We start from the raw sequence: 111974 nt of genomic DNA on the forward strand, positions 1-111974 counted from the left end.
TCGCCCCCTCGGGCAGGGCGAACGGGTCGCCCCCGACACCGGCGAAGGTGCGGTCCTCCGCCACCCGGAACGCCGTGGTCACGCGTACCGCGGAAGATCCCTTGCGGCTCCACCCCCCGTATGCGGCAGACTTCCGCCCATGGACATAGCGATCCGGCCGGTCGATCCCGCTGAGCACACACTCCTCGGCCGGATCACCGCCGAGGCCTATCTCGGCGACGGTCTCCTGGACCTCGGCGCCGACGATCCGTACCTGACGCAGCTGCGCGACGTAGCCCGCCGGGCCGCCGAGGCCGAGGTGCTGGTGGCGGCGGACGCGCGGGGCCGGGTCCTGGGCGGGGTCACCTACGCCCCGCCGGGCAACCCGTGGTGCGACATCGCGGCCGCGGACGAGGCCGAATTCCGGATGCTGGCGGTCTCCCGCGAAGCCCGCGGTGCCGGCGCCGGCGAGGCACTCGTCCGGGCCTGCGTCGAACGCGCACGGGGTACCGCGGGCGTCACGGGAATCGTCCTGTCGACGCAGCCGGCGATGCGCGGGGCCCACCGGATCTACGGGCGCCTCGGCTTCGCACGGACCCCCGAGCGGGACTGGAACCCCATCGATGACCTCACGCTGCTGACGTACCGTCTGGACCTGCGTCCCCCGGAGTGAGAGCAGGCACGACACAACATGTGGGGGCTGTCCGGCCGGGCGGCCCCCACATGTATGCTCGTGCTCGCTGTCGCCGCAGGGGAATCCGGTGCGAATCCGGAACTGTCCCGCAACGGTGTATCCGGTGCGCAATCGCGCACCCGTGGAGTCCGAGGACCTGCCGACAGTGCATCCGGATCGACCGAGCCGGATGCCCAGACGTCCGGGCCTCGTGGGATGGGCCGGTGGACGCCGCACGGAGTGCCGCCCGCCCGGGCCCCCTCCTGCCCGGCTGCCCCCGCTCCCCGCCGGCCCAGAGCCGAGCGAGGGAGAGCACCACGTGACCATCGCGCCAGCCGATCCGGCCTCAGCGCCGAAGACGGCCGATTCCGAAGCCGCCGGACCCGCGAGCGACGGGCCCGGCACCGCACTGCTGCGGACCCTGACCGACCTCACCGCCGATCTGCCCGACACCGACCCCGGGCGCGTCGCCGCCGCCGCCCTGCGCGGCCGCAACGCCCGGTCGGACGAGGCGGAGCTGCGCTCGCTGGCCACCGAGGCCGCGGCGGGCCTCATCTCCGAGGACCCCGCCTACTCCCGGCTCGCCGCCCGGCTGCTCACCCGGTCCATCGCGGACGAGGCCGCGGCCCAGGGCGCCACCTCGTTCTCCGCCTCCGTCGCCGTGGGCCACCGCGAGGGCCTGATCGCGGACCGGACCGCCGAGTTCGTCACGCTGCACGCCGCCGCCCTGGACGCCCTGGTCGAGCGGTCCCTCGCGGACGGGGCCGACGACCGCTTCGGCTACTTCGGGCTGCGCACCCTGCACAGCCGCTACCTGCTGCGCCACCCGATCACCCGCCAGGTCATCGAAACCCCCCAGCACTTCATGCTCCGGGTCGCCGCCGGGCTCGCCGAGGACACCTCCGCGCGGGCACTGGACGAGGTCGCGGCGCTGTACGGGCTGATGAGCCGGCTGGACTACCTGCCGTCCTCGCCGACGCTCTTCAACTCCGGCACCCGCCACCCGCAGATGTCGTCCTGCTACCTGCTCGACTCGCCGCTGGACGAGCTGGACTCGATCTACGACCGCTACCACCAGGTGGCCCGCCTGTCGAAGCACGCGGGCGGCATCGGCCTCTCGTACTCCCGCGTCCGTGCCCGGGGTTCGCTGATCCGGGGCACCAACGGGCATTCCAACGGCATCGTGCCGTTCCTCAAGACGCTGGACGCCTCCGTCGCGGCCGTGAACCAGGGCGGCCGGCGCAAGGGTGCCGCCGCGGTCTACCTGGAGACCTGGCACGCGGACATCGAGGAGTTCCTGGAGCTCCGCGACAACACCGGCGAGGACCAGCGGCGCACGCACAACCTGAACCTGGCGCACTGGATCCCCGACGAGTTCATGCGCCGCGTCGACGCGGACTCCACCTGGTCACTGTTCTCCCCGGCGGACGTGCCCGAGCTGACCGACCTGTGGGGCGACGACTTCGACGCCGCGTACCGGGCGGCCGAGGCGAAGGGCCTGGCCCGCAAGACCATGCCGGCCCGCGAGCTGTACGGCCGGATGATGCGGACCCTGGCGCAGACCGGTCAGGGCTGGATGACGTTCAAGGACGCCTCCAACCGCACCGCCAACCAGACCGCCGAGCCGGGCAGGGTCGTGCACTCCTCGAACCTGTGCACCGAGATCCTGGAGGTCACCGACGACGGCGAGACGGCCGTCTGCAACCTCGGTTCGGTCAACCTCGGCGCGTTCGTCAAGGGCTCCTCGATCGACTGGGAGCGGCTGGACGCCACCGTGCGCACCGCGGTGACCTTCCTCGACCGGGTCGTGGACATCAACTTCTACCCGACCGAGCAGGCCGGCCGGTCCAACGCCCGCTGGCGGCCGGTGGGCCTGGGCGCGATGGGTCTCCAGGACGTCTTCTTCCAGCTGCGGCTGCCCTTCGACTCCCCCGAGGCCCGGGCGCTCTCGACCCGGATCTCCGAGCGGATCATGCTGGCCGCCTACGAGGCGTCCTGCGACCTCGCGGAGCGGTCGGGGCCGCTGCCCGCCTGGTCCGAGACCCGGGCCGCGCGCGGGGTGCTGCACCCTGACCACTACGACGTGCAGCTGAACTGGCCGGAGCGCTGGGAGGCGCTGCGGGCCCGGATCGCGACGACCGGGATGCGCAACTCGCTGCTCCTGGCGATCGCCCCGACCGCGACGATCGCCTCGATCGCGGGGGTCTACGAGTGCATCGAGCCCCAGGTCTCGAACCTCTTCAAGCGGGAGACCCTGAGCGGTGAGTTCCTCCAGGTCAACGGCTATCTGGTGGACGAGCTGAAGCGGCTCGGCGTGTGGGACGCGCGGACGCGTGAGGCGCTGCGCGAGTCGAACGGCTCGGTGCAGGGCTTCGCCTGGATCCCGGCGGAGGTGCGGGCGTTGTACCGCACGGCGTGGGAGATCCCGCAGCGCGGCCTGATCGACATGGCGGCGGCCCGTACGCCGTTCCTCGACCAGAGCCAGTCGCTCAACCTGTTCCTGGAGACGCCGACGATCGGCAAGCTCTCCTCGATGTACGCGTACGCCTGGAAGCAGGGTCTGAAGACGACGTACTACCTGCGCTCCCGCCCGGCGACCCGGATCGCCCGTGCCGCGTCCGGGGCCGCGCCGGCCGCCGCCCCCGTCCCCGTACAGCAGGCGCAGGCGCCCGACGCGGACGCCATCGCCTGCTCCCTGGAAAACCCCGAGTCCTGCGAGGCATGCCAGTAATGAGCACCACGACCGCCGAGAAGAACCTGCTGGACCCGGGATTCGAGCTGACCCTGCGGCCCATGCGCTACCCGGACTTCTACGAGCGCTACCGGGACGCGATCAAGAACACCTGGCACGTGGAGGAGGTCGATCTCCACTCGGACGTGGCGGACCTCGCGAAGATGACGCCCGCCGAGCAGCACCTCATCGGGCGGCTGGTCGCGTTCTTCGCGACCGGTGACTCGATCGTCGCCAACAACCTGGTGCTGACGCTGTACAAGCACATCAACTCCCCCGAGGCGCGGCTGTACCTGTCGCGGCAGCTGTTCGAGGAGGCCGTGCACGTCCAGTTCTATCTGACGCTGCTCGACACCTATCTGCCCGACCCGGACGACCGCGCGGCGGCGTTCGCGGCGGTGGAGAACATCCCGTCGATCCGCGAGAAGGCGCAGTTCTGCTTCCGGTGGATGGACTCGGTGGAGAAGATCGACCGGCTGGAGTCGAAGGCGGACCGCCGCCGCTTCCTGCTGAACCTGATCTGCTTCGCGGCGTGCATCGAGGGGCTGTTCTTCTATGGCGCCTTCGCGTACGTGTACTGGTTCCGCTCGCGCGGGCTGCTGCACGGTCTCGCCACGGGGACCAACTGGGTCTTCCGCGACGAGACCATGCACATGAACTTCGCGTTCGAGGTCGTGGACACGGTCCGCAAGGAGGAGCCGGACCTCTTCGACGACGCCCTCCGGCAGCAGGTCACCGACATGCTGAAGGAGGCCGTCGAGGCGGAGCTGCAGTTCGGCCGCGACCTGTGCGGCGACGGGCTGCCGGGCATGAACACCGAGTCGATGCGCGCGTACCTGGAGTGCGTGGCCGACCAGCGGCTCACCCGGCTGGGCTTCCCCGCGGTGTACGGATCGCAGAACCCGTTCTCGTTCATGGAGCTCCAGGGGGTCCAGGAGCTCACGAACTTCTTCGAGCGGCGCCCCTCGGCGTACCAGGTGGCCGTCGAGGGCACGGTCGCCTTCGACGACGACTTCTAGATCCTCGCCCAGCTCCTGACGTACGGACGCCGTGCGGCCCCCACCGGCCGCGCGGCGTCCGCCGTTCGGGGTGGACGGGTGCTCCGGTCCTGTTCCGCTTCGCGCAGCTCGCGGTCGATGCGGCGCTCGCGGGCCATGCCGACCAGCGCGGGCAGCAGGACGAGGGCGAAAAGTGCGGAAATGCCGAGGAAGTTCAGGAATGTGTTCATGCCTCTACTGTCCTCGTTCCGGCGAAGAAGCGGCAGTGGCAGGACTGTCATACGACATCGAATTACTGCCACACTGGGTCCATGCTGAACAACGTCGCCGCCCTGATGCTCGATGACGTCCACCCCTTCGAACTCGGCGTCCTCTGCGAGGTGTTCGGCCTCGACCGCAGTGACGAGGGCCTGCCGGTGCACGATTTCGCGGTGGTCTCCGGCGAGGGACCCCTGCTGCGGACCCACGCCGGCTTCACGATCAGCACCCCCTACGGCCTCGACCGGCTGGAGGAGGCCGACCTCGTCGCCGTACCGGCCGGCAGCCGCTTCGGGGAGCGCGAGTTCCCGGAGGAGGTCCTGACCGCCCTGCGCCGGGCCGTGGAGCGGGGGGCCCGGGTGCTCAGCGTCTGCTCGGGGGCGTACCTCCTGGGCGCGGCCGGGCTGCTGGACGGCCGCCGCTGCACCACGCACTGGCGGCACGCCGACGACCTGGCCCGCCGCTTCCCCGAGGCCGCCGTCGAGCCGGACGTGCTGTACGTGGAGGACGGGCCGGTCACCACGTCGGCGGGGACGGCGGCGGGGATCGACGCCTGCCTGCACCTGGTCCGCCAGGCGTACGGGCCGGCCGCCGCCAACACCATCGCCCGCCGGATGGTGGTGCCGCCGCACCGGGACGGCGGGCAGGCGCAGTACATCCAGCGGCCGCTGCCGCGCACCCGCTGCGACACGGTGGGCGACACGCTGGCCTGGATGGAGCGCCACCTCGACCGCGAGATGACCGTCGAACAGCTCGCCGACCGGGCGCACATGTCGCCGCGCACCTTCGCCCGCCGCTTCCAGCAGGAGACCGGGACCACTCCATACCGCTGGCTGCTGCGCCAGCGCGTCCTGCTGGCCCAGCATCTGCTGGAGACATCCGACGAAACCATCGACACCATCGCCGACCGGACCGGCTTCGGGACGGCGGCGGCGCTGCGCCATCAGTTCGTACGGGCACTGGATACCACCCCGCAGGCGTACCGGCGCACCTTCCGGGGGCCTTCCGCCATCACCGAGGCGGCCTGAGGTCACCGAGGCACATCCGATCATTCGTCCAACCGATCGGGCGACCTGTCCATGGACCGGGCCTTCACGCGCGCACCAGGGTCGGTGCCATGGACATGCGGAAGGCAAGACGAAGGACCGTCGGGGCCGTGGTGGCCGCGCTCGCCGCCACCCTGCTCCCCTGGCAGACCGCCTCGGCCGAGGAGGCCCCGGCGACGGCGCCCCCGCCGGAGGTGCTGCCCTCGCTGCGCCAGTGGCAGCCGGGCGGTGGCGAGTTCGTCCTCACCGACCGGGCCAGGATCGTGCTGGACGGGGTGCGCGAGCGGCGTACGGCGGAGGACGCGGCCCGGTTCGCCGGGGAGCTGGCGGGCGGGCAGCAGGTCTCCCGGGGCCGGGCGCGCACCGGTGACATCGTGCTGCGCCAGGACGCCTCGCTGAAGGGCTCGCTCGGGGCGGAGGGCTACCGGCTGGAGGTCGGCGACCGGGTCACGGTCACCGCGGCCACCTCGGCGGGTGTGTTCTACGGTTCGCGCACGGTGCTGCAGCTGCTGAACGACGACGGGCGGGCCGCGCGCGGTTCGGCGACCGACGTGCCCGCGTACCGGGAGCGCGGGGTCGGGGTCTGTGCCTGCTACATCAACGTGTCGCTGCCGTGGTTCGAGCGGCTGATGAAGGACATGGCGTCCCAGAAGCTCAACCAGCTCTGGATCGAGGCGAAGGTCCGCAGCGACACCGACCCGGAGTCGGCGTTCTGGGGCTACTACACCAAGCCGCAGATCCGCTCGCTGGCCGCGATGGCGAAGAAGTACCACATCGACCTGGTGCCGGAGATCAACTCCCCCGGCCACATGGACCCCTACCTGGAGAACCACCCCGAGCTCCAGCTCAGGGACAAGGACGGCACGGCTCCCCGCCCCGCCTGGACATCTCGCGGCCCGAGGCACTGACGTACTACACCTCACTGGTCGACGAGGCCCTGGACGTCTGGGCACCGACACCTGGCACATGGGCGCCGACGAGTACATGCTCGGCTCCTCCTACCCGGACTACCCGCAGCTCCAGGCGGCGGCCGCCGCGAAGTTCGGTGCCACGGCCACCCCCGACGACCTGTTCGTGGACTTCATCAACCAGGTCAACGCCCATGTGAAGGAGCGCGGCCGCTCGCTGCGCATCTGGAACGACGGGCTGCTGGGCCGCAACACGCTCGTCCCGCTGGACCGTGACATCACCGTAGAGCACTGGCTCGGCGGCGGTGCCATCCAGGAGCCGTCCGCCCTGCTGGCCGAGGGCCGCCCGGTGATGAACTCCGCCTACGCGCTGTACCTGGTGCGCGGCGGCTACACCACCAGGACCCAGCAGCTGTACGAGAGCGACTGGACGCCCCTGCGCTTCGAGGGCCAGACGCTCCCCGCCACGGCCGCGAACCTGACCGGCGCGAAGATCAGCCTGTGGCCGGACAGCGCGGCGGCCGAGACCGAGAACGAGGTCGAGGCGAAGGTCTTCATGCCGCTGCGCTTCATCGCCCAGGCCACCTGGGGCGGCCCGAAGCCCAGCGCGACGTACGCCGGTTTCGAGGCCATGGCCCGCCGTATCGGCCACGCCCCCGGCTGGGCGAACACCGACCGCGCCCCGCTGGCCGACGGCACCTACCGGCTGTCGTCCGGCGCGAAGGCGCTGGCCCCGGCCGCGGACGCCGGGGTCGCCCTGGTCAAGGGCGCCGAGGCGGCCTGGACGCTCACCGCGACCGCCGACGGCTACTACACGGTCCGCTCGGCGGACGGGCTGTGCCTGGACGCGGTACGCGGCAGGAAGTACCTGGGCGCCCCGCTGGAGGTGGGCGCCGAACTGTCGCTCGGCACCTGCTCGGCGGGCGCGCGCACCCAGCGCTGGCAGCTGGACGCCGGCCGCGGGGCGTTCGTCCTGCGCAACGCGATCTCGCAGCTGCGCCTGACCGAGCGCCCGGCGGACGGCGCGGCGGTGCAGACGACGGGCGGTACGCCGCTGCGGGCCGGGGCGTAAGCACGCGTGCGGGGCCCGCCGACGGCCGGCGGGCCCCACCGCGTGGCTCAGATACCGCAGTTGGGCGCCGACCAGTAATGGCTGGGGCCCTGGTTCACATGGACGTGGTCGTTGTGGTCCGGGTAGCCCGGGCCGAGGATCCCGTTGAACCCGTGGTTGCGGGCCTCCTTGGCGAGGGTGCAGAAGGCGATCCCGCCGAGGTCGGCCGCGTCACCGTACAGATGGCGGCTGTTCGAGGCACCGCCGGCGGCGCTGTTGCAGGACGTCGAGCGGAACCCGCTGTTGATGGTGATGGGCCGGTCGCCGAGCGCGTGGCGCAGCGCCTCCAGCTTCCACATGGTGCTCAGCGCGTTGGCCTTCGCCGTGGCCGCCGAGACCGCGCCGCCCGACCAGGTGCTGTTGCAGCGGTTCATCTCGGCGTACGTGAAGTGCGCCGGGGTGCAGTCGCCGTCCTGCAGGGCGTAGATCTTGGCCTGGGTGGCGGGGCCGGCGATGCCGTCGGCGGCCAGCCCGTAGGCGGCCTGGAAGCGCTTGACGGCGGCGGTGGTGGCGGGGCCGTACGAGCCGTCGACGGCCAGGACCGAGTTGTAGCCGGGGTATCCGGCGACCCGGATCTGGAGCTGGGCGACGTCGTTGCCGGTGGCACCCGGACTCAGGGTGCGCGTCCAGGTGTAGCAGTCGTCGGCCTGGGCGGTGCCGGCGGTGACGACGGCGCCGCCCCAAGCGAACGCCATGGTCATGACAAGGCTGAGCAGGAGTCGTACGGAACGTCTGATCACGGGAGCTCCCTACCACTGTCGAAGGTGTGCGCACGAGCCTGTCGGATGAGACGGGGCCCGTCAACTACGCGTGTAGAAACGGCGGTTGACGGAGAAGCGAACGCGGCGCGGGACGGGCCCGCGCCGCGTTCACCACAGCTCAGCCGTTCGGGACGACCTCGTAGCGCGGGGTGTTCTCCGCCATCTGCCGCAGCGCGTCCTTGCGCTCGCGCTTGGAGAGCCGGTCGATGTACAGGTAGCCGTACAGGTGATCCGTCTCGTGCTGGAGGCAGCGCGCGAAGTAGCCCGTGCCGCGCACCCGCACCGGGTTGCCCTTCGCGTCCTGGCCGCGCACCACCGCGTAGTCCGGGCGGGCCAGCGAGGCGTACGCCGTCGGCACGGAGAGGCAGCCCTCGCCGGAGTCGTCCAGAACCCGCGCCTCGGGCGGCAGCTCCTCCAGGACCGGGTTGCAGATGGCGCCGACGTGCCGCACGCCCTCGTCGTCGGGGCAGTCGTAGACGAAGACCTTGAGGTCGACGCCGATCTGGTTGGCGGCCAGGCCGACGCCCTCCGCCGTGCGCTGGCTCGCGAACATGTCGTCGATCAGCGCGGCCAGCTCGTCGCCGAACTCCGTGACGTCCTTGCACTCCTTGTGCAGGACCGGGTTGCCCACGACCGTGATCGGACGGGAGGTACCGCGCTCGCGGTGTGCCGTCTCGCGCGCCTCACAGTCCTCGGTGTCGATGAGGAAGCCCTCCTCGTCGACGCTGACCTGCTCGTCCGTCTCCTGCTGCGCCATGTCCGCCGTACGCCTTCCTCAAAACCCGAATCGGTGCGCGTACAGCCTACGGCCACGGGTCAGCAGACTTCTTCGAGATCGCGCCACTCGCGGCTGTCCGGGCTGTCCGCCACCCAGCCGTCCAGCAGCCCGCGCACCAGACCGGCCGGGGCCGCGAGACCGCACTCACGCTCCGGCACCCACAGCTCACCGGCCGTGCGGTGGCCCAGCGGGCCCGGATGCCCCGGTTCGCTGTGGTCGTGCGGGTCCAGGTGCTCGCCGTCGCCCTCGTCGCTCTCCATCCGGCTCTCCGAACAGGACCGGCACAGCAGCCGAACCGACGAGGACCAGTCCTCGGCGGCGAAGCCCGCGTCCGAGGCCAGCTGCTCCAGCGCGTCCCGGTCCGCCTCCGTGGCCGCTTCCAGCAGCACCACCCAGGTCGGCACGGGCGACGGGGCCCACAGCTCGATCTCGTCGAAGACCGGATAGGACGGGCCCGCCGCGGTGATCCGTTCGCCGTTCGGCACCCCGTCGTGCAGCACGACCTCGCCCCAGCGCCGCCCGGACGACGGCAGCGGGATCGACAGCACCTCTATGCGGGCCGGGTCGAGACGGCGGCCCCACACGACCTCGGCCTCGCCCTCCGGCGACAGCCGTACCGCCGCGCTGCCCAGCTCCATGCCCACCGGCTCGCTGCCCGCGGCCGGGGTCTGCTGCCCGCCACCAGGGACCTTCAGGCCGTACGCCTGCCAGGCGCGGCGCGCCAGCGGCCAGTCCTGGAGGGCGGTCGCGGCGATGCCCACGTTCCACCAGTCCGGCGCTCCGGACTCCTTGTCGAGCAGGGCGACGGCCCGCAGCCCGGCGGCCCTCGCCTGTTCCCAGTCGTGCCGGAACTTGTGCAGCAGCGCCAGGTTGAACCACGACTCGGAGAGCCAGGGCTCCAGGTCCGCCGCGCGTGTCAGCAGCGCCCCCGCGTCCTCGTACCGGCCGTCGCCGATCAGCGTGAACGCGCGGTCCGTGGCCTGCCGCCAAGAGGCGGACGGCCGATGCCGTACCTTCCCGAAGATCCTCACGATTCCCGCCTGTCCCGACTGGACACCCTCGTTCTACCGCTCTCTTCGCATCCAACCATGCCGGGCCGGACGCCCGCTCATTACCCATCGGTTACCCGGGCGGGACGGGGGTCAGACCGCCCCGGGCCAGAACCCGGGCCAGGGACTCCACCACCTGCGGCTGGTAGTCGTGCCCGGTGCCGAGCCTGAGCTGTTCCAGCGCACCCAGTGGCCCGGAGAGACTTTCCCCGCTGAGGTCGTCGTATGCGTTCACCGCCCGGACGATCCTGGCGGACAGCGGCTGCTCCCGGTAGGGGTCGGCCTGCCGCTCCACCACGACGGCGACCTTCGCGTCCACCCCGGTCTGCCGGACCACCGCACCGCCGAGCAGCGCGATCCGGCGCTGCTCGGCGGTGGGCAGCAGGGCCGTCGCCCCGTCCGGCACCGGGTCGACCAGGGAGAGCTGGCCGATGTCGTGCATCAGCGCCGCGTACTCCAGGACGGTGAGCTCGGGCCCGGACAGGCCCATCTCGCGCCCGACGGCCGTGCACAGCTCGGCGACCCGGCGGGCGTGGCCGTGCGGGGTGTAGCCGGCGATCTCGGTGGACCGGGCGAGCGAGGCGATGGTCTGCCGGTACGTGGTGCGCACGGCGGCGAACCGGCGGTACGAGAGCTGGGTGAGCAGCAGCGGTACGCAGAGCACGGGCAGCGCCCACAGCCCGGCGGCGGCGACCCCGAGCGCCATGACCGCACCGGTCGCGCAGACGGCCGAGCCGATACCGGTGAGCGCCCGCAACTCGACGCGGAGCAGCGGCCCGTACGGCGCGGGAGCGGCGCGGGAGCCGCGCGGCCGGGTGCCGGCCCGCAGCAGGAGCGCGGCGAGCACGGCGTCGCAGAGGGCGGTCAGGCCGAGCAGCAGGAGCAGGAAGGCCGCGTAGTACGGACCGTCGCCGAACCACCGCTCGCTGGCGCCCGCGTTGTACAGCGGCTGGAAGCAGACCGCCGCGAAGGTCACGGTGAGCAGCCGCCGGGCCACCTGGTCGGCACCCGGCCCGTCACCCCGCGCCAGCTGCGGCACCGAGGCGACGAGCTGGGCGGCGGCCAGGACCGCGACGACCTGGAGGACCCCGTGACTGGTGGGGTGCCCGCCGCTGCGCCCGAGCAGGGCGTACGCGAGCGCCCCGGCGGCCCCGAGGGGCGCGGGCTCCCGCTCGCCGGGCAGGGCACCCCAGCGGGCCAGCTCCCCGATGGTGATGAGGGCGCCGAAGGCGAGGGCGTGCCCCGGATCGTGGACCCCGCGCCACAGGGTGTACCCGAGCCCGGCGGCGGCGAGCACGAGGGCGGCACCGCGCAGGCCCAGGGTCGCGGGCCCCGGGGTCACCGCGGCCCCTCGGTGCCGTCCGGCCGGGGGCCGAGGGGTTCCTTGAGGGCCCCGGCCTCGTGAGCGCTCCGGCCGCCGTCCTCTTCCCTCGGGGGCGGCAGCTGCGCGTCGTCCGCCGTGACGGCCCCGAACCAGCCGTACCGCTCCAGGCCGCGCGCCAGGGCCCGCACCATCCGCGGGTCGAACTGCGTGCCCGCGCACCGCTTCAGCTCCTCCACGGCGACGGGGACCGGCCGGCCCCGCCGGTAGGAGCGGGTCGAGGTCATGGCGTCGAAGGCGTCGGCGACGGCGACGATGCGGGCGCACTCGGGGATGCCCCGGCCGGAGAGCCCGTACGGGTAGCCGCTGCCGTCGAGGCGTTCGTGGTGGTGCAGGATCGCGGCCCTGGCCTCGCCGAGGAAGCCGATGCCCCGGACGATCTCGTGCCCGTACTCCGGGTGCAGCTCGATGACGCGCCGCTCCTCGGGGGTGAGCGGGCCGTCCTTGCGCAGGACGCGGGTGGGGACGCCCAGCTTGCCGACGTCGTGGAGGATGCCGGCGAACCGGAGGACCTCGACGCGTTCCCGGTCCAGGCCCAGTTCGTGCGCGATGAGGACGGAGGCGCGGCCGACCCGTTCGCTGTGGCCCCGGGTGTAGGTGTCCTTGATGTCGACGGCCTGGACGAGCGCCCTGATGGTGGCCCGGTGCGCGGCGTGCTCGCGGTGGTACTGGGCGTAGACCCAGCAGGAGATGTACATGGGCAGCAGGACGAAGAGCGCGGCGAGCGGCCCGTACGAGCTGTTCCAGAGGACGGCCATCATCAGCCCGGCGAGACCGTGCACCAGGTGCGGGGCGAGCGAGCGCGGCAGGAGTCCGCGCCAGGCGCGGCGGACCGGCAGCTGTTCCGCGACGAGCAGGATCGAGCCGTCGAGGGCGGCGAGCACGGCGCTGAAGGCGAGGGCCGCCGCGCAGACGGGCAGCAGCGCGTAGGGGAGGTCCGGCGGGCTGCCGAGCGCGGCGGGCCCGCCGAGCAGGGCGTGGACGCGGGCGGCCGCCCAGACGGCGACGGCCAGCTCGGCGGCGCGCCAGATCCGGCGGGCGGCGGCCGGCGGTTTGCCGGCCCGGCCCGCGAGGGAGCCGGGGACGGCGACGAGCGCCGCCGCCGGGGGCGGGAGCAGGAAGGCGGCGGCGAGCAGCAGCGGAAAGAAGGAGCCGGCGCCGACGAAGCCGACCGGGAAGGGGCGGCGGCCGAGGAGTTCGCAGGCGAGGTAGAGCCCGGCGAGGAGGGCCAGGGTGGTCCACGGGGTGGCGGCCTCGGGGCGCAGGGCGGGCCCCGCGCACACGACCGCGCCGAGGGTGACGGCGCCGATGTGGGCCCGCGCCGCCCCGCGTGTCGCTCTCACCCTCGCTCGCCCCCCAGCTCCGCTCGTGAAGGGGCCACGCTAACGAGCGGGGCGATCCGGGCGGGTGCCGTTGGGGGCGATTAGCACGTTCGGGTGAAGCGCGGGAGGTCTACTCCTTGGCGGCGCTGGGTACCTCGGGGCCCGAGACGCTGACGTCCTGTTCCGGCACCGCCTGTCCCGAGCGGATGAGGTCGATGCGGCCCATCACCTTGGAGCGCAGGTCGGCCGGCACGTCGTCCTGGCCGCAGCAGCGCTTCACCAGCTTCTTCACGGCCTGCTCAAGGCCGTACTTCTCCAGGCAGGGGGAACACTCGACGAAGTGCGCCTCGAACTTGGTGCAGTCGCTGTCGGGCATCTCCCGGTCGAGAAACTCGTAGAGGTGATCGAGGACCTCTGCGCACTCCGTCTCGTGCGGCTCTCCGCAGCTCATGAGCCCGAGCCTTTCCGATCGTCCGACTCACCGGCGCCGGCGGGGACGAGCCCGCGGTCACGGGCGTAGTCCTCCAGCATGCCGCGCAGTTGACGGCGGCCCCGGTGCAGTCGGGACATCACCGTACCGATGGGAGTCCCCATGATGTCCGCGATCTCCTTGTAGGCAAAGCCCTCGACATCGGCGAGATAGACCGCGATGCGGAACTCCTCGGGGATCGCCTGCAACGCGGACTTCACGTCCGAGTCGGGCAGGTGGTCGAGGGCCTGCGACTCGGCGGAGCGCAGCCCGGTCGACATGTGCGACTCGGCGCGGGCCAGCTGCCAGTCCTCGATCTCCTCGGCGGCACTGCGCTGGGGTTCGCGCTGCTTCTTGCGGTACGAGTTGATGAAGGTGTTTGTGAGGATGCGGTACATCCACGCCTTGAGGTTGGTCCCCTCACGGAACTGGTGGAAGGAGCCGTACGCCTTGGCATACGTCTCCTGGACCAGGTCCTCGGCGTCCGCGGGATTGCGCGTCATGCGCAGGGCCGCCGAGTACATCTGGTCGAGGAAACCGAGGGCGTCGCGCTCGAACCGCGCGTTGCGCTCGGCCGTCGTCTCCTGCGGGCGGCCGTCGTCGGTCCCTGTGTCGGTCCCAGTGACCGGACCCACCTCCTCCAACGCTGGGGCGGAGCCGAAACCGGACCCGCTCGAATCGGAGAATAGTCGACCTTGGTCCGGCGCGGGCTGTCGATCCGTTCCGCCGAGTGACCGCTCGGGAGTGGTCTTGGCCGCGTGCAGGACCGTCCACTCCAGGTCAGCGGTGTTCGAGCGACGTGGGCAGATGGTCGAACCCATGCGACGGACTCCCTCTCCACTTACGACGTTGGCGTACCGATGTCCGTCACAACAGCGGCCCCCCGCCGGGCATTCCCGGGCCCGCGAGGGGCGCGCGTCACGCCAGATCCGCCAGCCACCCGGTGACCGACGCGGTGAGGATTTCCATCGCCCGCTCCTCGGTGAGCCCGGACCTCTTCGGTACGGCGAAGCCGTGGTCGCCGTACGGCACCTCGGTGATCCGGTAGTCGCCGGGCGGGAATTCGGCGGGCTTCCCGAACGGGTCGTTGCCGCCCTGGACGACGAGCGCGTCCACCCCGCAGCCCAGCAGCTCGTCGGCCCGGGTCTTCTCGGGGCGGCCCGGCGGGTGCAGCGGGAAGCTGAGCGCCAGGACCGCCCGGGCGCCGAGGTCAGCGGCGGTGCGGCAGGCCACGCGGGCCCCGGCGCTCCGTCCCCCGGCGACGACCGGCAGCCCGGGGGCGGCGAGAGCGGGCCAGAGTCCGCGCCAGCCGGTGTCCAGAGTCTTCGGGGCGGGCGCCAGCTTCTTGCCGGCCACCCGCCAGGGCTGCTCCACGAGGGCGACGCTCACCCCGTGCGCGGGCAGGGCGGCGCCGAGGGCCTTGAGGTCGCGGGCCTCGATGCCGCCGCCGGCGCCGTGGCCGAGGGCGAGCACGAGGCGCGGGGCGGGGGCGGGGGCGGGGGCGGCGAGCCAGGTGACGCGGGCGGTGCCGGCCCCGGTCTCGACGGTCTCGGCGCGGGGGGTCACGTCGTCGGAGTTCACGGTGCCCATCCAACCAACACCCGGTGGACGGTACGGGGATGGCGCGGGGCCCGTCGCGTGCAGCTCAGAAGAGGGTGCTCACCTCGGGCTCGGCCAGCTCGTCCTTCAGCTCGGGGCCGTTGTTGCGGACGTTGCTGACGGCGGTCGCGACCGGGTAGGCGCGCATCAGGCCGGGCGGCGGCGGTGCGAGCAGGGCGCGCAGCTCCTCCGGGTCGGTGCGGGAGGGGTCCAGCCAGTCGTCCCAGCGGTCCGGGGTGAGCATCAGCGGCATCCGGGGGTGGATGTCGGAGAGCGAGGCCGGTCCTTCGGCGGGGGCGACGGCGAGCGGGGTGGTCTCCGCCTCGGTGGTGATCACCGAGCAGGTCACCCACCACGCCTGCGGATGGTCGTCGGGCAGGGTGCGGTCGCGCCAGAACTCGTACAGACCGGCCATCGCGAAGACCGAGCCGTCGGCCGGGGTCACGAAGTACGGCTGCTTGCGGGGGCGCTTGCGGCGCCCCTTCTCCTCCAGCTGCCGCTCCTCGGCGCCGGTCACCCACTCGTAATAGCCGTCGGCGGGCAGGATGCAGCGCCGGGAGACGAACGGGCGGCGGAAGGACGGCTTCTCGTGGACGGTCTCCGCCCGGGCGTTGATCATCCGGGCGGCGCCCTCCGGGTTCTTGGCCCAGGACGGGACGAGCCCCCATTTCAGTGCCCGCATCTGGCGAACCGGGCGCTGGTCGTCCGCGTCCTTCACAGGACGTTCCAGTACGGCGTAGACCTCCTTGGTCGGCGCCACGTTGTAGTCGGGCTCCAGCGTCTCGGCCGGTTCCCACTTCTCCACCTGGAAGAGTCCGGTCAGGTCCTCGGGCCGCCGACTCGCTGCATACCGTCCGCACATAAGTGCCAGACTGCCACGACCGCCGTCCCGAACGGATCCCGATCCGGCAAGGAGCCGCCCGCCCCATGGACAGCACCGATCTCGGCAACCTGTGGGACCGCGTCACCGGCACCCAGCCCGCCCCGGAGCAGTGGCTGGTGGTGGTGACCGCGACGGCGGCGCTCATCGCGGTCGTGCCGAACATCCTGTGGCGGATGTCCCGGAACGCGATCACCATCGCGCACGAGGGCGGCCACGGACTGATCGCCCTGCTCTCCGGCCGGCAGCTCTCGGGCATCCGGCTGCACTCGGACACCAGCGGCCTGACGGTGAGCCGGGGCAAGCCCACCGGGATCGGCATGGTGCTGACCGCGGCGGCGGGCTACACCGCGCCCTCGCTGCTCGGGCTCGGTGGCGCCTGGCTGCTGGTGGACGGCCGGATCACGCTGCTGCTGTGGCTGGCGACCGCCCTGCTCGCGGTGATGCTGGTGATGATCCGCAACGTGTACGGGGCGCTGACGGTGATCCTCACCGGCTCGGTGTTCCTGCTGGTCTCGTGGCTGGCCTCGCCCGCCTGGCAGTCGCTGTTCGCGTACAGCGTGGTCTGGTTCCTGCTGCTGGGCGGTGTACGCCCGGTGTTCGAGCTCCAGTCGAAGCGGCGGCACGGCGGGGCTCCGGACTCCGACGCGGACCAGCTGTCCCGCCTGACCGACGTCCCGGCGGCGCTGTGGCTGTTCCTCTTCCACGCGGTGTCGCTGTGCTCCCTGATCGGCGGCGGGCGCTGGCTGCTGGGGCTGTGACCGGGCTCATGCCGGGGCAGACCTCCAGGTCCTGTCCGGAGTTCCCCGTCGTCCGCGCGGAGCGCGGGCGCGGCGGCGGCCGGTGCGTGCGATCGGTGTGCGGGACCGCAGGTCATGTGGCGGAGCCACCTGTCCTGCGCCCCCGTGCGGCGAGCGTGCGTGCCGGGCGTCGGGGCGCAGGCGGGGAACTCCGGACAGGACCTAAAGTGAGCGCATGACCGAAAGCGCCGTGCACCCCGCCCTCTGGCCCGCCCCCTTCGCGAGCGGGGCCGTCGACGCGACCGTCACGGTGCCCGGTTCCAAGTCGGTCACCAACCGCGCGCTGGTGCTCGCCGCGCTCTCCTCGGAGCCGGGCTGGCTGCGCCGGCCGCTGCGCTCCCGGGACACCCTGCTGATGGCGGACGCGCTGCGCGCGATGGGCGTACGCATCGAGGAGACGGTGTCCTCCAGCTCCTCGGCGACCGGCGCGGCCGGCGGTCCTGAGGCCGCGGGCGAGGCGTGGCGGGTCATCCCGGCCCCGCTGCACGGCCCGGTCACCGTAGACGTCGGCAACGCCGGTACGGTCATGCGCTTCCTGCCCCCGGTGGCCACGCTCGCCGAAGGCCCCGTCCGCTTCGACGGCGACCCCCGCTCCTACGAGCGCCCGCTGACCGGGGTGATCGAGGCCCTGCGGGTCCTCGGTGCCCGGATCGACGACGACTCCCGGGGCTCGCTGCCGATGACCGTGCACGGCGGCGGCGCGCTGGACGGCGGGCCGGTCGCGATCGACGCCTCCTCGTCCTCCCAGTTCGTCTCGGCGCTGCTGCTCTCCGCGCCGCGCTTCAACCAGGGCGTGGAGGTCCGGCACACCGGCGACCGGCTGCCGTCCATGCCGCACATCCGGATGACCGTCGACATGCTCCGGGCCGTCGGCGCGCAGGTGGACGAGCCGGAGACCGGCGGCGAGCCGAACGTCTGGCGGGTCTCCCCCTCGGCGCTCCTCGGCCGGGACCTGACCGTCGAGCCGGACCTGTCCAACGCCCAGCCGTTCCTGGCGGCGGCGCTGGTCACGGGCGGCCGGGTGACCATCCCGGACTGGCCGCTGCGCACCACGCAGCCCGGTGACGCGCTGCGCGACATCTTCACCGCGATGGGCGGCAGCTGCGAGCTCACCGAGCACGGGCTGACCTTCACCGGCTCCGGCCGCGTCCACGGCATCGACGTGGACCTCTCCGAGGTCGGCGAGCTCACCCCGGGCATCGCCGCCGTGGCCGCCCTGGCCGACTCCCCCTCCACGCTGAGCGGCGTCGCCCATCTGCGGCTGCACGAGACGGACCGGCTGGCCGCGCTCACCAAGGAGATCAACGAGCTGGGCGGCGACGTCACCGAGACGGCGGACGGCCTGCACATCCGCCCGCGCCCGCTGCACGGCGGTACCTTCCATACGTATGACGACCACCGGATGGCCACCGCGGGGTCCGTCATCGGCCTTGCCGTCCCCGGAGTGGAGATCGAGAACGTGGCGACGACCGCCAAGACCCTGCCGGACTTCCCGCAGATGTGGACCGGAATGCTCGGGGCCTGAGACATGCGCCGCTACGGCAAGAACCCCGACGAGGACGACATCCGCGTCCGCCCCAACCGCAAGGGCAACCGTCCGCGCACCCACATCCGGCCCAAGCACGAGGACGCCGAGGACGGCATGGTCCTCACCGTGGACCGGGGGCGCCTCACCGTCCTGGTCGGCGATCGCACGATCGTCGCGATGAAGGCCCGCGAGCTGGGCCGCAAGGCGGCGGTGGTGGGCGACACCGTCTCGCTCGTCGGCGACCTGTCCGGCGACAAGGACACCCTCGCCCGGATCGTCCGCATCGGTGAGCGGCGCTCGGTGCTGCGCCGGACGGCGGACGACGACGACCCGTTCGAGCGGGTGGTCGTGGCCAACGCGGACCAGCTGGCGATCGTGACCGCGCTGGCCGATCCGGAACCGCGTCCGCGCATGATCGACCGGTGCCTGGTCGCCGCGTACGACGGGGGGCTCTCCCCGCTCCTGGTGCTGACCAAGTCCGACCTGGCGTCCCCGGACGCGCTGCTGGGCGCGTACACCCCGCTGGGGGTGCCGTTCGTCGTCACCAGCCGCGAGGAGCTGGAGAACGGGGACGCGGCCGACCGGGTCCGCGAGCAGCTCGACGGCCGGGTGACGGCCTTCGTCGGGCACTCGGGCGTCGGCAAGACCACGCTGGTCAACGCGCTGGTACCGAAGGAGAAGCGGCGCACCACGGGAGTCGTGAACGCGGTGACCGGCCGGGGCCGGCACACCACCACGTCGGCCCTGGCGCTGCCGCTGCCGGGCTACCGGGGCTGGGTGATCGACACCCCGGGGGTGCGCTCGTTCGGGCTGAACCACATCGACCCGTCGCGCGTCATCAACGCCTTCCCGGACCTCCAGCCCGGTACGGAGGAGTGCCCGCGCGGCTGCACCCACGACAGCCACGAACCGGAATGCGCGCTGGACGCCTGGGTGGCGGCGGGGCACGCGGACCCGGCGCGGCTGGACTCGCTGCGCCGCCTGCTCTCCACCCGTAACAGGCGCGAGGGCGACTGATCGCCGACCGGGCCGGGAACGTTTGCGATCACTCGCTTCCGGTAAGTGCATAATCACGCCCAGCGGCACCGGCCGGTGCGGGCGGTGGGCTATGCGGGAGGGTGCGGACGATGGCATGGCTGCTGGTCGTGGTCGCGGGACTTCTGGAGACCGGGTTCGCGGTCTGCCTGAAGCTCTCGCACGGCTTCACCCGGCTGTGGCCGACCATCGCGTTCTGCGTCTTCGCGCTGGGCAGCTTCGGTCTGCTGACCCTGTCCCTGAAGAAGCTCGATGTCGGGCCCGCGTACGCGGTGTGGACCGGCATCGGCGCGGCGGGGACGGCCATCTACGGCATGATCTTCCTCGGTGACGTGGTCTCCACGCTCAAGCTGGTGTCCATCTCGCTGGTGATCCTCGGCGTGATCGGCCTCCAGCTCTCCGGCTCCGCGCACTGACCCCGCGCTCCGGGCCCGTGTGGCCCGGCTCACCTGTGGGTCGATACTGTGACGGCATGCCCGATTACCACGATGATCTGCGCCTGGCCCACGTACTGGCGGACGCCGCCGACGCGGTGACGATGGACCGGTTCAAGGCCCTGGACCTCAAGGTCGAGACCAAGCCGGACATGACGCCGGTGAGCGAGGCCGACAAGGCCGCCGAGGAACTGATCCGGGGCCATCTGCACCGGGCGCGCCCGCGCGACGCGATCCTGGGCGAGGAGTACGGCATCGAGGGCACCGGTCCGCGGCGCTGGGTGATCGACCCGATCGACGGCACCAAGAACTACGTGCGGGGCGTGCCGGTCTGGGCGACGCTGATCTCGTTGATGGAGGCCGGCGAGGAGGGCTTCCAGCCGGTCGTGGGCGTCGTGTCGGCCCCCGCGCTGAACCGGCGCTGGTGGGCGGCGAAGGGCTCGGGCGCGTACACCGGCCGCAGTCTCACCTCCGCGACCCGGCTCCAGGTCTCCAGCGTGGAGCGGATCGCGGACGCCTCGTTCGCGTACTCCTCGCTGACCGGCTGGGAGGAGCAGGGGCGGCTCGACGGGTTCCTGGACCTGACCCGGGCCTGCTGGCGCACCCGTGGTTACGGGGACTTCTGGCCGTACATGATGGTCGCCGAGGGGTCCGTGGACATGTGCGCGGAGCCCGAGCTCTCACTCTGGGACATGGCGGCGAACGCGATCGTCGTCCAGGAGGCGGGCGGCCGGTTCACCAGTCTGGATGGTGTGGACGGGCCGGGCGGCGGGAACGGAGCGGCGTCGAACGGCGCGCTCCACCGCGAGCTGCTGGGTTACCTCAACCAGCGTTACTGAGTGCGCTCCGCCCGCAGGGCGGCGTAAGGGCATTCGAGGGGCGCGCGGACGGGCCGCGCGCCCCTTTTCTGATCTTCGCGCCCCCTTGCCGCCTTTCCGTATCGGTGCAACTCTATGGATTCCCCCACTTGTGAACTTGTGAATCGGCTCACGCGGTCGCTTCACAGAGGAGGTGGCACTCTCCATGCTCGTCCGTGACGCCATGAGCACGGTGGTCCTCACCATCGGCCCGGCCCATACGCTCCGCCAGGCCGCCCGGCTGATGTCGGCCCGCCGGATCGGAGCGGCCGTCGTCCACGACCCCGATACCTGCGGGCTCGGCATCCTCACCGAGCGCGACGTCCTCAACGCCGTCGGCTCGGGCCAGGACCCCGACACCGAGACGGCCTCGGCCCACACCACCACCGACGTGGTCTTCGCCGCGCCCGGCTGGACGCTCGAAGAGGCCGCGGCGGCCATGACGCACGGCGGCTTCCGCCACCTGATCGTCCTCGACGACGGCGGCCCGGTCGGGATCGTCTCGGTCCGCGACATCATCCGCTGCTGGACGCCCGCGCCCCGCCGCCCGGCCGCGCTGGTCGGCTGACGGCCGCCCCCGCACATGCGACCGGCCCGGCCCCCGCGGGTGCGGGGCCGGGCCGGTCGTACGGCCGGGGGACTCAGGCGCGCAGCGCCTGCACGGCCGCCTCCAGCCGCTTGCCGAAGTCCTCGTCGGCGCGGCGGAAGTTGCCGATCGCGCGCTCGGCGATGTCGTCGCGCGAGACCTTCGCGATGAAGCCGGAGAGGTTGTCGACCAGCCGGGCCTTCTCGTCCTCGGTCATGAGCCGGTAGAGGTTCCCGGCCTGCACGAAGTCGTCGTCCTCGGCGTGCAGCGGGGTCGCATGGCTGCCCGTGACACCCGCGACGGGAATGGCGCCGGAGAGCGGCCGGCCCGTCTCGGCGGGGCCGCCGAAGCTGTTGGGCTCATAGTTCTTCGCGCCCTTGTGGCGACCGTCGTACAGATAGCCGTCCCGGCTGTTGGTCCGCGCCTCGGTGGCGTGCGGGCGGTTCACCGGGAGGTGGTCGGCGTTGATGCCGACGCGGTAGCGGTGCGCGTCGCCGTACGCGAAGAGACGGCCCTGGAGCATCTTGTCCGGGGACGGGCCGATGCCGGGCACGAAGTGCGCCGGGCTGAAGATGGACTGCTCGACCTCGGCGAAGATGTTCTCCGGGTTGCGGTTGAGCTCCAGCTTGCCGATCTCGACCGGCGGGTAGTCCGCGTGCGGCCACACCTTGGTGAGGTCGAACGGGTTGAAGCGGTACGTCGCCGCGTCGGCCGCCGGCATGATCTGCACCTGCACGGACCAGGACGGGAAGTCGCCGCGTTCGATGGACTCGCGCAGGTCCCGCTGGTGGCTGTCCGGGTCCACACCGGAGAGGCGCACGGCCTCCTCGGTGGTGAGGTTCTTGATGCCCTGGTCGGTCTTGAAGTGGTACTTGACCCAGAAGACCTCGCCCGCCTCGTTCTGCCACTGGTAGGTGTGCGAGCCGAAGCCGTCCATGTGCCGGTACGAGGCGGGGATGCCCCGGTCGCCGAAGAGCCAGGTCACCTGGTGGGTGGACTCGGGCGAGAGCCCCCAGAAGTCCCAGACGTTGTCCGCCTCCTGGGAACCGGTGTACGGGTCGCGCTTCTGGGTGTGGATGAAGTCGGGGAACTTGATGGCGTCCCGGATGAAGAACACCGGGGTGTTGTTGCCGACGAGGTCGTAGTTGCCGTCCTCGGTGTAGAACTTCAGCGCGAAGCCGCGCGGGTCGCGCACGGCGTCGGCGGCGCCGAGGTTCCCCGCGACGGTGGAGAAGCGCAGGAACGTCTCGGTCTGCTTGCCGACCTCCGAGAGGAACTTCGCCCGCGTCCACCGCGACACGTCGCGGGTCAGCGTGAACGTTCCGTACGCGCCGGCGCCGCGGGCGTGCACCACGCGCTCCGGAATGCGCTCGCGGTTGAAGTGCGCCAGCTTCTCCATCAGCAGCTGGTCCTGCACCAGGACCGGGCCGCCGACACCGGCGGTCTCGCTGTTCTGGTTGTCGGCGACCGGTGCGCCTGCCTCCGTGGTGAGCGGTCCCTGCGTCACGTGCGCCTCCTGCGTCGTTTCCGCACGTCATGCCTTCATGCCGTGCCCTGCGTCCGGCCTCCCTGTCCTCGGGCCGCCGCCGTAAGCGATCCTACATTGGACAAAGTCCAAGTCAAATAAGCATCCAAAGTCGCACCTATTCAAGACCTGGCCCGTGCGCTGCTAGACTGGCGCCCATGAGTGACCTGCTGGAACGACTTCGAGGACGCGGCTGGCGCATGACCGCGCAGCGGCGCGTCGTGGCCGAGGTCCTCGACGGGGACCATGTGCACCTGACCGCCGACGAGGTCCATGCCCGCGCGGTGGCCAAGCTGCCCGAGATCTCCCGTGCCACCGTCTACAACACGCTGGGCGAGATGGTGAGCCTCGGCGAGGTCATCGAGGTCTCCACCGACCGCCGCGCCAAGCGCTACGACCCCAACGCGCACCGCGCCCACCACCACCTGGTGTGCGCCCAGTGCGGCGCCATCCGCGACGTGCACCCGTCGGGCGACCCGCTGGCGGACCTGCCGGCCGGTGAGCGCTTCGGCTTCACGATCTCGGGCGTCGAACTGACCTACCGGGGCATCTGCCCGGACTGCGCCGCGACGGCCTGAAAGCGCCGCGCCGCCCCCGCACCGGGGGCGGCTTTCGCGTGCGCATAAGAAAGACCGAGGGCCGGATCTTCGAAAAGATCCGGCCCTCGGTCTTCAGTAGCGGGGACAGGATTTGAACCTGCGACCTCTGGGTTATGAGCCCAGCGAGCTACCGAGCTGCTCCACCCCGCGTCGTTGTGTTCACAACCCTACGGGACGGCTCGGACCAGTGCAAATTCGTTCGGGATCTCCGTTCCCGCCCCTGCGGCTCACGGCGTCGGTTCCCGGTGGCTCACGGCGTCGGTTCCCGGTGGCTCACGCCGTCGGTTCCTGGTGGCCTACGCCGTCAGTTCCTGGTGCAGGGCCTCGCGCAGGCGGGCCGCGCGCTCCGCGACCTCCGCCGGGCCCAGCTCGACCGCCCGGGCGCACCAGTGCTGCCCCTCCGCCAGCTCACCCCGGCGCGCGGCGAGCAGGGCCAGGCGCAGCGCGGCCCGCCCGTGGCCGTCGGCGGCGGCGCGGGTCCACCACAGGGCGGCCTCGCGCTCGCTGCCCTCGCGGGCCAGGAGCAGCCCGAGGTTGAACGCCCCGTTGCGGCTGCCGGACTCGGCCGCCTGCCGGTACCAGTGGCCGGCGCTCTCCACGTCGCCCCGGGAGGCGGCGAGCATGCCGACGCGGACCTGGGCGCGGCGGTGCCCCTGCTCGGCGGCCCGCTCGTACCACTCCTCGCACTCGGTCTTCTCGGGCAGCGGCTCGCCCAGCGCGGGCGGCCCCGGCGGCGGCCGCCGCGCGTCGAGCAGCCCGGCCAGCCGGAAGGCCGCCTCCGCGCTGCCGCCGCCCGCCGCGCAGCGCAGGTGGCGCTCGGCCTCCTGCTCCTCGCCGTGGTGCAGGAGCGCCATGCCGACCTGGAGCGCCGCCTCGGTGTGCCCGGCCGCCGCGGCCCGCTCGTACCAGAGGAGGGCGGTCCGGTCCTCGTCGCGCCCGGCGTAGAGGATGCCGAGGTTGAAGGCCGCGTCGACGCTGCCCGCCTCGGCGGCCTTGGAGAACCAGGGCTCGGCGCCGGCCGGGTCGCCGGCCTGGAGCAGGAGCACGGCGAGCGCGTTGGCGGCCTCGCGGTGGCCCGCGTAGGCGGCGCGACGGTACCACTGCTCGGCCTGGGCGGTGCGGTCCTGGGCGGCGCAGAGCAGCCCGAGGTTGTAAGCGCCGTTGACGTCACCGGCGTCCATCGCCGCGCGGTACCAGCGTTCGGCGGTCTGCTGCTCGCCCCGGGCCGCGTGCAGCGCGCCGAGGGCGTTCGCGGCGTTGCCGTCGCCGTCCTGGGCGGCGCGCAGCCACCACACGGCGGCGCTCTCCCGGTCGCCCGCGTCGCGCAGCAGGAACCCGAGCGCGCAGGCGGCCCGGGCCTCGCCCGCCTTGGCCGACATGAGGTACCAGCGCCCGGCCTCCTTGAGCTCGCCGCGCTGTTCGAGGATCGCGCCGAGGTGCAGGGCGGCGCGCCGGTGCCCGCGCGCGGCGGCCTGCCGGTACCACTGCTCGGCCTCGCCGCCGCGCGGGTGGCCGGGGCCGGCGACCGGGCCGTCGCCCTCGGCGGTGCGGCGGGGCGCGTCGGAATCCGCGCCGGGGCGCGGGCCCAGGCCGGGTCGGCCGAACACCTCGTGCCCGGCGTCGGCGGCTTTGCGCTCCAGGAGGCGCGCCAGCCGGTAGGCCGCCTCGCGGTGGCCCTGTTCGGCGGCGGCGCGCAGCCAGCGCTCGGCTCCGACGTCGCTGCGGTGCTCCAGGAGGTCGGCGAGGGCGTAGGCGCCGAGCGCGTGGCCCTGCTCGGCGGACTGACGCAGCCAGTACTCGGCGGCGGGTTCGTCCCCGCGCTCGCGGAAGTGCCGGCCCAGGGCGTGCGCGGCGGCGGCGGATCCGGCCACGGCGGCGGTGCGCCACCAGCCGGCCGCCTCGTCGGGGTAGCCGCGCTGGTGCAGCAGGACGCCCAGGTTGTTGGCGGCGGCCCGGTCCCCGTCGGCGGTGGCGCCCCGCAGATAGGGCTCGGCGCCGGCGAGGTCGCCCCGGCGCAGGAGCAGCGCGCCGAGCACGCTCATCGACGCGGTGTCACCGGAGTCGGCCGCGCGGCGGTGGCGTGCCTCGGTCTCCGCGCTGTCCGCGCTCGCCTCGGCCTCCGCCCGCTCGGCGTTCTCCACGCCGTCGGCGGTCTCGATGGTCCTTGCGGTCTCGGCGGTCGCGGCACTCTCCGCGGTCTCAAAGGGGTCGGCGTTCTCGGCAGTCCTGGCGCTCTCGATGGTGTCTTTGTACTGCTCGGCGGCAGCGGCAAACACCGCATCCGCCATCTTTTCCGCCGGATGGACGTGACCCCGCGCAAACCGCCCTGTCTTCAACAGAGTTGCCCTGTCCCCCATAAATACCATCGTCGCACCACCTGTAACCCGCGTACACCTGGTATATCGCGGTCAGTGACGTCACTTCAGCGTTTTGTCGACATGCCCACAGAGAGACAAGTCAAACACGTCCCCCGCCAACTCGTGCCCCTTGAACCGCACTTCACGCCCACCTCGCGAAACAGGCCACCACGGCACGACGAAGGCCCGGATCCTCTGGAGGATCCGGGCCTTCGTCTGTCAGTAGCGGGGACAGGATTTGAACCTGCGACCTCTGGGTTATGAGCCCAGCGAGCTACCGAGCTGCTCCACCCCGCGTCGTTGTGTTCAAACCGTACCACGACGCGGAGGGGGAGCTTTACCGGGTTACTCAGCCCCCGCCCTCATCGCCCGCTTTGCGCGAAGCGCTTGCTTGGCTCGCCTTGTCACCCTTGTCGGGCTTGTCCGCCTTGCCGTCATCGGACGTGTCGGCCTTGCCGTCGCTGTCCGCCTTGGACTGGGCCGCGGCCGCCCGCTCCAGCGCGTCCTGGAGATCGGTCTGCGCCTTGCCGTAGGCCACCCAGTCCTGCTTCTTCAGCGCCGCCTCGCCCTCCGTGTACGCCTTCTGGGCGTCGGCGATCGCCTTCTTGAGCGCGGCGTCACCGGTGGCCGGCGGCTGACTGGTGTCCGGTGGCTCGGTCGTGTCACCCGGTGGCTCACTCGTATCGGAACCCTCGGCGCCGAACACGGCGTTCAGGGCCTCGCCGAGACTGTTCTCGAAGACGATCTTCGAACCGTACGAGGCGGCGACCTTCCGCAGCAGCGGATAGTTCTGCGTGCCACCGCGCGTATAGACCGGCTCGATGTAGAGGAAGCCCCCTTCGAGCGGCACGGTCAGCAGGTTGCCGTACTCGATGTCGGAGTCGGTGCCCTTGAGGTTTCTCACGAACTCGGCGACGTCGTCGTTGCCGTTGAGCTCACTCTGTACCTGGCCGGGGCCCTTCACCGCACCGGTGACTCTAAGGAGTCTTATCGTGCCGTAGTCCTTGCTGGCCGCATCGGCGTCCACCGCCATGAACGCCCCTAGGTCGGGCCGCCCCTTCGGCGTGAACGTCGTGGTCAGCGAGAACTTCTGAGCCGTCTGACCCGGCATCTTTATGCTCAGGTAGTACGGCGGGACGGAGCCGGACTCCTTGTTGGTCGGGTCGTCCGGGACCTGCCATGCGTCACTGCCGCTGTAGAACTGGGCGGGGCTCGTGACGTGGTAGCGGGTCAGCAGCTCGCGCTGCACCTTGAACAGGTCCTGCGGGTAGCGCAGGTGGTCCATCAGCTCCTGCGGGATGTCCGCCTTGGGCTTCACGGTCCCGGGGAACGCCTTGCGCCAGGTCTTCAGGACCGGGTCCTGCGTGTCCCACTCGTACAGCGTGACCGTGCCGTCGTACGCGTCGACGGTGGCCTTCACCGAGTTGCGGATGTAGTTGACCTGGTTCTGCTGGGCGACGACCGCGCGCTGGTTGGTGGTCAGCGAGTCGGCCGTGGTGTCACCGAGCGTGGTGCGCGAGGCGTACGGATAGCCGTTGGTCGTCGTGTAGGCGTCGACCACCCACTGGATGCGCTTGTTCACCACGGCCGGGTAGGCGTCGCCGTCGATGGTGAGCCAGGGGGCCACCGCCTCGACGCGCTCCTTGGGCGTGCGGTTGTAGAGGATCCGCGAACCGTCGCCGATGGCGCCCGAGTAGAGGATCTGCGGCTCGCTGAACGCCACCGCGTACGCGGCGCGGTTGAACGTGTTGGAGAGACTGACCCCGCTGTCGCCCTTGTAGCTGGTGGTCTTCTCGCCGTCCTCCTCGTAGTCGAGCTCCTTCTGGGGCCCGCCGACGATGGAGTACTGCTCGGTCTTCTCGCCGTAGTAGATCTCCTGCTTGTACGTGCCCAGGTCGCCGGTGGTCGGCAGCCCGGATTCGGTGAAGTCGGGAGACCCCTTCGGGTTCTTACCGGTCGTGGTCCCGCGGGCGGCGATGGCGCCGTAGCCGTGGGTGTAGGTGAAGTGGTCGTTGATCCAGTTGCGCTTGGGGATGCCCTCGATGTTGAGCTCGCGCAGACCGATGACCGTGTCCTGCTCCTTGCCCGCGTCGTCCTTGTAGCGGTCGACGTCCAGCGTCTTGGGGAACTGGTAGTAGTTCCTCTTCTGCTGGAGCTGCTGGAAGGCCGGCGAGACGACGTTGGGGTCCATCACCCGGTAGCTCGCGGCGGCGTCCGCACTCGCCCGGAGCTTGGCGTCGTCGTCCTCGGTGGACTTGCCCGTGTAGTCCGAGACCTGCGCGTCGTCGATGTCGTACGCGTCGCGCGTGGCCTCGATGTTCTTCCGGATGAACGGGGCTTCCTTGGCCTGCTCGTTCGGCTGGACCTGGAACTTCTGCACGATGGCCGGGTAGAGGCCGCCGATCAGGATGGCCGAGAGGACCATGAGGCCGAAGCCGATCACCGGCAGCTGCCAGGTGCGCCGCCAGAGCGTCGCGAAGAACAGCACGGCGCAGATCGCGGCGATGCAGAACAGGATCGTCTTCGCCGGAAGGTACGCGTTGGCGTCCACGTACCGCAGACCCGTCCAGTTGTCCGTGGCCTTGAAGTCACTGGACTTCACCGCCAGGCCGTACCGGTCGAGCCAGTACGCCACGGCCTTCAGCGCGACGAAGACCCCGAGCAGCACCGACAGATGGCCGGTGGCCGCGCCCGTCGCCCGCGCGCCGGGGCTGGTGACACGCAGCCCGCCGTACAGGTAGTGGGTCAGCGCGGCGGCGATCAGCGAGAGCACCGTGGCCGCGAAGCCGAAGCCCAGCAGGAAGCGGTACCAGGGCAGGTCGAAGGCGTAGAACGACACGTCCAGATGGAACTGGGGGTCCTTCTGTCCGAACGACACGCCGTTCACGTACATCAGCCAGGTCCGCCACTGACCCGAGGCGGAGGCGCCGGCGATCAGACCGACCAGCGCGGTGACCGCGAGCAGCACCCACTTCTTGTACGGGGCGAGGCCCATCCGGTAGCGGTCCAGGCTCTGCTGCTCCAGCGACATCGCGCTCAGCGGCGGCCGGAGCCGGTGCGCGAGCCAGATGTTCAGGCCGACGGCCAGGGCCATCAGCAGTCCGAAGACGAGGAACAGTCCGATCTTGGTCCACAGGGTGGTGGTGAAGACGGACGAATACGCGACCGACCTGTACCAGAGCCAGTCCGTCCAGAACCCGGCGAACATGACGAACGCCATGGCGAGAATCGCCAGGACGCCCAGAGTCATGAGCAGGGTTCGGGCGCGCCGGGACGGGCGGCCGACTCTGATCCGTGGCCCGGTCGGGCCTCCGCCGCGGTCCGGCATCTGGAAAGCCAACGTGCGCACCTCGAAGTTCGCGGGTCGTGTGGAGCGGGCCCAGCGATCGTAGAGCCCATCCCTTCAACTTACTGATGCTTTACCTAGTTCCCGTTACGGGGGCGGAAGGAGGCAGGATGTTGCCCATGTCCAACGTTTCCCCCTCAGGCCCCCCGATGGCCGCGAGCCCGCTCACCGTCGCGGTGCTCGAAATCGACGAGTACGTCTCCACCCTCGGCTGGGACCAGCCGGCCCGCCTCTTCGCCCTGGTCGACACCGCGCGACTGCGGGCCCAGGAACCCGGCCTCGCCTCCCAGCTCGGCCTTGACGACGACGGTGCGAAGGGCGCCGCGCTGACCCCCGTGGAACAGGAGGAGCTGCCCGCGGGCACGGCTCTGGACGAGTTCCTCGCGACGATCGCCTGGCCCGACGCGGTCGCCGGGTGCGCGATGACGGTGGAGCGCCTGATGCTGCCGCCGTCCGCCGAGGCGTCCGTGCCGGACGGGCTCGACGACAAACGGCTGACCAAGTGGGTCGCCGAGCACCCCGACCGACAGGAGGTGCGGATGACCGTGGCCGTCCTGCGGGACGGGGCGCGCGAGTCCGCCGTACGCCTGCGGGAGAAGGACTCGGCGACCGAGGTGCTGACCGGAGCCGGTCTCGTGCCGGGGCTGGCGGAGGCGCTGGCGGCCACCTTCGAGTCCTGACCGTCCGCCCTGTGTCGCGGGGGCGCGGTCAGCCCGCCGAGCAGCTCGGCAGCCCGGCCGTGTCCCCCGCGCGGAGCTTGTCCAGGGACTTCCTGGCGTCGTCGATGGTCTTGACCCGGATCAGGGTGAGCCCGTCGGGGGTGTCCGCCGCGGCGGACTCGCAGTTGTCGTCGGGGGTCAGGAAGTAGCGTGCGCCCGCCTCGCGCGCGCCGACCAGCTTCATGGTGATCCCGCCGATCGGGCCGACCTTGCCGGCGTCGTCGATCGTGCCGGTGCCCGCGATGAACCTGCCGCCCGTCAGCTGCCCCGGGGTCAGCTTGTCGAGGATGCCCAGGGAGAACATCAGCCCCGCGCTCGGACCGCCCACATCGGCGAGCTTGATGTCGATGCCGAAGGGGAAGGTGTGGTCGGTCCCCGCCTGGATGCCGACGATCGCACGGTCCCCCTCGGGGGCCTTCACCGTGGTCAGGGTGACCTTCTCGGTGCCCTCGGGCTTCTTGCCGGCCTTCTCGGCCGCCGCCGCGGTCTTGGCCGGGATCACCGTGAAGGTGACGTCCTGGCCGGGCTTGTGCTTGGTGACGAGCTTCGCGACGTCCCCGGGCTGCTCGACCGCGGTGCCGTCGACGTTCTTGATGATGTCGCCCGCGTGCAGCTTGCCCTGCGACGGGCTGCCCTTGACGACGCTGGAAACCACGACGTACGAGGTGACCGGGATGTTCAGCTCCTTGAGGGCCGCGACCTTGGCGCTCTCCTGGGACTGGCTGAACTCCTCGGCGTTCTCCTGCGTCGACTCCTCCTCGGTCTTGCCGTCCGGGTAGAGGGTGTCGTGCGGTACGACGACGCTGTCATGCCCCAGCCATCCGGAGACGGCCTCGACCAGGTTCATGCTGTAGTCGGCGCCGGTGACGCGGACCGTCGTCATGTTGAGGTTGCCGGACGTCTTGTACGTCTTGTGACCGGTGATCCGCAGAACCGGGTCGCCCTCGACGTCACCGAGCGTGTTCACCGTCGGACCGGGAGACATCTCCGAGTACGGCACTTTGATCAGCACGCCTGCGCAGAGCAGCGCGATCAGAATCAGGGTGGAGGCGAGCATCGTCGCGGTGCGGCGTGGCATGGAACGACAGTACGGGAAGGGTCTCTCAGTGCACCGCCGGGGCCGGTCCGTACGGGGCCCGGGGCGCGCGGGTCGAAGACTCCGGACGCGGCCTCAGACGTTCGATATCTGCTCCACCGGTTCGGAACCGGAGTGGGGCTTCTCCATGGCTTCGCGGAACCGCGCGTACCCGGCGAGTTCGGTGACGTCACCGGTAGTGCGGTTGCGGGCGGCCCAGCTTCCCCATATCGCCGCGCCGAAAGCGGCGAAAAGCGGAATCAACAACCAGGCGAGCGCTGCCATGGCGACCTCCCTACCCCCTGATGCGGCCGTCTGGCCGATCAGCAGATTAACCGTCTGGAAAACCAACGCTCGTGGCAGGGGTGCGGTTACGCAAATCGGGGCGGATTCCCGCCGTTCCGGTTTGCGCTCAGCAGGCGCCGACCCATTCCTCCGTACCGTCCGAGAAACGCTGGTGCTTCCAGATCGGAACCTCGTGCTTGAGGTCGTCGATGAGCTTGCGGGACGCCGCGAACGCCTCCGCGCGGTGGGGGCAGGAGACCGCCACGACGACCGCGATGTCGCCCACCCGCAATTCACCCACCCGGTGGACGGCGGCCAGCGCCCGGACCGGGAAGTCGGCGACGACCTTCTCCGCCACCCGGCGCAGCTCGTCGGCGGCCGAGGGGTGGCACGAGTAGCCGAGGCCGTCGACGTCCTGTCCTCCGTCGTGGTCACGCACGGTGCCGACGAAGAGGGTGGTGCCGCCCGCCGCGTCGTCACCGGCCGCCCGGAAGACCTCGTCCACCGACAGCGGCGCGTCACGGATGTCCAGCAGCCGGATCGGGTCCTGCGCCGTCTGCTCGCCGGGGTGGTCGTACGTGAGTGCCATGACCCCATCGTGCCGTACCGCGCCGACAACACGGAATTGCCGATTCACCCGGCGGGCCGCGCCCCGGCTTGGAGCCTCCTACAGGGTGCTCAGATGCGGCGGCGGGCCTTGCGGGCGCGGCGCACCAGGGCCGCGGTGCCGAGGAGGGCGACGGTCGCCCCGGCGGCACCGGCCGCGGTGGCGTCCTTGCGGCCGAGGCGGCGGCCGGCGACGGTGTGGCGTCCCTCCACCTCTTCCAGGAGCGCGGCGAGCACCTCCTCGTTGGTCCAGGCCGGGCGCCAGCCCGCGTCGTGCAGCCGGCTGACGCTGACGACCCAGGGGTGCATGGTGTACGCCAGGTCGCCCGCGGGCGAGGGGGTGAGGCCGATCCGGTGCAGCCGGGCTGCGGCACCCAGCGCGACGGCGGAGGGGAGCTCCATCCGGCGCACCCCGCTCAGCTCCTCGACCTCCTCCTGTTCCAGCCAGCCGTCGCAGCCGACCGCGAACTCCCCGTCGATCTTCTCCAGGGCGGCGTACTCCAGCGCCGTGACCAGGTCCTCCACGTGGCAGAACTGCCAGGCGGGCCGGGATCCGGCGACCACGAGCAGCCGGGGCGACTCGAAGTAGCGGGTCAGCGCGGTGTCCGTACCGCCCACGAGCACGGCGGGGCGGACGACGGTGACGTGCAGCCCGGGGTGGGCGCGCGGGGCGCGGCGGCCGAGCCGTTCGATCTCCAGCAGGTCGCCGACGCCGGTGGCCTCGGCGGTGGCCCGCAGCTCCGCGTCCTCGGCGAGCGGGAGGTCGTTGTCGGGCAGCGCCCCGTAGACCATCGCGGAGGTGCACAGCACGACGCGGTGGACCCCGGCGGCCGCGGCCGCGGTCAGCACGGTCTGGGTGCCGCGCACGTTGTAGGCGGTGCGTGCGGCGGGATCGGTCTCCAGGTCGAGGTCGAGCGCCAGGTGGACGACGACGTCCGCGCCGCGCAGCTTCTCGGCGATGGCGGGGTCGCGGACGTCGAGGAGGTGCCAGGTCGCGTCGGAGACCTCGCCCCGGCGCTCGTCGATGGCGATGACCTGCTTGATCTCATCGGAGGCGGCGAGGCGTGCGGTGAGCAGCTCACCGACGCCCGTCGCGGCTCCGGTGACGGCCACGACCGGGCCGCGGCCTCCGGGGCGGCCGGGGACGGATTTCTTCTCGGGTGACGGGTCGGCCAGGTTTCGCGCTGCGCGAACCTGCGGATCTGGGGAACTCACCGGGCGTCTCCAGCGGTTGTCTTCAGTACGTACCCGCGTGACACGTACGTACCAGGTGGCGTCCATCCTGCCGCAGGGCTGGACCGGGCGGAGCACTGAGGCCCTGAGCGGACTTGGTGTCTACGCTGGATGGTGATGTCGGGCAGTCGCCGTCGGTTCCCCCGGCGGCCCTACGAGCCGAGGAAACCCGTGAGTGACACCCCATTCGGATTCGGCCTTCCGCCGGAGGAGCCGGACGACGGCGACCAGGGCAAGAAGAACGACCCCACCCGAGGTGGGCAGGGTTCGGGCGGTCCGGCGAACCCGTTCGGCTTCGGCCCCGGCGCGGGCGGTGACAACCCCTTCGCCGCCATGTTCGGCTCGATGAACCCGAACGACCTGGGCGCGGCCTTCCAGCAGCTCGGCCAGATGCTGAGCTACGAGGGCGGGCCGGTCAACTGGGACATGGCCAAGCAGATCGCCCGCCAGACGGTGTCGCAGGGCACAGCGGACGGCTCCAAGGACGCGAGCGTGGGCCCGGCCGAGCGCTCCGCGGTCGACGAGGCGCTGCGCCTGGCCGACCTCTGGCTGGACGGGGTGACGTCGATGCCGTCCGGTGCCATCTCCAGCGTGGCGTGGAGCCGCGCGGAGTGGGTCGAGGCGACGCTCCCGGCCTGGCAGCAGCTGGTCGACCCGGTCGCCGAGCGTGTGGGCCTCGCCATGGGTGATGTGCTGCCCGAGGAGATGCAGGCGATGGCGGGCCCGCTGATCGGCATGATGCGGTCGATGGGCGGCGCGATGTTCGGCCAGCAGATCGGGCAGGCCGTCGGCGTGCTGGCGGGCGAGGTGGTCGGCTCGACCGACATCGGGCTGCCGCTGGGCCCGGCGGGCCGGGCCGCGCTCCTCCCGCTGAATGTGGAGCGCTTCGGCAAGGACCTGTCGGTTCCGCAGGACGAGGTGCGGCTGTACCTGGCGCTCCGCGAGGCCGCCCACCAGCGGCTCTTCGCCCACGTCCCGTGGCTCCGCTCGCACCTGTTCGGCGCCGTCGAGGGTTACGCGCGCGGTATCAAGGTCGACACCAGCAAGCTGGAGGACGTGGTCGGCCAGTTCGACCCCTCGCAGCCCGAGCAGCTCCAGGAGGCCCTTCAGCAGGGCATGTTCCAGCCGGAGGAGACGCCGGAGCAGAAGGCGGCCCTGGCCCGCCTGGAGACGGCCCTCGCGCTGGTCGAGGGCTGGGTGGACGCCGTGGTGCACGCCGCCGCGAAGTCCCGGCTGACCTCGGCCGACGCGCTGCGCGAGACGATGCGCCGGCGCCGTGCGTCCGGTGGCCCCGCCGAGCAGACGTTCGCCACGCTCATCGGCCTCCAGCTGCGTCCGCGCCGGCTGCGGGACGCCTCGCGGCTGTGGGCCTCGCTCACGGACGCCCGCGGCCTCGAAGGGCGCGACGCGCTGTGGGAGCACCCCGACATGCTCCCGACCGCTCACGACCTGGACGATCCGGACGGCTTCGTCCACCACGAGCAGATGGACTTCTCGGAGCTGGACAAGATGCTCGGCGAGGCGGCGAACGGCCCGAAGAAGCCCGCGCCGGGGGCGGACGCCCCGGACGACGCCACGGACAAGGGTGACGACGACGGCAAGGACGACACCGACAAGTGAGCCTGCATGACGACGCCGTCCTCGTACTCAAGGGGTACGGGGCGGGGGCCGGCGCCGCCCAGGAGGAGCTGCGAGACGCCTATCTGGAGCACCTCGCGCGCCATCGGGACGGCATGTGGAAGTCCTGCGGGGCCGGTCATCTGACGGCCAGCGCCCTGGTCGTCGACCCGGAGCGCGGCCGGGTGCTGCTCACGCTGCACCGCAAGCTGCGGATGTGGCTGCAGATGGGCGGCCACTGCGAGCCCGGTGACGCCACGCTCGCGGCGGCCGCGCTGCGGGAGGCGACGGAGGAGTCCGGGATCGCCGGGCTGACGCTGCTGCCGGGCGGGCCGGTCATCCTGGACCGGCATCCGATCCCCGCGCCGTGCCACTGGCACTTGGACGTGCAGTACGCGGCGGTGGCGCCGGCGGGCGCGACGGAGAGCATCAGCGACGAATCCCTGGACCTGCGCTGGTTCGCGTACGACGAGGTGGCCGGAGTCGGCGACGCCTCTGTGGTCCGGCTGGTCGAGCGTACGCGCGCGGTGCTGGAGGGCGGCCGGTAGCCCTCGTACGACCACAGCGGTAAGGGGCGGCCTCCGGGAGGCCGCCCCTTACCGTTTGCCGTCGTCGGCTCAGTTCCAGGCGTTGTTCTGGTTCTGGCCGTGTGCGCCGTTCTGGCCCATGCCGTACTGGGCGGCGAGGCCCTGTCCGATCTGGGCGTTCTGCGGCGGCATCAGCTCGCTCGGCTGCACCAGGGCGAAGCCCTGCCCGAGGAAGCTGAGCTCCCAGCCCTCGCCGGTGTTCCCGCGCCGGCGGAAGACTCCCGAGGAGTGCGTCTGGGCCTGCATCTGCACCCGCAGCGAGGTCGACCAGGCGACGATCGCGTCGGCGTCGGCGCTGACGTACTTGTCGGGCGTGACCTGCATCATCAGCGGCTGGCCCGAGGTCATCAGGGCGACCTTGCCGGTGCCGGAGATGTTGAGCTGGTACTTGCCGGTGCCCGAGATGCCGTACTGGCTGTCGACCGCGATGACCTCGGTGTGCAGCGAGGAGTCGAGCGCCAGGACGTAGGAGCTGTCCACCGTCAGGCCGTCGTGGTCGACGTCCACGACGTGGATGTACTGCGCCAGGTTGGCGAAGTAGACGGTGCCCTGCCCGGAGCAGCGCATCAGGTCCAGGCCCTCACCGGTGTGGGCGCGGGAGCGGCGCTGGGCGTTCGACTGGTACTCGCCGTCGAACTCCATCAGCCCTTGATAGGCGACCATGGCGCCCTTGCGGGCGAGGACGTCGTCGTGGCCGGTCAGCGCGACCCGCAGAAGCTGCGGGTTCTGGATGGTGTAGCGCTCCTGGGACTGCTGTTCCGTGAGGCCGAAAAGCGAACTCTGCATGGTGTGTTCTCCCTCCCCGTCAGTGCCGGACGCGCAGCCGGTCGGTGCTGTCCTCGCTCGGCTGGACGACGACGATCCCCTGGCCGGAGAAGGCCATCTGGAACGCCTCGCCGCTGCCCCGCCCGATGAGCGAGGACGCCTTGAAGCTGCGCTTGCCCTTCACCTTGAGGTTCGGGGACCAGGCGACCAGCGCGTCCGGGTCGACGTACGTCTCGTCCTCGCCGCGTCCGCAGTCCACCACGAGCGGCGTGCCGCGCGAGGTGATCGCGACCCAGCCGGTCCCCGCGATGCTGACGTTCCACAGGCCCTGGCCGGCGAACTTGGCGAGGCCCTTGACCCGCTCGACGCCCCAGGTGAGGTGGCCGTCGAAGGCGAGGACGTTGGTGCCGTTGACCGAGAGGGAGTCGTTGTTGAGGTTGATGACGACGACATCGGCGCCGTAGTCGGCGAGGTAGAGCAGCCCGTCGCCGGTGCACTTCATGAGGGGCGCGCCCTCGCCGGTGATCCACTGCGCGGCGATCTGGCGGACGGCGGGCGGGTTGGGCTCGTACTGGATGAAGCCCTCGTACGCGACCATCGAGCCGGTGCGCGCGTAGAGGTCCTGACCGGTCGCCATGGCGACCTTCAGCATGGAATGGCCGTGGTTCTCCATCCGTGCCGTGACGGGGGTCGGGGCGTAGCCCGCGAGTTGCTGGTTCATGACGGGCTCCCTCAGACCTCGTAGGGCTGGACGACGATGAAGTTGCCGGGCGCGCCCCGGAACTGGAGGTTCACGGTCTCCCCGCTGTGTCCGGGATAGGAGTTGCGGCGCAGCCGGACCTGGCTGGAGACGATCACCTGGGACGCGGACGACCACGCCACCACGGCGTTGCAGTCGGCGAAGGTGGTCGGGGTGACCGGCAGGACGACGGGGACGCCGTGCGTCTTGACGACGAGCGTGCCGGAGCCCTGGAACTGCATGGTGAACAGGGCGCCGCCCGGGATGCCGTGGCCCTCGATGCGGCGGACCTCGTACTGGAGCGACTCGTCGAAGGCGAGCACGTTCTCGGCGGAGACGCAGACTCCGTCGCCCTGGAGCTCGATGGAGTGCAGATGGGCGCCTTCCTCGGCGAGGAAGACCTGACCCCGGCCGGTACAGCGCATGAGCTGCATCTCCTGGCCGGTGGCGTTGCCCACCATGCGGCCGGCGAAACCCGCGCCCTTGTAGCTGAAGTCGACCTTGCCCTGGTACATCACCATGCTGCCCTGCCGGGCGAGCACTCCGGTACCGCCCATGGTCAGGTCGACCCGCATGAGCTGCCGGTTCTGCGGCGTCCAGCGCTGTCCGGTCGGGGTCTCCTTGTACGGCTGGAGCGCGGCCTGAAGACCGGCTCCGGCGGCCTGCGGCATGCCACCGGGCATGCCCTGTCCGCCCGGCGGCATGCCGGGGGGCTGCTGGCCGTACGGGGACGGGGCCTGCTGTCCGTAGGGGGCGGGCGCCTGGCCGGGAACCTGCCCGAACTGCTGCTGGGGCTGGTGGGGCTGCTGCCCGAACTGCTGCTGCGGCTGCTGGCCGGGCTGCCCGTAGGGGGACGGGGCGGGCGGCGGAGGCATGGTGCCGCCGGGCGGGGCCATCGGGGCGGCGATCGTCGGCGCGGCGTGCATCTGCTGCTGCGCGGCGGGGGCCGGGGCCGGCGGGGTCCCGAAGGCGGGCGCGGGCTGAGGAACCTGAGGCGCCTGGGGTGCCGGAGGGGCTGCCGGGGCGCCGAAGGACGGAGCCGGGGCAGCCTGGGCCGGCGGGGCGAACGAGGGGGCGACACCCTGCGGCGGCGCGGCGGCGGCCGGCTGCTCCTCGGCGACCTCGCCTCCGAAGTTCTTCAGCAGCGCGTCGAGGCCACCGTCGAAGCCCTGGCCGACCGCCGCGAAGCGCCAGACGTCCTTGAGGTAGAAGTCGCCCAGCATGACCGCGCGCTCGGTGCTGAACTCCGAGCCGTTGAACGCGTACCTGACGACTTCCTCGCCGCCCGCGACGATCCGGATGTATCCGGGACCGACCTGCGACATCTGCCCGGCACCGTCCACGGTCGCGGTGAACGACAGCTTGTGGATGTTCGCCGGAATGCGGTCCAGGGTGACGCGGAACGACTCGGTGTCACCGGCCTGGGCCCCGAGCAGCTGAATGGACTCCTCGGGAGATTTCGGCTGATTGAAGAAGATGAAATACCGGTCGTCGGAGAGCTGTTCATTGGCATCGAGCCCGAAGCAGCTGATGTCAAAGCTCAGTCCCGGGCCGGCGATCTGCACCCCAACGTACAGGTCCGTCCCCGGCGTGAGATCGCTGATCTTGGCCTTGTGGCCGCGCTGGAATTCCCTGGCCATGCGTAACGACCGTCCCCCATCCGGAAGGTGAATGCGTCGCGTCAGGCTATCCGCAAACTCCGGCACTGGGCGAAGCCGGTACAGACCCGGTACAGAAACACCCGACACCGCTCACCCGGCGCCACCACCCGTCACTCGCCGCGCGCGGCGGGCAGGTGCGGCAGCCGGTCGGCGGCCACCACACCCTCCAGATAGCCGCGGGCGCGCTCGGTGCGGGGGTAGGCGTCCAGCAGCCGCCAGAACCGCGGCCCGTGCCCGGGCACCAGGAGGTGGGCGAGTTCGTGGACGAGCACATAGTCCACGACGTACTCCGGCATGCCCTGCAGCCGGTGCGACAGCCGGATGCTGCCCTCGGACGGGGTGCACGAGCCCCACCGGGTGTTCTGGTTGGTCACCCATCGCACGGAGGCGGGTCTGGCCCGGCCCGCGAAGTACTGGGCGGACAGGCGCTCCGCCCGTTCGGCGAGCTCGGTGTCGCCGAGGACGCGCCTGCTCTCCTGGGCGGCGAGTCTGTCGAGCATCACGTCCACCCAGCGCCGCTCCTCGGCCTCGGACATGCGGGCGGGGATGAGCACGATCGTCCGGTCGCCCTCACGGTAGGCGGAGACCGTTCTGCTGCGGCGGGCGCTTCTGCGGACCTCGACCGCGCTGGTCGCGGAGGCGCGGCGGGCAGGATCCGCACCGCGCCGGCGGGGTCCGGCGCCGGGCACGGCAGGCTCCCCGGCGGAACCGGGCGACGGGTCGGCGGGCACGACTCGACGTTACCCGCTGTGCGCGGGGGAAGTCCCGCCTCCGGCACGGTTCTCCATGATCAGCGCCACGCCTTGCACCATTTGAACGACTAATGCCCACGCCTGTGGATAACTTTCCGCACGTCTCCGCACCCCGCTGCATTCTGGCAATGGAACACAGCAGAGTCACGCACAGCGGAGTCACAGACACACAGACCGGGGGAAGCCGTGCATCCGATGTTGAAGCCCGCACTGCGCCGCGCTTGGCGGGGCGGGGACACCGTGCAATTCGGAGTGACACCCGCGCATGCGGTGAAGGTCGGCCCGATGGATATCGCGACGAGCTGTTTCATGGAACTGCTCGACGGCACCAGAGGCATGCCGCTGCTCCGCGAAGAGGCCAGGGCGATGGACTTGAGCGAGCGTCATGTGGACACCCTGGTGACGCGGTTGGTGGACGCCGGACTCGTGGACGACGTACGGGCGGGCGGTCCGGCGGCGGAAGCGCTGCGGGCCAGGTCCGACGTCCTGGAGCGTCACCGGCCCGACCTTGCCTCGCTCTCCGTCGTGCATCCCGAGCCCGGCGGCGGGATGCGCAGACTCGCGGCCCGCCGCTCGATGCGCGTGCAGGTCCGGGGCGCTGGCAGGGTCGGCGCGACCATCGCGGCGGTGCTCTCCGGAGCGGGGGTCGGCCGGGTGGAGGTCCTGGACGGCGGGTGTACGGAGCCGGGTGACGTGTCCCCGGGCGGGCTGCCCGCCTCCGCCGTCGGGGAGCGCAGGGACATGGCGGCCCGGCAACTGGTCCGGCGCTCCGCCCCCGGCCCGGGGCCACGGGCGCCCGGGGCGGCGGGCTGCGGTCCGGCCGGGCACGAGCCCGGGCTGTCGCTGATCGTGGTCGCCCCACGCGACGGGCTGTCGGCGTACGTCCCCGATCCGGGTACCGCCGAGCCGTGGATCTCCTCGGGCACACCTCATCTGTACGCGGGGGTGATGGAGGCCACCGGGTTCGTCGGGCCCCTGGTCCTGCCCGGCGGCACGGCCTGCGCCGGCTGCCTCCAGCTGCACCGGCGGGACCGGGACCCGCAGTGGCCGCGCATGCTGGCGCAGTGGCAGTCCGGGCGGCGCCGCGCCGCCCAGGCATGTGACCTGGGTCTTGCGACGGCGGCGGCAGGGCTCGCCGCGGCACACGCGCTGGCCTTCCTAGACGGCGAGCTGCCCGTGAGTACCGGTGCACGATGGGAGGCGGCGCTGCCGCTGTTGGACTGGAGGTCGGAACGGATCGGGGCGCACGTCGACTGTTCCTGTGGCGCCGCCGGTCACACTGAGGGGGTCCGCGCCTCCGGAGCCGGCACGGCGCACGACACAATGGCCGGGTAACCGCCGCACGCAGCGCGGCAGTCTGGGAATTGGAGGGGCATATGTCTGATCTTCCCCGGAAGGCGGTCACCCGTACCGCCAAGCTGGCCGCGCTGCCGTTGGGTTTCGCCGGCCGTGCCACCTGGGGGCTGGGCAAGCGCATCGGCGGGAAATCGGCGGAGCTGGTGGCCCGCGAGGTGCAGCAGCGCACCGCCGACCAGCTCTTCAAGGTCCTCGGTGAGCTGAAGGGCGGGGCGATGAAGCTCGGCCAGGCCCTGTCCGTCTTCGAGTCCGCACTGCCCGAGGAGGTCGCGGGGCCCTACCGCGCGGCGCTCACCAAACTCCAGGAGGCCGCGCCGCCCATGCCGAGCGGTACGGTGCACGCGGTCCTGGCCGAGCGGCTCGGCGAGGACTGGCGGGAGCTGTTCCTGACCTTCGACGACAGGCCGTCGGCCGCGGCGTCCATCGGCCAGGTGCACCGGGCGGTGTGGCACGACGGCCGGGACGTGGCCGTGAAGGTGCAGTACCCGGGCGCGGGCGAGGCACTGCTCTCGGACCTGACCCAGCTCAGCCGGTTCGCGCGGCTGCTGGGCCCGCTGGTTCCGGGCATGGACATCAAGCCGCTGATCATGGAGTTGCGCGACCGGGTGTCGGAGGAGCTGGACTACGAGCAGGAGGCGGGGTCCCAGCGGGCCCACGCGGAGGAGTTCGCGGACGATCCCGACGTGGTGGTTCCGGAGGTGGTCCACCAGTCGGCACAGGTGCTGGTCACCGAGTGGATGGACGGTGTCCCGCTGGCCGATGTGATCGCCGGCGGCACGGCCGGGCAGCGCGACCGGGCCGGCCAGCTGCTCGCGAGGTTCCTCTTCTCGGGCCCCGCGCGCACCGGCCTGCTCCACGCCGACCCGCATCCGGGCAACTTCCGGCTGCTGCCCCCGGACCCGGAGGCGGGCGCGTCGGGCGACGAGAGCGACGAGGGTGCGGACGCGGCCCGATGGCGGCTGGGGGTGCTGGACTTCGGGACGGTGGACCGGCTGCCGGGCGGGCTGCCGCAGACCATCGGGGACGCGTTGCGGCTGACGCTGGGGGGCGACGCGGACGCGGTCTACGAGATGCTGCGCGCTGAGGGGTTCGTCAAGGACTCGATCGACCTGGAGCCGGACGCGGTGCTGGACTACCTGCTGCCGATCATCGAACCGGCCGAGGTGGAGGAGTTCACGTTCAGCCGGAGCTGGATGCGTCATCAGGCGGCCCGGATAGCAGACCCGCGCTCCCCGGCCCACCAGTTGGGCAAGCAGTTGAACCTGCCGCCGTCCTACCTGCTGATACACCGGGTGACGCTGAGCACGATCGGGGTGCTGTGCCAGCTCGGCGCCACGGTCCGGCTCCGCGACGAACTCGAGTCCTGGCTACCGGGGTTCCTGCCGCCGGAGGACGTGGAGGACCAGGCGGACATGGAGGGTCAGGCGGACCAGGCGGACGCGGAGGTCCTGGATTCCGAGGGGCAGGGCCCGGAGCACGTGCCGCCGGCACCGAGGTCCGCCGAAACGGTGGACGCCGGCTAGCCGGGACGGGCAGGGCCGGGCGGGCCGGGACGGGCCGGGCGGACCTGGCCGAGCGAACCTGGCCGAGCGGGCCGGGACGGGCGAACCTGGCCGAGCGATCGGGGCCGGACGAACGGAGCAAGGCGGTCGGGCCCCCGCCCCGACCGACCCCGCCCCGCCCCCGACACGCCCCCGGGGCCGGTCCGTTGGACGGATCGGCCCCGGGGTGGGGTGCTGCTGCGCGGGTGGCGCCGGGAGGCGCGGTCCGCCGGGCGCAGAGAGCGGCTGCGTCCGGGCGGGGCCTCCGTGGCCGGCCGGGGCGCCTCAGTGCATGACGGCCATGGCCAGCGCGCGGCGGGCGCGCATCGAGGCGCGCTCGGCGCGGCGCTGCATCCGCCGGGCGGAGATCAGGCGCACGGCCTGACGCTCCGCGTCGGCTTCGCGCATGCGGTCGTGCATATGCGCACGAGCCAGGGCTTCTGGGATGAGTTGCATCTCGCGGGTCCTGTTCTGACGCGAGTCGTTCGCGCCGATGATGGTGACGTCTGGGGTCGCGGAGCCGGCGGGCTCGGATGTGGGGGTGGGGATGGTCATTGGAGCCTGGTTTCGGGGGTCGTGAGTGAGGGGACGGTCGATGGTTCCGATGCGCTTCAGGGGCTTGAGGGCCGGGAGCCCCAGGTCGGCGGTCACGCCGCGACCGGGTTCTTGCGCGGGCGGCCACGCGGCCGCTTCCGGGCGACGACGACGCCCTGGATGAAGAGCTCGCCGCCCCAGACACCCCACGGCTCGCGGCGCTCCTTGGCGCCGGCGAGGCACGCCTCGACAAGCGGACAGGTGCGGCAGAGGGACTTGGCGTACTCGACGTCGGCCGGCGACTCGGCGAAGAAGACCTCCGGGTCGTAGGCGCGACAGGGAACGGGTACGCCGAGGTTCTCGATGGCGTCGTCGAGCGCGGTGAGCGCGGTGAGGGGGGTCAAGGTGGAGTCCTCCGTGAGGCCGGGCGGGGAGATCGTGTCGGAAGGCGGTACGGACGGGGCGTGCGCTTCGAGTTGCACGGTGGTGGTGTCCTCGTCTGGTCGTTTCCGGCCTGTTGGCCGGGGGGCGGCTGGTACCAGGTCCTGCTTGTCCCGAGGCCCCTTCTCGTTGTCTCGCCCGTTGAGGCAAAACAAAAGGGCCGCGGATCCCGAGTGGGGTTCCGCGGCCCTGAAGGCGCCGGCCTGATGCTGGATCAGGCTGGATCACTCCAGGGTTCAGGCCCACGGAAGGCCCACATCGTGTGGTGGTGCATCGTCTGCTCGGTGACGCCGGCTTCCGCTCCCGCACCGACGGCCGCAAAGGCATAGGCCTGGGCCTGTCCCTTCGCTACTGCTGCTGCCGGTGCCTGGGTCGGTCGCTCATTGCGCTCCCGCACGGGAAGGCCGGCCAGGGACATCGGAATGACGGCGGAGACGCCGGACACACCGGTGGCGCGCAGGGAGGACTTCGGGGCACGGGCGAGAAGGCCGAGCGAGCAGGCGGAGACGACCGAGAGATCGGTCATTTTGTTGGTCTCGATGATGCTGATCACTTCAATCGCCTCCTCTCGGCGTCTCGGGGGACCGGCGGGCCGGTCCTGCGTATTCGGATAAGTACAGCACGGAGCCAGCGCTTCAGAGAAGCCGCTGTTTCCGTGGTTAAGAACCTATGGTGATGACTGGGGCGGGCGCAAACTATTTTTCCGACGAGTTTTTCTCACATCTCCCCGGGGGCTTCCGTCTCGCCCTCACACCCGTCCCCACCTGCGCAGATGTCCAGAACGGCAGCGCCGAAGCGGCCCAGCTTCCGCGCGCCGACCCCGGGGATCCCGGCCAGTTCTCCCTCGGTACCGGGCACCGCTTCCGCGATGGCCATCAGCGTCCGGTCGGTGAACACGCAGTAGGCGGGCTGGCCGATCTCCCGCGCCCGGGCCGCCCGCCAGTCGTGCAGCCGCTCGTACAACGCCTCGTCCATGTCGGACGGGCAGTCGTCGCAGCGCATCAGCTTCATCTCGCCGGCGTCCGTCAGGGTCTTGCCGCAGACCCGGCACCGGGCCGGCGTCCGGGGCTTCCGCCCGGCCGCCGCCGGCCGGCCCTCGCCGCCGGGGCCGACCGCGCCGCCCTCGCCGTTCCGGCCGCCGGGACCGACGGATACGCCGCCCGGGCCGGCCGCGGCCGCGCTCCGGCCGCCGGGGCCCGTGGAGCCGGGACGGAGCCCGTTCAGGAAGCGGGTCGGCCGGCGTCCGGGCCGGCCACCGGGCGACCGGGAGAGCGACCAGGACAGGGCGAGGTGGAAGCGGGCCCGGGTGACGCCGACGTACAGCAGCCGGCGTTCCTCCTCGATCTGCTCCGCCGTCTTGGCGTAGGTGATCGGCATCATGCCCTCGGTCAGCCCGACCAGGAACACCGCGTCCCACTCCAGGCCCTTCGCCGAGTGCAGCGAGGCCAGCGTGACGCCCTGGACCGTGGGTGCGTGCTGGGCGGCGGCCCGCTCGTCCAGCTCGGCGACCAGGTCGGAGAGCGTCGCCCCCGGGTGGGCCCGCTCGAAGTCCTCGGCGAGCCTGACGAGGGCGGCCAGGGACTCCCAGCGGTCGCGCACCGCGCCGGACCCGGCGGGCGGCTCGCTGCGCCAGCCCTTGGTGGAGAGCACCGCGCGCACCTCGGCGGGGAGGTCGTCCGCGTGGTCCAGGAGGGAGTCGTTGCCCCCCGCACGGGCCGCGCCGCGCAGGGCCACGCCCGCCTCACGGACCTCCGCGCGCTCGAAGAACCGCTCGGCACCCCGGAGCTGGTAGGGCACGCCCGCGTCCGCGAGTGCCTGCTCGTAGACCTCGGACTGCGCGTTGATCCGGTAGAGCACCGCGATCTCGCCGGCCGGGACGCCCGCCGCGATCAGGTCGCGGATGCGACGGGCGGTGCCCTCGGCCTCGGCGGGCTCGTCCGCGTACTCCACGAAGGCGGGCTCGGGGCCGCGCTCCCGCTGCGAGACCAGGTCCAGGCGGTGCTCGGCGGCCCGGCCGGTGGCCTGGGCGAGCAGCCCGTTGGCCAGGTGGACCACCTGTGGGGTGGAGCGGTAGTCGCGGACCAGCTTGACGACCGTCGCGCCGGGGTGGCGGGTGCGGAAGTTGAGCAGGTGGTCCGGGGTGGCCCCGGTGAACGAGTAGATCGTCTGGCCGGCGTCGCCGACGACGCAGAGGCTGTCCCGGTCGCCGAGCCAGAGGTCGAGCAGCCGCTGCTGGAGCGGGCTCACGTCCTGGTACTCGTCCACGACGAAGTGCTGGTACTGACGGCGGACGTGGGCGGCGATGTCGTGCCGGTCCTGGAGGATGCCGACGGTGAGGAGCAGCACGTCCTCGAAGTCGATCACCGTGCGCTCGCGCTTCAGCTCCTCGTAGGTCTCGTAGACCTTGGCGATCTCCGCCGGGTCGCGCGGGGCGTCGCGCTGGGCCTTGGCGACCACCGCCGGGTAGTCGGCGGGGACGGTCTGGGTGACCTTGGCCCACTCGATCTCGCTCGTGACGTCGCGCAGCTCGTTGCGGTCGAGCCGCAGGCTGCTGCGGGCCGCCGCCTCGGCCACCAGCTGGACCTTGCGCTCAAGGAGCCGGGGCAGCTCGCCACCGACTGCTTTCGGCCAGAAGTACTGGAGCTGGCGCAGGGCCGCGGAGTGGAACGTCCTCGCCTGCACCCCGCCCGCGCCCAGCTGGCGCAGGCGGCCGCGCATCTCGCCGGCCGCCCGGTTGGTGAACGTGACGGCCAGGACGCTCGCCGGCTGGAGTATCCCCGCGCGCACCCCGTAGGCGATGCGGTGGGTGATGGCCCGCGTCTTGCCCGTACCGGCTCCGGCCAGCACGCACACCGGGCCCCGCAGGGCCGTGGCCACCTCGCGCTGCTCGGGGTCGAGCCCGTCGAGAACGGCGTCCGCGGTGTCCGGGACCCGGGGGAAGAGGGTGGAGTGCGTTGCTGATGTCACCCCGCCATGCTGCCAGGTCGCCCGGGGCGCGTGCGGTGGTTGTCCACAGGGGTGAGGTATCCGTCGCACTAATGCGGGGCGGTTCCGCCCGCCCGTCCTGGCAAGGGCCCCGGGGCGGGAATGGCGGCCGGGTCGCATACGTTCACCTGGCGTGCGGCAACGCACGCCCCGGCCCGTGTGACGTACCAGACGCGTGGGCGGCCGTCCGGGCGTGACGGGATTTGCCGGTACCGAAGAGACAGAGGAGCGCGAAGCATGCCGGGCACTGTGACGATGTACAGCACCACCTGGTGCGGCTACTGCCGTCGGCTGAAGGGGCAGATGGACCGCGAGGGCATCGCCTACACCGAGATCAACATCGAGCAGGACCCGGAGTCGGCCGCCTTCGTCGAGAAGGCCAATGGCGGAAACCAGACGGTCCCGACCGTGCTGGTGGTTCCTGAGAACGGCGGCGAGGACGTCGTGATGACGAACCCGAGCCTGGCCCAGGTGAAGCAGGCCCTCGGGGCCTGATCCCCGGGACACCCCGCCCCCTCCGGTCGACGCACCGGTGGGGGCGGAGTCATGCCCGGGCCCGGTCAGGCGCCCGCGCGCACCGGCTTCGGGAGCGGCTTGCCGTACCAGAGCTCGATCAGCCGGGAGGCGATCGAGATGCCGAACGGGGGCAGGATCGCGCCCGACTCGAAGGCGGCGGTCAGCTCCTCGCGGGAGAACCAGCGCGCCTCCTCGATCTCCTCGCCGTCCACGTTGATGTCGAACGTCGAGGCGCGCGCCATGAAGCCCAGCATCAGGCTGGACGGGAACGGCCAGGGCTGGCTGGCGACGTACTCGACCTCGCCGACCGTGATGCCGGCCTCCTCGAAGACCTCGCGGGCCACGGACTGCTCGATCGACTCGCCCGGCTCCACGAACCCGGCGAGCGTGGAGAAGCGGCCCTCGGGCCAGTGCACCTGGCGGCCGAGCAGGGCGCGGTCCTGGTCGTCGGTGACGAGCATGATGACCGCCGGGTCGGTGCGCGGGTAGTGCTCGGCGCCGCACGCCGGGCAGCGGCGGATGTGGCCGGCCGCCGCGATCACCGTGCGCTCGCCGCACCGGGAGCAGAAGCGGTGCAGCCGCTGCCAGTTCTCCAGGGCCACCGCGTGCACCATCAGGGCGGCGTCACGCGGGCCGAGCAGCAGGCCCGCCTCGCGCAGCCCCGCCGGGCGGGCCGACTGGTCCATGCGGCCCGGCAGGGTGTCCTTCTGGAGGGCGAAGTAGCTGACGCCGTCCTCGTCGGTGCCGAGGAAATAGCGGTGCGTCTCGGTGACGGGGGCCTCGAAGGCGGGCGTCATCACGAGTTCGGTGCCGTCGTCGGTGTCGTCGATCAGCACCTGGCCTCCGGAAACGACGAAGACCCGGGTCGTCGGGTGGCTCCACGCAGCGGACAGCCACGCCTCGTCGAGGCGGTGGTGCGCCGCGCGGTCGATGCCGCTCGGCGCGGTCAGACCGATGGGCCGGTCTGCGGTGGCGTTGTCGAAGGTGCTCACAGGTGCTTCCTACTCCCCCGGGATGGATCGGGCGTTCAGAGAATTCAGCGGAGGGCGGCCGCCAGGTCGCTCCAGAGGTGGGCGGCGGTCTCGACGCCCTTGAACAGGAGGTCCAGCTCGACCTTCTCGTCGGGGGCGTGCCAGCCGTCGGACGGTACGGAGATGCCGAGGAAGAGGACCGGCGCGCCGAGCACGTCCTGGAGGTCGGCGGCGGGTCCCGAGCCCCCTTCGCGGGTGAAGAGGACCTTCCGGCCGAACGCCCGGCCCATGGCGCGGGCCACGGCCTGGAGCGCCGGGTGGTCCAAGGGCGTCAGGCAGGGCCGGGTGGCGGGGAGGAAGGTGATCCGGTGGCTGATCCCGGCCGGAACACGGGCCTCGGCCCAGGCTCGTACGACCTTCTCGATGTGCTCCGGGTCCTGGCCGGCCACCAGCCGGAAGCTGATCTTCACGCGGGCGGACGAGGGGATGATGGTCTTGCTTCCGGCGCCCTGGTAGCCGCCGCCGATGCCGTTGACCTCGGCGGTCGGGCGGGCCCAGATGCGCTCCAGCGTCGAATATCCGGTCTCTCCCGAGGCGGCCCGGGACTTGGCGGTGTGCAGCCAGTCGGCCTCGTCGAACGGCAGCTCGGCGAAGAGCGCACGCTCGGCCTCGGTGAGCTCGGCCACGCCGTCGTGGAAACCGGGGACGGCGACCTTTCCGTCCGCGTCGTGCAGCGCGGCGACGAGGCGGGCGATCTCGGTGGCCGGGTTGGGGACAGCGCCGCCGAAGGAGCCGGAGTGGATGTCCTGTCCGGGTCCGTGGAACTCGATCTCGCACTCGGTGAGGCCGCGCATACCGGTGCAGACGGTCGGCGTGGTCTCGTTCCACATGCCGGTGTCGGAGACGATCACGGCGTCGGCGGCGAGGCGGTCGGCATGGCGCTCGACCAGGTCGCGGAAGTGCGGGGAGCCGGACTCCTCCTCGCCCTCCACGATCAGTTTGAGGTGCACGGCGGGGGCGGTGCGACCGGTGGCGGCGAGGTGGGCCCGGACGCCGAGGGTGTGGAAGAACACCTGCCCCTTGTCGTCGGCCGCGCCGCGTCCGTACATCCGGCCGTCGCGGATCACCGGCTCGAACGGCTCGCTGCTCCAGCCGTCCTCGCGGGCGGCGGGCTGGACGTCGTGGTGTCCGTACACCAGGATCGTGGGCGCCGCCGGGTCGTCGGAGGGCCACTCGGCGAAGACGGCGGGTGCGCCGTCCGTCTCCCAGACCTCGGTGACCGGGAATCCGGTCTCCTTCAGCTTGGCCGACAGCCACTCGGCGCTGCGCCGTACATCGCCCTCGTGCTCCGGCTGAGCGGATACGGAGGGGATGCGCAGCCACTCGGCGAGATCGTCGAGGAAGGCCGCGCGGTGCTGCTCGGTGTACGTGCGGACGGCGCTGTCCGGGGTGTCGCTCATGACCTTCAGCCTATCCGTCCGCCGGAGGTGGCTCGTCCAGGAGGATGCGCTCCAGCTCCCGGCGGCCCGGCAGCGAGGCCGGGCGTACGGCCTCGCCGGTGCGGACGAAGAGGAAGGTGGCCGTGACGTCGGTGAGCGGGAGCCCGTGCAGCTCGGCCCAGGCCAGCCGGTAGACGGCGAGCTGGAGCGGGTCGGCGGTGTGGGCGCGGCCGGTCTTCCAGTCCACGATCTCGTACGTGTCCCCCGTGCGGTACACGGCGTCGATACGGCCGCGGATGACCCGGCCGGCCAGGGTGATCTGGAACGGCGTCTCCACCCGGTACGGGGTGCGGCGGGCGTACGGGGTCCGCTCGAAGGCTTCCTTCAGGTCGGCGAGGTCGCGCTCGTCGGCGATGTCGGTGTCGCCGTCGTCGCCGCCGGGCAGCTCGTCGGGGCCGAGCATGGGCAGCGGCAGCTCCTCGAACCGGGACTCCACCCAGGCGTGGAAGCGGGTACCCCGGCGGGCGGCGGGCTGCGGCGGGCGGGGCATGGGCCGGGCCAGCTCCCGGGCGAAGGCGTCCGGGTCGTCGGCGAGGCGCAGCAGCTGGGTGGCGGAGAGCGAGGCGGGGACGAGGACGTCGCGCACGGTGGCGCGGGCCCGGCGCAGCTCCCCGGCCAGCGCGTCGAGGTCCCGGTCCCAGGAGGCGAGGGTGCGCGTCTCCTCGGGGGTGAGACGGGCGGGCGTGCGGGGGGCCGGGACCTCCGGCGCGTCGGCCGGTACGTCCGGGGGCTCCGGCCGGGACAGCAGCTCCAGCACCGTGTCCGCGGCGGCCCGGCGGCGGGCCAGGGCGGTGTCGTCCAGCGGGAGCGGCCAGGCGTGGTCGGCGGACGCCGCGGCCAGGGCCGGATTCTCGTCGGTCTCCTCCGGGGCGCCCGCCCACACCTCGATCTCGCCGTACCCGGCGGCGCAGTGCTCGTACAGCGCGTGCAGGAAGGCGGACGGGCCGCGCGGCTTCTTCTGGGTGGGGCCCCACCAGTGGCCGGAGCCGAGCAGCAGGGTGCGCGGGCGCGTGAAGGTGACGTAGCCGAGGCGCAGCTCCTCCGTGTGCTGGTGCTCCTTCATCTCCTCCTTGAAGCCCTTGAGCCCCTTGGCGTCGTAGCTGTGGAGGGCGGGCAGGGTGGCGGTGTCGCCGCGCAGGGCGTGCGGGAGGACCTTGGCCTGGGAGGTCCAGGCGTCCCGCGACTGGCCGCTGGGGAACTGGCCGGTGACCAGTCCGGGCACGGCGACGACATCCCACTCCAGGCCCTTGGACTTGTGGGCGGTGAGGACCTTGACGGTGTTCTCGCCGCCGGGCAGCGCGTTGTCCAGGCCCTTCTCGTACTGGACGGCGGTGTGCAGGAAGCCGAGGAAGGCGAGCAGGGTGGCCTCGCCGTCGACGGCGGCGAAGCGGGCGGCGACGTCGAGGAAGTTGCCCAGGGTCTCGCGGCGGCGGGCGGCCAGGGCCTGCGGGGACGCGGAGAGCTCGACCTCCAGGCCGGTGGTGGTGAGGACCCGGTGCAGGACGTCCATCAGGGGGTCGGCGAGCGAGCGGCGCAGGTCGCGCAGTTCGGCGGCGAGGCGGGCGAAGCGGATCCGGGCCTCGGCGGAGAACGGAAGCCGGTCGTCCTCCTCGCCGCCCGCGTCCAGGAAGGTGTCGAGGGCGTCGGCGAGGGAGATCACCTCGGCCGGGTCGATCCCCTCGACGGCCTCGGCGAGCCTGCGGTCCGGGTCGTAGTCCTCGTCGCTGTGGGTGGCGCGGTGGACGAGGAGGCGGGCCCGGCGGCCGAGCAGGGCCAGGTCGCGGGGGCCGATCCGCCAGCGGGGGCCGGTGAGCAGGCGGACGAGGGAGGCGTTGGCGCCCGGGTCCTGGAGGACGTCGCAGACGGCGACCAGGTCCGCGACCTCGGGGAGGTGGAGCAGTCCGGAGAGGCCGACGACCTCGACCGGGATGTCGCGGGCGACCAGCGCGGCCTGGATCTCCGGGAAGTCGCCGGCGGTGCGGCACAGCACGGCGATCTCGCCGGGCGCCTTGCCGGTGCGCACGAGGTGGGCGATGGAGTCCGCGAGCCAGGCGGTCTCCTCGGTGTGCGTGGGCAGCAGGGCGCAGCGGACGAGCCCGTCGCGCTCGGCGCCGGGGGCGGGGCGCAGCGCCTCGACGCCCTCGTGCATGGCGCGCAGGGGCGCGGCGAGCCCGTTGGCGAGGTGGAGGAGGCGGCCGCCGCTGCGGCGGTTCTCGCTGAGGGCGTAGCGGGTCGCGGGGGTGCCGTCGGCGTGCGGGAAGTGGCTCGGGAAGTCGTCCAGGTTGGCGACGGAGGCGCCGCGCCAGCCGTAGATGGCCTGGCAGGGGTCGCCGACGGCGGTGACGGCGTGCCCGGTCGGCTCGCCGGTGCCGGGGCCGCTGCCGAAGAGGGCGGAGAGCAGGAGGCGCTGGGCGACGGAGGTGTCCTGGTATTCGTCGAGCAGGACGACCCGGTACTCGTCGCGGAGGATCGCGCCGACCTCGGGGCGGGTGAGGGCCAGCTCGGCGGAGAGGGCGATCTGGTCGCCGAAGTCGAGGAGGTCGCGGCTCCGCTTCGCCTCGCGGTAGCGCCGGGTCAGCGCGAGCAGTTCGCGGCGGGCCTCGGCGGTCGCGGGGATCTTGCGCAGCTCCTCGTTGCTGAGCTTCGCGGTCTCCAGCGCGGACAGCACTTCGGTGTCGTACGCGTCGAGCTGTTCGGGGCGTACGAGGTGTTCGGCCAGCTCGGCGTCGAGGGCCAGCAGGTCGCTGACGAGGGTGGGGAAGGACCTGGTCAGGGCCGGGTAGGGGCCGGGGGCCTCGCGGAGCACGCGGGCGGCGAGCTGGTAGCGGGTGGCGTCGGCGAGGAGGCGGGTGCCCGGTTCGAGGCCGATGCGCAGTCCGTGCTCGGTCAGCAGCCGCCCGGCGAAGGCGTGGTACGTGGAGATGCCCGGTTCGCCCGGGGGGTTGTCCGGGTCGATCACGTCCGGGTCGGTGATCCCTGCGGCGACGAGGGCCTTGCGTACGCGCTCGGCGAGCTCACCGGCCGCCTTGTTGGTGAAGGTGAGCCCGAGGACCTGCTCGGGGGCGACCTGGCCGGTGCCGACCAGCCAGACCACGCGGGCGGCCATCACCGTGGTCTTCCCCGACCCGGCTCCGGCCACGATCACCTGCGGGGCGGGCGGCGCGGTGATGCAGGCCGTCTGCTCCGGGGTGAAGGGGATGCCCAGCAGCTCCTTGAGCTGCTCGGGATCGGTGAGGCGCGGGGACACTCCACAGAGGCTAACCGGCGCCACCGACAACGCACGAAGTCGCGGAACCGCCCCCGCTCCCGCCTCCCGGTGGCGCTCATCACACCCGGGCGGGACTAAATTGTCCGCTTGTCGCACCAACAGCCTTACGAGGACGGTCATATGAGCGCCGACGCACCCGCCCCTGACGCCACCGAGCTGAGGAAGCGCATCGACACGACGAAGGCGCACCCGGCACGGGTCTATGACGTCTTCCTCGGCGGCAAGGACAACTACCCGGCCGACCGCGAGGCCGCGGCCATGGCGCTGGCCGCGAATCCGCGCGGCTACCTCACCGTGCGGCACAACCGGGACTTCATGCGGCGGGCGGTGACCCTCGCCGCGAACGACGGCATCCGGCAGTTCCTGGACGTCGGCACCGGGCTGCCGACCCAGCAGAACGTGCACCAGATCGCGCAGGGCATCGCGCCCGAGTCGCGCGTGGTCTACGTGGACAACGACCCGGTGGTCCTCGTCCACGCGCAGGCTCTGCTCACCAGCGGGCCCGGGGGCCGCACCGACTACATCGAGGCGGACCTGCGCGACCCCGGCCGGATCCTGGCGGCCGCCCGCCGCACGCTGGACCTCGGCCGCCCGGTGGCCCTGGTCCTCGCGGCCGTGACCCACTTCATCGAGGACGAGACGGCCTACCCGGTGGTGAAGCAGCTGGTGGACGCGCTGGCCCCCGGCAGCGTTCTCGTCCTGAGCAATGTCAGCTCCGATCTCAACCCGGAGCAGGTCGGCAGCATCACCAAGGGGTTCAAGGAGCGCGGCTTCGCCATGGTGCGCCGGTCGTACGCCCAGATGGAACGGTTCGTCACCGACAACGGCCTGGAACTGCTCGAACCCGGCATCGTCCCGGTGCACCGCTGGCGCCCCGAGCGGGTCGTGGACCTGCCGGAGGCCGAGGACCCGGACCCCGAGTTCGTGGCGGGCCTGGACGAGCTGGACCGTACGCGCTACCAGGACATCAACGACGTCACCGACGCCGACGTCAGCGTCTACGGCCTGGTGGCCCGCAAGCACTGATCCCCGGGGCTACTCCAGGACGTGCCGGCCCTCCGGCTGCGCGCTGCACGACGCCTTGAAGGAGCAGTGGCCGCAGTGCTGGCCGGTCGTCGGCGTGAACCGCTCGTCCAGGACCCGGCCCGCGGCGGTCGCCAGCAGGTCGGAGACCCACTCGCCGTCCGGCGGCGCCTGCGCCTGCACCTTGGGCGCGGCGTCGCCGCCCTCCTTCTTGGGGGCCGCCTGGCGCAGCTGTACGAGTTCGGCGCCGCCCGGTTCCGGCCGTGTACCGCCGAAGGCGTCGTCGACCGCGCCTTCCCGTACCGCCAGCTGGTAAACGGCGAGCTGGGGATGACGGTGGACCTCGTCCTTCGTCGGGGACTGCTTGCCGGTCTTGAAGTCGACCACGTAGGCGCGGCCCTCGGCGTCCCGTTCCACGCGGTCCATGGAGCCCCGGATCCGCACTTCGTACTCCCCCGCCTCCAGCGTCACGTCGAAGTCGTGCTCGCTGGCGACGGCGGTGCGGCCGGCCCGGTCCATGACGTGCCAGCGCAGGAAGCGTTCGAGGGCGGCGCGGGCCTGCTCCTTCTCCTGGCGCGACTTCCAGGGGGCGTCGAAGACGAGCCCGTCCCAGACCGAGTCGAGCCGTTCCATGAGGACGGCCAGGTCGGCGGGCGTACGGCCGGAGGCCACCTCGTCGGCCAGGACGTGGACGACGTTCCCGAAGCCCTGGGCGGCGGTCGCGGGCGCGTCGGCCTTCACCTCGCGGCCCAGGAACCACTGGAGCGCGCAGGTGTTGGCGAGCTGGTCGAGCGCGCTGCCGGAGAGGGTGACCGGCTGGTCCCGGTCGCGCAGCGGCACGGCCGAGCGCGTCGGCTCGTACAGGCCCCACCAGCGGTACGGGTGCGCGGCCGGTACGAGCGGCTGGCCGTCGTCGTCGGTGAGCGCCGCGAGCCGGGCGAGGCGGCGGGCGGCCTCCTCGCGCAGCGCGTCGGACGCGGCCGGGTCGACGGTGGTGGCGCGCAGCTCGGCGACGAGCGCGGCGACGGACAGGGGGCGGCGCGGGCGGCCGGTGACGTCGCGGGGTTCGACGCCCAGTTCGGCGAGGAAGCGGGAGGGCTGGTCGCCGTCGTCGGCGGGGGCCTTGACCGCCGTGACGACCAGGCGGTCGCGGGCGCGGGTCGCCGCCACGTAGAACAGCCGCCGCTCCTCCGCGAGGAGGGCGCCGGGCGTCAGCGGTTCGGCGAGCCCGTCGCGGCCGATCCGGTCCGCTTCGAGGAGCGAGCCCCGGCGGCGCAGGTCCGGCCAGAGCCCTTCCTGGACGCCCGCGACGACGACGAGGCGCCACTCCAGGCCCTTGGAGCGGTGGGCGGTCATCAGCCGGACGGCGTCGGGGCGGACCGCGCGGCGGGAGAGGGTGTCGGCCGCGATGTCCTGGGCGTCGACCTCCTCCAGGAAGTTGAGCGCGCCCCGGCCGCCGGTGCGTTCCTCGGCGCGGGCGGCGGTCTCGAACAGCGCGCACACCGCGTCGAGGTCGCGGTCCGCGTTGCGCCCGGCGGTGCCCCCGCGCAGGGCCGCCCGCTCCAGCCGGGCCGGCCACGGGGTGCCGGACCACAGCGCCCACAGGGCCTCCTCGGCGGTGCCGCCCGCCTCCAGCAGCTCGCGGGCGGTGCGCAGGAGCGCTCCGAGGCGCTGGGCGCCCCGGGCGTACGCCGGATCGTGCGTCACCAGGCGCTCCGGCTCGGCGAGCGCCCGGGCCAGCAGCTCACCGGAGGGCGCGGGCACCTTGTTGCCGGCGGCGCGCTCCTCGTCCCGCAGGGCGCGGCCGAGGCGGCGCAGGTCGGCGGCGTCCATCGCGCCGAGGGGCGAGCCGAGCAGGGTCAGCGCGGTCTCGGTGCCGAGCCAGGAGGGGGCGGGGGGCTCGGGGGCCGCAGGGGTCTCCGGAGCCTCGGGAACCTCGGCCGCCCCACCCCGCACCGCCGCCTCCGCCACCGCGCGCAGCGCCGTCAGGAGCGGGCCCACCGCCGGTTCGTGGCGCAGGGCCAGGTCGTCGCCGTCGACCTCCAGGGGGACGCCCGCCGAAGTCAGGGCGCGGCGCAGGGAGGGCAGCGTGCGGCCGCCGGCCCGGACGAGGACCGCCATCCCGGACCACGGGACCCCGTCCTCCAGGTGTGCCCGGCGCAGCAGGTCCGCGATGTTCTCCAGCTCCGTGGAGGCGGTCGGGTAGGTGTACGCCTCGACGGAGCCGCCCTCGCGGACCGCGCCCAGTTCGCGGTGGGCGCGGACCTTCGCCGACGGCAGCCGGGTGAGCGGCATCCGCCGGGTGAGCAGCCGGGTGGCGGCGAGCAGCCGGTCGCCGGAGCGGCGCGAGGTGGTGAGGACGCCGACCGGGGCCGGGGCGCCGTCCGCCCGCCGGAACATCTCCGGGAAGTCGAGGATGCCGTTGACGTCGGCGCCCCGGAACGCGTAGATCGACTGGTCCGGGTCCCCGAAGGCGATCAGGTCCCGCCCGCCGCCGCCCCCCGGGGTGCTGCCCCGGTTGCCGGCCAGCGCGTGCAGCAGCCGCACCTGGGCGGGGTCCGTGTCCTGGTACTCGTCCACGAAGACCGCGTCGTACGCCCCCGCCAGCTGCGCCGACACCTCGGGACGCTCCGCGAGCAGCACCGCGCGGTGCACCAGCTCCGCGTAGTCCAGCACGCCCTGGGCGTCCAGCACGTCGAGGTATTCGGCGAGGAAGCGGGCGGCGGCGCCCCAGTCGGGCCGGCCGGTGCGCCGGGCGAAGGCCGCGAGGGCGTCCGGGCCGAGGCCCAGCTCACGGCTGCGGGCGAGCACCGCGCGTACCTCGTCGGCGAAGCCGCGCGTGGTCAGGCAGGCGCGCAGCTCGTCGGGCCAGCTGATGTGCGGGCGGCCCTCCTTCTCCAGTTCGAGCTGGCCGGCCAGGAGGTCGCGGACGGTCACGTCCTGCTCGGGCCCGGACAGCAGCCGCAGCGGGTTCGCGAAGAGGTCGGCGTCCTGGTGGGCGCGGACCAGGGCGTAACAGAAGGAGTGGAAGGTGGTGGCCTGGGGTCCCCGGGCGGCGCCGAGCCGGGCGGCCATCCGGTCGCGCAGTTCGACGGCGGCCTTGCGGCTGAAGGTGAGGACCAGCAGCCGGGCCGGGTCGGCGCCCCGGGCGATGCGCGCGGCGACGGCTTCGACGAGCGTCGTCGTCTTGCCCGTACCGGGACCGGCGAGGACCAGGAGCGGGCCGCCGGGGTGGTCAACCACGGCGCGCTGCGCCGCGTCCAGGAGAGGGGGCTCCACCGAACCCGGCAGGGTGCGCACCAGCCGGTACGGACCCGTGGTCCCCGGCCGTGCGTGACGGTGAGGACTGTGCCGGGTGGTGGAGGAGGTGCTCACGTGGGTTCGCCGGTCCTGGTGGGTGTACGGGTGGGGGTGCGGCGTCCGCCGCGAACTGAAGACGCTACTCCGGCGCGCCCCCCGAATGCGGCGGGACGGCTGCGGGGATCGTCACGTTCTTCCGGCCCCGCACCGTACGGACGCGGATCCGCCCGATCCGCCGCCCCATGGCCGAAGCTGTCAGGTGTGAGCTCCCCCACCGCCGCCGCCCGTCACGCCGTCCCATCGCGCGCGCCGCATGTCCAGGCGCGGGAGGTGGCCCTCCGCGCTCGCCGGGGCCTCGCGCAGCGGGGTGTTCTCCGCGCGGTAGTGGTCCAGGGCGCGCAGCTCGTGGCCGGGCAGCAGCCTGCCGTCGGAGCGCACCACGCGCCACCACGGCACCGCGCTCCCGTACAGCGCCATGACCCGGCCGACCTGGCGCGGGCCGCCCTCGTCCAGCCACTCCGCGACGTCGCCGTACGTCATGACGCGGCCGGGCGGGATCAGATCGGCGACGTCGAGCACGCGCTCCGCGTACTCCGGCAGCGCGTCGCCCGTGGGGTGTTCGCTCATCCGCCCCATCCTGCCGCACACCACCGACAGCGCGGCCCGTCCGGCCCGGCCCGTGTCCGTGCGCACACGCAGCGTGCACACGGCGGCAAAGCAGCGTATGTTGCGCATCGCACGCCCCCGCATCGCACCCTGATGCCCCCTTGCGCCCATCGGCCGTGCCACCATCATGCGGGCGGTGACCGGTGATACGAGAACACGAAGACCAACCAGAGGCGACGAAGGAGCAGGGCGTGCAGCCACCGAAGGCGGCGGACGCCTCCGATGCCGAGCCGCGTCCGGACAGGGCCCGGCGGGAGCCGGGCACGGACGCGGAGAACCCGGCCGGATCGACCCTCGCCGGCTCCGACGAGGCGCAGGCCGAGCGTGTCTCCGGCGACGAACCGCTGCTGCCCGCCCGGGTGCACCGCCCTTCCGACCTGCTGCGCCTGCTCATCGGGGTGCTGGCGGTCGTCGTGCTGTTCTCCGTCGCCGCCTTCGCCCACGGCACGACCACCGGCCTCGAAGAGGACATCAACAAGGGCACCGGACAGGCCCCCGACCTGCTCATCAAGCTGGCCGGGCTGGTCTCCAGCATCGCCGTGCTGCTCGTCCCGGTCGCCTTCGCCATCGAGCGGCTGATCAAACGCGACGGGCTGCGGATCGCCGACGGGGTGCTCGCGGCGGTGCTGGCGCACGGGGTGACGCTCGCCACGGACCTGTGGGTCGCCAAGTCCGCCTCCGGCACCCTCCGCGACGCGCTGACCCAGCCGCAGCCCGGCGCCTCGGTCACCGACCCCGTGCACGGCTACCTCGCGCCCGTGATCGCGTACATGACCGCCGTCGGCATGGCGAGACGGCCGCGCTGGCGGGTCGTCCTGTGGATGGTGCTGCTGCTCGACGCCTTCGCGATGCTGGTCGGCGGCTACACGACCCCGTTCTCCATCGTGCTCACGGTGCTGATCGGCTGGACGGTGGCGTACGGCACGCTGTACGCGGTCGGCTCGCCGAACGTCCGCCCGACCGGCCAGCACCTGATGGCCGGTCTGCGGCACGTCGGCTTCCGGCCGGTCACCGCGATGCGCGCCGAGGACGCGCCCGACTCCGGCGACCAGAGCGACCGGGGGCGCCGCTATCTGGTCTCCCTGGAGGACGGGCCACCGCTCGACGTGACCGTCGTGGACCGCGAGCAACAGGCCCAGGGGTTCTTCTACCGGGTGTGGCGCAGGCTCACCCTGCGCGGCATCACCCAGCGGCGGTCCATCCAGTCGCTGCGCCAGGCGCTGGAGCAGGAGGCGCTGCTCGCGTACGCGGCGATCGCCGCCGGTGCCAACGCGCCCAAGCTCATCGCCACCTCCGAGCTCGGCCCGGACGCCGTGATGCTGGTCTACGAGCACATCGGCGGGCGGTCCCTGGACGCCCTGGAGGACGCCGAGATCAGCGACGACCTGGTGCGCGGGGCGTGGGAGCAGGTCAAGTCCCTCCAGTCGCGCCGGATCGCGCACCGCAGGCTCACGGGCGACGCCATACTGGTGGATCGTTTCGGCAAGGTGTTCGTCACCGACCTGCGCGGCGGCGAGATCGCGGCCGGTGACCTGGTCCTGCGGATGGACGTCGCACAGCTGCTCACCACCACCGGGCTGCGGGTGGGCCCCGAGCGGGCCGTGGCCGCCGCGCTCGCCGTGCTCGGCCCCGACGCGGTCGCCGACTGCCTGCCCCTCCTCCAGCCGATCGCGCTCAGCCGCTCCACCCGGGCACAGCTGCGCCGGCTCGCCCGGGAACGCTCGCAGCGCGAGCGCCAGGCCGTCCTCGACGCGTCGGACGCGGCCAAACGCGCCCGGGCCGAGGACGCGGAGCTGTCCAGGAACGCGGACCGCAAGAACGCCCGCAAGTCGCTGCGCACCGAGAAGCAGGCCGAGAAGCGGGCCATGGACGACGCCCTCGATGAGGCGCGCGAGGAGGACCTGCTCTCCCAGATCCGCCGCGAGGTCCTGCTGATCCGGCCGCAGGCGCCGGTCGAACCGGTCCGCCTGGAACGCATCAAGCCGCGCACCCTGTTCAGCTTCATCGCCGGTGCCATCGCCGCGTACTTCCTTATCTCGCAGGTCACCGAGGCCGACTTCGGGGCGGTCGTGGAGCAGGCGGAATGGGGCTGGGTGGCCGCCGCGCTCGGCTTCTCGGCGCTGAGTTACGTGGCCGCCGCGATGAGCCTGCTGGGCTTCGTGCCCGAGCGGGTGTCGTTCGGCCGGACCGTCCTCGCGCAGGTGGCCGGGTCGTTCGTGAAGATCGTGGCGCCGGCGGCGGTCGGCGGGGTGGCGCTGAACACCCGGTTCCTCCAGCGCTCCGGGGTCCGGCCCGGCCTCGCGGTGGCCAGCGTCGGCGCGTCCCAGCTCTTCGGCCTGGGCTGCCACATCCTGCTGCTCGGCGCCTTCGGCTATCTGACCGGCACCGAGAAGACGCCGTCCTCGCTCACCCCGTCCAGGACCGTGATCGCCGGGCTGCTGACGGTCGCCGTGCTGGTGCTGGTGGTCACCGCCATCCCGTTCCTGCGGAAGTTCGTGGTGACCCGGGTGCGGTCGCTGTTCGCCGGGGTCGTCCCCCGCATGCTCGACGTGGTGCAGCGCCCGCAGAAACTGCTCACCGGGATCGGCGGAATGCTGCTGCTGACCGGCGTCTTCGTGATGTGCCTGGACGCCTCGGTCCGGGCGTTCAGCGGACCGGACACCCCGCACCTCAGCTACGCGAGCATCGCCGTCGTGTTCCTCGCCGGCAACGCGCTCGGCTCGGCCGCGCCGACGCCGGGCGGCATGGGCGCCGTCGAGGGTGCGCTGACGCTGGGTCTGATCGCGGTCGGGCTGCCGAAGGAGGTCGCCGCCCCGGCCGTGCTGCTGTTCCGGCTGATGACCCTGTGGCTGCCGGTCCTTCCCGGCTGGCTGTGCTTCAACCACCTCACGCGCAAGGGGCAGCTGTGAAACCCGGGCGCTGACCGGCGGGGCGTGCCCGCCCTACGTGCACGGGCCACCCAGTTGGCCCGGCACCCCGTGCGCGCGCCCCGCCGCCACCGCAGCATGGAGCGATGAGGACCTCCCCTGCCCTGCGCGCCGCGGCCCTCGCCGCCACCGTGACCGTGCTGCTCCCCCTCGCCGGCTGTGCGGACGGCGGTGACAAGGAACCCGCCGGCCCGACGAGCCAGGGCCGCGCGGCGAACGCCGCCACCGGCAGCCCGTCCGGCCTCGCCTCCCAGAAGCTGACGTGGAAGAAGTGCCCCGCGCCTTCCCAGGCCCAGGGCGGCGGAAACCCGCCCTCCCCGCTGCCCGGCGGGGCCAACTGGGAGTGCGCCTCCATGAAGGCCCCCCTCGACTACGCGAAGCCGGACGGCGACACCATCGAGCTGGCGCTCATCCGCGCGAAGGCGATCAGCCCGAAGAAGCGGATCGGCTCACTCATCTTCAACTTCGGCGGCCCCGGCGGCTCGGGCGTCGCCACCCTGCCCGCATTCGGTACGGCGTACGACAAGCTGCGCGCCCGGTACGACCTGGTGAGCTTCGACCCGCGCGGAGTGGGGAACAGCGACGGCGTCGAGTGCGAGACCGACAAGCAGCTGGACGCCCGCTACCAGGAGGACGGCACCCCGGACGACGCGACGGAGGAGAAGGCGTTCGTCCAGGACACCAAGAGGTTCGCCGCCGCCTGCGAGAAGCGGTCCGGTGAGCAGCTTCCGTACGTCGGCACCACCAATGCCGCCCGCGACATGGACCTGATGCGCCACGTGCTCGGCGACGACAAGCTGTACTACTTCGGCATCTCGTACGGCACCGAGCTGGGCGGCGTCTACGCGCACCTGTTCCCCAAGAAGGTCGGCCGGGCGGTCCTGGACGCGGTGGTCGACCCCACCGAGGACGCCGAGCAGTCCTCGCTGAACCAGGCCAAGGGCTTCCAGCTCGCCCTGGACAACTTCACGAAGGACTGCGCGGACCGGGGTGACGCCTGCAAGCTGCCCGGGTCCGACGCGAAGGAGATCGAGCAGGGCATCTCCTCCCTGCTGGACCGGCTGGAGAAGAAGCCCATCAAGGGCATCGGCGCCCGCAAGCTGACCGAGACCCAGGCCACCACCGGCATCGCGGCGGCCCTCTACTCCAAGGAGACCTGGCCGCTGCTGGAACAAGGTGTGGACGAGGCCGACGGCGGGAACGGCTCCCTGCTCCTGGCGCTCGCCGACTCCCTCAACGGCCGCTCCGACGACGGACGCTACGACAACTCCGCCGCCGCCTACTCCGCGATCAGCTGCGCCGACTCCCGCGAGCGGTTCACGCTGGAGCAGACCAGGGCGAAGCTCCCCGAATTCCGCGACGCCTCGGCGGTCTTCGGGAACTACCTGGGCTGGGGCCTGATGGGATGCACCGACTGGCCGGTCAAGGGCACCTGGAAGACCCCCGACGTCAGCGCCCCCGGCTCCGCCCCCATCCTCGTCATCGGCAACACCGGCGACCCGGCGACCCCGTACGAGGGCGCCAAGGCGATGGCCGGGGAACTGGGCGAGGGCGTCGGCGTGGAGATGACGTACAAGGGCCAGGGGCACGGCGCGTACAACAGCGGCGACGCCTGCGTGCAGAAGGCGGTCGGCGGCTATCTGCTCGACGGCAAGGTCCCGGAGGCCGGCACGGTCTGCGGCTAGGACGGCCACGGGCCCCCCTACGATGGGCGAACTGCCGTACGGGCAGCGCTCGACGGGGAGGGAACGCACACGTGGTCGCACACGCACGGGCCGGGACACTGGCCGCCGCCGCACTGCTGCTGACGGGGGTGCTCGCGGGCTGCGAGGACGGTACGGACGACAAGCCGGGCAAGCGGGCGGACGGCGGCACCGCCTCGTCGTCCGCCTCGCAGCACCTGGACTGGGCCCGTTGCGAGGCTTCCGAGGGCGGTGAGGCGCCGGGCTCCGAGTGGCGCTGCGCGACGGTGAAGGTGCCGCTGGACTACGCGAAGCCGAAGGGCGACACGATCGGCATCGCCCTGATCCGCAAGGAGGCCACGGACCGGGGCAAGCGCCTGGGCTCGATGCTCTTCAACTTCGGCGGGCCCGGCGGTTCGGGCGTCTCGATACTGCCGCGCGCCGCCGCAGGGTACGCCACCCTCAACTCCCGTTACGACCTGGTGGGCTTCGACCCGCGCGGGGTGGCGCAGAGCGCCGGGGTGCGGTGCCGCGACGACAAGGCGCAGGAGAAGGCGTACCAGCATGTGGACATGACCCCGGACACGGCGGCCGAGGAGGCGGCGTTCATGGCGGACGGCGCCGACTTCGGGGCCGGCTGCGCACGCCTGTCCGGCAAGGTCCTCCCCTACGTCGGCACGACGAACGCCGCCCGCGACATGGACCTGATCCGTCAGGCCCTCGGGGACGAGAAGCTGACGTACTTCGGCATGTCGTACGGCACCGAGCTGGGCGGCACGTACGCCCACCTCTTCCCGGAGCACGTGGGGCGTACGGTCCTGGACGCGGTCGTCGACCCGACCGCGGACGCCACCGGGCACGCGCGCAACCAGGCGACCGGCTTCCAGCGGGCGCTGGAGAACTACTTCGAGGACCGCGGCGAGGACCCGAAGGCGGGCACCCGGCGGGTCGCGGCGCTGCTGAAGCGGATCGACGCCGAGCCGCTGCCGACCGGCACGGACCGCGAGCTCAACGAATCGCTGGCGATCACCGGCATCGTGACCCCCCTCTACTCCAAGGACAGCTGGCCCACCCTCACCCGCGCCCTGGACGAGGCCGAGAACGGCAGCGGCGCCACGCTGCTCCAGCTCGCCGACTCGTACAACGGCCGGGACGAGAACGGCCACTACGACACCCAGAACCACTCGCAGCGGGCCATCTCCTGCGCGGACGGCAAGGCGCGGCCCACGGCGGCCGAGGCGAAGGCGCTGCTGCCCGAGTTCCGGAAGCTGTCCCCGGTCTTCGGCCCGTTCCTGGCCTGGGACACGGCGGGCTGGTGCTCCGGCTGGCCGGTGGCGGGCGAGCACGACGACCCGGAGGCGAGCGCCCCGGGCGCCGGTCCGGTCCTGGTCGTGGGGACGACCGGCGACCCGGCCACGCCGTACGAGGGCGCCCGCCGGATGGCGGACGAGCTGGGCGAGGGCGTCGGTGTACTGCTCTCCAACGAGGGCGAGGGGCATGGCGCGTACGGCGGCAACAGCTGTGTGACGTCCACCGTGGACTCGTACTTCCTGGACGGGGAGGTCCCGGTGGACGGCAAGACCTGCTCGTAACGGCGCTCGAGAACGCGGAAGGGGCCGGTCCGCGCGATGCGGACCGGCCCCTTCCGGACGTTCTAGTAGACCGGCTTCTCGGGCTCGATCTGGTTGACCCAGCCGACCACGCCGCCGCCCACGTGGACCGCGTCGGCGAAGCCCGCCGACTTGAGGACCGCGAGGACTTCCGCACTGCGGACACCCGTCTTGCAGTTCAGGACGATGCGCCTGTCCTGCGGGAGGTCCTGGAGGGCGTTGCCCATCAGGAACTCGTTCTTCGGGATCAGCCGGGAGCCCGGGATCGCGACGATCTCGTACTCGTTCGGCTCGCGGACGTCGATGATCTCGATCTTCTCGTCGGCGTCGATCCACTCCTTGAGCTGCTTCGGAGTGATGGTCGAACCGGCCGCCGCCTCCTGGGCCTCCTCCGACACGACGCCGCAGAACGCCTCGTAGTCGATGAGCTCGGTGACGGTGGGGTTCTCGCCGCAGACCGCGCAGTCGGGATCCTTGCGCACCTTGACCTGGCGGTACTGCATCTCCAGGGCGTCGTAGATCATCAGCCGGCCGACCAGCGGGTCACCGATGCCGGCGAGCAGCTTGATGGCCTCGTTGACCTGGATCGAGCCGATGGAGGCGCAGAGCACGCCGAGGACGCCGCCCTCGGCGCAGGACGGAACCATGCCCGGCGGGGGCGGCTCCGGGTAGAGGCAGCGGTAGCAGGGTCCGTGCTCGGACCAGAACACGGACGCCTGGCCGTCGAAGCGGTAGATCGAGCCCCAGACGTAGGGCTTGTTCAGCAGGACCGCGGCGTCGTTGACGAGATAGCGGGTGGCGAAGTTGTCCGTGCCGTCCACGATCAGGTCGTACTGGGAGAAGATGTCCATCACGTTGTCGGCTTCCAGCCGCTCCTCGTGAAGGACGACGTTGACCAGGGGGTTGATGCCCTGGACCGTCTCCTTGGCCGACTGGGCCTTGGACTTGCCGATGTCGCCCTGGCTGTGGATGACCTGGCGCTGCAGGTTCGACTCGTCTACCTCGTCGAACTCCACGATGCCGAGCGTGCCGACACCGGCGGCGGCCATGTACATCAGGGCCGGCGAACCGAGGCCGCCGGCGCCGACACAGAGCACCTTCGCGTTCTTCAGCCGCTTCTGCCCGTCCATCCCGACATCCGGGATGATCAGGTGGCGGGAGTACCTGCGGACCTCGTCGACGGTGAGCTCAGCAGCTGGCTCGACCAGGGGTGGCAGCGACACAGGAACCTCAACAATGCAGGTGGTCGGTTTCTACGTACTTCGACTACGTACGGTTGTTCTTCCGGTAACACTGCCACGCCCCTCCTCATTCCGAGATACCAGGTCCGATCCGCGAGACGATTTCGTCCCAGTACCTGGGCAGTGCCGCGAATGGATCGCTTTGTCCGCGACTGTTCCCCGGACCGGCCCGTCCGCCGCGGTCGGTGAAGAAGATCGTCCCGGCGCCCTGCCAGCGGGCGATGCGCATCGCCTCCTCCAGATGCGTGCGCGGAACACCGTGCACGAAGTGCGCGAAGCGGCCGGGCGGGTAGACCGCGGTCCACTCCGCCACCTGCGACCAGCGGTAGTCGCTCCACGCGCCCCGGAACGTGACGAGCTGGTCGCCGGTCTCCGCGTAGCCCGGGAACGGATGGGTGTCGTGCCCCAGCACGAGGTGGCCGTCGTCCTTCCCGAGGAAGGCCCGCAGGGTGCCGGTGAGCCGGCGGACGGCCGGCAGCTCGGCGCGGCCGGCCGGGCAGCGGTCGAGGTAGAAGCCGTCCACCCGGTACCAGTCCAGGTAGGACCGGGCGTCGGCGAGCAGTTCCCCGAACGGCCGCGTGCCGTGGGCGAGGTCGAGCTGTCCGAGCAGCCTGCCGCCGGACGCCCGTACGGCGTCGCGCGGGTCCCCTTCGCGCAGCGCGCGGGCGCGGGCGTTACGGAGCCGGCCGGCGGCCTCCAGGCAGTGCGGGTCGGGCCTGCTGCCGGGGCCGTTGTCGATGTTGAGGACGGCCCAGTGCAGCGGGGTGCCGGGGCGGGTCAGCTCGGCCCACTCGGCGGGGGCGAGCAGCGGGTGGGCGTAGCCGGGGACACCGAAGCCGATCCGGTCGGCGCCGCTGGTGCGCCGGGCGGTGCCGGTGCTGGTCAGATACGGCACGCCGCCTCCATCCAGATATCGGCGAGCGATTCCTCCAGGTTGATCCGGGGGCGCCAGCCGAGCCGGTCCCGCGCGGTGCGGACGTCGGCCTGCTGCCAGGCGCCGCAGCCGTCCGGGTACGGGGACGGGGTGGCCGAGAGGTGTTCGATGACCGACTCGGTGGAGGTGCGGGGGGCGCCGATGGGGAGGCGGGCGGGGGGCGTGTCCAGCTCGTGGAGCGCGCCGGCGTATCCGGCGACCTTGGCGAGGACGGCCGCCGCGTCCCGCAGCCGGACGGCCCGGCCGGTGCCGATGTTGACGACGCCCTGCGCGGCGGAGAGCGAGGCGGCGTGCACGGCACGCGCCACATCGCGTACGTCCACGAAGTCCCGCTGCACGCCGAGGCCGCTGAGCTTGAGCTCGCCGTCCCCCGCCTGCATGGTGCGGCGCATCGCCTCGGCGAGCCGGCCGAGCGGGGAACCGGCCGGGGTGCCCGGGCCGACCGGCGAGAAGACCCGCAGGACCACCGCGTCGAGCCCGGAGCCGAGGACGAGCTCGGTGGCCGCGAGCTTGCTGACGCCGTACGGGCCGCCGGGGCGCGGGATGGCGTCCTCGGCGGTGGAGGACCCGGGCTGGGAGGGCCCGTACTCCGACGCGCAGCCGACCTGGACCAGGCGGGCGGTGCAGCGGCTGCGCCGCATCGCCTCGCAGACGGTGGCGACGGCGACGGTGTTGTGCCGGGTGAGGTCGCGCGCGCCGCCCCGGGTCGCGCCGGCGCAGTTGACGACGACCCCGGGGTGGACGGCGTCCAGGAAGCGGGTGAGCGCTCCGGGGCTGCCGGTCGCGAGGTCGAACCGCACGTCGGCGTCGTCGCCCCGGCCGAGCGCGGTGAGGTGGACGGCGGGGTCGGCGAGCAGCCGGTCGGCCACGAACCGGCCGATGAATCCGTTGGCTCCGAGCAGCAGCACCCTCATCGCGCACCGCCCCGGCCTGAGGGCCGACGGCGGGCTGCCGGTGCGGGGGATTGGCGGGTCATGTCGGTGTCTCCTTGAGGGCTGTTCCGTACGTCTCGGTGCGTACGGTTCTGGTGGTGACGGCCCGCGGCGTCGGCTCCGCGGGGGCTCGGGGGCCGCCTCAGGGGGCGGCGTGGGCGGATGCCCGGGAGAGGGCGAGTACGGCGGTGATCAGCAGGCCGAGGGCGGCGGTGCCGCAGGCCAGTACGGGCACCACCCCGGCGCCCGCCGCCTCGATGAGGGCGTCGACGGGGCGGGCGACCGCGTGGAGGCCGGGCAGCCGCCCGGCCAGGATCAGGGCGGGGGCCGCGGCCTCCATGGCGCAGGCGGCGGCGAGTCCGGTGGCGGCGGGTTCGGGGTAGCCGTGGACGGTCAGGAGCCGGGCCAGCAGGAGCAGGACCCCGAGGGCGGCGGCCCCGGCCGGTGAGCCGCCGGTGCCGAAGGCGAGGCGGGCCAGGTACAGCAGCGCGGCGAGGGCGCAGACGAAGAGTGCGACGGCGCCGAACAGCGGGGGGCGCACGCCCGCTCCGAACTCGTCCAGCGCGTGGCTGCCGTGCAGTCGGCGGTGCGCGGACAGGGCGAAGAGGTGCGTGCACCAGGCGGCCGGGGCCACCGCGACGGCGAGTCCCAGCAGGGGTGCCGGGGTCAGCGTCCAGGAGCCTTCGGGGCCGCCGCTGAGGACCTGGTGGAGCAGGTCGTCGCCGTACAGGACGTAGCCGAGCAGCCAGCAGGCGCAGAGCGCGGCGGTGCCGGACGCCCCCGCCCCGTCCCGGGCGCTCAGCGGGCCGGTGCGCAGCGCGAGGGCGAGGCCGATGAGCGCGAGGAGGGCCCCGGCTGAGCCGATGGCGAGCCGGGCGTCGCCGCCGAGCACCCCGTCGGTCAGCCCGAGCGCGACGAGCGTCGCCAGGCAGGCGGCGCCGGGAAGCAGGGCGCGCAGGGACCAGGCGGCGCGCGTCGTGACGTCGCGCGCCGGAGCGGGGCCCGGCGTCACGGGCGCCCCCGCGACCGCCGGGACCCTGGCGAAGAGCTCCTCGGCGAGCGAGAACACGTCCCGGTGCCGGTAGCGGGCGGCGGTGCGGTCGGTGACGCCGTGGGCCTCCAGACCGGCGGCGATCTCCAGCGGATCGACGGCTCGTTCGCACAGTTCCCGGTGGCGGTGCATGAGCGCCCGCACCGGGTCGGCGGTCCCCCGCCGGCCGACCGCGGTCTTGCGCGGGGCGGGATGCGCGTGTGCCACTTCGGGGGCGCGCGCGGGCGCGCCCCCGACTCCGGCGTCGGCCGCCGAGGCGGCGTCCCCCTGGTGGCCCTCGCGGCTCATCGTCGTTCCTCCGTGGTGCTCTTCGCCCGGTGCCGGGGCGGGCGGCTCCGCCGTCCCACGGCTACGCATCGCCGCTCCCCGCGCCCGCCCAGCTGGGGGTGCGGTCGGTGTGCTCCCGGCCGGGCGGCTCCGGCCAGAGGCCCAGGACGTGGGCCTCCGGCGGGGTGGCGAAGGGGCGTGGGCCGTCGTGGGCGGCGGGCTGCGGCCTCTCGCGTACCGGCGCCCGCGCGATCAGCTCCAGGTAGATGCCGTGGAAGGCGGCGAGATTCTGTTCGACGGTGAAGAGTTCGAGTGCCCGGGCGCGCGCCGCCGCACCCAGGCGCGCACGGCGCCCCGGGTCGCGCAGGAGCGCGACGCAGGCGTCCGCGAGCGCCCGGGGGTTGCGCGGCGGGACCACGAGACCCGTACCGCCGATGACCTCGACCACCGCGCCGACGTCCGTCGACACCGTGGCCCGGCCGCAGAACATCGCCTCGACCAGGCTGATCGGGAAGCCCTCGACCACGCTGGAGAGCACCACGACGCCGCCCGCCGCGTACGCCTGGGCCAGCTCCGGGACCTCGGGCCCGCCGATCTCCTCGAAGGCGACGGCGTCCTGCTCGGGGAAGAGCTCGTCGGCCAGCGTGCGGCAGCGGCCCAGGTAGTCGGCGCCCGCCGGGCCCGGGGCCGGGGCACCGATGATCCGCAGCCGGGCGTCCGGCTCGGCGAGGCGCACCTCGGCGAAGGCGCGCAGGAGGCCGATCAGGTCCTTGGCCGGCTCGATGCGGCCGACCCAGACGAGCGTGTCGGGTCCGCCGCCGTCCTCGCTCTCGCCGAGCGCGGCGAACCGGGCCGCGTCCATGCCGGGGTACACGGTCCGCACCTTCGCGGGGTCGGCGCCGCAGCGCTCCTGCCAGCGGCGGGCGTGGGTGTTGCCGGGGGTGATGAGCGAGGCCTCCCGGTACACCTCGGTGGCGAGCCGTCCGTGCAGGTTCGCGAGGAGGGCCCGCACCGGCGCGCCGACCGGCGCACCGCCGGACGCGAGATAGTGCGCCCGCACCCGCACGGAGTGCTCGGTGACCAGCAGCGGCACCCCGAAGAAGCGTTTGGCCAGCAGACCCGGCAGGGCGGCGGCACCGCCCGCCGTCGCGTGGCAGAGGTCCACGGCACCGAGGCCGTCCTCCTCGTACCAGTCGAGGGAGAGGGGCCGCAGCACCCGGTCCAGCTCGGCGGTGAAGGCGAGCAGGTCGGTGACGGTGGCGGTCTGGACGGTGCGCCCGGTGCCGGGCGCCCGGCAGGCGGCCTCCAGGATGCGCACGGCCGTCTCGGAGCGCAGGGCGGCGGGCAGTCCGCCGTGTTCCCAGGCGAGTTCGGCCAGGCCGTAGAGCCCTCGGGTGAACCGCTCGTCCCCGGGCCGCGCTTCGGCGTCGCCCTCCGCGAGGCCGCCGGCCGCCGCGCCCGTGCGGCCCCGCTCGCTGTCCGCGGCGGCGCAGACGGAGGCCGCGAGGTCCGCGAAGTGGGCCGCGAAGCGCCGCCGTTCACGCCGGGCGTACGTCCGCGCGCCCCCGCCGGTCAGCAGCCGGGCCAGCGGTCCCCGGGGGGCGTGCAGGCCGAGGGCGTCCTCGTCGGTGGTCCACAGGGGGGCGGTGCGCACGCCGGCGACCTGGGGAGGGAGCCGGACCCGGCCGGCCGCCTCCTGTTCGGCGGAACGGCTGAGCGCGAAGAGGTCGAACTCGTGCTGGGCGAGCCCGCGTACGAGCCGGTCGCACCAGAGCCTGGACTCACCGGTCGCGTACGGATAACCACCGTCGGTGAGCAGTCCGATCCGCACGAGCGCACCCCCATCTCCCTAGTGAGCGGCCGCCGTTCCTTCGGCGACTCGCGGCGGGACGACCGTAAGCGGATACGCCGGTGGCGCGACGGACGGTTGTCCATCGCGCCACCGAAAGGGGTGAACCGGCGTAACTTTCCCGGCGAAATAGCGTTCTGTCGCGCTATAGAGACTGAGGGTTACTCAGCCGTGGGGTAGACCCAGGGATTCGGGCGGCATTCGATGCCGTTGAGATCCAGCGTCTTGGTCTGCTGCTGCATGACCGGCGCGAGCGCGCCCTCCGTCCGGCAGCTCACGTGGTTGTGGCCGAGCCGGTGGCCGACCTCGTGGTTGATGAGCATCTGCCGGTACGAGAACAGCTTGTCGGGCCCGAAGGTGGCCGAACCCTGTGCCCAGCGGTAGGCGTTGATCATCACGCGCTCGGTGGCGGCCGAGTCGCAGGAGACGTTGTCCTCCATGGTGTCCAGGCCGGACTTGGCGCACCACTTTCCGGTGGTGCCGGGGCTGGCCAGCGTGATGACGAAGTCCGGATCGCCCTCGGAGACCCGTTCGAAGGTCATGTCGCCGTCGTGCGCCCAGCTCCGGTCGTCGTTGAGGGTCTTCTGGACGGCCTGGGCGAACAGCTGGGCGTCGAGCCCGAGGCCCTTCTCCACGTCGATCCGGTAGCGGTGGATCGTGCCCTTGCCGGGCGCCTTGGCGGAGCCGGGCACGGTCTCGAACTTCCCCGAGCCCGTCAGCGCCGGCGACAGCGGATAGGGCTTGGCCATTTTCTGTTCATACGTGAGGGGCTTGACGGCCTCGGGCGAGGGTGTCGTACGGCTGTCCGAACGGGAGGCGTCGTCCGCGTCGTCCCGGTCCACCCCCGCGGCCTGCGCGGCACCCTTCGCCGAGGTGCTGTCATGGGCGACCTGCCCGGAGACGACGACCGCGAGCACGGCGGTCACCGCGGCGGCCGCGATACCGGTGAACGTACGGCCCTTACCGCCCCTGGCCTCCCCGGCCGGGGCCGCGTCCTCGTCGCGCCGGGGCTCCGGCTCGCGGGCGTCCCAGTCGGTGACGGAGCGGTACGGGTCGTCGGACACCGGATCGCGCCGCCGCGGGGCGGGCGGCGCGGGCGCGCTGTCGAAGGCGTCGACGAACTCGCGCCGCGGGCCCGGTATCAGCGGCCGGGTGCCCGTGGCCTGCGGGTGGTGCGGGGCGCGCGGAGCGCCCGGACGCGCGCCGGGCGCGGGCGCCTGGAGGCCGGGGCGCCCCGGGGCGCGCACGGGGCCCGCACCCCAGCCGCCGCCGGGTTCACGCTGTTCGGGGTGGCCGCCGCGCACCTCGGGCGCCGCGGGGTGGCCGCCGCGCACCTCGGGCGCCCCCGCGAAGGGCGCGGTCCCCGCCTGCCGTCTGCGCCGTCCGGTGCCGGCGACGGGCCGGGCGGCCTCGCGCCCCGCTTCGTCCGGCTCCGCCTGCCCGGTCCCGGGCGCGCTGGGCGCAGGGCCCTTCCGGCTGTGTCGTCCCACGCCCTGGATCAGCTCCCGCCGCATTCGTCGAGCAATTCCCGGAACGCCTGGGCGACCGCCTCCGGGTACTCCATCATCGCCACGTGCCCGGCATCGGGCAGTGTCAGCAGGCGCGCGTCGCGGAAGGCCGCGGACGCCCTGCGGGCCATCCGGAACGAGACGAGCCGGTCCCGTCCGCCGTACACCAGCTGGGTCGGCGCGAGCACCCGCTCGGCCTGGCGCCACAGCCCGTGCTGTCCGCCCAGCGTGTACGCGTCGACGATGCCACGGGCGGAACGCGCCATGGCGTCCCAGAAGTACGGCAGTTCCAGCCGGCGCTCCATTTCGGCCACCGCGTCGCGGAAGCCTGCCTCGGAGACCCGTGCCGGATCGCCGTAACAGAGTGCCATGACTCCGTGGGTGCGTTCCTCCGCGGTCCAGTCCCGGGAGAGCCGGGCGAACAGGGAGGCGACGCCCGGCAGTGCGAGCAGTGCGGTCGGGGCGGCGGTGCGCTGGACCCGGATCTCCGGGAGCGCGGGCGAGATCAGGGTGAGCGTACGCACCAGGTCGGGGCGGACCGCGGCGACCCGGGTGGCGATCGCGCCGCCCATCGAGTTGCCGAACAGGTGGACGGGGCCGCGCTCCTGGGCGTCCAGCAGGCGGATGACGGCGCGGGCGTGTCCGGTGACCGAGTAATTGCCGTCGTCCGGCGGCGGCGAGTCGCCGAAGCCGGGCAGGTCGACCGCCTCGCAGTCGGCCAGGTCCTCCAGGAGCGGCATCAGCGCCGACCAGTTCTGCGACGAGCCGCCGAGCCCGTGCACGAAGAGGGCCGACGGCAGCCCGGACCCCCGGGACGGCCGCGAACGGACGGTGAGCGTCAGCCCGGGCAGCTCGACGGAGCGCAGCCGCTCCCCCTCCGCGACCCTGACGGCGCTCACCGTGGGTGACACCGCCGCGGCGGCGGCGCGGACTCCCGGCAGCTCGGTCGAAGACATGCGGCAATGTTACGAGATGATCACACCGGGGTTCATGTGTTCGCCGTCACACGATCGCATAGCGGCTTCACGGGGTACCTCATAGGCTCGAACCGAGGAAGGGAGTCACCATGACGGTCGACCCGAGGGATCCGGAGACCTTCGAGGACGTCCAGCCGGACGAGCCCGACCAGGAGACGCCCGAGGCGGACGCCGCCGAGCAGCACGCCGACCTCCGCCCGGAGAGCGACGAACCGCTCACGGACCTCGACCGCGGCGGCGCCAGCGAGGCGGACGCGGCGGACCAGGCGCGCGTGGTCCCACAGGATGAGGACGATTACCGCTGATACGTCCCGCTCTGCCCACCGGGGCGGACAATCTGCGGCTACCGCAGCCGTCCGGTCCGTGAAATTCTGCGTCCGCGCCGCGCATACCGGGGTTACCCAAAAGTACGATGTCGGTAGGGCGCGGCACGTACGGAACCGCTGTGCCGGACCACGAATTTGGGAGGCGGCGTGACAGCCATCGAGCAGACCGAGGCGGCGCGCCCGCGGGGCACTCGCCTGCCCCGCCGCGCCCGACGCAACCAGCTCCTGGGAGCCGCGCAGGAGGTCTTCGTCGCGCAGGGCTACCACTCCGCGGCGATGGACGACATCGCGGAGCGCGCCGGGGTCAGCAAGCCGGTGCTCTACCAGCACTTCCCGGGCAAGCTGGAGCTCTACCTGGCCCTTCTCGACCAGCACTGCGAGTCGCTGCTCCAGGCGGTGCGTACGGCGCTGGCGTCGACCACGGACAACAAGCTGCGGGTGGCCGCGACGATGGACGCGTACTTCGCGTACGTGGAGGACGAGGGCGGCGCCTTCCGGCTGGTCTTCGAGTCCGACCTGACCAACGAGCCCGCCGTGCGCGAGCGCGTGGACCGGGTCTCGCTCCAGTGCGCCGAGGCGATCTCCGACGTGATCGCGGGCGACACGGGCCTTTCCAAGGACGAGTCCATGCTCCTGGCGGTGGGCCTCGGCGGGGTGTCCCAGGTGGTCGCCCGCTACTGGCTGTCGAGCCGGTCGGCCATTCCGCGCGACACCGCGGTCCAGCTGCTCACCTCGCTGGCCTGGCGCGGCATCGCCGGCTTCCCGCTGCACGGCATCGATCAGCACTGAGCGGCCGGCATGCGCCCGTGTTCGCTGCGGGCGTGGCCGGGGCCGCCCTGACGAGTCCCCTCAGCGGGCTAATGTGTGCTGCGTACGGCGCGGTTCGCCGCGCAGGGACTGACCGTCGGAGGGACATAGCCGTGGAGGTCAAGATCGGGGTGCAGCACACGCCCCGGGAGATCGTTCTGGAGAGCGGGCTTTCCGCCGAAGAGGTCGAGAGCGCGGTGTCCGAGGCTCTCGCCGGCAAGGCGCAGCTGCTCAGCCTCACGGACGAGAAGGGCCGCAAGGTCCTGGTGCCGGCCGACCGGATCGCCTACGTGGAGATCGGCGAGCCCAGCACCCGACGGGTGGGGTTCGGCGCGCTGTAGAGCGTACGAACGCGAGGAGCGGCCCGGCGGGATTCCCCGCCGGGCCGCTCCTCATTCGGCGCCCGTACCCGGATCAGCTGTGCGGCGGCTGGGCGAAGCCTGTGCGCGGGAGGGTTGTGAGCGGCTGCTCACGGGTACTACCAGCAGAACCGAAGCACCCGTTCCGTATATCTGCGAGGTGATCGTCCGTGATCCTGGAAACGTTGAGCGCCGTCGTGCTCGGAGTGGTCCTCTCCTGGGCGGCGCTGCGCTCGCTCCCCGGCCGGCTCCCGGCCCGCCGGACCGTGTTCGGCACGGGGGCGCTCGGCGGCCTGTTCGGCGCGTCCCTGATGCACTCGGTGCTCGGCCCGGGCCACGCGGCGGCCGTCGTGGTGGGCGCCGTGCTGATCGCCGCCGTGACGGTGTCCCTGCTGATCCGGCCCCGCGGCCGCCGGCTGCGCCGGTCGGCCGCCGCCTGACCCCCGGCCGGTTTACGCGGCCAGCCCCAGGGCGGCCATGCGCTTGGTGTGCGCCTCGGTGATCCGGGAGAACATCCGGCCCACCTCCGCCAGGTCGAAGCCGTCGGCGACCCCGCCGACCAGCATGGTCGACAGTGCGTCGCGGTCCGCGACCACGCGCTGCGCCTGCGACAGCGCCTCGCCCATCAGCCGCCGCGCCCACAGCGCCAGCCGGCCGCCGACCCTCGGGTCCGCCTCGATCGCCGCGCGCACCTTCTCGACGGCGAAGTTGCCGTGGCCGGTGTCGTCCAGCACGGCCAGCACGAGCGAGCGGGTGTCGGAGTCCAGGCGGACCGCGACCTCCCGGTAGAAGTCGCTGGCGATCGAGTCGCCGACGTACGCCTTGACCAGGCCCTCCAGCCAGTCCGACGGGGCGGTCTGGCGGTGGAAGTCGTCCAGCGCCCGGGCGAAGGGCTCCATGGCGGCGGTCGGCTCGACCTCGATGGCGGTCAGCCGCTCCGTCAGCCGCTCGAAGTGGTGGAACTCGGCGGACGCCATCTTCGCCAGCTCCGCCTTGTCGGCCAGCGTCGGCGCCAGCTTGGCGTCCTCGGCCAGCCGCTCGAAGGCCGCGAGCTCCCCGTAGGCGAGGGCACCCAGCAGGTCCACGACGGCGGCCCGGTACTGCGGCTGCGCGGACGCGGTGGCCCAGTCCTGGTCGGCGATTCTGGTCGTCGCGGGGGCTTCGTTGGCGTTGTCAGGCGTCTCCATGCAGCGCAGAATAGCCCGCCCGGGCGGCGGCGGAAGGGCCCGCCCGACGACCGACGTCACACCGTTCCGACGAATTCGCCCAACACAGATGCGCGGATCCGGGGTACAGTGGTAATGCGCTTACTGAGCACTTTGCATCTGCTCGTGGCGCGAAATTGAATGAGGATGCCCGGTCGGTGGCCCGATCGGCTCCGACCCGACAGCCCTCCACGCGGTGCGTGCACACGTACGACCGCAGATGAGGGGCCCCCTCAGCGGCACGAGCGCTCGAGCGACGGCAGTGGTCCCGCGCCACCCGGCCCATCCGCCGGATGACCAACCCCGGCACGGTACGACCCCCTTCGTTCGCCTCGGACCGCGTCTCACAGAAGAGGCAGCACCCTGACTACGTTCCGAGACCTCGGGATTCTTTCCGAGACCGCCGAGGCCCTTGAGGCCGTCGGCATCACGTCCCCCTTTCCCATCCAGGAGCTGACGCTCCCGGTCGCCCTCTCCGGCTCCGACGTCATCGGCCAGGCCAAGACCGGCACCGGCAAGACGCTCGGCTTCGGCCTCCCGCTGCTGGAGCGCGTCACCGTCCTCGCCGACGTCGAGGCGGGCCGCGCGAAGCCGGAGGAGCTGACCGACTCCCCGCAGGCCCTCATCGTCGTGCCCACCCGCGAGCTGTGCCAGCAGGTCACCAACGACCTGCTCACCGCCGGCAAGGTGCGCAACGTGCGGGTCCTCGCGATCTACGGCGGCCGGGCCTACGAGCCCCAGGTCGAGGCCCTGAAGAAGGGCGTCGACGTGATCGTCGGCACCCCCGGCCGGCTGCTCGACCTCGCGGGCCAGCGCAAGCTGGACCTGTCCAAGGTCCGCGCGCTCGTCCTCGACGAGGCCGACGAGATGCTGGACCTGGGCTTCCTGCCCGACGTCGAGCGCATCATCACCATGCTGCCGGCGAAGCGCCAGACCATGCTGTTCTCGGCCACCATGCCGGGCGCGGTCATCTCGCTGGCCCGCCGCTACATGTCGCAGCCGACGCACATCAACGCCACCTCGCCCGACGACGAGGGCACGACCGTCAAGAACACGGCGCAGTACGTCTACCGCGCCCACTCGATGGACAAGCCCGAGATGGTCTCGCGCATCCTCCAGGCCGAGGGCCGCGGGCTCGCGATGATCTTCTGCCGCACCAAGCGCACCGCGGCGGACATCGCCGAGCAGCTGGAGCGGCGCGGCTTCGCGTCCGGCGCGGTCCACGGCGACCTCGGCCAGGGCGCCCGCGAGCAGGCGCTGCGCGCCTTCCGCAACGGCAAGGTCGACGTGCTGGTCTGCACCGACGTCGCCGCCCGCGGTATCGACGTCGAGGGCGTGACGCACGTCATCAACTACCAGTCCCCCGAGGACGAGAAGACCTACCTGCACCGCATCGGCCGGACCGGCCGCGCGGGCGCCAAGGGCATCGCGATCACGCTGGTCGACTGGGACGACATCCCGCGCTGGCAGCTGATCAACAAGGCCCTGGACCTGAAGTTCCCGGACCCGGTCGAGACGTACTCGACCTCCCCGCACCTGTACGAGGACCTCGCCATCCCGGCGGGCACCAAGGGTGTCCTGCCCCGCGCCGAGCGCACCCGCGCAGGTCTCGGGGCCGAGGAGATCGAGGACCTGGGCGAGACGGGCGGCCGCGGCCGCAAGTCCGCCGCCGCACCGGCCGCCCGTGAGGAGCGTGCCCCGCGCACCCCGCGGCAGCGCCGTCGCACCCGTAGTGGCGCGTCGGTCGCCGAGGACGCCGCCACCGTGCCCGCACCGGCCGCCGAGGCCGAGGCCGAGGCGCTGTCCGACGCCCCGCGCACCCCGCGCCGCCGCCGGCGCACCCGTGCCGGTGCGGCGGAGGCCATCGCGGCGGAGGCCGCCGCCGCCACGGCCGCGGTCGCCGTGGCCGAGGCCCCCGCGGCCGTGGTGACCGAGCCGGAGGCCGAGGCCGCGCCGAAGAAGCGCACCCGGGCCGCCAAGCCGAAGACGGAGGCCGTCGCCGCCGAGGTCGTCGCGGAGACCGCGTCCGTCGAGGGCGAGGCCACGCCGCGCCGCCGCCGGGCCCGCGTCGCCAAGCCGGTGACCGAGGAGGCATCGGTGCAGAGCGCGCCGGTGGCCGAGCCGGAAGCGCCCGCCGTCACCCGGCCGCGCCGCCGCCGGGTGATCAAGCCGGTCGAGGACGAGGTCGACTTCCAGATCGCGCCGATCTCCGAGCCGGAGCCGGTCCGTCGTCGTACGCGTACGGCCGCCAAGCCGAAGACGGAGGCCGCGGCGGAGACCGCGACCGCCGAGGGCGAGGCCAAGCCGCGTCGGCGCCGGGCACCGCGCGCCACCGCGAAGGCCGAGGGCTGAGCGGACCACGCAGCATCCGACGGGCGGCCCCGGGGAACCTCTCCCCGGGGCCGCCCGTCGTTGCGGAGGCGGGGAACCTCTCCCCGGGGCCGCCCGTCGTTGCGGAGGCGGGCCGCCCGCCGTTCGCGGACGCGCGGGACGTTCTAACCTCGTTCCATGAGCAGGCCACCCACCTTCACCCCGCCCTCCTGCGCCCGTGCCCGCGCGCTGCCCACCGCGCGCGGGGACTTCGCCGTGCTGGACGCGGCTCCCGCCGGGCCCCCGCGCGGCACCGCCCTGCTGGTGCCCGGGTACACCGGCAGCAAGGAGGACTTCATCGCGCTGCTCGAACCGCTCGCGGAGGCCGGCTACCGTGCCGTCGCCGTCGACGGGCGCGGGCAGTTCGAGAGCCCGGGGACGGACGACCTCCAGGAGTACGCGCAGGAGGAGCTGGCCCGTGATGTGCTCGCGCAGACGGCCGCGCTGGACGGCGGCGAAGACCCTGTGCACCTGGTGGGGCACTCCCTCGGGGGGCAGCTCTGCCGGGCCGCGGTCCTGCTGGACGCGGCGCCGTTCCGCTCGCTGACGCTGATGTCCTCGGGGCCCGCCGAGGTGGTCGAGGCTCAGCAGGTCAAGCTGAAGATCCTCGGTGACGCGCTGGCCACCATGGCCATGAGCGACGTCTGGGCCGCGATGCGCGCCTTCGACCCGCCGGCCGAGGCGGAGACGGGCGGCGAGGACCTGCGACGGCGCTGGCTGCTCCACCGTCCGGCCCAGCTGATCGCGACGGGCCGCCAGCTGGCCACCGAGCCCGACCGGGTGGCCGAGCTCGCCGCGACCGGGCTGCCGGTCCATGTCGTCTCCGGCGAGGTGGACGACGTCTGGCCGGTGCCGGTGCTGGACGAGATGGCGGTACGCCTGGGGGCGCGCCGGACCCGGATCGAGGGCGCGGAGCACTCCCCCAACACGGGCCGGCCGGAGGCGACCGCCGCGGCGCTCGCCTCCTTCTGGGACGGCCTGTAGCGCGTCCCCCTGCCGGCGGGTCTCAGTACTGGGACTGGAGGTGCTGCCAGAAGCCGTCGCGCAGCGCCCGGCGCAGCGGGGGGTGGCCGCGCAGGGAGCGCTGGAGGAGGCGTTCGGCCTCGTGCAGCAGGTCCTGGTCGACCGAGCCCGGCAGGAAGGGGTGGCCGGGCAGCAGGTCGGCCAGCGATTCACGGCCGCGCGCGGCGAGCCAGGCCGCCGCGATCTGCGCGCCGACGAAGTGGACGTCGTCGCGGGAGGGTGCGGGGGCGTCCTCCTCGTACGTGGTGACGGGGCGTCTGGTCACGTAGGGGCGGCAGAAGTCCAGGTCGAAGGTGCGCTGGCTGTCCACCTCCCAGAGCAGCGGCTCCGCCTGGTTGCGCCCCTCGCCCGCCTCGATGCCCCAGAGGTGGACGCGGGCGCCGTAGCCCTGCGCGGCCTCGACGGCCGAGACCAGGTCCTCGTCGCCGCCGACGAGCGCGGCGTCGCTGATGGCCCGGTGGCGGGCGAGCGACTCCAGGTCGGTGCGGATGAGGGAGTCGACGCCCTTCTGCTGGTTGTTGGCGTTGAGGTTGCCGAGTCTGACCTTGACGTCGGGGAGTTCGGCGATGGTCTGCTGCTCGGTGGTGTGGATGCGGCGCCTGGCCCCGTCGTACCAGTACACGCGCAGCAGCCGGCTGTCCGCGAAGATGGTGCGGGCCTTGTCGATGAACGCCTCGATCAGCCCTTCGGCATCGAGGTCGAAGGAGCGCCGGTCCTCGGTGCCGGTGACGAGCAGCCCGGCGGCGGCGTAGACGTAGCCCGCGTCCACGAAGATCGCGTGGGTCGACGGGGTCTTCGAGACCTCGGCGAGCACGCGTTCGAGCAGTGCGTTGGTGCGGTCCAGCCGCTCGCCGATCTCCGCGTCGTTCATGCGCGTCCCGTCGCGCCCGTACGCCCGATTACCAACGGGTATTTAGACATCCGAAAAATTTCCTTAGCGTAGGGAATGATTGCAGGGGGCAAGCCGTTGTACCCGGTGTGGGGCGCTCGACAGACATGCCTGGCGCTCCTCATCCTTGCGGACGGGACACCGTCCTCCCAGTAGTTCTCCAGCAGGAGGATCAGACGAAGGGAAGCCCTATGCGCTTCGAGATCATGCGACTCGACGACGTCGACGGTACCGCCGTGGACAGCACCGTCGTGGACGCCGCCTCCGTCAAGCGGATCGTGCAGCAGGCCGCCGCTACGGGCCAGCGCATCTATATCCGACCGGCCGAAAGTCCGGCTTCGTAACACCTTGCCGATGTGAGTTGCCGTCGTAACGAAGACGAAGCGCCCCCGCACGGAACGATCGTGCGGGGGCGCTGTTGCGTCCGGATACGGGTCAGGTGCCCTGGATGACCTGGGTGACGCCGTTGATGATCTGCTGCACGGCGATGGCGGACAGCATCATGCCGGCCAGCCTGGTGACGAGCACGACGCCGCCGTCCTTGATGACGCGGATGATCAGCAGCGAGTAGCGCATGGTCAGCCAGAGCACGACGTGCATGGCGAGGATCGCCGTCCAGACGGAGACCTGACTCGCCACGCTGTCGGCGTGCTGCACGGCGAGGATCACCGAGACGATCGCGCCGGGACCGGCGAGCAGCGGCATGCCGAGCGGTACGAGGGCGACGTTGACGTCCTTGGTCTGCGTCGGCTCGTCGGTCTTGCCGGTGAGCAGGTCGAGCGCGATGAGCAGCAGGAGCAGACCGCCGGCGATCATCAGCGCCGGCACGGAGACGTGCAGGTAGTCCAGGATCTGCTGGCCGAGTACGCCGAACACGGCGATGACGCCGAAGGCCACGGCGACGGCCTGGAGCGCCATCCGGCGCTGCACCTTGGCGGGGCGGCCGGCGGTGAGGGCGAGGAAGATCGGGGTGATTCCGGGCGGATCCATAATCACAAAAAGGGTGAGAAAAAGGGATCCGAAGACAGCGACGTCGAACACGGGTGAGCCTTGCGAGGAGTGAGCGGGTGTGCGGCGGGTGACCGCGGGAAAGGGGCGCACCTCGCGGCCGCCGGGCATGCCGGACGGCGGGCGGGGCGCGGTGAAGGGATGAGCGGCGTACGCGGGCGGGGCCCGGGCGTTGTTACGCGGTGGCGGATCCGCCCGCGCCCGGCACCGGGAAGGCTCCCGTGGCGCGCCGGGTGATCTCGCCGTAGATCTCGGGGTCGGTGGTGTACGTGCCGAGCTCCACGGTCTTGCGGCTGCCGTGGTAGTCGCTGGAGCCGGTCGTCAGCAGCCCGAGCTCGCGGGCGAGCGCACGCAGGCGGGCCCGGGTCGGCTCGTCGTGGTCCATGTGGTCGACCTCGATGCCGTCGAGGCCGGCGGCGGCCAGCTCGGCGATCCGCGCCTCGGGCACCGTACGACCGCGCTTGACGGCGGCCGGGTGGGCGAAGACGGTGACGCCGCCCGCTGCCTTGACGAGCCGGATCGCGTCGAAGGGGTCCAGCTCGTGCTTGTCCGCGTACGCGCGCCCTCCGTCGCCGAGCCAGTCCGGCGTGAAGGCGTCGGACACGGTCGGGACCACGCCCAGCTCGACCAGGGCGGTGGCGACGTGCGGCCGGCCGACGGAGCCGTCACCGGCGATGCGGGCGACCTGCTCCCAGGTGACGGGGACGCCCAGCTCCTGGAGCTTGCCGACCATGGCCCGGGCACGCGGCACCCGGTCGTCGCGCACCAGCTCGCGCTCGCGGGCGAACTCGGGCTCGTCGGGATCGAAGAGGTACGCCAGCATGTGCAGACCCACACCGTCGATGCGGCAGGACAGTTCGGCACCCGTGACGAGGGTGAGCCCCTCGGGGAGGGCGGCGGCGGCCTCGGCGTGCCCGCGCACGGTGTCGTGGTCGGTGAGGGCGACGACGTCGAGGCCCGCGGCGGCGGCGTTGCGCACCAGCTGGGCGGGGGTGTCCGTGCCGTCCGACGCGGTGGAGTGGGTGTGCAGATCGATGCGCACGACTCGTACTCCAGTGCTCGCGGCCGGTCGGGGGGACACCCCAGGATAACCGGCGCGGGAGCTCGGTCCGCCCGCGTCAGGGGCCCGTCAGCAGGCGGGGGGTGAGGGCGCCGCAGGGCACCAGGTCGACCTCTGCCCCGGCGTCGCGCAGGTCGGTGAGCACCAGCTCGTCGTACATGAGCAGCCCGGACTGCTCGGGCCACACGATGGCCCAGAGCCACAGTCCGCGCGCCTCGCCCGCGAAGACCGCGCGGTCGGCGGGGGCGTGCGGGACGTGCCAGAGGGGGGTGGGGCGTCCGGCGGCGAGCACCTTGGAGTCCGGGGGGCCGTCCACGCGCAGCAGGGGCCCGGGGTCCGGTCCGTCGATGCCCGCGTACCGCGCGCCGAGCCCGACGCCCAGTTCCTCGGCCACGAGCAGCAGCTCGCCCATGCCGCCGAGCGGTCCGGGGCCGGAGCAGGCGACGGCGGTGGCGCGTCCGCCGGTGCGGTCGTCACCGGCGCAGGCGACGCCCGTGAACAGCCAGCCGACCGGGAGCGGCCAGGGCATCCACACGGGGACCCGCGCCCGGTGCACCACGACGCCGAGCGCCTCGACGCTGGGCGGGACGACCGGCTGGAGCGGGTGCACGCTGCCGTGGACATCGCACTGCCAGGAGTCGGCGAAGAGTCCGGGCGCCCTGACCCGGCCTCCGCACTTCGGGCAACTTGGTTCGCCCCTCATACCTTCCCACGGTCCTCTCCGGCCGTCGCCGCGTCAAGGACGATCACCCTTGCGTGCCGCGCACCCAGACCCCTCTACCCCGCGCACCGTGCGGTCACCGGGCCGCCACCGGGAGAATTTAGATGTAACTTGCATTCATTAGCTTCTCTAACTTATTCTGTGCATAACACATCGATTCAGTGGAGCCAGTGAGAGGAAGAGGCCCATGCCGTCAGAGGCAGTAACCGGAGAGGATCCGTTCAACCAGGAGCCGGTCAGCATCCTGCGCCAGCCGAAGGCCGTCTGGGCCACGGCGGGCGCTTCCGTCGTCGCGTTCATGGGCATCGGCCTGGTGGACCCGATCCTGCCGTCCATCGCCAAGGGCCTGGAGGCGACGCCGAGCCAGGTGTCCCTGCTCTTCACCTCGTACTTCCTGATCACCGCCGTCGCGATGCTCGTGACCGGCTTCGTCTCCAGCCGCATCGGCGGCCGCAAGACCCTGCTGGCCGGGCTGGCACTCGTGGTGGTCTTCGCCGCGCTCTCCGGCACCTCCTCGTCCGTCGGGGAGCTGGTCGGCTTCCGGGCCGGCTGGGGCCTGGGCAACGCGCTGTTCGTCTCGACCGCGCTCGCGGTGATCGTCGGTGCCGCGGCCGGCGGCAGCTCGGCGGCGATCCTGCTGTACGAGTCGGCGCTCGGCCTCGGCATGGCGTGCGGGCCGTTGCTGGGCGCCCTGCTCGGTGACGCCAGCTGGCGCTACCCCTTCTTCGGGACGGCCGCGCTGATGGCGATCGGCTTCGTCTGCATCACGGCGTTCCTGAAGGAGCAGCCCAAGCCGGCCCGTAAGACGTCACTGCTCGACCCGGTCAAGGCGCTCGGCCACGGCGGGCTCGCCTCGGTCGCGGCGTCCGCGTTCTTCTACAACTACGCGTTCTTCACGATCCTGGCGTTCACCCCGTTCGTGCTGAACATGACGCCGTACAAGTCCGGTGCCGTCTTCTTCGCCTGGGGCCTGCTGCTCGCGGTGTTCTCGGTGCTCGTCGCGCCCCGGCTCCAGCAGCGGTTCGGCTCGCTCAAGGTGCTCGGCGCCTCGCTGGTGCTGCTCGCCGCCGATCTGGTGGTCCTCGGCTACGGCAGTCACACCACGGCCATCGTCTGCACCATCGTGTCCGGCGCCCTGATCGGCATGAACAACACCGTGTACACCGAGCTGGCGCTCGGCGTCTCGGACGCGCCGCGCCCGGTGGCCAGCGCGGGCTACAACTTCGTCCGCTGGTTCGCCGCCGCCGCGGCGCCCTACCTGGCCCCGAAGATCGAGGAGTGGAGCAACATCCACATCCCGTTCGTGGTCGCCGCCGTCGCCTCGGTGATCGGTGCGATCGTGGTCTGGGTACGGCGCTCCGCGCTGAACCACGAGGCGGAGGAGCTGGAGCCGAAGCACGCGACGGAGGACGGCGTCACCGTCTTCGCCAACTGAGGCCGTCAGTCCAGCAGCACGGAGTGTCGCAGGGGATCGCGCAGGTCGGTCCCCTGCGACAGCCATTTCTCCTGGAGTTCCTGCGCACCCCGGACCCGCTTCCAGGCGGCCTCGTTGGACGTCATCGGCAGCAGCGGCAGAAAGCGGACCGGCTCCAAGGGCTCGTCCAGCTCCAGATCCTCGACCAGTCCCCCGCTCTCCGCGACCAGCACCGAGGTGAACGGCGCGCCCGGCCACAGCGGTTCGCCGACGTCCAGCGAGGCGCCCGGTGCCACGACCAGGCCCTCCACCTGGGGCGAGGCGGCGAGCACCGCGAGCTTGCGGAGCACCTGGTCGGTGTCGGCCAGGCCGCCCCGTACCGACAGGACCAGTTCGGCGCGCGGGCCCTTCAGCGGGTCGGCCAGGACGGCCGTCGGGTCGGACATCGGCTGGGCGGACATGCCGAGCGTGGCGTACCGCACGATGTCGCCGTCGATGAACCGGAGCACCTCGATCCGGTCCGTCCCGAGAAACGTCACTGCCGCACGTGCGTCCGGTTCACCGAGGGCCGTCCGCAGACGCGCCTCGACCAGAGCGAGAATTTCTGCCATGCCGCGAGCATAGGTCGCGTATGGAACGGGCAAAGTAAGGGATTGGCCCTGTACTGGCTGCTAGCCTGGGGTGTCGGCCGGGACAGCACGCTGAGCGTCGCTCTCAAGTCCCGGCGCTACGTCATCCCCCACGGGGGACCGGCAGGAGGAGGTGGGGCTGCGGTGGATCCGAGTCGATCGTGCAGTACCAACCGCTCTTCCGCCGGACGCCCCTCCGTGTGATCTGACACCCGGTCGGGGCCCTGGCATGTCGCATGACGGAAGAGCACATCTTTTTGCCTGTCTGTAGCGAACGCCGTCATCGTGCCGCCGCGGTGCCGCCCGCTTTGCGGATGTGAGTCCACGTCCCCATTCCGGGCTGTTCCACGCCCCCGACGACGGCCCTCCGTGAAGGAGCCAGCCATGTCGATGATCCGCGACCTGCGCGCCGTCGTGCGCCCCTCCCTGCGCAAGAGCGCACCCCTGCACAACAGCTACGACGCCACCCGCGACCCGTCCACCTCCAGCGCGGTGGTCGACTGCGCGGTCTACCGCGACGGCCGCCGGCTCGCCGAGGCGGACGGCACCTGCCGCACCGCCCGCGAGGCGATGCTCCGGGTCCGGGAGCAGGGCGGCTTCGCCTGGATCGGGCTGCACGAGCCGACCGAGGAGGAATTCGCCGGCATCGCCCGGGAGTTCGGTCTGCACCCGCTGGCCGTGGAGGACGCGGTCCACGCCCACCAGCGCCCGAAGCTGGAGCGCTACGACGACACGCTGTTCACCGTCTTCAAGACCATCCACTACGTCGAGCACGCCGAACTGACCGCGACCAGCGAGGTCGTGGAGACCGGCGAGGTCATGTGCTTCACCGGCCGGGACTTCGTCATCACCGTGCGGCACGGCGGCCACGGCTCGCTGCGCGCCCTGCGCCACCGCCTGGAGGACGACCCCGAGCTGCTGGCCAAGGGCCCCTCCGCCGTGCTGCACTCCATCGCCGACCACGTGGTCGACGGCTACATCGCGGTGGCGGGCGCGGTGCAGGACGACATCGACGAGGTGGAGATCGAGGTCTTCTCCACGCCGGACAAGGGAAGCGCGCGCGGCTCGGACGCCGGGCGGATCTACCAGCTCAAGCGCGAGGTGCTGGAGTTCAAGCGGGCCGTCTCCCCGCTGCTGCGCCCGATGCAGCTGCTGAGCGAACGGCCCATGCGGCTGATCGACCCCGACATCCAGAAGTACTTCCGGGACGTCGCCGACCACCTGGTGCGGGTCCAGGAAGAGGTCATCGGCTTCGACGAGCTGCTGAACTCCATCCTCCAGGCCAACCTGGCGCAGGCGACCGTCGCGCAGAACGAGGACATGCGCAAGATCACGTCCTGGGCGGCGATCGTCGCCGTGCCGACGATGATCTGCGGGGTCTACGGCATGAACTTCAAGCACATGCCGGAGCTGGGCTGGACGTACGGCTATCCGATGGTGATGGGCTTCATCGGAGTGGTCTGCTTCTCCATCCACCGCATGCTCAAGCGCAACGGCTGGCTCTGAGCCTCCCCATTAAGCTCTGCCCCATGACTGCTGCTGACACGCTGCTCGGGACGGCCCTCGTCGAGGAGGCCACGAAGAAGTCGGGCCTCGTCTGGGTGCGCTGCACCGGCGCGGCGCGGGCGCTGTGGCACGTATGGCACGAGGGCGCCGCCCACCTCGTCGGCGACGGCCCCGGCGAGCAGCCGCTCCCGGCCGGGCTCACCGAGGGCGCCACCGCCGAGGTCACCGTCCGCAGCAAGGACAAGGGCGGCCGCGTCGTCGCCTGGTCCGCCTCGGTCACCGTGCTCGCCCCGCAGTCCGAGGAGTGGGAGGCCGCCGTCGCCGAGCTGAAGGGCAAGCGGCTGAACGCGCCGGACGCGGAGCGGATGGTGGAACGCTGGGCCCGCGAGTGCCGGGTCGTCCGGCTCACGCCCCTCGACGCCCGTACCGAGCTGCCCGAGACCTCCGGGGCGGCCGCGCCGCTGCCCACGACGGCGACGACCCGGCTGCCGGTCCCGGCGGGCCTGCCGCGCCTGCTGAAGCGCTCACTGCGGAAGTAGCGCGTCGGGCGCCCGCTTCGGACCCTAGGACGACGTCTTCGGGAGCTGCTTGCCGTAGTCGACGGTCTCGTCCTTCGCGGGGGCCTTCAGCGTGAAGTCCTTGCCCCAGTCGGCGAGCGTGATCACGCCTCCGCCGCCGCCCCGGGCGAAGCGCAGCGGATACGGTTTGCCCTCCAGCGCCACGTCGAGCGCGCCGCCCGCGCCCTCGCCGCCCATGATCCGTACGGTGCGCACCCCGGCGACCTTGTCGCGGTCGCCCTTGGTGAGCTTGCCGTGCAGCGTGAGCATCCCGTCGAGCAGCAGCTTCTTGTCGGTGAAGCCGCTCAGCTGCTTGTACGTGGGGTCGTCCTCGGGGACCTTGACGTACTTGTCCTCCAGCTTGTCGGCCGCCGCCGTGCCGCCCTTGCCGGTGTCCGCCTTGCCCTCCTCGTCGTGGCTCCAGAAGCCGGCGTCGGCCTTGAGGTAGAGCTCGTCACCGATCCGCAGCAACGTGAACGTGCTGTTCCTGGAGGTGACGGAGCCCGCGCCGCCCTTGTCCTTGAGCCGCATGTCGATCCTGTACGTGCCGCCCTTGCTGACCAGCGTCCCGGCGAGCCGCACCGCGTCGGCGGAGTCCGCCGCGGCCTGCGCCTTCTTCTCGATCTCCGGCGCGGAGAGCTTGCCGGCGCCGTTGGTCCCCTCGTCCGGGTCCTCGCCCCCGCACGCGGTCAGCGCCGCGGTCAGCCCCGCGCAGAGCGCGACGGCGAGGGATGCGTTCCGGCGGCGGATCCGTACGGCCGGGGCGGAAGAGGTCACAGGCGCACTGCCTCTCGTATCCATGGTGGGGGGTGGCAGACGGCAGCGTACCCGGGTGGCCTACGCCATCGGACCCGGAGCCGTACGGACGGCCAGCCGGGGCGGTCCGTGACCGTACGGGCTAGCCTGATCACGCCATAACAGTGCGGAAACTGTCGGAAGCGGGCGGCCGGGGGCCGTTCGGAGGCGAGCGAGGAGGTGCGGGGATGACACCGGTGACGCCCAGGGTGTTCGTCTCGCACCTGTCCGGTGTGCCGGTCTTCGACCCCAACGGCGACCAGGTGGGGCGCGTCCGCGACCTGGTCGCGATGCTCCGCGTCGGCGGCCGTCCACCCCGGCTGCTCGGCATGGTGGTCGAGGTGGTGAGCCGGCGGCGGATCTTCCTGCCGATGACCCGGGTGACGGGGGTGGAGTCGGGGCAGGTGATCACCACGGGCGTGGTCAACATGCGGCGCTTCGAACAGCGGCCCACCGAACGCCTGGTGCTCGGCGAGTTCCTCGACCGCCGGGTGCGCCTGGTGGAGACGGACGAGGAGGTCACCATCCTGGACGTGGCCATCCAGCAGCTGCCCGCCCGCCGGGACTGGGAGATCGACAAGTACTTCGTCCGCAAGGGCCGGGGCGGGGCGCTGCGCCGCAAGGGCGAGACGCTGACCGTCGAGTGGTCGGCGGTGAAGGGTTTCTCGCTGGAGGAGCACGGGCAGGGCGCCGAGTCCCTGGTGGCCACCTTCGAGAAGCTGCGCCCCGCCGACGTCGCCAACGCGCTGCACCACCTGACGCCGAAGCGCCGGGCGGAGGTCGCGGCGGCGCTGGACGACGACCGGCTCGCCGACGTCCTGGAGGAGCTGCCCGAGGACGACCAGGTGGAGATCATCGGCAAGCTCCAGGAGGAACGCGCGGCGGACGTCCTGGAGGCGATGGACCCGGACGACGCGGCCGACCTGCTCTCCGAACTGCCCGAGGAGGACAAGGAGCGGCTGCTGACGCTGATGCGGCCGGGCGACGCGGCGGACGTGCGGCGGCTGATGTCGTACGAGGAGCGCACCGCGGGCGGCCTGATGACGACGGAGCCGGTCATCCTGCGCCCGGACGCCACGGTCGCCGACGCGCTCGCCCGGGTGCGCCAGTCGGACCTGTCACCGGCGCTCGCCGCGCAGGTGTACGTGTGCCGGTCGCCGGACGAGACGCCGACGGGCAAGTACCTGGGCACGGTGCACTTCCAGCGGCTGCTGCGCGACCCGCCGTTCACCCTGGTCAGCGCGCTCCTGGACAGCGACCTGGTGCCGCTGTCGCCGGACACCCCGCTGTCGGTGGTGACCAGCTACCTGGCGGCGTACAACCTGGTGTCGGTGCCGGTGGTGGACGAGAGCGGTTCACTGCTGGGCGCGGTGACCGTGGACGACGTGCTGGACCACCTGCTGCCGGACGACTGGCGGGAGACGGACTTCCACGGCCGCGAGGGGGTGCTCCGTGACCGGTGACGACCGTGCCCGCGCGTCGAACGGCTCGACCGCGCTGACCCGTACGCCGAGGACCCGGCTCGACCAGCCGAAGGCGCCGCGCCGGCGGCTGCTTCCGGAGTACGACCCCGAGGCGTTCGGCCGGTTCTCGGAGCGCATCGCGCGTTTCCTGGGCACCGGCCGGTTCATCGTCTGGATGACGCTGATCATCATCGTGTGGGTGGCGTGGAACATCTTCGCGCCCGCGCACCTGCGGTTCGACCAGTACCCGTTCATCTTCCTGACCCTGATGCTCTCGCTCCAGGCGTCGTACGCGGCTCCGCTGATCCTGCTCGCGCAGAACCGGCAGGACGACCGGGACCGGGTCACCCACGAGCAGGACCGCAAGCAGAACGAGCGCTCCATCGCCGACACCGAGTACCTGACCAGGGAGATCGCGGCGCTGCGGATGGGCCTCGGCGAGGTCGCCACCCGGGACTGGATCCGCTCCGAGCTGGAGGATCTGGTGAAGCACCTGGACGACCGGCGCGCACTGCACTCCGCCGAGAGTGACGAAGACCGCTGACGGGGCTACCCGCGCGTAGCGACAGGCGCCGTACCATCGTCCGTATGGCTACGGAAGACGCGGTGCTTGAGGCACTGGCGACAGTGAACGACCCCGAGATCCACCGCCCGATCACCGAGCTGGGCATGGTGAAATCGGTCGACATCGATCCTGACGGTGTGGTCGCTGTCACGGTGTACCTCACCGTCTCCGGCTGTCCGATGCGCGAGACGATCACCCGGAACGTGACCGACGCGGTGGCCGCTGTCGAGGGCGTCTCGCGGGTCGACGTCACCCTCGACGTGATGAGCGACGAGCAGCGCAAGGACCTCGCGGCCTCGCTGCGGGGCGGCACGGTGGAGCGCGAGGTGCCGTTCGCGAAGCCCGGCTCGCTGACCCGGGTGTACGCGGTCGCCTCCGGCAAGGGCGGCGTCGGCAAGTCCTCGGTGACGGTCAACCTGGCCGCGGCGATGGCGGCGGACGGGCTCAAGGTCGGCGTCGTGGACGCGGACATCTACGGTCACAGCGTGCCCCGGATGCTCGGCGTGGACGGCCGTCCGACCCAGGTCGAGAACATGATCATGCCGCCGTCCTCGCACGGCGTGAAGGTCATCTCCATCGGCATGTTCACCCCGGGCAACGCCCCGGTGGTCTGGCGCGGCCCGATGCTGCACCGCGCGCTCCAGCAGTTCCTGGCCGACGTCTTCTGGGGCGACCTGGACGTCCTGCTGCTCGACCTGCCGCCGGGCACCGGGGACATCGCGATCTCGGTCGCGCAGCTCGTGCCGAACGCGGAGATCCTGGTCGTCACGACCCCGCAGCAGGCCGCCGCCGAGGTGGCCGAGCGGGCCGGTTCGATCGCCGTGCAGACCCACCAGAAGATCGTCGGCGTGGTCGAGAACATGTCCGGCATGCCGTGCCCGCACTGCGACGAGATGGTCGACGTCTTCGGCTCGGGCGGCGGTGCCAAGGTCGCCGAGGGGCTGACGAAGACGGTCGGCGCCGAGGTGCCGGTGCTGGGCGCGATCCCGATCGACGTACGGCTGCGCGAGGGCGGCGACGAGGGCAAGCCCGTCGTGCTCTCCGACCCCGACTCCCCCGCCGGCAAGGCGCTGCGCACCATCGCGGGCAAGCTGAGCGGCCGTCAGCGCGGCCTGTCCGGCATGTCGCTGGGCATCACCCCGCGCAACAAGTTCTGACACGCGTACGGACACGGGGAAGGCCGGGACCCGAGGGTCCCGGCCTTCCCGTTGCCGCGTGCGTTACGCGTACGCCTCGATGTCCTTGACCACCGAGAAGCCCAGCCCGTACGCGCTCATCCCGCGCCCGTAGGCGCCGATGTGCACCCCACCGGGCGCGGAGCCGGCCAGCACCCAGCCGAACTCGGACTCGCGGTAGTGGAAGGGGACCGGGACACCGTCGACCGGCAGGGACAGCGCCGACCAGGCGGGGCCCTCCAGATCGTCGGCGAGCTCGAACGCGGTCTCCGTCTGCTGATCCAGCCAGTCGTCGCGCAGGGTGTGGTCGAGCTGCGGGGGCCAGGTGCAGGACAGCAGCCCGGAGCCGGCCAGCCAGGCCGCGGAGGACACGGTCGTCGCCTCCAGGACCCCGGTGCCGTCACCACTGCGCCGTACGGGGCTGCTGGCGACGGTCACCACGACCGCGAACCGCTGCTTGTCGGCGCCCGAGTCGCCGCCCCGGGCCAACGGCTCGTCGCCGTGCCCGATGGAGCCGTGCTGCACCTCGCCGTCGGCGGCGGTGCCCAGCGGCATCAGCCGGCGCGGGCCGGTGAACGCCTCGTCCAGCGCGTACCAGGGGAACGGAGCCTTCAGGTAGCCGTCGACCACCATGAGCCGGGCCGCCGGGACCGCCTCCACCGTGTCCGGCGCCTCCTGTGCGCCCACCCGACTCGTCGTCTCCATCAGCCCGGCCGCCTCCTCGATCCGTAGGGTCCGGAGCGGCCCGCCCCCCGCGGGCGTCCTCACAACCGAACAGATGGAGAATAGCCATACCGTCCGGACGACCCGGGATTGACAGCCCTCAGGTGGCGTCCGCGTCGAACGGCGGCGGGGTGTCCTTCGGCGGCTGCTCGCCCTTCTTGAGCAGGTCCGGAGCGCCCTTCGAGCCGTTCGCGGCCGTGACCGCGGCACCGCCCGACACGCCGGTCTTCGCCTCGACGGACGCGGTGCCGCGCCCGTTCACCGCGTCGGTGACCTCGGTGATCTCCTTGCGCAGGTCGAAGCTCTCGCGGATCTCCTTCAGCCCCAGGTCGTCGTTGCCGTCCATGAGCTGCTTGCGGACGAACGTCTTGGGGTTGAGGTCCTCGAACTCGAAGTCCTTGAACTCCGGGCCCAGCTCCGTGCGGATGTCCTCCTTGGCGCTCTCCGAGAACTCACGGATCTTGCGGATGAAGCGGGAGACGTCCTGGATGACTTTGGGCAGCTTGTCCGGGCCGAAGACGAGCACGCCGAGAATCGCGAGCGCCAGCAGCTCGAGTGCGCCTATGTCATTGAACACCTTGCGGCTCCTCGTATTCTCCGCGACCAGCTCGGATGAGGTCCGGACATCCAACACGGTACCCGGCGAATCTGTCCGGACGGTAGCTTCCCGTGGCGGTCACGTGCCGGTTGCCGAGCCGAGCGTCAAAGTTATGGACAGGTCTTTACCACCGCGGGTCACGGTCAGATCCAGCCGGTCGCCCGGCCGGTGGGAGCGGATCTTGACGATGAGTTCCTCGCCGCTGTGCACCCGCTCCCCGTCCACCTCGGTGATGACGTCGTCCGCCTCGATGCCGGCCTTGTCCGCCGGGCCGTCCGCCGTGACGGGCGAGGAGCCCTCGGTGCTCCCGCCGACCTTGGCCCCGTCGCCGTTGTACTTCATGTCGAGCGTCACGCCGATCACCGGGTGGGTGGCCTTGCCGGTGTTGATCAGCTCCTCGGCGACCTGCTTGCCCTGGTTGATCGGGATGGCGAAGCCGAGGCCGATGGACCCGGCCTGCCCGCCCTCGCCGGCCGACCCGCTGTCGGCGGCGCGGATGGCGCTGTTGATGCCGATGACATGGGCGTCGGTGTCGACCAGCGGGCCGCCGGAGTTGCCCGGGTTGATCGGGGCGTCGGTCTGGAGGGCGTTGACGTAGCTGACGTCGCTGCCGTCGCCCTTCTCGCCGCCCGCGGTGATCGGGCGGTCCTTGGCGCTGATGATGCCGGAGGTGACGGTGTTGGACAGGTCGAACGGTGCGCCGATGGCCACGACCGGGTCGCCGACGCGGACGTTGTCGGAGTTGCCCAGCGGGAGCGGCTTCAGCCCGGAGACGCCGCTGACCTTCACGACGGCCAGGTCGTAGCCGCTGTCCTTGCCGACGACCTCGGCGGTCGCGGTCTCGCCCCCGCTGAAGGTGACGGTGATCTCACCGGACGAACCGGCCGGGGCGACCACGTGGTTGTTGGTGAGGATGTGGCCCCGGTCGTCGAGGACGAATCCGGTGCCGGTGCCGGACTCGGTGGCGCCGCTGACGTGCAGGGTGACCACACTGGGCAGGGCGCTGGCCGCGATACCGGCCACACTGTCCGGAGCACGGCCGCCGCCGTCCCGCTCGTCCTGGGGCAGTTCGATGCTGGTGAGGCCGCCGTTGCGTTCTATGTACGCGCCTATGCCGCCGCCGATGCCGCCCGCCACCAGGGCGAGGAGCAGCGCGCCGACCAGCATCGCACCGCGCCGGTTCTTCCGCCGGCCGTCGGGGAGCGGGGGGCCTGGCTGGGTGACGAGGGGCTGCCGGGGCGCGCCCCAGGGGTCGTAGCTCTGCCACTGCGGGGCCGGGGGGTGGGCGGCCGGCGCGTGCGCGGCTTCCTGCGGGTGCTGGGGCGGTGCCGGGGGCGGGAAGGTCTGGGTCGTCGTGGTGTGGTCCGGTGCGACGGATATCCCCGCGCCGTTCGTCCCCGCGTACGGCGGGGGTACGGGGGTGCCGTGCGCGGGCGTCGGACGCTGCACGGGAGGGGCGGGCGCCCACGGGCCGGGACCGCCGTAGGGCGGGGTGCCGTACGGGTCGGGCTCGTGCAGCGGCTGCCCGGCGCGGGGGGCGGTGTCGGGGGCGTCGTCGGGCGCGGGGCACGCCGGGGGCTCAGCCGTTATGGGCGACACGGCGGTCTCCGGGGCCTCGCCCGCAGCCGGGTCCGGGCTGTCCGGAGCCGGCACGGCGTCCTCGACGGAAGGCTCCGGGGGTGCGGCGCTCCCCGGTGTGGGCCGGCTCCACCACTTCGCCCTGGGCCCGGTCGGCTTCCCGTCGTCCATGTTCTCCCCGCAACTGCCGCAACCGGCCCTCCGCACGCCCCCGCAGGGGCGTCCCTCCCGAAAATCCTGCCGGAATTCAACCAGGTTTGGGCCCGGGCTGCGCAGCCCGTACGGGGTGCGGGATCAGCGACGGGGCGAGAGGGGCAGTCCGTGGTCGGCGGAAGCCGGTTTCGCGGCGGCGGAGGTGGGCGGCAGGGAGGGCTGCACGGTGAGGCCGGGCGGGGCCGGATCGAGTCCGCCGCCCAGGGTGCGGCCCAGCAGCGAACCGGCCCCGCCGAGGCGTGTCCCGGACGTGTCGGAGCGGAGGCCCAGCCCGTACGGATCGCCGGAGAGGCGGCCGGAGCCCAGCAGCGACGGGACGGCGAACCCCGCCGACACGGTGTTCACGGCGAGGGAGACCGGGCGGTCCGCCTGGCCGGACATGGAGCGCATCCCCTGGCCCGGCCCGTTGCGCCGGGCGGACAGGAGGGCGCCGCCGGTCCGGGCGTCGGCGCCCGCCGGGGTCACGCTGTTGCCCGGGCCGGAGGCACGGGTCGGGGTCTCGCCGGTGGTCGTCGGAAGGGCGCCGCCGAGCGCGATGGCGGCCAGCGAGACGGCGCTGGCGGCGGCGAAGGCGAACCGGCGGCCCCGCCACGGTGAGCGGTCGCCCTCGCGTCCCACCTCGTGGATGCGGAAGCCCGCACCGGCCGAGGGCAGCGCCGTGGCCCCGCCGTGGGCCGCGGGGAGGTAGCCGAAGCCGTCCAGGGGGCCGGGGGCGGTGGTGAGGTCCGCCCGGCCGCCCGGCGGGCGCGTCCCCGGGAAGAGTCCGTCACCGAACCGCCCGGAGGCGCCCTCGGGTCTTCCCCGCCGGTCGTCGTCCCCCCCGGGAGGCCCGCCCGGAAGCCCTTGGAGGCGGGCCAGGAAGCCTTCGGAGGGCGAGGGCTGGGCGGCCTGCGCGAACACGTTCTTCAGGCGGCGCTGGGCGGCCGCCTCGGCCGCGCACTTGGCGCAGGTGGCGAGATGGGCGAGCACCCGGTCGCGGGCATCGTGCTTCAGCTCGCCGTCGACGAGCGCGGCGAGGCGGTCCCCCAGGTGTTGTTCCGCGGGGGTCGGATCCGTACCACTCACGCCGTGCCGCCCTCCCCGGCCAGGAGGACACCGGCGCCCGCGAGCGAGCGCTGCTCGGCGCGCGCCTCGGGCGAGCGGTGCCGCAGCGCCTTGCGCAGGTGGGAGCGCCCGCGGTGGATACGGCTGCGCACGGTGCCCAGCTTCACGCCGAGGGTCGCCGCGATCTCCTCGTACGAAAGGCCCTCGATGTCGCAGAGGACGACGGCGGCCCGGAACTCGGGCGCGAGGGTGTCCAGCGCCTGCTGGACGTCGGCGTCGAAGTGGGTGTCGTTGAAGACCTGCTGGGGCGACGGCTCACGGCTGGGCAGCCGCTCGGCGGCGTCGTCCCCGAGGGAGTCGAAGCGGATGCGCTGCTTGCGGCGCACCATGTCCAGGAAGAGGTTGGTCGTGATGCGGTGCAGCCAGCCCTCGAAGGTGCCGGGCGTGTACGTCGACAGCGAACGGAAGACACGGACGAAGACCTCCTGCGTGAGGTCCTCCGCGTCGTGCTGGTTTCCCGTCAGCCGGTAGGCGAGGCGGTAGACGCGGCCGCTGTGCGTGCTGACGATCTCTTCCCATGTGGGCGGGGTCCACGCCTGGGATTCCGCATCGGAGGCGAAGGTCGCGGTCGGTGCGGAGTCTTTGGAAGAACGGTCAGCAATGTCGGTCACGGATTTCGGCTCACCCGCCGACCTGAGAAAGCGCCGCAGCACTCCTCCCCGATCCACAGGCGCAGCCGCACCTCCCCTATCGGCTCTGGTGGTGTCCAGTGGAGCCCCTACCATAACCACCTCGCCCGTTAGCTCCGGATAAGCCTTTTTCCCAGCTGGGGCCGGGGATGTCCCCGGAAGCCCGCCCGTGCCACGGACCCGACCGGCGGGCCTCGTTCCCGGGCTTCTCCCCACCTTTGGACAACGCCCGGTCCCATCTGCGGGTTCCCGGGTCCAGCGGATACAGTCACCGTTGCGCCAACTAAGGGGACAGGAGAGGGTCATTACCGCCAACCGGCAGACGAGCTGGGCGTTCGCCGACGCCTTTGTCGCCGAGGACGAAGCACTGCGCTGGGCCCGGGACCGGGCCCGCGAGGCAGGGCTCCGCTCGGTGTCGCCAGGCACCGGGGCCGCCCTGCGCCTGCTCGCTGCCACCACGGACGCCAAGGCCGTGGCGGAAATCGGTACCGGCACCGGCGTGTCCGGCATCTATCTGCTGCACGGGATGCGGCCCGACGGGGTGCTGACCACGGTCGACCCGGAGCCCGAGCGCCAGCAGTTCGCCCGGGAGGCGTTCCGCGCGGCGGGCTTCGCGGCCAACCGGTCCCGCTTCATCCCCGGGCGCGCCCTCGATGTGCTCCCCCGCCTCGCGGACGGCGGCTACGACCTCGTGTTCTGCGACGGCGACCGGATGGAGAGCCTGGACTGTCTCGCTGAATCGTTGCGCCTGCTGCGACCTGGAGGGCTCGTCTGCTTCGAGGGCGTCTTCGCGGACGGCCGTACGGTCGACTCGGCCGCCCAGCCCGCGGAGGTGCTGCGCGTACGGGAGCTGCTGCGCGCGGTCCGCGAGAGCCAGGAGCTGATGGCGACGCTGCTGCCGGTGGGCGACGGTCTGCTCTGCGCGGTCCGGCGCGGCTGAGGCGTACGCGCACCTGCCCCCGTAGCCGTACCGGGCCCGCCGTGAACGGCGCCCGGCTCCGGACGCACCGCTGCCCCGGCACGGGAACCATGCCGGGGCAGCGGTGAAGTTATGAGCGTCTGCTCAGCCGACGACCTGCTTGAGGGCGTCGCCGAGGGCATCGGCCTCGTCCGGCGTCAGCTCCACGACAAGCCGACCGCCGCCTTCGAGCGGAACTCGCATGACGATGCCCCGCCCCTCCTTTGTCACCTCGAGCGGGCCGTCGCCCGTCCGCGGCTTCATGGCCGCCATGCTCGTTCCCCTTCCTGAAACCAGCTCATCGCAACCGGCGGCCCCATGACAGGCGCTGCCTCACCGGCATCGAACACAGTGCTTCCACGCCATTATCCCGCATCACCGACCCCGATGACCAACATCGCTCTGCATCTCTTGGGCAACGCGCTCACTCAAAACCACCCAATTCGGGGACCTCACTGGGATACTCCGGCCCCTTGAGCCCCTCCGCGGCGCGGAAATGTTTGACGCAGGTCACATGTCCTCCTCCGGCGAAGTCGGCCATGCTTGCGTGGAAACGCAGGTGAACGACACACAAAGGGGACCCCTCTCATGGCCGATCACGACGACGTGGTGCGGTACGACATCAGCGACGGGCTCGCGACCATCACGATCAACCGCCCCGGCGCGATGAACGCCATGGACACCGCCGCCAAGGTCGCCCTCCGTGACGCCCTGCGGTCCGCCGCAGCCGACACCGGGGTACGGGCGGTGCTGCTCACCGCGGCCGGGGAGCGCGCCTTCTGCGTCGGGCAGGACCTCAAGGAGCACCTGTCCAAGCTCGCCGAGACCGAGGCGGCGGGCGAGGGCAACGCGCTCAGCACCGTGCGGGAGCACTACAACCCCATCGTGCGGGCGCTCACCGAGATGCCGAAGCCGGTCGTGGCCGGGATCAACGGCGCCGCCGCCGGCGCGGGTTTCGGCTTCGCGCTCGCCTGCGACTACCGGGTGGCCGCCGACACCGCCTCCTTCAACACCTCGTTCGCCGGGGTCGCCCTCACCGCCGACTCGGGCGTCTCCTGGACGCTGCCCCGGCTCATCGGCCAGAGCCGCGCCGCCGACCTGCTGCTCTTCCCGCGCTCCATCTCCGCGCAGGACGCCCACGAGCTGGGCATCGTCAACAGGCTGGTGCCCGCCGCCGAGCTGGCCGCCGAGGCGGCCGCCGTGGCGCGCGCCCTGGCCGAGGGCCCGACCGTCGCCTACGCGGCGCTCAAGGAGTCGCTCGCCTTCGGCGCCGGTCACACTCTGGCCGAGGCCCTGGAGAAGGAGGACGAGCTCCAGACGAAGGCGGGGGTCTCCGAGGACCACGGGATCGCTGTGCGGGCGTTCCTCGCGAAGGAGAAGCCGAAGTATCTGGGGCGGTAGGCCCCGGGAATCACGCCGGGCCGGGGCGGGAGACGCAGTCGGCGAGGTGGTCGTCCACCAGGCCGCACGCCTGCATCAGGGCGTAGGCCGTGGTCGGTCCGATGAACCGGAGCCCCCGCTTCTTCAGCTCCTTGGCCAGGGCCGTGGACTCGGGGGTGACCGCAGGTACGTCCCCGAGGGTCTTCGGCGCCGGGCGGCTCAGCGGGTCGGGGGCGTACGACCAGATCAGCTCGTCCAGCTCGCCGGCGCCCCAGCCGGCCAGCACCCGGGCGTTGGCCATGGTCGCGTCGATCTTCGCGCGGTTGCGGATGATGCCCTCGTCGGCCAGCAGCCGCTCCCGGTCCGCCTCCGTGAACTCCGCCACCGCCGGGATGCTGAACCCCGCGAAGGCGCTGCGGAAGCCCTCGCGGCGGCGCAGGATCGTCAGCCAGGAGAGACCCGACTGGAACGCCTCCAGGCACAGCCGCTCGAACAGCGCGTCGTCACCGTGGACCGGACGGCCCCACTCCGTGTCGTGGTACCAGAGGTAGTCCTCGGTGGACAGGCCCCAGGGGCAGCGCAGTCCGCCGTCCGCCGCCGCCACGGCTCCGCCGGTCATCGGCCGGGCTCCTCGTCGCGGGCCGGCCGCTCGTCCCCGGGGCCGGCGGTCTCGGGCGGCTGCCAGGGGCGGGGCGGCTGGTCCTGCCCTCCCTTGAGGAGGTCGGGGCCGCCCGTCCTGGTCGCCTGCGCGCCGGCGAGCGCCGACTCCAGCTCCGCGATCCGCGCGTCCCGCTCGGCGAGCTCGGCGCCGAGCCGGCCGAGGGCGTCGTCCACGTCCGCCATCCGGTAGCCCCGGAGGCCGACGGGGAGCCGCAGGGCCTCGACGTCCGCCCGGCCGACCGGGCGCGACGCCGGCAGCGGGTCCGTCAGCTGCTCGGGCGCCACGTCCTGGAGGACGGCGCTCCTGCCTCCACCGACCACCGCGAGGGTGACCGCGGCAACCACCACCACCATCGCCAGCAGCAAGAACAAGAACACGCGTATCTCCCCGGGAGCGGAATTCGTCCGGGTCCGATCGTGCCATGCGGTACCGACAGTTAGTGTCGGCTGTTGGCCGGCGGGGGTTGTTCCGCCGGTGGATTCACAGGAAGGGACACGGATGGCAAGCGGTGTGCTCCGGCTGGGGCGGCGTGAATTCGGGGCGCACGAGCAGGTGATCATGGCGATCGTGAACCGCACCCCGGACTCCTTCTACGACCGGGGCGCCACCTTCCAGGACGAGCCGGCGCTCGCCCGGGTCGAGCGGGCCGTGGCCGACGGCGCGGCGATCATCGACATCGGCGGCGTCAAGGCGGGCCCCGGCGAGGAGGTCACCGCCGAGGAGGAGGCCCGCCGCACGGTCGGGTTCGTCGCCGAGGTGCGCCGACGCCACCCCGACGTGGTCATCAGCGTCGACACCTGGCGCCACGAGGTCGGCGAGGCGGTCTGCGAGGCGGGGGCGGATCTGCTGAACGACGCGTGGGGCGGGGTGGACCCGAAGCTCGCGGAGATCGCCGCGCGGTACGGGGCGGGGCTGGTGTGCACCCACGCCGGCGGGGCGGAGCCGCGGACGCGGCCGCACCGGGCGGGGTACGAGGACGTGGTGGCCGACATCCTGCGGGTGACCGTGGGCCTGGCCGAGCGGGCCGTCTCCCTGGGGGTCCGGCCCGACGGCATCATGATCGACCCCGGCCACGACTTCGGGAAGAACACCCGGCACTCGCTGGAGGCGACGCGCCGGCTCGGCGAGATGGCGGAGACGGGGTGGCCGGTGCTGGTCTCGCTCTCCAACAAGGACTTCGTGGGCGAGACGCTGGACCGGCCGGTGAAGGAGCGGTTGCTGGGGACACTGGCGACGACGGCGGTGTCCGCGTGGTTGGGGGCGCGGGTGTACCGGGTGCACGAGGTGGCCGAGACACGGGACGTTCTGGACATGGTGGCGTCGATCGCGGGGTGGCGGTCCCCAGCGGTGGCGCGGCGAGGGCTGGCGTAGGGCGCACGGGCGGGGCGGCGCGCCTGCGGCGGGCCTGTTCCCCTGCCCACCCTTTCCCGAAACCGGGGCGCCGCCCCGGACCCCGCGCCTCAAACGCCGGCGGGGCTGGAAGATGCAGCGCGCCGACAATCAAGCCCTTCCGGCGATGGAGGAGCGGGGGTACGGGGCCGCGCCCCCGCCATCCTCAGCGCCCCACTTCCTTCGTCACCAGCGCCACCGCCTCGTCCACGTCGTCCGTGACGTGGAACAGCAGGAGGTCCTTCTCCGACGCCTTGCCCTGGGCCACCACCGTGTCGCGGAGCCAGTCCACCAGGCCGCCCCAGTAGGCCGTGCCGAAGAGGACGATCGGGAAGCGGGTGACCTTGCCCGTCTGGACCAGGGTCAGGGCCTCGAAGAGCTCGTCCAGGGTGCCCAGGCCGCCGGGCAGGACCACGAAGCCCTGGGCGTACTTGACGAACATCGTCTTGCGGACGAAGAAGTAGCGGAAGTTGACGCCGATGTCGACGTGCGGGTTCAGCCCGGACTCGAAGGGCAGCTCGATGCCGAGGCCGACCGAGATGCCGCTCGCCTCGCGCGCGCCCCGGTTCGCCGCCTCCATCGCGCCCGGGCCGCCCCCGGTGATGACCGCGAAGCCCGCGTCGACCAGCGCCCGGCCGATCCGTACGCCCGCCTCGTACTCCGGCGCGCCCGCGGGCGTCCGGGCCGAGCCGAAGACGCTGATGGCGCTCGGCAGTTCGGCGAGCGCGCCGAAGCCCTCGACGAACTCCGACTGGATGCGCATCACCCGCCACGGGTCGGTGTGCACCCACTCGGAGTCGTCCTCGGAGTCGAGCAGCCGCTGATCGGTCGTGCCGGGCTGCACCTGGTCCCTGCGGCGCAGTACGGGGCCGAGGCGCTGTTCCTCGGGCCGTACCGCGCCCTCGGGGATCTCCGCACCCTCGGGAATGCGCGCATCCTCGCGGTTGCCCATGACCTGCTCCCTCCGCCGACGTCGGGGGCGCCCTGCGACGCCTCCGTCTCCCGCCAGCGTAGATCGCCACGGGTTACGGACAGGGGAATCCGGGAGGTCAGGTCGTGGGTCGGGCGGTGAGCCAGGAGCGCAGGCGGTCCTCGCAGTGGGTGATGCGCTCGACCTTGACGTGTTCGTCGCGCTTGTGGGCGAGGACCGGGTCGCCGGGGCCGTAGTTGACCGCGGGGACGCCGAGGGGGCCGAAGCGGGCCACGTCCGTCCAGCCGAACTTGGGCCGGGCCACGCCGCCGACCGCGTCCATGAAGGCCTTCGCCGCCGGGTGCGAGAGGCCGGGCATCGCCGCGCCGGAGTGGTCGTCCACCGTGAACTCCGCGACGCCGCAGTCCGCGAAGACCTCGCGGACGTGGGCCAGGGCCTCTTCCTGGCCGAGGTCGGGGGCGTAGCGGTAGTTGACGACGACCGTGCAGGCGTCGGGGATGACGTTGTTGGCGACGCCGCCCTCGATCCGTACGGCGTTCAGGCCCTCGTGGTACTCCAGACCGTCGATCACCGGCCGCCGGGGCTCGTACGCGGCGAGGCGGGCGAGGACCGGGGCGGCGGCGTGGATGGCGTTGGACCCCATCCAGCTGCGCGCGGAGTGCGCCCGCTCGCCCTCCAGGTGGAGGAAGACCCGCAGGGTGCCCTGGCAGCCGCCCTCGACCTCGCCGTTCGAGCCCTCCAGCAGGATGGCGAAGTCGCCCTTCAGCCAGTCCGGGTGGGCGTCGGCGATGCGGCCGAGGCCGTTGAGGTGGGCGGCGACCTCCTCCTGGTCGTAGAAGACGAAGGTGAGGTCGCGGTTGGGCTCGGGCACGGTGGCGGCGATGCGCAGCTGGACGGCGACGCCGGACTTCATGTCGGAGGTGCCGCAGCCCCAGAGGAGGCCGTCCGCGTCGAGCCGGGAGGGCACGTTGTCGGCGATCGGCACGGTGTCGATGTGCCCGGCCAGGATGACCCGTTCGGAACGGCCGAGATCCGTCCTGGCCACGACGTTGTTCCCGTACCGCTCGACGGTCAGGTGCGGCAGTGCGCGCAGCGCCGTCTCGATGGCGTCGGCGAGGTCCTTCTCCTCCCCGCTGACCGAGGGGAAGTCCACCAGCGCGGCGGTGAGGGCGGGCCCGTCCAGGGTGAGGTCAAGCGTGCTTTCGGCCATGGATACGAGCCTAGTGCCTCGCGTACGGTGGCCCCGTGACCAGGACCGATTCAGCTGCCCCCCGGCGCCCCGGCCGCAGCCGTCGGCTGCGGATCGCGGCGGCCGTCGGTGTGCTCGCGGCGGTGGCCGGTTATCTGACGGTTCAGTACGTTTCGAGCGGGCGCGGGTCCGACCAGTGCACGGTGCGGTCGGCGGACGGTTCGTACCGGATGACGCCCGAGCAGGCCGCGAACGCCGCGACGATCTCCGCCGTCGGCACCCGGCGCGGGATGCCGGAGCGCGCGGTGACCATCGCGCTGGCCACGGCGTTGCAGGAGTCCGCGCTGCACAACCTCGGCCACGGCGACAAGGACTCGCTCGGGCTGTTCCAGCAGCGGCCCTCGCAGGGCTGGGGCACCGCGCGGCAGGTCATGGACCCGGTGTACGCGGCCGGGAAGTTCTACCAGCACCTGGCCGAGGTGCCGGGCTATTCGCGGCTGCCGCTGACCGAGGCCGCGCAGCGCGTCCAGCGCAGCGGTTTCCCGCAGGCGTACGCGAAGCACGAGCCGGACGCGGCGCTGCTGGCCGCCGCGCTGACCGGCCGCACCCCGGCCGCACTGGACTGCGAGCCGCCGCGGACCACAGCCGGGACGGGCGACGCGACGAAGGTGCGGGCGGCCCTGGTGAGCGCCTTCGGCAAGGGCGTGCTGCCGGCCGGCACCGGCGCGGCGGGCTCCTCCTCCTCCGGCGCGCTCACGGTGCCGGTGCGAGCGGACCGCCGCGCCGACCGGGACGGCGTACCGCAGCGCGGCTGGGAGCTGGCGCACTGGGCGGTGGCCCAGTCCGAGGCGCTGGGCATCGACGAGGTCGCGTACGGGGGCCGGGTCTGGGCGGCCGGCTCGGGCTGGCACACGGAACGCGAACCGTCGCGGCGCGAGGCTTCGGACGCGGACGAGGTCCGCCTGCGGCTCGTGGGCTGATGACACCTTGGGGTGCACGCTCACGCGTGCGAGCCCTCGCCCGCACGGGGGTACCGTCATGCGCCCCGGGCGCCCCGTGGGAGGCGCATGCGGCGACCGCCTCCGCAGCTGCCGTAACCCTTGCCGCGCAAGGGCAGTGACGGTTCACCGGACCTCCGCGCAACGCACCGTTTGCCCGGGTTCCTCCGCTGAGGATTATCCGACGCATTGCTCAGTCTTTACGTCACCGCACCGCAACCTCACCCGCCCCCACGACGGTTGTCAGGGCGTCCGGCTCACGGACAGCCCGAATTCCCCTCCCGTCGAAGGAGCATCATGTCCCTCCCCCTGACCCGTCGGATCGCCCGTACCGCGCTGCTGATCGCGGCGGGTGCGGCCCCCGTGGTCGGTGCGGCCGGTGCCGCGGGTGCCGCGGAGCTCTCGCATGCCCCGGACCTCGGCGGTCTCACCAGCGTCGAGGGTTCCGGTCTCGGCAAGACGGTCGAAGGCGCCGCCAAGCCGGCCTCGGGCGCCGCGAGCGAGACCGGCGGCAAGCTCGTCGGCACCGCGCTGCCGGTGGCGGGCAAGACGCTCACCGACGTCGGCGGCAAGGCCGGCCCCGCAGCGAAGAAGGTCTCCGGCGCCACCAAGGGCGGGGCCACCGGCACCGTCTCCAAGACGGCCAAGGGCGGCCTGCCCACCGACGCGCTCACCCAGGGCCTGCCGCTCGGCTGACGCCCACCCATGCGTGAGGGCCCCCGGGAGCGCGTGCTTCCGGGGGCCCTCACGTACGCCGGTGGTCAGCCGAGGCGCTTGACCGCCGCCGCGACGCGCTCGTCCGTGGCCGTGAACGCGACGCGGACGAAGCGGTCGCCGGCCGGTCCGTAGAAGTCGCCGGGCGCGACCAGGATGCCCAGCTCCGCCAGGTGGGCCACGGTGTCCCAGCAGGGTTCGTCGCGGGTGGCCCAGAGGTAGAGGCTCGCCTCGCTGTGCTCGATGCGGAAGCCGTGGGCCTCCAGGGCCGTGCGCAGGGCGGCGCGCCGCTCCGCGTACCGGGTGCGCTGCTCGGCCACGTGCGTGTCGTCGCCGAGCGCGGCGACAGTCGCGGCCTGGACGGGCGCGGGCGTCATCATGCCGCCGTGCTTGCGGATCAGCAGCAGCTCGCTCAGCACCGCCGCGTCGCCCGCGATGAACGCGGCGCGGTAGCCCGCGAGGTTGGACCTCTTCGACAGGGAGTGGACGGCGACGATCCCCTCGTACGTACCGCCGCATACGTCCGGGTGGAGCACGGAGACCGGCTCCGCTTCCCAGCCCAGCTCCAGGTAACACTCGTCGCTGAAGACCAGCACACCGTGCTCGCGCGCCCAGGCGACGATGCGGACCAGTTCGTCCTTGGCGAGGACGCGGCCGGTCGGGTTGGACGGGGAGTTCAGCCAGAGGAGCTTCAGGCCGGCCGGGTCGAGCTCGGTCGGGTCGTCGTAGACCACCGGCTCGGCGCCGCAGAGCCGGGCGCCGACCTCGTACGTCGGGTAGGCGAGGCGCGGGTAGGCGACCTTGTCGCCGGGGCCCAGGCCGAGCTGGGTCGGCAGCCAGGCCACCAGCTCCTTGGAGCCGACGACGGGCAGCACGTTCTCATGGGCGACCGAGACCGCGCCGAGCCGCCGCTCCACCCAGCCGGTGAGCGCGTCGCGCAGCGCGGCGGTCCCCCACACCGTCGGATAGCCGGGGCTGTCCGCGGCCGCGACGAGCGCCTGCCGGATCAGCTCGGGCACCGGGTCGACGGGGGTGCCGACGGACAGGTCCACGATCCCGTCCGGGTGGGCCTCTGCCGTCGACTTGTAGGGCGCCAGCTTGTCCCAGGGGAAGACCGGGAGGCGGGAGGAGACTGCGGACACGGCTCTCTGCTTTCTCGTACGGAGTTCACGCGGGCGGCCCGGCGGGCGCGGGAAACACCGCGGTCCCGCACGGCGGCGAGCCGTACGGGACCGGGGCGGCGCACGTGCCGGGGCGCTGTTACTGGTTCTGCGGCGGCAGCGCGGCGATGAACGCGTGGTCGCGCTCGATCAGACCAAGCTTGGAGGCACCACCCGGCGAACCGAGGTCGTCGAAGAACTCGACGTTCGCCTTGTAGTAGTCCTTCCACTCGTCCGGGGTGTCGTCCTCGTAGAAGATCGCTTCCACCGGGCAGACCGGCTCGCAGGCTCCGCAGTCGACGCACTCGTCCGGGTGGATGTACAAGGACCGCTGGCCCTCGTAGATGCAGTCGACGGGGCACTCTTCGATGCAGGCCTTGTCCTTGACGTCGACACAAGGCTGCGCGATGACGTAGGTCACGCTGTCGTTCCTCCTCGGTAGGGCGTTGGCTCTCGCGCGGGAGCGCGGCGTCGTCGATGCCCGCACCTAGTATCTCCGTTCGCGGGCACGATCCGAACAGGAGGGGCGGACAGAGCTGTGGAATTCACCATCGGCGGACGGCTGGAGGTCCGAATTGCACCAGCTGACGTGGGCAAACGGGTATCAGTCCGGCGTATGACCGGAGACGGCTCCGACGGGGCGAAATTCACCGACACGGTCGGCGTTCTCACATCGTGGAACGACGGCATGCTGTGCGTCACACCCAGGAACGGCGAGTCGGTGCGCATCGCGGAGTCCTCCCTCGTGGCGGGCAAGGTGGTGCCGTCCGCCCCGGCCCGGCGGCGCGGCCCCGCCGCCTCCTTCGCCGAACTCGCCCGGGTGACCGCACGCGCCTGGCAGCCCGTGGAGAGCGAACCACTGGGCGACTGGCTGCTGCGCGCCTCCGCCGGATTCACCCGCCGCGCCAACTCCGTGCTGCCGCTCGGCGACCCGGGCGTGCCGCTCGGCGCGGCGCTCGGGCGTGTCCGGGAGTGGTACGCGGAACGGGGGTTGCCCGCGTACGTACAGACCGCGACCGGTGCCGAGGGCGCTCAGGAGGAGCTGTGCGCGGCGCTGGAGGAGCACGGCTGGCGGCGCGAGGTGACGGCGGAGGTGCGGATCGCGGCGCTCGCCCCGGTCGGCGACCTGCCCGCCGAGGTGTCCCGGGTCCGGCTGGACCGTACGGCCGGTGCGGCGTGGCTCGCCCGCTACCAGCGCGTCGGGCAGCCGGGTCCCGAGGTGACGGCGGTGCTGCACGGCGGCCCCTCGGTGTGGTTCGCGACCGTGCCCGGCGAGGAGGGCGAGGCGCCCGCCGCGATCGGGCGGTGCGTGGTGGACGGGCGGTGGGCCGGCTTCATGGCCGTCGAGGTGGCTCCCGAGCACCGCCGCCGGGGCCTGGCGACCGCCGTGATGACCGCGCTGGCCCGGCAGGCGATGGACGAGGGCGCGTCCGCCGCCTGGCTCCAGGTGGAGGCGGACAACGAGGGCGCCCGCGCGCTCTACGACGGAATGGGCTTCGCCACGCACCACCGCTACCACCACTTCCGGCCGGTGTGACCGATGGTGCCCGAGAGGAACGACCGCGAGGAGCTGCGCCGCCGGTTCGCGGAGGAGGTCAGGGCCGAGCGGCCCGATCTGGCGCTGCTGTGCCTGCTGGTGGCGGCGGAGGCGGATCCGGCGCTGGACGCGCACGGCATCGACGAGGCCCAGATCGAGCTGGACCGGCTCGCCGGGCTGCTCCCGTACGGGCTGCGCGGGGCCCACGCCTGGGCGTCGGCGCTGGCCGAACTGCTCGGTGAGCGGTGCGGGTTCGAGGGCTCGACGGCGGACTACCAGCGGCTGGAGTCGTCCCTGCTGCACGAGGTGCTCCGGCGGCGGCGCGGGCTGCCGATCCTGCTGTCGGTGGTGTGGATCGAGGTCGCCCGGCGGGCGGGCGCCCCGGTGTACGGCGTGGCTCTGCCGGGTCATTTCGTGGTCGGCTTCGGCGACCCGGGCGAGCGGGTGCTCGCCGACCCGTTCGCCGGGGGGCGGCCGCTGACGGACCAGGACGCGGAGCTGCTGGTGACGAGCGCGACCGGGGAGCGGTGGGAGCCGTCGTCGCTGGAGCCCGCGCGGCCGCTGGAGGTCGTGCTGCGGGTCCTGAACAACATCCGGGCCTGGGCCGCGGCCCGCCCGGAGCACACGGCCGTGGCGCTGTGGGCCGCGGAGCTGTCGCTGCTGCTGCCGTCGCACCCGGCCAGGCTGCGCTACGAGCACGCCCAGCTGCTGGTGCGCGCGGGCGAGTTCCTGCGCGGCGCGGCCGAGATGGAGGAGTACGCGCGGGTCGTGGAGGACGTGGAGCCGGCCGTGGCGGAGGCGGTGCGCGCCAGTGCGCGGGCGGCGCGGGCGCTCCTGAACTGACGGAGCGGGAGCTCAGGCGCGGCGCTCAAACCTCGTGGGGCGCGGCATGCCGTCCAACGGGTGATTATCCGTTCTTCGCCACTCGATGGGCCCAGGCCGTAGCCCCAATGCCTCGCTCTCCGATGGCGCGCTCCCGGGTTCGGACTGACGGTGGATCACGTAGCCGCTGCGTCACCAGGAACCGACACGCCGTCACTCCTCGCAGGGGCGACGAAAGGAAATGTGTACAGATGCGCTCTGCCCGCACGCTGTTCGCTTCGGCCGCCGTCACGGCGGTCCTCACCATCACCGCTCCCTCGGCCTACGCGATGACCGTCGCCGCCGACCAGCACCCCGGCGGCTCGTCCGCCTCCGACCGCGAGCACGACACCTCCGACGGCGAGTGGAAGAAGGACAAGCCGCACGGCGGCATGCACACCGGCGGCGGCGCGCTGTCGAAGACCGTCACGAAGGAGTGGCAGCCCGGCGACGAGGGCGGCAAGTACAGCAAGGACGACGAGGACAAGCCGCACGGCGGCGTCCACACCGGCGGCGGCGCGCTCGCCAAGACGGTCGCCAAGGAGTGGCAGCCCGGCGACGAGGGCGGCAAGTACAGCAAGGACGACGAGGACAAGCCGCACGGCGGCGTCCACACCGGCGGCGGCGCGCTGGCCAACACCCTGGCCAAGGAGTGGCAGCCCGGCGACGAGGAGGGCGGCAAGTACAGCAAGGACGACGAGGACAAGCCGCACGGCGGCGTCCACACCGGTGGCGGCGCCCTCGCGCAGACCGTCAACAAGGAGTGGCAGCCCGGTGACGAGGAGGGCGGCAAGTACAGCAAGGACGAGGAGGAGAAGCCGCACGGCGGCATGCACACGGGTGGCGGCGCGATGGCGATGACCGGCAGCGGTCTGGCGGCCGGTTCGCTCCTGCTGCTCGGCGGCGCCGGCGTCGCCGCGTACCGGCTCCGCCGCCGTCAGGCGTCCGGCGGTGCGATGGCCTGACCGGCCCCGCGGGCCCCTGTCGTCGCGGTCGCCGTCCCTCCGGGGGCGGCGGCCGCGGCGCCCGCGTTTTCCCCGGTCCTCCCCACTCGTACCGCGCCCGTACGGACGAAAGGCACGTGCTCCATGGCCGCCCCGCAGACCACCGAAACCCCCTCCCCCGGGGCCGCGTCCCGCACCGGCTCGCTCGGACGGGCCCTGTTCTGGCCCCTCGCGACCGCCGGTCTCGGCATGACCCTGATCTACCACTCCATCGGTTCACCGGCCGACGACAAGGCGCCCGCCCCGGCCCCGGCAGCCGCGTCCGCCGCCGCGTCCCCGTCTGCCGCGGACTCCGCCAAGACCCCCCCGAGCACGTCGCCCTCGCTGCCGCGCTCGGTGCCGACGCGGCTGCGGATCCCGACGATCGCGGTGGACGCGCCGTTCACCCCGCTCTCCATCGGTCCTTCGGGGAGGCTCGACGCGCCTCCGCCGAACGACAAGAACCTGGTCGGCTGGTTCAAGGACGGTGCGACGCCCGGCGAACGGGGGGCGTCGATCGTGGCGGGCCATGTGGACACCACGACCGGTCCGGCCGTCTTCCTCCAGCTGCAGTTCCTGAAACCCGGGGCGACCGTCGACATCACCCGCGCCGACGGCACGGTGGCCTCGTTCGCCGTGGACAGCGTGGAGACGTTCAAGAAGGCGGACTTCCCCGACGAGAAGGTGTACGCCGACACTCCGGACGCACAGCTGCGGCTGATCACCTGCGGCGGCAACTACGACCGGAAGGCCAAGGACTACGAGGACAACGTCGTGGTCTTCGCGCACCTGGACTCGGTGAAGAAGAAGTGAGCGGCGGTCTTCCCCCGCGTACGGGTGGGAAAACCGGATGCGTATGTGCGCGGGGCGCTGTTAGCGTCGGAACCATGCAGCGTGCCGCCATGAACACGACGACGCCGGAGAGTGTCCCGGCGCGCTGACTGCTGACCAGCCGACAAGCCCCGGGGCGAGTGCCCCGGGGCTTTCGCGTGGGGTCGCTCGCCCTTCCCACGCGAGGAGACCGCCATGCACGACCACCGCAGACTCGGCCGCGAGCTGGAGCTGTTCGGCACCGATCCGCTGATCGGGGCGGGACTGCCCTACTGGCTGCCCGACGGGGCGGAGCTGCGGCACACCCTGGAGGAGTACATCCGGGGCGCCGAGCGGCAGGCGGGCTACCGCCACGTGTACTCGCCGGTGCTCGGCAAACGGGAGCTGTACGAACGCTCGGGGCACTGGGCGCACTACAGCGACGACATGTTCCCGCCGATGGACCTGGGCGAGGGACAGCAACTGGTGCTGCGGCCCAGCCTGTGCCCGCACCACGCGGTGATCTACCGCTCCCGGGCGCACAGCTACCGGGAACTGCCGCTGCGGATGGCGGAGCTGGGCGGGATGTACCGCGCGGAACTGTCCGGGGTGCTCGGCGGGCTGACCCGGGTGCGCTCCATCCAGCTGAACGACGCGCACATCTTCTGCACCGTGGAGCAGGTCGCCGACGAGGCGCGCGGCGCGCTCGGCATGATCCTCCGGGCGTACGAGGCACTGGGCGTCCGCGCGGCTCGCTTCCGGCTCTCGCTGCCGGGGCCGGGCGGCAAGTACGTCGCCGCCCCCGAGCTGTGGCGGCGCTCCACCGGGCTGCTGACCGAGGTGCTGGAGGCATCGGGGCTGCCGTACGAGGCGGCGGAGGGCGAGGCCGCGTTCTACGGGCCGAAGATCGACGTCCAGGTCGAGGACGCGGCGGGCCGCGAGTTCACCCTGTCCACCGTGCAGGTCGACTTCCACCAGCCGGAGCGCTTCGACCTCCACTACACCGGGGCCGACGGGGCGAAGCACCGCCCGGTCATGGTGCACCGCAGCATCATCGGCAGCGTCGAGCGGGCCGTGGCCCACCTCATCGAGCAGCACGGCGGCGCCTTCCCGGCCTGGCTCGCCCCGAAACAGCTGGCGGTCCTGCCGGTGTCCGACGCCGAACTCCCGGACGCGGAGGCGCTGGCCGGGCGGTGCGCGGAGCTGGGGCTGCGCGCGGAGATCAGCGGCCGCGAGCGCGGCAGCCTGGGCGCCCGGATCCGCGAGGCCAGGCTGGTGCCGTACCAGGTGGTGATCGGGGCGGCGGAGGCGGCCGACGGGCTCGTCGCACTCCGCCTGCGCGACGGCCGCCGGCTCGCCCCCCTGCCGGCCGGGGACGCGCTGTCCCGGATCGCCGCGCTGACCGCCGCGCACAGCACCGCGCTGTGGGACGAGGAGGCGGAGGGTCGTTAGGCCGTGTCCGGCGCCGCCTCCCCCCTCGGCTCGCCGCCCTCCCGGCCCGGGCCCAGCGCCCCGGCCAGCAGCGCCGCCACGGCCACCAGCGCCAGGACCACGGTCATCGTGAGCCGCAGGCCGATGTGGTCGGCGAGGAAGCCGAGGGCCGGCGGGCCGACCAGGAAGGCGCCGTAGCCCGCCGTGGAGACCGCGGCCACCCGCGCGGCCGCGTCCGTCGGGTGGTCGCCCGCGGCGGACACCGTGACCGGGAAGCCGAGCGAGGCGCCCAGCCCCCACAGCACCGTGGCGGCGCCCGCCATCAGGGGGCTGGGGGCGACGATCACCACCACCAGGCCCAGCGCGGCGGTCAGGCCGCTGACCCGGACGACGAGTGCCCGGCCGAACCGCTCCAGGAAGGGGCCGCCGGCCAGCCGGCCCAGGGTCATCGAGGCGGCGAAGACCAGGAAGGTCAGCGAACCCGCCGTAGGGCTCACGTCGTACCCGTCGACCATGAGCAGCGGCAGCCAGTCGTTGGCCGCGCCCTCCGCGAAGGCCATCGCCAGCACGATCACGCCGATCAGGACGAGCTGCCGGTCGCGCCACACGTGCAGCTGGCCCCGCAGGCCGCCCTGCCCGGAGCCGGCGGCCGGCGCGTCCTCCTTGCCGGTGCCGGGCGGGATGGCGAGGACCGCCCGGGTGCCGGCCGCGGCTATCAGGACCGCGACGAGTGTCAGATGCCAGCCGACGGGGAACGCGGCCGCCGTCAGCGCCATGCCGAGGAGCGCCCCGACGACGGTGCCCAGGCTGAAGCAGCCGTGCAGCACGGGGAGGACGGGCCGGCCGATGACGGTTTCGACGGCGGCGCCCTCGATGTTGAACGCCACCTCGCTCATCCCCATCCCGCCGCCGAACAGGGCCAGTCCCGCGAAGACCACGGCGGCGAGCGAGAGGGCGGTGCCGGCCGCGACGACCAGCAGCCCGGCGACGATCAGGGTGACGCCGCCGAGGATCGTCCTCCGGCCCCCTCGGCGCCGCACCAGCGGCCCCGACGCCATGACACCGGCCATCGAACCGGTGGACAGCCCGAACAGCACCAGGCCCATCGCGCCGGTGGACACGTCGAGCCCGTCCCGGACAGCCGGGGTGCGCGCGACCCAGGAGGCCATGCCGGTGCCGGCGGCGAGCATGAAGAGGAACAGGGCGGCACGCCAGCGGCGTGTGGCGGCATCCATACAGCGGGGCCTCGTCAAACGGTCGGGAGAAGTGGCGGGCGCCACAAGCGTACGATCGTACGCCTAGAGTGTACGCTCGTACCCATGACGGACTACTTCGCGGGCGATCCGCGTACGAACCACGAGCGGATGCTCGCCGGAGACCTGTACATCGCGGACGACCCGCAGATCGTCGAGGCCCAGAAGCGGGCCGTGCGGCTGGCCGCCCGCTATCTCGCGGCCTACGCCGAGGACCCGGACGCGGCGCAGCCCCTCATCGCCGAACTCCTCGGCGGACTCGGCACGGGAGCGCACATCCGGCCCCCGCTGTACGTCGACTACGGCTCGTACATCACGGTCGGCGAGGACACGTTCATCAACTACAACCTCACCGCGCTGGACGTCGCGCCGATCACCATCGGCCGCGACTGCCAGATCGGGCCGAACGTCCAACTGCTGACGCCCACGCACCCGGTGGAGCCGGAGCCGCGCCGGGACAAGCTGGAGGCGGCGCGGCCCATCACGATCGGCGACAATGTCTGGCTCGGGGGTGGGGCGATCGTGCTGGCCGGGGTGACCATCGGGGACAACAGCGTCATCGGCGCGGGCGCCGTCGTCACCAAGGACATCCCCGCCAACGTGGTCGCCGTGGGCAATCCGGCCCGGGTGATCCGTTCGATCTAGGAACGACGAGGGACAGAGCGTGGCGACCGGACAGAACGACCCCGAGCGGCGGGAGCGCATCATCACCGCCGCGCTCGACCTGATCGCGGCCGAGGGGGTCGCCGGGACCTCCCACCGCAAGGTCGCCGCACGCGCCGGGGTGCCCCTCGGCTCGATGACGTACCACTTCGCCGGCATGGACGAGCTGCTGCGGGAGGCGTTCACCCGCTTCTCCAGCGGTATCGTCGCCG

Annotated in this window: 104 protein-coding genes, 2 tRNA genes, 1 pseudogene and 1 riboswitch (1 of these 108 running past the window's edge); of the genes and pseudogenes, 48 read left to right on the forward strand and 59 right to left on the reverse strand. The window is 72.5% G+C overall.

Annotated elements, in window-relative coordinates:
- Positions 1–139 precede the first annotated feature (139 nt).
- The 3 genes from ABZ565_RS26120 to ABZ565_RS26130 all read left to right on the forward strand — a co-directional run bounded on the left by ABZ565_RS26120 (position 140) and on the right by ABZ565_RS26130 (position 4402).
- Positions 140–652, forward strand: a complete 513-nt coding sequence (locus tag ABZ565_RS26120; protein ID WP_361031579.1) for a GNAT family N-acetyltransferase — start codon at positions 140–142, stop codon at positions 650–652.
- Between the two features lie 41 nt (positions 653–693).
- A riboswitch (cobalamin riboswitch) is annotated at positions 694–832 on the forward strand.
- 139 nt (positions 833–971) lie between these two features.
- Entirely contained in the window at positions 972–3383 is a 2412-nt protein-coding gene (locus ABZ565_RS26125) for a ribonucleoside-diphosphate reductase subunit alpha (RefSeq protein ID WP_361031582.1), read from the forward strand.
- Positions 3383–4402, forward strand: a complete 1020-nt coding sequence (locus ABZ565_RS26130; protein ID WP_361031585.1) for a ribonucleotide-diphosphate reductase subunit beta — start codon at positions 3383–3385, stop codon at positions 4400–4402. The genes ABZ565_RS26125 and ABZ565_RS26130 overlap by 1 nt, the downstream gene beginning before the upstream one ends.
- Here ABZ565_RS26130 and ABZ565_RS26135 read toward each other — a convergent pair.
- Positions 4399–4611: a hypothetical protein gene (locus ABZ565_RS26135; protein ID WP_361031588.1), complete on the reverse strand. Its 213-nt coding sequence runs from the start codon at positions 4609–4611 to the stop codon at positions 4399–4401. The genes ABZ565_RS26130 and ABZ565_RS26135 overlap by 4 nt on opposite strands.
- 81 nt (positions 4612–4692) lie before the next feature.
- Between ABZ565_RS26135 and ABZ565_RS26140 the strand changes: the two genes are divergently transcribed.
- The 3 genes from ABZ565_RS26140 to ABZ565_RS26150 all read left to right on the forward strand — a co-directional run bounded on the left by ABZ565_RS26140 (position 4693) and on the right by ABZ565_RS26150 (position 7665).
- On the forward strand, positions 4693–5667 hold the full coding sequence (locus ABZ565_RS26140; protein WP_361031591.1) for a helix-turn-helix domain-containing protein: 975 nt from the start codon (positions 4693–4695) through the stop codon (positions 5665–5667).
- A gap of 89 nt (positions 5668–5756) precedes the next feature.
- Positions 5757–6593: a beta-N-acetylhexosaminidase gene (locus tag ABZ565_RS26145; RefSeq protein WP_361031594.1), complete on the forward strand. Its 837-nt coding sequence runs from the start codon at positions 5757–5759 to the stop codon at positions 6591–6593.
- Positions 6594–6651: 58 nt separating this feature from the next.
- Positions 6652–7665 carry an RICIN domain-containing protein gene (locus ABZ565_RS26150; RefSeq protein ID WP_361031597.1) on the forward strand — a complete coding sequence of 338 codons (1014 nt, stop codon included), beginning with the start codon at positions 6652–6654 and terminating at the stop codon, positions 7663–7665.
- Between the two features lie 47 nt (positions 7666–7712).
- Here the strand turns inward: ABZ565_RS26150 and ABZ565_RS26155 are convergent, their stop codons facing one another.
- The 9 genes from ABZ565_RS26155 to ABZ565_RS26195 form a co-directional block, all read right to left on the reverse strand.
- On the reverse strand, positions 7713–8444 hold the full coding sequence (locus ABZ565_RS26155) for a D-Ala-D-Ala carboxypeptidase family metallohydrolase (protein WP_361031600.1): 732 nt from the start codon (positions 8442–8444) through the stop codon (positions 7713–7715).
- Positions 8445–8583: 139 nt separating this feature from the next.
- Complete coding sequence (def, locus tag ABZ565_RS26160; protein ID WP_361031603.1) at positions 8584–9222, reverse strand: peptide deformylase; 639 nt, start codon at positions 9220–9222, stop codon at positions 8584–8586.
- Positions 9223–9281: 59 nt separating this feature from the next.
- Entirely contained in the window at positions 9282–10274 is a 993-nt protein-coding gene (locus ABZ565_RS26165; protein ID WP_018549909.1) for a hypothetical protein, read from the reverse strand.
- A gap of 91 nt (positions 10275–10365) precedes the next feature.
- A complete protein-coding gene (locus tag ABZ565_RS26170) occupies positions 10366–11634 on the reverse strand; it encodes an HD domain-containing protein (protein ID WP_361031607.1) in 1269 nt (422 codons plus the stop codon).
- Positions 11631–13016, reverse strand: a complete 1386-nt coding sequence (locus tag ABZ565_RS26175) for an HD-GYP domain-containing protein (RefSeq protein ID WP_361031610.1) — start codon at positions 13014–13016, stop codon at positions 11631–11633. The genes ABZ565_RS26170 and ABZ565_RS26175 overlap by 4 nt, the downstream gene beginning before the upstream one ends.
- 109 nt (positions 13017–13125) lie before the next feature.
- Positions 13126–13446: a mycothiol system anti-sigma-R factor gene (gene rsrA, locus ABZ565_RS26180; RefSeq protein ID WP_361031613.1), complete on the reverse strand. Its 321-nt coding sequence runs from the start codon at positions 13444–13446 to the stop codon at positions 13126–13128.
- Positions 13443–14099: a sigma-70 family RNA polymerase sigma factor gene (locus tag ABZ565_RS26185; protein WP_018105559.1), complete on the reverse strand. Its 657-nt coding sequence runs from the start codon at positions 14097–14099 to the stop codon at positions 13443–13445. Before ABZ565_RS26185 ends, rsrA begins: the two co-directional genes overlap by 4 nt.
- A 283-nt stretch (positions 14100–14382) precedes the next feature.
- Entirely contained in the window at positions 14383–15054 is a 672-nt protein-coding gene (locus ABZ565_RS26190) for an alpha/beta family hydrolase (RefSeq protein ID WP_361031616.1), read from the reverse strand.
- Positions 15055–15109: 55 nt separating this feature from the next.
- Positions 15110–15925, reverse strand: coding sequence for an SOS response-associated peptidase (locus tag ABZ565_RS26195; RefSeq protein WP_361031619.1), 816 nt, complete (start codon positions 15923–15925; stop codon positions 15110–15112).
- 65 nt (positions 15926–15990) lie between these two features.
- Here ABZ565_RS26195 and ABZ565_RS26200 point away from each other — a divergent pair, with 65 nt between their 5' ends.
- The 6 genes from ABZ565_RS26200 (at position 15991) to ABZ565_RS26225 (ending at position 21165) form a co-directional block, all read left to right on the forward strand.
- Positions 15991–16704 carry a M50 family metallopeptidase gene (locus ABZ565_RS26200; protein ID WP_361031622.1) on the forward strand — a complete coding sequence of 238 codons (714 nt, stop codon included), beginning with the start codon at positions 15991–15993 and terminating at the stop codon, positions 16702–16704.
- Between the two features lie 214 nt (positions 16705–16918).
- Positions 16919–18268 (forward strand): 3-phosphoshikimate 1-carboxyvinyltransferase, encoded by a 1350-nt coding sequence (aroA, locus tag ABZ565_RS26205; RefSeq protein WP_361031625.1) that lies wholly within the window; start codon positions 16919–16921, stop codon positions 18266–18268.
- A gap of 3 nt (positions 18269–18271) precedes the next feature.
- Positions 18272–19288, forward strand: coding sequence for a ribosome small subunit-dependent GTPase A (gene rsgA, locus ABZ565_RS26210; protein WP_361031627.1), 1017 nt, complete (start codon positions 18272–18274; stop codon positions 19286–19288).
- 110 nt (positions 19289–19398) lie between these two features.
- Complete coding sequence (locus ABZ565_RS26215; RefSeq protein ID WP_073964058.1) at positions 19399–19722, forward strand: multidrug efflux SMR transporter; 324 nt, start codon at positions 19399–19401, stop codon at positions 19720–19722.
- A gap of 56 nt (positions 19723–19778) precedes the next feature.
- Complete coding sequence (hisN, locus tag ABZ565_RS26220; protein WP_361031631.1) at positions 19779–20579, forward strand: histidinol-phosphatase; 801 nt, start codon at positions 19779–19781, stop codon at positions 20577–20579.
- 184 nt (positions 20580–20763) lie between these two features.
- Complete coding sequence (locus ABZ565_RS26225; RefSeq protein WP_361031634.1) at positions 20764–21165, forward strand: CBS domain-containing protein; 402 nt, start codon at positions 20764–20766, stop codon at positions 21163–21165.
- A 73-nt stretch (positions 21166–21238) separates the two neighbouring features.
- Here ABZ565_RS26225 and ABZ565_RS26230 read toward each other — a convergent pair whose 3' ends face one another.
- Positions 21239–22690: a catalase gene (locus ABZ565_RS26230; RefSeq protein WP_361031638.1), complete on the reverse strand. Its 1452-nt coding sequence runs from the start codon at positions 22688–22690 to the stop codon at positions 21239–21241.
- A 176-nt stretch (positions 22691–22866) separates the two neighbouring features.
- Between ABZ565_RS26230 and ABZ565_RS26235 the strand changes: the two genes are divergently transcribed.
- Positions 22867–23286 carry a Fur family transcriptional regulator gene (locus ABZ565_RS26235; protein WP_361031642.1) on the forward strand — a complete coding sequence of 140 codons (420 nt, stop codon included), beginning with the start codon at positions 22867–22869 and terminating at the stop codon, positions 23284–23286.
- Between the two features lie 97 nt (positions 23287–23383).
- Here ABZ565_RS26235 and ABZ565_RS26240 read toward each other — a convergent pair.
- The 4 genes from ABZ565_RS26240 to ABZ565_RS26255 form a co-directional block, all read right to left on the reverse strand.
- Positions 23384–23457: transfer RNA gene (locus ABZ565_RS26240), tRNA-Met, on the reverse strand.
- Between the two features lie 146 nt (positions 23458–23603).
- Positions 23604–25673 carry a tetratricopeptide repeat protein gene (locus ABZ565_RS26245; protein WP_361031645.1) on the reverse strand — a complete coding sequence of 690 codons (2070 nt, stop codon included), beginning with the start codon at positions 25671–25673 and terminating at the stop codon, positions 23604–23606.
- 214 nt (positions 25674–25887) lie between these two features.
- Positions 25888–25961 (reverse strand) — tRNA-Met (locus ABZ565_RS26250).
- A 52-nt stretch (positions 25962–26013) separates the two neighbouring features.
- Positions 26014–28992 (reverse strand): UPF0182 family protein, encoded by a 2979-nt coding sequence (locus tag ABZ565_RS26255; RefSeq protein ID WP_361031844.1) that lies wholly within the window; start codon positions 28990–28992, stop codon positions 26014–26016.
- A 128-nt stretch (positions 28993–29120) separates the two neighbouring features.
- Between ABZ565_RS26255 and ABZ565_RS26260 the strand changes: the two genes are divergently transcribed.
- Complete coding sequence (locus ABZ565_RS26260; protein ID WP_361031648.1) at positions 29121–29690, forward strand: PPA1309 family protein; 570 nt, start codon at positions 29121–29123, stop codon at positions 29688–29690.
- Between the two features lie 28 nt (positions 29691–29718).
- On the opposite strand, the gene ABZ565_RS26265 is transcribed toward ABZ565_RS26260, so the two are convergent.
- The 4 genes from ABZ565_RS26265 to ABZ565_RS26280 form a co-directional block, all read right to left on the reverse strand.
- Positions 29719–30807, reverse strand: a complete 1089-nt coding sequence (locus tag ABZ565_RS26265; protein WP_361031651.1) for a PDZ domain-containing protein — start codon at positions 30805–30807, stop codon at positions 29719–29721.
- 93 nt (positions 30808–30900) lie between these two features.
- Positions 30901–31089 carry a hypothetical protein gene (locus ABZ565_RS26270; RefSeq protein ID WP_361031654.1) on the reverse strand — a complete coding sequence of 63 codons (189 nt, stop codon included), beginning with the start codon at positions 31087–31089 and terminating at the stop codon, positions 30901–30903.
- A 127-nt stretch (positions 31090–31216) separates the two neighbouring features.
- Positions 31217–31678 carry a molybdenum cofactor biosynthesis protein MoaE gene (locus tag ABZ565_RS26275; RefSeq protein WP_361031657.1) on the reverse strand — a complete coding sequence of 154 codons (462 nt, stop codon included), beginning with the start codon at positions 31676–31678 and terminating at the stop codon, positions 31217–31219.
- A gap of 89 nt (positions 31679–31767) precedes the next feature.
- Positions 31768–32910, reverse strand: coding sequence for an SDR family oxidoreductase (locus tag ABZ565_RS26280; RefSeq protein WP_361031659.1), 1143 nt, complete (start codon positions 32908–32910; stop codon positions 31768–31770).
- 189 nt (positions 32911–33099) lie between these two features.
- Between ABZ565_RS26280 and ABZ565_RS26285 the strand changes: the two genes are divergently transcribed.
- Both ABZ565_RS26285 and ABZ565_RS26290 read left to right on the forward strand, forming a co-directional pair.
- Complete coding sequence (locus ABZ565_RS26285; RefSeq protein ID WP_361031662.1) at positions 33100–34548, forward strand: zinc-dependent metalloprotease; 1449 nt, start codon at positions 33100–33102, stop codon at positions 34546–34548.
- Positions 34545–35093, forward strand: coding sequence for an NUDIX hydrolase (locus ABZ565_RS26290; RefSeq protein WP_361031665.1), 549 nt, complete (start codon positions 34545–34547; stop codon positions 35091–35093). Before ABZ565_RS26285 ends, ABZ565_RS26290 begins: the two co-directional genes overlap by 4 nt.
- A 69-nt stretch (positions 35094–35162) precedes the next feature.
- Here the strand turns inward: ABZ565_RS26290 and ABZ565_RS26295 are convergent, their stop codons facing one another.
- The 4 genes from ABZ565_RS26295 to ABZ565_RS26310 form a co-directional block, all read right to left on the reverse strand.
- Positions 35163–35918: an AIM24 family protein gene (locus ABZ565_RS26295; RefSeq protein WP_361031668.1), complete on the reverse strand. Its 756-nt coding sequence runs from the start codon at positions 35916–35918 to the stop codon at positions 35163–35165.
- A gap of 19 nt (positions 35919–35937) precedes the next feature.
- Positions 35938–36618 (reverse strand): AIM24 family protein, encoded by a 681-nt coding sequence (locus ABZ565_RS26300; RefSeq protein WP_361031671.1) that lies wholly within the window; start codon positions 36616–36618, stop codon positions 35938–35940.
- Positions 36619–36629: 11 nt separating this feature from the next.
- Entirely contained in the window at positions 36630–38276 is a 1647-nt protein-coding gene (locus tag ABZ565_RS26305; RefSeq protein ID WP_361031675.1) for a TerD family protein, read from the reverse strand.
- Between the two features lie 131 nt (positions 38277–38407).
- Positions 38408–39028, reverse strand: a complete 621-nt coding sequence (locus ABZ565_RS26310) for a M48 family metallopeptidase (protein WP_361031678.1) — start codon at positions 39026–39028, stop codon at positions 38408–38410.
- A gap of 207 nt (positions 39029–39235) precedes the next feature.
- On the opposite strand from ABZ565_RS26310, the gene ABZ565_RS26315 reads away from it, so the two are divergent.
- Both ABZ565_RS26315 and ABZ565_RS26320 read left to right on the forward strand, forming a co-directional pair.
- Positions 39236–40384 carry a ThiF family adenylyltransferase gene (locus tag ABZ565_RS26315; RefSeq protein ID WP_361031681.1) on the forward strand — a complete coding sequence of 383 codons (1149 nt, stop codon included), beginning with the start codon at positions 39236–39238 and terminating at the stop codon, positions 40382–40384.
- 41 nt (positions 40385–40425) lie between these two features.
- Positions 40426–41928, forward strand: a complete 1503-nt coding sequence (locus ABZ565_RS26320) for an AarF/ABC1/UbiB kinase family protein (protein WP_361031684.1) — start codon at positions 40426–40428, stop codon at positions 41926–41928.
- A 303-nt stretch (positions 41929–42231) separates the two neighbouring features.
- Here ABZ565_RS26320 and ABZ565_RS26325 read toward each other — a convergent pair whose 3' ends face one another.
- The 4 genes from ABZ565_RS26325 to ABZ565_RS26340 all read right to left on the reverse strand — a co-directional run bounded on the left by ABZ565_RS26325 (position 42232) and on the right by ABZ565_RS26340 (position 45888).
- Positions 42232–42561 (reverse strand): hypothetical protein, encoded by a 330-nt coding sequence (locus ABZ565_RS26325; RefSeq protein WP_361031847.1) that lies wholly within the window; start codon positions 42559–42561, stop codon positions 42232–42234.
- A gap of 32 nt (positions 42562–42593) precedes the next feature.
- Positions 42594–42962 carry a WhiB family transcriptional regulator gene (locus tag ABZ565_RS26330; protein ID WP_018105532.1) on the reverse strand — a complete coding sequence of 123 codons (369 nt, stop codon included), beginning with the start codon at positions 42960–42962 and terminating at the stop codon, positions 42594–42596.
- A 173-nt stretch (positions 42963–43135) separates the two neighbouring features.
- Entirely contained in the window at positions 43136–43474 is a 339-nt protein-coding gene (locus ABZ565_RS26335) for a hypothetical protein (RefSeq protein WP_361031687.1), read from the reverse strand.
- 164 nt (positions 43475–43638) lie between these two features.
- Positions 43639–45888 carry an ATP-dependent DNA helicase UvrD2 gene (locus ABZ565_RS26340; protein WP_361031690.1) on the reverse strand — a complete coding sequence of 750 codons (2250 nt, stop codon included), beginning with the start codon at positions 45886–45888 and terminating at the stop codon, positions 43639–43641.
- Positions 45889–46143: 255 nt separating this feature from the next.
- Here ABZ565_RS26340 and ABZ565_RS26345 point away from each other — a divergent pair, with 255 nt between their 5' ends.
- Positions 46144–46401 (forward strand): glutaredoxin domain-containing protein, encoded by a 258-nt coding sequence (locus tag ABZ565_RS26345; RefSeq protein WP_143622272.1) that lies wholly within the window; start codon positions 46144–46146, stop codon positions 46399–46401.
- Between the two features lie 65 nt (positions 46402–46466).
- On the opposite strand, the gene nudC is transcribed toward ABZ565_RS26345, so the two are convergent.
- From nudC to ABZ565_RS26360, 3 genes are read right to left on the reverse strand one after another with little or no spacing between them, the layout of a single operon-like run.
- Positions 46467–47414 carry an NAD(+) diphosphatase gene (gene nudC / locus ABZ565_RS26350; RefSeq protein ID WP_361031694.1) on the reverse strand — a complete coding sequence of 316 codons (948 nt, stop codon included), beginning with the start codon at positions 47412–47414 and terminating at the stop codon, positions 46467–46469.
- 44 nt (positions 47415–47458) lie between these two features.
- Positions 47459–48853 (reverse strand): dipeptidase, encoded by a 1395-nt coding sequence (locus ABZ565_RS26355; RefSeq protein ID WP_361031697.1) that lies wholly within the window; start codon positions 48851–48853, stop codon positions 47459–47461.
- Positions 48854–48863: 10 nt separating this feature from the next.
- Positions 48864–52139 carry an ATP-dependent DNA helicase gene (locus tag ABZ565_RS26360; protein WP_361031700.1) on the reverse strand — a complete coding sequence of 1092 codons (3276 nt, stop codon included), beginning with the start codon at positions 52137–52139 and terminating at the stop codon, positions 48864–48866.
- 141 nt (positions 52140–52280) lie between these two features.
- On the opposite strand from ABZ565_RS26360, the gene ABZ565_RS26365 reads away from it, so the two are divergent.
- On the forward strand, positions 52281–53186 hold the full coding sequence (locus ABZ565_RS26365) for an SAM-dependent methyltransferase (protein ID WP_361031703.1): 906 nt from the start codon (positions 52281–52283) through the stop codon (positions 53184–53186).
- 9 nt (positions 53187–53195) lie between these two features.
- Here ABZ565_RS26365 and ABZ565_RS26370 read toward each other — a convergent pair whose 3' ends face one another.
- Positions 53196–56558: an ATP-dependent DNA helicase gene (locus ABZ565_RS26370; protein WP_361031706.1), complete on the reverse strand. Its 3363-nt coding sequence runs from the start codon at positions 56556–56558 to the stop codon at positions 53196–53198.
- Between the two features lie 180 nt (positions 56559–56738).
- Entirely contained in the window at positions 56739–57110 is a 372-nt protein-coding gene (locus ABZ565_RS26375) for an MGMT family protein (protein WP_361031709.1), read from the reverse strand.
- A 230-nt stretch (positions 57111–57340) separates the two neighbouring features.
- On the opposite strand from ABZ565_RS26375, the gene ABZ565_RS26380 reads away from it, so the two are divergent.
- From ABZ565_RS26380 to ABZ565_RS26390, 3 genes are all read left to right on the forward strand, one after another.
- Positions 57341–60058: a lysylphosphatidylglycerol synthase domain-containing protein gene (locus ABZ565_RS26380; protein ID WP_361031712.1), complete on the forward strand. Its 2718-nt coding sequence runs from the start codon at positions 57341–57343 to the stop codon at positions 60056–60058.
- Positions 60059–60162: 104 nt separating this feature from the next.
- Positions 60163–61761, forward strand: a complete 1599-nt coding sequence (locus tag ABZ565_RS26385; RefSeq protein WP_361031715.1) for an alpha/beta hydrolase — start codon at positions 60163–60165, stop codon at positions 61759–61761.
- 71 nt (positions 61762–61832) lie between these two features.
- On the forward strand, positions 61833–63350 hold the full coding sequence (locus tag ABZ565_RS26390) for an alpha/beta hydrolase (protein ID WP_361031718.1): 1518 nt from the start codon (positions 61833–61835) through the stop codon (positions 63348–63350).
- A 62-nt stretch (positions 63351–63412) separates the two neighbouring features.
- Here the strand turns inward: ABZ565_RS26390 and moeZ are convergent, their stop codons facing one another.
- The 7 genes from moeZ to ABZ565_RS26425 all read right to left on the reverse strand — a co-directional run bounded on the left by moeZ (position 63413) and on the right by ABZ565_RS26425 (position 72106).
- The gene (moeZ, locus tag ABZ565_RS26395; protein WP_361031721.1) at positions 63413–64591 is read right to left on the reverse strand and encodes an adenylyltransferase/sulfurtransferase MoeZ; all 1179 of its coding nucleotides are present in this window, start codon (positions 64589–64591) and stop codon (positions 63413–63415) included.
- 85 nt (positions 64592–64676) lie between these two features.
- A complete protein-coding gene (locus tag ABZ565_RS26400; RefSeq protein WP_361031724.1) occupies positions 64677–65504 on the reverse strand; it encodes a spherulation-specific family 4 protein in 828 nt (275 codons plus the stop codon).
- Positions 65492–66457: an NAD-dependent epimerase/dehydratase family protein gene (locus ABZ565_RS26405; RefSeq protein ID WP_073964087.1), complete on the reverse strand. Its 966-nt coding sequence runs from the start codon at positions 66455–66457 to the stop codon at positions 65492–65494. Before ABZ565_RS26405 ends, ABZ565_RS26400 begins: the two co-directional genes overlap by 13 nt.
- A 160-nt stretch (positions 66458–66617) precedes the next feature.
- Positions 66618–67814: a hypothetical protein gene (locus tag ABZ565_RS26410; RefSeq protein WP_361031727.1), complete on the reverse strand. Its 1197-nt coding sequence runs from the start codon at positions 67812–67814 to the stop codon at positions 66618–66620.
- Positions 67815–67875: 61 nt separating this feature from the next.
- Positions 67876–69624 (reverse strand): glycosyltransferase, encoded by a 1749-nt coding sequence (locus ABZ565_RS26415; RefSeq protein WP_361031730.1) that lies wholly within the window; start codon positions 69622–69624, stop codon positions 67876–67878.
- 179 nt (positions 69625–69803) lie between these two features.
- Positions 69804–71156 carry a DUF3152 domain-containing protein gene (locus tag ABZ565_RS26420; protein WP_361031733.1) on the reverse strand — a complete coding sequence of 451 codons (1353 nt, stop codon included), beginning with the start codon at positions 71154–71156 and terminating at the stop codon, positions 69804–69806.
- Entirely contained in the window at positions 71141–72106 is a 966-nt protein-coding gene (locus ABZ565_RS26425; protein ID WP_361031736.1) for an alpha/beta hydrolase, read from the reverse strand. Before ABZ565_RS26425 ends, ABZ565_RS26420 begins: the two co-directional genes overlap by 16 nt.
- A gap of 110 nt (positions 72107–72216) precedes the next feature.
- Between ABZ565_RS26425 and ABZ565_RS26430 the strand changes: the two genes are divergently transcribed.
- From ABZ565_RS26430 to ABZ565_RS26445, 4 genes are all read left to right on the forward strand, one after another.
- On the forward strand, positions 72217–72432 hold the full coding sequence (locus ABZ565_RS26430) for a hypothetical protein (RefSeq protein WP_361031739.1): 216 nt from the start codon (positions 72217–72219) through the stop codon (positions 72430–72432).
- A gap of 168 nt (positions 72433–72600) precedes the next feature.
- On the forward strand, positions 72601–73242 hold the full coding sequence (locus ABZ565_RS26435) for a TetR/AcrR family transcriptional regulator (protein ID WP_018105511.1): 642 nt from the start codon (positions 72601–72603) through the stop codon (positions 73240–73242).
- A gap of 131 nt (positions 73243–73373) precedes the next feature.
- Positions 73374–73601 carry a DUF3107 domain-containing protein gene (locus ABZ565_RS26440; protein ID WP_024490505.1) on the forward strand — a complete coding sequence of 76 codons (228 nt, stop codon included), beginning with the start codon at positions 73374–73376 and terminating at the stop codon, positions 73599–73601.
- Positions 73602–73789: 188 nt separating this feature from the next.
- Entirely contained in the window at positions 73790–74059 is a 270-nt protein-coding gene (locus ABZ565_RS26445; protein WP_361031742.1) for a hypothetical protein, read from the forward strand.
- 12 nt (positions 74060–74071) lie between these two features.
- On the opposite strand, the gene ABZ565_RS26450 is transcribed toward ABZ565_RS26445, so the two are convergent.
- The gene (locus tag ABZ565_RS26450; protein ID WP_143625044.1) at positions 74072–74806 is read right to left on the reverse strand and encodes a ferritin-like fold-containing protein; all 735 of its coding nucleotides are present in this window, start codon (positions 74804–74806) and stop codon (positions 74072–74074) included.
- Between the two features lie 471 nt (positions 74807–75277).
- On the opposite strand from ABZ565_RS26450, the gene ABZ565_RS26455 reads away from it, so the two are divergent.
- Positions 75278–77176: a DEAD/DEAH box helicase gene (locus tag ABZ565_RS26455; RefSeq protein WP_361031850.1), complete on the forward strand. Its 1899-nt coding sequence runs from the start codon at positions 75278–75280 to the stop codon at positions 77174–77176.
- A 156-nt stretch (positions 77177–77332) separates the two neighbouring features.
- Positions 77333–78178, forward strand: coding sequence for an alpha/beta hydrolase (locus ABZ565_RS26460; protein WP_361031746.1), 846 nt, complete (start codon positions 77333–77335; stop codon positions 78176–78178).
- 22 nt (positions 78179–78200) lie between these two features.
- Here ABZ565_RS26460 and ABZ565_RS26465 read toward each other — a convergent pair whose 3' ends face one another.
- Positions 78201–79088 carry an NYN domain-containing protein gene (locus ABZ565_RS26465; protein ID WP_361031749.1) on the reverse strand — a complete coding sequence of 296 codons (888 nt, stop codon included), beginning with the start codon at positions 79086–79088 and terminating at the stop codon, positions 78201–78203.
- Between the two features lie 209 nt (positions 79089–79297).
- Between ABZ565_RS26465 and ABZ565_RS26470 the strand changes: the two genes are divergently transcribed.
- The gene (locus tag ABZ565_RS26470; protein ID WP_018105503.1) at positions 79298–79450 is read left to right on the forward strand and encodes a hypothetical protein; all 153 of its coding nucleotides are present in this window, start codon (positions 79298–79300) and stop codon (positions 79448–79450) included.
- A gap of 91 nt (positions 79451–79541) precedes the next feature.
- Here ABZ565_RS26470 and ABZ565_RS26475 read toward each other — a convergent pair whose 3' ends face one another.
- The 3 genes from ABZ565_RS26475 to ABZ565_RS26485 form a co-directional block, all read right to left on the reverse strand.
- Positions 79542–80147 carry a MarC family protein gene (locus ABZ565_RS26475; RefSeq protein ID WP_361031752.1) on the reverse strand — a complete coding sequence of 202 codons (606 nt, stop codon included), beginning with the start codon at positions 80145–80147 and terminating at the stop codon, positions 79542–79544.
- A gap of 142 nt (positions 80148–80289) precedes the next feature.
- The gene (locus ABZ565_RS26480; protein ID WP_361031755.1) at positions 80290–81156 is read right to left on the reverse strand and encodes a PHP domain-containing protein; all 867 of its coding nucleotides are present in this window, start codon (positions 81154–81156) and stop codon (positions 80290–80292) included.
- Positions 81157–81232: 76 nt separating this feature from the next.
- Positions 81233–81877, reverse strand: coding sequence for a DUF6758 family protein (locus ABZ565_RS26485; RefSeq protein WP_361031758.1), 645 nt, complete (start codon positions 81875–81877; stop codon positions 81233–81235).
- Between the two features lie 205 nt (positions 81878–82082).
- On the opposite strand from ABZ565_RS26485, the gene ABZ565_RS26490 reads away from it, so the two are divergent.
- Positions 82083–83330: an MFS transporter gene (locus ABZ565_RS26490; RefSeq protein ID WP_361031761.1), complete on the forward strand. Its 1248-nt coding sequence runs from the start codon at positions 82083–82085 to the stop codon at positions 83328–83330.
- Positions 83331–83335: 5 nt separating this feature from the next.
- Here the strand turns inward: ABZ565_RS26490 and ABZ565_RS26495 are convergent, their stop codons facing one another.
- Positions 83336–83920 (reverse strand): suppressor of fused domain protein, encoded by a 585-nt coding sequence (locus tag ABZ565_RS26495; RefSeq protein ID WP_361031764.1) that lies wholly within the window; start codon positions 83918–83920, stop codon positions 83336–83338.
- Positions 83921–84322: 402 nt separating this feature from the next.
- On the opposite strand from ABZ565_RS26495, the gene ABZ565_RS26500 reads away from it, so the two are divergent.
- Entirely contained in the window at positions 84323–85444 is a 1122-nt protein-coding gene (locus ABZ565_RS26500; RefSeq protein ID WP_361031767.1) for a magnesium and cobalt transport protein CorA, read from the forward strand.
- Between the two features lie 23 nt (positions 85445–85467).
- Positions 85468–85983: a hypothetical protein gene (locus ABZ565_RS26505; protein ID WP_361031771.1), complete on the forward strand. Its 516-nt coding sequence runs from the start codon at positions 85468–85470 to the stop codon at positions 85981–85983.
- A gap of 24 nt (positions 85984–86007) precedes the next feature.
- On the opposite strand, the gene ABZ565_RS26510 is transcribed toward ABZ565_RS26505, so the two are convergent.
- Complete coding sequence (locus tag ABZ565_RS26510; protein ID WP_361031774.1) at positions 86008–86778, reverse strand: hypothetical protein; 771 nt, start codon at positions 86776–86778, stop codon at positions 86008–86010.
- 206 nt (positions 86779–86984) lie between these two features.
- Between ABZ565_RS26510 and ABZ565_RS26515 the strand changes: the two genes are divergently transcribed.
- The 3 genes from ABZ565_RS26515 to ABZ565_RS26525 are packed head-to-tail and all read left to right on the forward strand — an operon-like array spanning position 86985 to position 89981.
- The gene (locus ABZ565_RS26515) at positions 86985–88259 is read left to right on the forward strand and encodes a CBS domain-containing protein (RefSeq protein ID WP_361031777.1); all 1275 of its coding nucleotides are present in this window, start codon (positions 86985–86987) and stop codon (positions 88257–88259) included.
- Positions 88249–88803 (forward strand): DUF1003 domain-containing protein, encoded by a 555-nt coding sequence (locus ABZ565_RS26520; RefSeq protein WP_361031780.1) that lies wholly within the window; start codon positions 88249–88251, stop codon positions 88801–88803. Before ABZ565_RS26515 ends, ABZ565_RS26520 begins: the two co-directional genes overlap by 11 nt.
- Positions 88804–88847: 44 nt before the next feature.
- The gene (locus ABZ565_RS26525; RefSeq protein ID WP_361031783.1) at positions 88848–89981 is read left to right on the forward strand and encodes an Mrp/NBP35 family ATP-binding protein; all 1134 of its coding nucleotides are present in this window, start codon (positions 88848–88850) and stop codon (positions 89979–89981) included.
- Positions 89982–90044: 63 nt separating this feature from the next.
- Here the strand turns inward: ABZ565_RS26525 and ABZ565_RS26530 are convergent, their stop codons facing one another.
- The 5 genes from ABZ565_RS26530 to sigE all read right to left on the reverse strand — a co-directional run bounded on the left by ABZ565_RS26530 (position 90045) and on the right by sigE (position 94940).
- Positions 90045–90704 carry a hypothetical protein gene (locus ABZ565_RS26530; protein ID WP_361031786.1) on the reverse strand — a complete coding sequence of 220 codons (660 nt, stop codon included), beginning with the start codon at positions 90702–90704 and terminating at the stop codon, positions 90045–90047.
- Between the two features lie 118 nt (positions 90705–90822).
- On the reverse strand, positions 90823–91299 hold the full coding sequence (locus tag ABZ565_RS26535) for a sec-independent translocase (RefSeq protein WP_361031788.1): 477 nt from the start codon (positions 91297–91299) through the stop codon (positions 90823–90825).
- 99 nt (positions 91300–91398) lie between these two features.
- Positions 91399–93069, reverse strand: coding sequence for a trypsin-like peptidase domain-containing protein (locus ABZ565_RS26540; RefSeq protein ID WP_361031791.1), 1671 nt, complete (start codon positions 93067–93069; stop codon positions 91399–91401).
- A 123-nt stretch (positions 93070–93192) separates the two neighbouring features.
- On the reverse strand, positions 93193–94176 hold the full coding sequence (locus ABZ565_RS26545) for a zf-HC2 domain-containing protein (RefSeq protein ID WP_361031794.1): 984 nt from the start codon (positions 94174–94176) through the stop codon (positions 93193–93195).
- Positions 94173–94940: an RNA polymerase sigma factor SigE gene (sigE, locus tag ABZ565_RS26550; RefSeq protein WP_185993001.1), complete on the reverse strand. Its 768-nt coding sequence runs from the start codon at positions 94938–94940 to the stop codon at positions 94173–94175. The genes ABZ565_RS26545 and sigE overlap by 4 nt, the downstream gene beginning before the upstream one ends.
- Positions 94941–95118: 178 nt before the next feature.
- On the opposite strand from sigE, the gene ABZ565_RS26555 reads away from it, so the two are divergent.
- Positions 95119–95784, forward strand: coding sequence for an O-methyltransferase (locus ABZ565_RS26555; RefSeq protein ID WP_018105486.1), 666 nt, complete (start codon positions 95119–95121; stop codon positions 95782–95784).
- Positions 95785–95907: 123 nt separating this feature from the next.
- Here the strand turns inward: ABZ565_RS26555 and ABZ565_RS26560 are convergent, their stop codons facing one another.
- A complete protein-coding gene (locus tag ABZ565_RS26560) occupies positions 95908–96075 on the reverse strand; it encodes a DUF3117 domain-containing protein (RefSeq protein ID WP_018105485.1) in 168 nt (55 codons plus the stop codon).
- A 315-nt stretch (positions 96076–96390) separates the two neighbouring features.
- Here ABZ565_RS26560 and ABZ565_RS26565 point away from each other — a divergent pair, with 315 nt between their 5' ends.
- Positions 96391–97203, forward strand: coding sequence for an enoyl-CoA hydratase-related protein (locus ABZ565_RS26565; RefSeq protein WP_361031798.1), 813 nt, complete (start codon positions 96391–96393; stop codon positions 97201–97203).
- Between the two features lie 10 nt (positions 97204–97213).
- Here ABZ565_RS26565 and ABZ565_RS26570 read toward each other — a convergent pair whose 3' ends face one another.
- Both ABZ565_RS26570 and ABZ565_RS26575 read right to left on the reverse strand, forming a co-directional pair.
- Positions 97214–97801: a DNA-3-methyladenine glycosylase I gene (locus tag ABZ565_RS26570; protein ID WP_361031801.1), complete on the reverse strand. Its 588-nt coding sequence runs from the start codon at positions 97799–97801 to the stop codon at positions 97214–97216.
- Positions 97798–98220 (reverse strand): DivIVA domain-containing protein, encoded by a 423-nt coding sequence (locus ABZ565_RS26575; RefSeq protein WP_361031804.1) that lies wholly within the window; start codon positions 98218–98220, stop codon positions 97798–97800. Before ABZ565_RS26575 ends, ABZ565_RS26570 begins: the two co-directional genes overlap by 4 nt.
- Before the next feature lie 133 nt (positions 98221–98353).
- Between ABZ565_RS26575 and folP the strand changes: the two genes are divergently transcribed.
- Positions 98354–99214, forward strand: a complete 861-nt coding sequence (gene folP, locus ABZ565_RS26580; RefSeq protein WP_361031854.1) for a dihydropteroate synthase — start codon at positions 98354–98356, stop codon at positions 99212–99214.
- A 184-nt stretch (positions 99215–99398) separates the two neighbouring features.
- Here folP and ABZ565_RS26585 read toward each other — a convergent pair whose 3' ends face one another.
- Together ABZ565_RS26585 and dapE are read right to left on the reverse strand one after the other, a co-directional pair.
- A complete protein-coding gene (locus ABZ565_RS26585) occupies positions 99399–100184 on the reverse strand; it encodes a TIGR00730 family Rossman fold protein (protein WP_361031807.1) in 786 nt (261 codons plus the stop codon).
- A gap of 97 nt (positions 100185–100281) precedes the next feature.
- Positions 100282–101373, reverse strand: coding sequence for a succinyl-diaminopimelate desuccinylase (gene dapE / locus ABZ565_RS26590; protein WP_361031810.1), 1092 nt, complete (start codon positions 101371–101373; stop codon positions 100282–100284).
- 86 nt (positions 101374–101459) lie between these two features.
- Here dapE and ABZ565_RS26595 point away from each other — a divergent pair, with 86 nt between their 5' ends.
- Together ABZ565_RS26595 and ABZ565_RS26600 are read left to right on the forward strand one after the other, a co-directional pair.
- The gene (locus ABZ565_RS26595; protein ID WP_361031857.1) at positions 101460–102332 is read left to right on the forward strand and encodes a hypothetical protein; all 873 of its coding nucleotides are present in this window, start codon (positions 101460–101462) and stop codon (positions 102330–102332) included.
- Between the two features lie 315 nt (positions 102333–102647).
- Positions 102648–103046, forward strand: a complete 399-nt coding sequence (locus tag ABZ565_RS26600) for an ATP-binding protein (RefSeq protein WP_361031813.1) — start codon at positions 102648–102650, stop codon at positions 103044–103046.
- Positions 103047–103111: 65 nt separating this feature from the next.
- Here ABZ565_RS26600 and ABZ565_RS26605 read toward each other — a convergent pair whose 3' ends face one another.
- Positions 103112–104206, reverse strand: a complete 1095-nt coding sequence (locus ABZ565_RS26605) for a bifunctional succinyldiaminopimelate transaminase/glutamate-prephenate aminotransferase (RefSeq protein WP_361031816.1) — start codon at positions 104204–104206, stop codon at positions 103112–103114.
- Between the two features lie 118 nt (positions 104207–104324).
- A complete protein-coding gene (gene fdxA, locus ABZ565_RS26610; RefSeq protein ID WP_018105475.1) occupies positions 104325–104645 on the reverse strand; it encodes a ferredoxin in 321 nt (106 codons plus the stop codon).
- Between the two features lie 117 nt (positions 104646–104762).
- Between fdxA and ABZ565_RS26615 the strand changes: the two genes are divergently transcribed.
- The 5 genes and pseudogenes from ABZ565_RS26615 to thrS all read left to right on the forward strand — a co-directional run.
- Positions 104763–105761: a GNAT family N-acetyltransferase gene (locus ABZ565_RS26615; protein ID WP_361031819.1), complete on the forward strand. Its 999-nt coding sequence runs from the start codon at positions 104763–104765 to the stop codon at positions 105759–105761.
- 3 nt (positions 105762–105764) lie between these two features.
- A complete protein-coding gene (locus ABZ565_RS26620; RefSeq protein ID WP_361031822.1) occupies positions 105765–106604 on the forward strand; it encodes a transglutaminase-like domain-containing protein in 840 nt (279 codons plus the stop codon).
- A gap of 230 nt (positions 106605–106834) precedes the next feature.
- The gene (locus tag ABZ565_RS26625) at positions 106835–107587 is read left to right on the forward strand and encodes a hypothetical protein (RefSeq protein WP_361031825.1); all 753 of its coding nucleotides are present in this window, start codon (positions 106835–106837) and stop codon (positions 107585–107587) included.
- Positions 107588–107710: 123 nt separating this feature from the next.
- Positions 107711–108418, forward strand: a complete 708-nt coding sequence (locus ABZ565_RS26630) for a class F sortase (protein ID WP_361031828.1) — start codon at positions 107711–107713, stop codon at positions 108416–108418.
- A gap of 210 nt (positions 108419–108628) precedes the next feature.
- Positions 108629–109867, forward strand: a pseudogene (thrS, locus tag ABZ565_RS26635) (threonine--tRNA ligase); the annotation flags it as partial.
- Here the strand turns inward: thrS and ABZ565_RS26640 are convergent.
- Positions 109864–111081, reverse strand: a complete 1218-nt coding sequence (locus ABZ565_RS26640) for an MFS transporter (RefSeq protein ID WP_361031831.1) — start codon at positions 111079–111081, stop codon at positions 109864–109866. The pseudogene thrS and the gene ABZ565_RS26640 overlap by 4 nt on opposite strands.
- Before the next feature lie 84 nt (positions 111082–111165).
- Between ABZ565_RS26640 and ABZ565_RS26645 the strand changes: the two genes are divergently transcribed.
- Both ABZ565_RS26645 and ABZ565_RS26650 read left to right on the forward strand, forming a co-directional pair.
- On the forward strand, positions 111166–111744 hold the full coding sequence (locus ABZ565_RS26645) for a sugar O-acetyltransferase (protein ID WP_361031835.1): 579 nt from the start codon (positions 111166–111168) through the stop codon (positions 111742–111744).
- Positions 111745–111763: 19 nt separating this feature from the next.
- Positions 111764–111974, forward strand: partial view of a TetR family transcriptional regulator gene (locus ABZ565_RS26650; protein ID WP_361031838.1) — the 5' end (the start) only. 332 nt of this gene lie beyond the right edge of the window; only the first 211 of its 543 coding nucleotides appear in the window; it begins with the start codon at positions 111764–111766; the stop codon falls past the right edge of the window.

Origin of the sequence: Streptomyces sp. NPDC016469 (genome assembly GCF_040632905.1) — a bacterium.
Taxonomy (GTDB): domain Bacteria; phylum Actinomycetota; class Actinomycetes; order Streptomycetales; family Streptomycetaceae; genus Streptomyces.

What these genes read in the sequence shown, in the direction of transcription:
- ABZ565_RS26120 (WP_361031579.1), top strand. Translation starts at nt 140, where the DNA reads ATGGACATAGCGATCCGGCCGGTCGATCCCGCTGAGCACACACTCCTC.
- ABZ565_RS26130 (WP_361031585.1), top strand. Translation starts at nt 3,383, where the DNA reads ATGAGCACCACGACCGCCGAGAAGAACCTGCTGGACCCGGGATTCGAG.
- ABZ565_RS26135 (WP_361031588.1), bottom strand. Translation starts at nt 4,611, where the DNA reads ATGAACACATTCCTGAACTTCCTCGGCATTTCCGCACTTTTCGCCCTC.
- ABZ565_RS26140 (WP_361031591.1), top strand. Translation starts at nt 4,693, where the DNA reads ATGCTGAACAACGTCGCCGCCCTGATGCTCGATGACGTCCACCCCTTC.
- ABZ565_RS26145 (WP_361031594.1), top strand. Translation starts at nt 5,757, where the DNA reads ATGGACATGCGGAAGGCAAGACGAAGGACCGTCGGGGCCGTGGTGGCC.
- ABZ565_RS26150 (WP_361031597.1), top strand. Translation starts at nt 6,652, where the DNA reads ATGGGCGCCGACGAGTACATGCTCGGCTCCTCCTACCCGGACTACCCG.
- def (WP_361031603.1), bottom strand. Translation starts at nt 9,222, where the DNA reads ATGGCGCAGCAGGAGACGGACGAGCAGGTCAGCGTCGACGAGGAGGGC.
- rsrA (WP_361031613.1), bottom strand. Translation starts at nt 13,446, where the DNA reads ATGAGCTGCGGAGAGCCGCACGAGACGGAGTGCGCAGAGGTCCTCGAT.
- ABZ565_RS26190 (WP_361031616.1), bottom strand. Translation starts at nt 15,054, where the DNA reads ATGGGCACCGTGAACTCCGACGACGTGACCCCCCGCGCCGAGACCGTC.
- ABZ565_RS26195 (WP_361031619.1), bottom strand. Translation starts at nt 15,925, where the DNA reads ATGTGCGGACGGTATGCAGCGAGTCGGCGGCCCGAGGACCTGACCGGA.
- ABZ565_RS26200 (WP_361031622.1), top strand. Translation starts at nt 15,991, where the DNA reads ATGGACAGCACCGATCTCGGCAACCTGTGGGACCGCGTCACCGGCACC.
- aroA (WP_361031625.1), top strand. Translation starts at nt 16,919, where the DNA reads ATGACCGAAAGCGCCGTGCACCCCGCCCTCTGGCCCGCCCCCTTCGCG.
- rsgA (WP_361031627.1), top strand. Translation starts at nt 18,272, where the DNA reads ATGCGCCGCTACGGCAAGAACCCCGACGAGGACGACATCCGCGTCCGC.
- ABZ565_RS26215 (WP_073964058.1), top strand. Translation starts at nt 19,399, where the DNA reads ATGGCATGGCTGCTGGTCGTGGTCGCGGGACTTCTGGAGACCGGGTTC.
- hisN (WP_361031631.1), top strand. Translation starts at nt 19,779, where the DNA reads ATGCCCGATTACCACGATGATCTGCGCCTGGCCCACGTACTGGCGGAC.
- ABZ565_RS26225 (WP_361031634.1), top strand. Translation starts at nt 20,764, where the DNA reads ATGCTCGTCCGTGACGCCATGAGCACGGTGGTCCTCACCATCGGCCCG.
- ABZ565_RS26235 (WP_361031642.1), top strand. Translation starts at nt 22,867, where the DNA reads ATGAGTGACCTGCTGGAACGACTTCGAGGACGCGGCTGGCGCATGACC.
- ABZ565_RS26245 (WP_361031645.1), bottom strand. Translation starts at nt 25,673, where the DNA reads ATGGTATTTATGGGGGACAGGGCAACTCTGTTGAAGACAGGGCGGTTT.
- ABZ565_RS26255 (WP_361031844.1), bottom strand. Translation starts at nt 28,992, where the DNA reads ATGCCGGACCGCGGCGGAGGCCCGACCGGGCCACGGATCAGAGTCGGC.
- ABZ565_RS26260 (WP_361031648.1), top strand. Translation starts at nt 29,121, where the DNA reads ATGTTGCCCATGTCCAACGTTTCCCCCTCAGGCCCCCCGATGGCCGCG.
- ABZ565_RS26265 (WP_361031651.1), bottom strand. Translation starts at nt 30,807, where the DNA reads ATGCCACGCCGCACCGCGACGATGCTCGCCTCCACCCTGATTCTGATC.
- ABZ565_RS26270 (WP_361031654.1), bottom strand. Translation starts at nt 31,089, where the DNA reads ATGGCAGCGCTCGCCTGGTTGTTGATTCCGCTTTTCGCCGCTTTCGGC.
- ABZ565_RS26275 (WP_361031657.1), bottom strand. Translation starts at nt 31,678, where the DNA reads ATGGCACTCACGTACGACCACCCCGGCGAGCAGACGGCGCAGGACCCG.
- ABZ565_RS26295 (WP_361031668.1), bottom strand. Translation starts at nt 35,918, where the DNA reads ATGCAGAGTTCGCTTTTCGGCCTCACGGAACAGCAGTCCCAGGAGCGC.
- ABZ565_RS26300 (WP_361031671.1), bottom strand. Translation starts at nt 36,618, where the DNA reads ATGAACCAGCAACTCGCGGGCTACGCCCCGACCCCCGTCACGGCACGG.
- ABZ565_RS26305 (WP_361031675.1), bottom strand. Translation starts at nt 38,276, where the DNA reads ATGGCCAGGGAATTCCAGCGCGGCCACAAGGCCAAGATCAGCGATCTC.
- ABZ565_RS26320 (WP_361031684.1), top strand. Translation starts at nt 40,426, where the DNA reads ATGTCTGATCTTCCCCGGAAGGCGGTCACCCGTACCGCCAAGCTGGCC.
- ABZ565_RS26345 (WP_143622272.1), top strand. Translation starts at nt 46,144, where the DNA reads ATGCCGGGCACTGTGACGATGTACAGCACCACCTGGTGCGGCTACTGC.
- ABZ565_RS26355 (WP_361031697.1), bottom strand. Translation starts at nt 48,853, where the DNA reads ATGAGCGACACCCCGGACAGCGCCGTCCGCACGTACACCGAGCAGCAC.
- ABZ565_RS26365 (WP_361031703.1), top strand. Translation starts at nt 52,281, where the DNA reads ATGAGCGCCGACGCACCCGCCCCTGACGCCACCGAGCTGAGGAAGCGC.
- ABZ565_RS26375 (WP_361031709.1), bottom strand. Translation starts at nt 57,110, where the DNA reads ATGAGCGAACACCCCACGGGCGACGCGCTGCCGGAGTACGCGGAGCGC.
- ABZ565_RS26385 (WP_361031715.1), top strand. Translation starts at nt 60,163, where the DNA reads ATGAGGACCTCCCCTGCCCTGCGCGCCGCGGCCCTCGCCGCCACCGTG.
- ABZ565_RS26405 (WP_073964087.1), bottom strand. Translation starts at nt 66,457, where the DNA reads ATGAGGGTGCTGCTGCTCGGAGCCAACGGATTCATCGGCCGGTTCGTG.
- ABZ565_RS26410 (WP_361031727.1), bottom strand. Translation starts at nt 67,814, where the DNA reads ATGAGCCGCGAGGGCCACCAGGGGGACGCCGCCTCGGCGGCCGACGCC.
- ABZ565_RS26420 (WP_361031733.1), bottom strand. Translation starts at nt 71,156, where the DNA reads ATGCGGCGGGAGCTGATCCAGGGCGTGGGACGACACAGCCGGAAGGGC.
- ABZ565_RS26425 (WP_361031736.1), bottom strand. Translation starts at nt 72,106, where the DNA reads ATGTCTTCGACCGAGCTGCCGGGAGTCCGCGCCGCCGCCGCGGCGGTG.
- ABZ565_RS26430 (WP_361031739.1), top strand. Translation starts at nt 72,217, where the DNA reads ATGACGGTCGACCCGAGGGATCCGGAGACCTTCGAGGACGTCCAGCCG.
- ABZ565_RS26450 (WP_143625044.1), bottom strand. Translation starts at nt 74,806, where the DNA reads ATGGAGACGCCTGACAACGCCAACGAAGCCCCCGCGACGACCAGAATC.
- ABZ565_RS26460 (WP_361031746.1), top strand. Translation starts at nt 77,333, where the DNA reads ATGAGCAGGCCACCCACCTTCACCCCGCCCTCCTGCGCCCGTGCCCGC.
- ABZ565_RS26465 (WP_361031749.1), bottom strand. Translation starts at nt 79,088, where the DNA reads ATGAACGACGCGGAGATCGGCGAGCGGCTGGACCGCACCAACGCACTG.
- ABZ565_RS26470 (WP_018105503.1), top strand. Translation starts at nt 79,298, where the DNA reads ATGCGCTTCGAGATCATGCGACTCGACGACGTCGACGGTACCGCCGTG.
- ABZ565_RS26485 (WP_361031758.1), bottom strand. Translation starts at nt 81,877, where the DNA reads ATGAGGGGCGAACCAAGTTGCCCGAAGTGCGGAGGCCGGGTCAGGGCG.
- ABZ565_RS26490 (WP_361031761.1), top strand. Translation starts at nt 82,083, where the DNA reads ATGCCGTCAGAGGCAGTAACCGGAGAGGATCCGTTCAACCAGGAGCCG.
- ABZ565_RS26495 (WP_361031764.1), bottom strand. Translation starts at nt 83,920, where the DNA reads ATGGCAGAAATTCTCGCTCTGGTCGAGGCGCGTCTGCGGACGGCCCTC.
- ABZ565_RS26500 (WP_361031767.1), top strand. Translation starts at nt 84,323, where the DNA reads ATGTCGATGATCCGCGACCTGCGCGCCGTCGTGCGCCCCTCCCTGCGC.
- ABZ565_RS26505 (WP_361031771.1), top strand. Translation starts at nt 85,468, where the DNA reads ATGACTGCTGCTGACACGCTGCTCGGGACGGCCCTCGTCGAGGAGGCC.
- ABZ565_RS26515 (WP_361031777.1), top strand. Translation starts at nt 86,985, where the DNA reads ATGACACCGGTGACGCCCAGGGTGTTCGTCTCGCACCTGTCCGGTGTG.
- ABZ565_RS26525 (WP_361031783.1), top strand. Translation starts at nt 88,848, where the DNA reads ATGGCTACGGAAGACGCGGTGCTTGAGGCACTGGCGACAGTGAACGAC.
- ABZ565_RS26530 (WP_361031786.1), bottom strand. Translation starts at nt 90,704, where the DNA reads ATGGAGACGACGAGTCGGGTGGGCGCACAGGAGGCGCCGGACACGGTG.
- ABZ565_RS26540 (WP_361031791.1), bottom strand. Translation starts at nt 93,069, where the DNA reads ATGGACGACGGGAAGCCGACCGGGCCCAGGGCGAAGTGGTGGAGCCGG.
- sigE (WP_185993001.1), bottom strand. Translation starts at nt 94,940, where the DNA reads ATGGTAGGGGCTCCACTGGACACCACCAGAGCCGATAGGGGAGGTGCG.
- ABZ565_RS26560 (WP_018105485.1), bottom strand. Translation starts at nt 96,075, where the DNA reads ATGGCGGCCATGAAGCCGCGGACGGGCGACGGCCCGCTCGAGGTGACA.
- ABZ565_RS26565 (WP_361031798.1), top strand. Translation starts at nt 96,391, where the DNA reads ATGGCCGATCACGACGACGTGGTGCGGTACGACATCAGCGACGGGCTC.
- ABZ565_RS26570 (WP_361031801.1), bottom strand. Translation starts at nt 97,801, where the DNA reads ATGACCGGCGGAGCCGTGGCGGCGGCGGACGGCGGACTGCGCTGCCCC.
- ABZ565_RS26585 (WP_361031807.1), bottom strand. Translation starts at nt 100,184, where the DNA reads ATGGGCAACCGCGAGGATGCGCGCATTCCCGAGGGTGCGGAGATCCCC.
- dapE (WP_361031810.1), bottom strand. Translation starts at nt 101,373, where the DNA reads ATGGCCGAAAGCACGCTTGACCTCACCCTGGACGGGCCCGCCCTCACC.
- ABZ565_RS26600 (WP_361031813.1), top strand. Translation starts at nt 102,648, where the DNA reads ATGTCCCTCCCCCTGACCCGTCGGATCGCCCGTACCGCGCTGCTGATC.
- ABZ565_RS26620 (WP_361031822.1), top strand. Translation starts at nt 105,765, where the DNA reads ATGGTGCCCGAGAGGAACGACCGCGAGGAGCTGCGCCGCCGGTTCGCG.
- ABZ565_RS26625 (WP_361031825.1), top strand. Translation starts at nt 106,835, where the DNA reads ATGCGCTCTGCCCGCACGCTGTTCGCTTCGGCCGCCGTCACGGCGGTC.
- ABZ565_RS26630 (WP_361031828.1), top strand. Translation starts at nt 107,711, where the DNA reads ATGGCCGCCCCGCAGACCACCGAAACCCCCTCCCCCGGGGCCGCGTCC.
- ABZ565_RS26640 (WP_361031831.1), bottom strand. Translation starts at nt 111,081, where the DNA reads ATGGATGCCGCCACACGCCGCTGGCGTGCCGCCCTGTTCCTCTTCATG.
- ABZ565_RS26645 (WP_361031835.1), top strand. Translation starts at nt 111,166, where the DNA reads ATGACGGACTACTTCGCGGGCGATCCGCGTACGAACCACGAGCGGATG.